General features: G+C 70.9%; 95 protein-coding genes and 5 pseudogenes (1 of these 100 running past the window's edge). 39 read left to right on the top strand and 61 right to left on the bottom strand.

Annotated elements, in window-relative coordinates:
* Positions 1 to 228: 228 nt before the first annotated feature.
* Both SLV14N_RS02910 and SLV14N_RS02905 read left to right on the top strand, forming a co-directional pair.
* A complete protein-coding gene (locus SLV14N_RS02910; RefSeq protein ID WP_208679581.1) occupies positions 229 to 657 on the top strand; it encodes a hypothetical protein in 429 nt (142 codons plus the stop codon).
* 124 nt (positions 658 to 781) lie between these two features.
* Positions 782 to 1,513 carry a L,D-transpeptidase gene (locus tag SLV14N_RS02905; protein WP_208679580.1) on the top strand — a complete coding sequence of 244 codons (732 nt, stop codon included), beginning with the start codon at positions 782 to 784 and terminating at the stop codon, positions 1,511 to 1,513.
* A gap of 105 nt (positions 1,514 to 1,618) precedes the next feature.
* Here SLV14N_RS02905 and SLV14N_RS02900 read toward each other — a convergent pair whose 3' ends face one another.
* Complete coding sequence (locus SLV14N_RS02900) at positions 1,619 to 2,014, bottom strand: thiol-disulfide oxidoreductase DCC family protein (protein ID WP_208679579.1); 396 nt, start codon at positions 2,012 to 2,014, stop codon at positions 1,619 to 1,621.
* Between the two features lie 92 nt (positions 2,015 to 2,106).
* Entirely contained in the window at positions 2,107 to 2,610 is a 504-nt protein-coding gene (locus SLV14N_RS02895) for a hypothetical protein (RefSeq protein ID WP_208679578.1), read from the bottom strand.
* A 237-nt stretch (positions 2,611 to 2,847) separates the two neighbouring features.
* Here SLV14N_RS02895 and SLV14N_RS02890 point away from each other — a divergent pair, with 237 nt between their 5' ends.
* The gene (locus SLV14N_RS02890; RefSeq protein ID WP_263267880.1) at positions 2,848 to 3,675 is read left to right on the top strand and encodes an SDR family oxidoreductase; all 828 of its coding nucleotides are present in this window, start codon (positions 2,848 to 2,850) and stop codon (positions 3,673 to 3,675) included.
* A gap of 44 nt (positions 3,676 to 3,719) precedes the next feature.
* Entirely contained in the window at positions 3,720 to 4,223 is a 504-nt protein-coding gene (locus SLV14N_RS02885; RefSeq protein ID WP_263267879.1) for a metallophosphoesterase, read from the top strand.
* 36 nt (positions 4,224 to 4,259) lie between these two features.
* Here SLV14N_RS02885 and SLV14N_RS02880 read toward each other — a convergent pair whose 3' ends face one another.
* Positions 4,260 to 4,766: a DinB family protein gene (locus tag SLV14N_RS02880; protein WP_263267878.1), complete on the bottom strand. Its 507-nt coding sequence runs from the start codon at positions 4,764 to 4,766 to the stop codon at positions 4,260 to 4,262.
* Positions 4,767 to 5,019: 253 nt separating this feature from the next.
* On the opposite strand from SLV14N_RS02880, the pseudogene SLV14N_RS02875 reads away from it, so the two are divergent.
* Positions 5,020 to 5,337 (top strand): annotated as a pseudogene (locus tag SLV14N_RS02875) (hypothetical protein); the annotation flags it as partial.
* 80 nt (positions 5,338 to 5,417) lie between these two features.
* Here the strand turns inward: SLV14N_RS02875 and SLV14N_RS02870 are convergent.
* The 7 genes from SLV14N_RS02870 to SLV14N_RS02840 form a co-directional block, all read right to left on the bottom strand.
* Positions 5,418 to 8,270, bottom strand: coding sequence for a condensation domain-containing protein (locus SLV14N_RS02870; protein WP_263267876.1), 2,853 nt, complete (start codon positions 8,268 to 8,270; stop codon positions 5,418 to 5,420).
* Positions 8,260 to 10,206: a non-ribosomal peptide synthetase gene (locus tag SLV14N_RS02865; RefSeq protein WP_263267875.1), complete on the bottom strand. Its 1,947-nt coding sequence runs from the start codon at positions 10,204 to 10,206 to the stop codon at positions 8,260 to 8,262. The genes SLV14N_RS02870 and SLV14N_RS02865 overlap by 11 nt, the downstream gene beginning before the upstream one ends.
* A 1-nt stretch (position 10,207) precedes the next feature.
* Positions 10,208 to 12,151, bottom strand: coding sequence for a non-ribosomal peptide synthetase (locus tag SLV14N_RS02860; protein WP_263267874.1), 1,944 nt, complete (start codon positions 12,149 to 12,151; stop codon positions 10,208 to 10,210).
* A complete protein-coding gene (locus tag SLV14N_RS02855) occupies positions 12,148 to 15,342 on the bottom strand; it encodes an amino acid adenylation domain-containing protein (RefSeq protein ID WP_263267873.1) in 3,195 nt (1,064 codons plus the stop codon). Before SLV14N_RS02855 ends, SLV14N_RS02860 begins: the two co-directional genes overlap by 4 nt.
* Positions 15,343 to 15,490: 148 nt before the next feature.
* Positions 15,491 to 16,786 carry a non-ribosomal peptide synthetase gene (locus tag SLV14N_RS02850; protein ID WP_263267872.1) on the bottom strand — a complete coding sequence of 432 codons (1,296 nt, stop codon included), beginning with the start codon at positions 16,784 to 16,786 and terminating at the stop codon, positions 15,491 to 15,493.
* 116 nt (positions 16,787 to 16,902) lie between these two features.
* Positions 16,903 to 18,210: an MFS transporter gene (locus SLV14N_RS02845; RefSeq protein WP_263267871.1), complete on the bottom strand. Its 1,308-nt coding sequence runs from the start codon at positions 18,208 to 18,210 to the stop codon at positions 16,903 to 16,905.
* 380 nt (positions 18,211 to 18,590) lie between these two features.
* Complete coding sequence (locus SLV14N_RS02840) at positions 18,591 to 19,166, bottom strand: TetR/AcrR family transcriptional regulator (RefSeq protein WP_263267870.1); 576 nt, start codon at positions 19,164 to 19,166, stop codon at positions 18,591 to 18,593.
* A 92-nt stretch (positions 19,167 to 19,258) separates the two neighbouring features.
* Here SLV14N_RS02840 and SLV14N_RS02835 point away from each other — a divergent pair, with 92 nt between their 5' ends.
* Entirely contained in the window at positions 19,259 to 20,398 is a 1,140-nt protein-coding gene (locus SLV14N_RS02835; protein WP_263267869.1) for an agmatine deiminase family protein, read from the top strand.
* A 16-nt stretch (positions 20,399 to 20,414) separates the two neighbouring features.
* Here the strand turns inward: SLV14N_RS02835 and SLV14N_RS02830 are convergent, their stop codons facing one another.
* From SLV14N_RS02830 to SLV14N_RS02810, 5 genes are read right to left on the bottom strand one after another with little or no spacing between them, the layout of a single operon-like run.
* Positions 20,415 to 20,957, bottom strand: coding sequence for a nuclear transport factor 2 family protein (locus SLV14N_RS02830; RefSeq protein WP_262038001.1), 543 nt, complete (start codon positions 20,955 to 20,957; stop codon positions 20,415 to 20,417).
* On the bottom strand, positions 20,941 to 21,762 hold the full coding sequence (locus tag SLV14N_RS02825) for a trans-aconitate 2-methyltransferase (protein WP_263267868.1): 822 nt from the start codon (positions 21,760 to 21,762) through the stop codon (positions 20,941 to 20,943). Before SLV14N_RS02825 ends, SLV14N_RS02830 begins: the two co-directional genes overlap by 17 nt.
* Before the next feature lie 22 nt (positions 21,763 to 21,784).
* Positions 21,785 to 23,116 (bottom strand): MFS transporter, encoded by a 1,332-nt coding sequence (locus SLV14N_RS02820; RefSeq protein ID WP_263267867.1) that lies wholly within the window; start codon positions 23,114 to 23,116, stop codon positions 21,785 to 21,787.
* A complete protein-coding gene (locus SLV14N_RS02815) occupies positions 23,113 to 25,128 on the bottom strand; it encodes a PEP/pyruvate-binding domain-containing protein (protein WP_208679567.1) in 2,016 nt (671 codons plus the stop codon). Before SLV14N_RS02815 ends, SLV14N_RS02820 begins: the two co-directional genes overlap by 4 nt.
* Entirely contained in the window at positions 25,125 to 26,501 is a 1,377-nt protein-coding gene (locus tag SLV14N_RS02810) for an acetyl-CoA carboxylase biotin carboxylase subunit family protein (RefSeq protein ID WP_263267866.1), read from the bottom strand. The genes SLV14N_RS02815 and SLV14N_RS02810 overlap by 4 nt, the downstream gene beginning before the upstream one ends.
* 339 nt (positions 26,502 to 26,840) lie before the next feature.
* Here SLV14N_RS02810 and SLV14N_RS02805 point away from each other — a divergent pair, with 339 nt between their 5' ends.
* A complete protein-coding gene (locus SLV14N_RS02805) occupies positions 26,841 to 28,124 on the top strand; it encodes a PAS and helix-turn-helix domain-containing protein (RefSeq protein ID WP_208679565.1) in 1,284 nt (427 codons plus the stop codon).
* Between the two features lie 161 nt (positions 28,125 to 28,285).
* Positions 28,286 to 28,687: a hypothetical protein gene (locus SLV14N_RS02800; protein WP_208687663.1), complete on the top strand. Its 402-nt coding sequence runs from the start codon at positions 28,286 to 28,288 to the stop codon at positions 28,685 to 28,687.
* A gap of 135 nt (positions 28,688 to 28,822) precedes the next feature.
* Here SLV14N_RS02800 and SLV14N_RS02795 read toward each other — a convergent pair whose 3' ends face one another.
* From SLV14N_RS02795 to SLV14N_RS02780, 4 genes are all read right to left on the bottom strand, one after another.
* On the bottom strand, positions 28,823 to 29,200 hold the full coding sequence (locus tag SLV14N_RS02795; protein WP_208679564.1) for a hypothetical protein: 378 nt from the start codon (positions 29,198 to 29,200) through the stop codon (positions 28,823 to 28,825).
* A 191-nt stretch (positions 29,201 to 29,391) separates the two neighbouring features.
* Positions 29,392 to 30,264: a CoA ester lyase gene (locus SLV14N_RS02790; protein ID WP_259670082.1), complete on the bottom strand. Its 873-nt coding sequence runs from the start codon at positions 30,262 to 30,264 to the stop codon at positions 29,392 to 29,394.
* Between the two features lie 5 nt (positions 30,265 to 30,269).
* Positions 30,270 to 31,331 (bottom strand): CoA ester lyase, encoded by a 1,062-nt coding sequence (locus tag SLV14N_RS02785; protein WP_208679563.1) that lies wholly within the window; start codon positions 31,329 to 31,331, stop codon positions 30,270 to 30,272.
* 203 nt (positions 31,332 to 31,534) lie between these two features.
* Positions 31,535 to 32,833: a glycoside hydrolase family 55 protein gene (locus SLV14N_RS02780; RefSeq protein WP_263267864.1), complete on the bottom strand. Its 1,299-nt coding sequence runs from the start codon at positions 32,831 to 32,833 to the stop codon at positions 31,535 to 31,537.
* 40 nt (positions 32,834 to 32,873) lie between these two features.
* On the opposite strand from SLV14N_RS02780, the gene SLV14N_RS02775 reads away from it, so the two are divergent.
* Positions 32,874 to 33,605, top strand: a complete 732-nt coding sequence (locus SLV14N_RS02775) for a CDP-alcohol phosphatidyltransferase family protein (protein WP_263267863.1) — start codon at positions 32,874 to 32,876, stop codon at positions 33,603 to 33,605.
* Between the two features lie 66 nt (positions 33,606 to 33,671).
* Here SLV14N_RS02775 and SLV14N_RS02770 read toward each other — a convergent pair whose 3' ends face one another.
* The 5 genes from SLV14N_RS02770 to SLV14N_RS02750 form a co-directional block, all read right to left on the bottom strand.
* Positions 33,672 to 34,100, bottom strand: a complete 429-nt coding sequence (locus SLV14N_RS02770) for an adenylyltransferase/cytidyltransferase family protein (RefSeq protein WP_018091949.1) — start codon at positions 34,098 to 34,100, stop codon at positions 33,672 to 33,674.
* Between the two features lie 22 nt (positions 34,101 to 34,122).
* The gene (locus tag SLV14N_RS02765; protein WP_263267862.1) at positions 34,123 to 35,634 is read right to left on the bottom strand and encodes a fibronectin type III domain-containing protein; all 1,512 of its coding nucleotides are present in this window, start codon (positions 35,632 to 35,634) and stop codon (positions 34,123 to 34,125) included.
* Between the two features lie 118 nt (positions 35,635 to 35,752).
* The gene (locus SLV14N_RS02760; protein WP_263267861.1) at positions 35,753 to 37,324 is read right to left on the bottom strand and encodes an oligosaccharide flippase family protein; all 1,572 of its coding nucleotides are present in this window, start codon (positions 37,322 to 37,324) and stop codon (positions 35,753 to 35,755) included.
* Positions 37,321 to 39,006, bottom strand: a complete 1,686-nt coding sequence (locus SLV14N_RS02755; protein WP_263267860.1) for a polysaccharide biosynthesis tyrosine autokinase — start codon at positions 39,004 to 39,006, stop codon at positions 37,321 to 37,323. The genes SLV14N_RS02760 and SLV14N_RS02755 overlap by 4 nt, the downstream gene beginning before the upstream one ends.
* On the bottom strand, positions 39,003 to 40,508 hold the full coding sequence (locus tag SLV14N_RS02750; RefSeq protein ID WP_263267859.1) for a hypothetical protein: 1,506 nt from the start codon (positions 40,506 to 40,508) through the stop codon (positions 39,003 to 39,005). The genes SLV14N_RS02755 and SLV14N_RS02750 overlap by 4 nt, the downstream gene beginning before the upstream one ends.
* Before the next feature lie 185 nt (positions 40,509 to 40,693).
* Between SLV14N_RS02750 and SLV14N_RS02745 the strand changes: the two genes are divergently transcribed.
* Positions 40,694 to 41,914 (top strand): glycosyltransferase, encoded by a 1,221-nt coding sequence (locus SLV14N_RS02745; protein ID WP_263273008.1) that lies wholly within the window; start codon positions 40,694 to 40,696, stop codon positions 41,912 to 41,914.
* A gap of 53 nt (positions 41,915 to 41,967) precedes the next feature.
* Here the strand turns inward: SLV14N_RS02745 and SLV14N_RS02740 are convergent, their stop codons facing one another.
* From SLV14N_RS02740 to gmd, 3 genes are read right to left on the bottom strand one after another with little or no spacing between them, the layout of a single operon-like run.
* Positions 41,968 to 43,092 (bottom strand): glycosyltransferase, encoded by a 1,125-nt coding sequence (locus SLV14N_RS02740; protein WP_263267858.1) that lies wholly within the window; start codon positions 43,090 to 43,092, stop codon positions 41,968 to 41,970.
* On the bottom strand, positions 43,089 to 43,625 hold the full coding sequence (locus SLV14N_RS02735) for a DapH/DapD/GlmU-related protein (protein ID WP_262042633.1): 537 nt from the start codon (positions 43,623 to 43,625) through the stop codon (positions 43,089 to 43,091). The genes SLV14N_RS02740 and SLV14N_RS02735 overlap by 4 nt, the downstream gene beginning before the upstream one ends.
* Positions 43,622 to 44,635 carry a GDP-mannose 4,6-dehydratase gene (gene gmd / locus SLV14N_RS02730; RefSeq protein WP_263267855.1) on the bottom strand — a complete coding sequence of 338 codons (1,014 nt, stop codon included), beginning with the start codon at positions 44,633 to 44,635 and terminating at the stop codon, positions 43,622 to 43,624. Before gmd ends, SLV14N_RS02735 begins: the two co-directional genes overlap by 4 nt.
* Positions 44,636 to 44,814: 179 nt before the next feature.
* On the opposite strand from gmd, the gene SLV14N_RS02725 reads away from it, so the two are divergent.
* On the top strand, positions 44,815 to 45,759 hold the full coding sequence (locus tag SLV14N_RS02725) for a GDP-L-fucose synthase (RefSeq protein WP_208679554.1): 945 nt from the start codon (positions 44,815 to 44,817) through the stop codon (positions 45,757 to 45,759).
* Positions 45,760 to 45,991: 232 nt separating this feature from the next.
* Here the strand turns inward: SLV14N_RS02725 and SLV14N_RS02720 are convergent, their stop codons facing one another.
* Positions 45,992 to 47,329, bottom strand: a complete 1,338-nt coding sequence (locus tag SLV14N_RS02720; RefSeq protein ID WP_263273007.1) for a sugar transferase — start codon at positions 47,327 to 47,329, stop codon at positions 45,992 to 45,994.
* Between the two features lie 444 nt (positions 47,330 to 47,773).
* Between SLV14N_RS02720 and SLV14N_RS02715 the strand changes: the two genes are divergently transcribed.
* Together SLV14N_RS02715 and SLV14N_RS02710 are read left to right on the top strand one after the other, a co-directional pair.
* Positions 47,774 to 48,451, top strand: coding sequence for an AIM24 family protein (locus SLV14N_RS02715; RefSeq protein ID WP_208679553.1), 678 nt, complete (start codon positions 47,774 to 47,776; stop codon positions 48,449 to 48,451).
* Positions 48,452 to 48,599: 148 nt separating this feature from the next.
* On the top strand, positions 48,600 to 49,328 hold the full coding sequence (locus SLV14N_RS02710; RefSeq protein ID WP_208679552.1) for a ribonuclease H: 729 nt from the start codon (positions 48,600 to 48,602) through the stop codon (positions 49,326 to 49,328).
* Between the two features lie 149 nt (positions 49,329 to 49,477).
* On the opposite strand, the gene SLV14N_RS02705 is transcribed toward SLV14N_RS02710, so the two are convergent.
* A complete protein-coding gene (locus SLV14N_RS02705; protein ID WP_263267854.1) occupies positions 49,478 to 50,701 on the bottom strand; it encodes a GDSL-type esterase/lipase family protein in 1,224 nt (407 codons plus the stop codon).
* A gap of 92 nt (positions 50,702 to 50,793) precedes the next feature.
* Here SLV14N_RS02705 and SLV14N_RS02700 point away from each other — a divergent pair, with 92 nt between their 5' ends.
* Entirely contained in the window at positions 50,794 to 51,765 is a 972-nt protein-coding gene (locus tag SLV14N_RS02700; protein ID WP_208679550.1) for an NAD-dependent epimerase/dehydratase family protein, read from the top strand.
* Between the two features lie 77 nt (positions 51,766 to 51,842).
* Here SLV14N_RS02700 and SLV14N_RS02695 read toward each other — a convergent pair whose 3' ends face one another.
* On the bottom strand, positions 51,843 to 54,029 hold the full coding sequence (locus SLV14N_RS02695) for an FUSC family protein (protein WP_263273006.1): 2,187 nt from the start codon (positions 54,027 to 54,029) through the stop codon (positions 51,843 to 51,845).
* Positions 54,030 to 54,492: 463 nt separating this feature from the next.
* Between SLV14N_RS02695 and SLV14N_RS02690 the strand changes: the two genes are divergently transcribed.
* Entirely contained in the window at positions 54,493 to 55,035 is a 543-nt protein-coding gene (locus SLV14N_RS02690; RefSeq protein WP_208679548.1) for a DUF4232 domain-containing protein, read from the top strand.
* Positions 55,036 to 55,118: 83 nt separating this feature from the next.
* Here SLV14N_RS02690 and SLV14N_RS02685 read toward each other — a convergent pair whose 3' ends face one another.
* The gene (locus SLV14N_RS02685; RefSeq protein WP_263267853.1) at positions 55,119 to 56,075 is read right to left on the bottom strand and encodes an NAD-dependent epimerase/dehydratase family protein; all 957 of its coding nucleotides are present in this window, start codon (positions 56,073 to 56,075) and stop codon (positions 55,119 to 55,121) included.
* A gap of 186 nt (positions 56,076 to 56,261) precedes the next feature.
* On the opposite strand from SLV14N_RS02685, the gene SLV14N_RS02680 reads away from it, so the two are divergent.
* On the top strand, positions 56,262 to 56,972 hold the full coding sequence (locus tag SLV14N_RS02680; RefSeq protein ID WP_208687658.1) for a TetR/AcrR family transcriptional regulator: 711 nt from the start codon (positions 56,262 to 56,264) through the stop codon (positions 56,970 to 56,972).
* A gap of 62 nt (positions 56,973 to 57,034) precedes the next feature.
* Here SLV14N_RS02680 and SLV14N_RS02675 read toward each other — a convergent pair whose 3' ends face one another.
* The 5 genes from SLV14N_RS02675 to SLV14N_RS02655 form a co-directional block, all read right to left on the bottom strand.
* Positions 57,035 to 57,622: a hypothetical protein gene (locus SLV14N_RS02675; protein ID WP_208679546.1), complete on the bottom strand. Its 588-nt coding sequence runs from the start codon at positions 57,620 to 57,622 to the stop codon at positions 57,035 to 57,037.
* A gap of 197 nt (positions 57,623 to 57,819) precedes the next feature.
* Positions 57,820 to 58,491 carry a response regulator transcription factor gene (locus SLV14N_RS02670; protein WP_263267852.1) on the bottom strand — a complete coding sequence of 224 codons (672 nt, stop codon included), beginning with the start codon at positions 58,489 to 58,491 and terminating at the stop codon, positions 57,820 to 57,822.
* The gene (locus tag SLV14N_RS02665; RefSeq protein ID WP_317633691.1) at positions 58,488 to 59,762 is read right to left on the bottom strand and encodes a sensor histidine kinase; all 1,275 of its coding nucleotides are present in this window, start codon (positions 59,760 to 59,762) and stop codon (positions 58,488 to 58,490) included. Before SLV14N_RS02665 ends, SLV14N_RS02670 begins: the two co-directional genes overlap by 4 nt.
* Positions 59,763 to 60,054: 292 nt before the next feature.
* Positions 60,055 to 61,215, bottom strand: a complete 1,161-nt coding sequence (locus SLV14N_RS02660; RefSeq protein WP_263267850.1) for an acyltransferase — start codon at positions 61,213 to 61,215, stop codon at positions 60,055 to 60,057.
* On the bottom strand, positions 61,208 to 62,176 hold the full coding sequence (locus SLV14N_RS02655; RefSeq protein ID WP_208679543.1) for an alpha/beta hydrolase: 969 nt from the start codon (positions 62,174 to 62,176) through the stop codon (positions 61,208 to 61,210). The genes SLV14N_RS02660 and SLV14N_RS02655 overlap by 8 nt, the downstream gene beginning before the upstream one ends.
* Before the next feature lie 458 nt (positions 62,177 to 62,634).
* Here SLV14N_RS02655 and SLV14N_RS02650 point away from each other — a divergent pair.
* The 3 genes and pseudogenes from SLV14N_RS02650 to SLV14N_RS02640 form a co-directional block, all read left to right on the top strand.
* Positions 62,635 to 62,828: pseudogene (locus SLV14N_RS02650) on the top strand (hypothetical protein); the annotation flags it as partial.
* A 158-nt stretch (positions 62,829 to 62,986) separates the two neighbouring features.
* Entirely contained in the window at positions 62,987 to 65,587 is a 2,601-nt protein-coding gene (locus SLV14N_RS02645) for an ABC transporter permease (RefSeq protein ID WP_263267849.1), read from the top strand.
* A gap of 315 nt (positions 65,588 to 65,902) precedes the next feature.
* Positions 65,903 to 67,543, top strand: coding sequence for an NAD(P)/FAD-dependent oxidoreductase (locus tag SLV14N_RS02640; protein ID WP_263267848.1), 1,641 nt, complete (start codon positions 65,903 to 65,905; stop codon positions 67,541 to 67,543).
* A 182-nt stretch (positions 67,544 to 67,725) separates the two neighbouring features.
* Here SLV14N_RS02640 and SLV14N_RS02635 read toward each other — a convergent pair whose 3' ends face one another.
* Positions 67,726 to 68,694: a cyclopropane-fatty-acyl-phospholipid synthase family protein gene (locus SLV14N_RS02635; protein ID WP_263273005.1), complete on the bottom strand. Its 969-nt coding sequence runs from the start codon at positions 68,692 to 68,694 to the stop codon at positions 67,726 to 67,728.
* Between the two features lie 316 nt (positions 68,695 to 69,010).
* Between SLV14N_RS02635 and SLV14N_RS02630 the strand changes: the two genes are divergently transcribed.
* From SLV14N_RS02630 to SLV14N_RS02605, 6 genes and pseudogenes are all read left to right on the top strand, one after another.
* Positions 69,011 to 69,361: a PRC-barrel domain-containing protein gene (locus SLV14N_RS02630; RefSeq protein ID WP_208679539.1), complete on the top strand. Its 351-nt coding sequence runs from the start codon at positions 69,011 to 69,013 to the stop codon at positions 69,359 to 69,361.
* A gap of 3 nt (positions 69,362 to 69,364) precedes the next feature.
* Positions 69,365 to 69,595 carry a sigma factor-like helix-turn-helix DNA-binding protein gene (locus SLV14N_RS02625; protein WP_336298243.1) on the top strand — a complete coding sequence of 77 codons (231 nt, stop codon included), beginning with the start codon at positions 69,365 to 69,367 and terminating at the stop codon, positions 69,593 to 69,595.
* A 148-nt stretch (positions 69,596 to 69,743) separates the two neighbouring features.
* Positions 69,744 to 70,028: a DUF6479 family protein gene (locus SLV14N_RS02620; protein WP_263267846.1), complete on the top strand. Its 285-nt coding sequence runs from the start codon at positions 69,744 to 69,746 to the stop codon at positions 70,026 to 70,028.
* A 194-nt stretch (positions 70,029 to 70,222) separates the two neighbouring features.
* Complete coding sequence (locus tag SLV14N_RS02615) at positions 70,223 to 70,807, top strand: TetR/AcrR family transcriptional regulator (protein ID WP_208679537.1); 585 nt, start codon at positions 70,223 to 70,225, stop codon at positions 70,805 to 70,807.
* Positions 70,807 to 71,697 carry an alpha/beta fold hydrolase gene (locus tag SLV14N_RS02610; RefSeq protein ID WP_263267845.1) on the top strand — a complete coding sequence of 297 codons (891 nt, stop codon included), beginning with the start codon at positions 70,807 to 70,809 and terminating at the stop codon, positions 71,695 to 71,697. The genes SLV14N_RS02615 and SLV14N_RS02610 overlap by 1 nt, the downstream gene beginning before the upstream one ends.
* 99 nt (positions 71,698 to 71,796) lie before the next feature.
* Positions 71,797 to 72,171 (top strand): annotated as a pseudogene (locus tag SLV14N_RS02605) (restriction endonuclease); the annotation flags it as partial.
* Positions 72,172 to 72,302: 131 nt separating this feature from the next.
* Here the strand turns inward: SLV14N_RS02605 and SLV14N_RS02600 are convergent.
* The 3 genes from SLV14N_RS02600 to SLV14N_RS02590 form a co-directional block, all read right to left on the bottom strand.
* Positions 72,303 to 72,569, bottom strand: a complete 267-nt coding sequence (locus tag SLV14N_RS02600) for a DUF4190 domain-containing protein (RefSeq protein ID WP_208679535.1) — start codon at positions 72,567 to 72,569, stop codon at positions 72,303 to 72,305.
* Positions 72,566 to 72,739 (bottom strand): hypothetical protein, encoded by a 174-nt coding sequence (locus SLV14N_RS02595; RefSeq protein ID WP_167540479.1) that lies wholly within the window; start codon positions 72,737 to 72,739, stop codon positions 72,566 to 72,568. The genes SLV14N_RS02600 and SLV14N_RS02595 overlap by 4 nt, the downstream gene beginning before the upstream one ends.
* Positions 72,740 to 72,866: 127 nt before the next feature.
* A complete protein-coding gene (locus SLV14N_RS02590) occupies positions 72,867 to 74,081 on the bottom strand; it encodes a PP2C family protein-serine/threonine phosphatase (protein WP_208679533.1) in 1,215 nt (404 codons plus the stop codon).
* Positions 74,082 to 74,567: 486 nt separating this feature from the next.
* On the opposite strand from SLV14N_RS02590, the gene SLV14N_RS02585 reads away from it, so the two are divergent.
* A complete protein-coding gene (locus SLV14N_RS02585; protein ID WP_311044670.1) occupies positions 74,568 to 74,957 on the top strand; it encodes an STAS domain-containing protein in 390 nt (129 codons plus the stop codon).
* An 86-nt stretch (positions 74,958 to 75,043) separates the two neighbouring features.
* Here the strand turns inward: SLV14N_RS02585 and SLV14N_RS02580 are convergent, their stop codons facing one another.
* Positions 75,044 to 75,454, bottom strand: a complete 411-nt coding sequence (locus tag SLV14N_RS02580) for an ATP-binding protein (RefSeq protein WP_208679532.1) — start codon at positions 75,452 to 75,454, stop codon at positions 75,044 to 75,046.
* 249 nt (positions 75,455 to 75,703) lie between these two features.
* Here SLV14N_RS02580 and SLV14N_RS02575 point away from each other — a divergent pair, with 249 nt between their 5' ends.
* Positions 75,704 to 76,906, top strand: coding sequence for an IS110 family transposase (locus tag SLV14N_RS02575; protein ID WP_208680617.1), 1,203 nt, complete (start codon positions 75,704 to 75,706; stop codon positions 76,904 to 76,906).
* 134 nt (positions 76,907 to 77,040) lie between these two features.
* Here the strand turns inward: SLV14N_RS02575 and SLV14N_RS02570 are convergent, their stop codons facing one another.
* The 6 genes from SLV14N_RS02570 to SLV14N_RS02545 form a co-directional block, all read right to left on the bottom strand.
* On the bottom strand, positions 77,041 to 78,342 hold the full coding sequence (locus SLV14N_RS02570; protein WP_263267841.1) for a PP2C family protein-serine/threonine phosphatase: 1,302 nt from the start codon (positions 78,340 to 78,342) through the stop codon (positions 77,041 to 77,043).
* On the bottom strand, positions 78,339 to 79,334 hold the full coding sequence (locus SLV14N_RS02565) for a SpoIIE family protein phosphatase (RefSeq protein WP_263267840.1): 996 nt from the start codon (positions 79,332 to 79,334) through the stop codon (positions 78,339 to 78,341). The genes SLV14N_RS02570 and SLV14N_RS02565 overlap by 4 nt, the downstream gene beginning before the upstream one ends.
* 14 nt (positions 79,335 to 79,348) lie before the next feature.
* Complete coding sequence (locus SLV14N_RS02560; RefSeq protein ID WP_263267839.1) at positions 79,349 to 79,849, bottom strand: ATP-binding protein; 501 nt, start codon at positions 79,847 to 79,849, stop codon at positions 79,349 to 79,351.
* The gene (locus SLV14N_RS02555) at positions 79,827 to 80,243 is read right to left on the bottom strand and encodes an STAS domain-containing protein (protein ID WP_208679528.1); all 417 of its coding nucleotides are present in this window, start codon (positions 80,241 to 80,243) and stop codon (positions 79,827 to 79,829) included. Before SLV14N_RS02555 ends, SLV14N_RS02560 begins: the two co-directional genes overlap by 23 nt.
* Positions 80,240 to 81,115 carry an STAS domain-containing protein gene (locus SLV14N_RS02550; protein WP_263267838.1) on the bottom strand — a complete coding sequence of 292 codons (876 nt, stop codon included), beginning with the start codon at positions 81,113 to 81,115 and terminating at the stop codon, positions 80,240 to 80,242. Before SLV14N_RS02550 ends, SLV14N_RS02555 begins: the two co-directional genes overlap by 4 nt.
* 336 nt (positions 81,116 to 81,451) lie before the next feature.
* Positions 81,452 to 82,621, bottom strand: coding sequence for a PP2C family protein-serine/threonine phosphatase (locus SLV14N_RS02545; RefSeq protein WP_263267837.1), 1,170 nt, complete (start codon positions 82,619 to 82,621; stop codon positions 81,452 to 81,454).
* Between the two features lie 79 nt (positions 82,622 to 82,700).
* Between SLV14N_RS02545 and SLV14N_RS02540 the strand changes: the two genes are divergently transcribed.
* From SLV14N_RS02540 to SLV14N_RS02530, 3 genes are all read left to right on the top strand, one after another.
* Positions 82,701 to 83,210 (top strand): MarR family winged helix-turn-helix transcriptional regulator, encoded by a 510-nt coding sequence (locus SLV14N_RS02540; protein ID WP_208679525.1) that lies wholly within the window; start codon positions 82,701 to 82,703, stop codon positions 83,208 to 83,210.
* 521 nt (positions 83,211 to 83,731) lie between these two features.
* Positions 83,732 to 83,992 (top strand): HPr family phosphocarrier protein, encoded by a 261-nt coding sequence (locus tag SLV14N_RS02535; protein WP_208679524.1) that lies wholly within the window; start codon positions 83,732 to 83,734, stop codon positions 83,990 to 83,992.
* A gap of 158 nt (positions 83,993 to 84,150) precedes the next feature.
* The gene (locus SLV14N_RS02530) at positions 84,151 to 84,477 is read left to right on the top strand and encodes a plasmid stabilization protein (protein WP_208679523.1); all 327 of its coding nucleotides are present in this window, start codon (positions 84,151 to 84,153) and stop codon (positions 84,475 to 84,477) included.
* A gap of 79 nt (positions 84,478 to 84,556) precedes the next feature.
* On the opposite strand, the gene SLV14N_RS02525 is transcribed toward SLV14N_RS02530, so the two are convergent.
* The 4 genes from SLV14N_RS02525 to SLV14N_RS02510 all read right to left on the bottom strand — a co-directional run bounded on the left by SLV14N_RS02525 (position 84,557) and on the right by SLV14N_RS02510 (position 88,042).
* Positions 84,557 to 84,844: a hypothetical protein gene (locus SLV14N_RS02525; RefSeq protein WP_208679522.1), complete on the bottom strand. Its 288-nt coding sequence runs from the start codon at positions 84,842 to 84,844 to the stop codon at positions 84,557 to 84,559.
* Positions 84,845 to 84,883: 39 nt separating this feature from the next.
* The gene (locus SLV14N_RS02520) at positions 84,884 to 85,102 is read right to left on the bottom strand and encodes a hypothetical protein (RefSeq protein WP_208688333.1); all 219 of its coding nucleotides are present in this window, start codon (positions 85,100 to 85,102) and stop codon (positions 84,884 to 84,886) included.
* A gap of 166 nt (positions 85,103 to 85,268) precedes the next feature.
* On the bottom strand, positions 85,269 to 86,705 hold the full coding sequence (locus SLV14N_RS02515; RefSeq protein ID WP_263267833.1) for an Ig-like domain-containing protein: 1,437 nt from the start codon (positions 86,703 to 86,705) through the stop codon (positions 85,269 to 85,271).
* A 503-nt stretch (positions 86,706 to 87,208) separates the two neighbouring features.
* Positions 87,209 to 88,042 carry an alpha/beta fold hydrolase gene (locus SLV14N_RS02510; RefSeq protein ID WP_263267832.1) on the bottom strand — a complete coding sequence of 278 codons (834 nt, stop codon included), beginning with the start codon at positions 88,040 to 88,042 and terminating at the stop codon, positions 87,209 to 87,211.
* Between the two features lie 65 nt (positions 88,043 to 88,107).
* Between SLV14N_RS02510 and SLV14N_RS02505 the strand changes: the two genes are divergently transcribed.
* Entirely contained in the window at positions 88,108 to 88,707 is a 600-nt protein-coding gene (locus tag SLV14N_RS02505; protein ID WP_263267831.1) for a CGNR zinc finger domain-containing protein, read from the top strand.
* 73 nt (positions 88,708 to 88,780) lie between these two features.
* On the opposite strand, the pseudogene SLV14N_RS02500 reads toward SLV14N_RS02505, so the two are convergent.
* Positions 88,781 to 89,071: pseudogene (locus SLV14N_RS02500) on the bottom strand (SAM-dependent methyltransferase); the annotation flags it as partial.
* A gap of 227 nt (positions 89,072 to 89,298) precedes the next feature.
* Here SLV14N_RS02500 and SLV14N_RS02495 point away from each other — a divergent pair.
* The 3 genes from SLV14N_RS02495 (at position 89,299) to SLV14N_RS02485 (ending at position 91,885) form a co-directional block, all read left to right on the top strand.
* Positions 89,299 to 90,030, top strand: a complete 732-nt coding sequence (locus SLV14N_RS02495; RefSeq protein WP_263267829.1) for a DUF998 domain-containing protein — start codon at positions 89,299 to 89,301, stop codon at positions 90,028 to 90,030.
* 112 nt (positions 90,031 to 90,142) lie between these two features.
* Positions 90,143 to 91,012, top strand: coding sequence for a DMT family transporter (locus SLV14N_RS02490; RefSeq protein WP_263267827.1), 870 nt, complete (start codon positions 90,143 to 90,145; stop codon positions 91,010 to 91,012).
* A 279-nt stretch (positions 91,013 to 91,291) separates the two neighbouring features.
* Positions 91,292 to 91,885, top strand: coding sequence for a hypothetical protein (locus tag SLV14N_RS02485; protein WP_208679517.1), 594 nt, complete (start codon positions 91,292 to 91,294; stop codon positions 91,883 to 91,885).
* 166 nt (positions 91,886 to 92,051) lie between these two features.
* On the opposite strand, the gene SLV14N_RS02480 is transcribed toward SLV14N_RS02485, so the two are convergent.
* A complete protein-coding gene (locus SLV14N_RS02480; RefSeq protein WP_263267825.1) occupies positions 92,052 to 92,996 on the bottom strand; it encodes a LysR family transcriptional regulator in 945 nt (314 codons plus the stop codon).
* Positions 92,997 to 93,483: 487 nt separating this feature from the next.
* On the opposite strand from SLV14N_RS02480, the gene SLV14N_RS02475 reads away from it, so the two are divergent.
* Positions 93,484 to 94,545: a hypothetical protein gene (locus SLV14N_RS02475; protein ID WP_263267823.1), complete on the top strand. Its 1,062-nt coding sequence runs from the start codon at positions 93,484 to 93,486 to the stop codon at positions 94,543 to 94,545.
* A 37-nt stretch (positions 94,546 to 94,582) separates the two neighbouring features.
* On the opposite strand, the gene SLV14N_RS02470 is transcribed toward SLV14N_RS02475, so the two are convergent.
* The 3 genes and pseudogenes from SLV14N_RS02470 to SLV14N_RS02460 form a co-directional block, all read right to left on the bottom strand.
* The gene (locus tag SLV14N_RS02470; protein ID WP_208679514.1) at positions 94,583 to 95,074 is read right to left on the bottom strand and encodes a hypothetical protein; all 492 of its coding nucleotides are present in this window, start codon (positions 95,072 to 95,074) and stop codon (positions 94,583 to 94,585) included.
* A 299-nt stretch (positions 95,075 to 95,373) separates the two neighbouring features.
* Positions 95,374 to 95,988: a hypothetical protein gene (locus tag SLV14N_RS02465; protein ID WP_263267821.1), complete on the bottom strand. Its 615-nt coding sequence runs from the start codon at positions 95,986 to 95,988 to the stop codon at positions 95,374 to 95,376.
* A 136-nt stretch (positions 95,989 to 96,124) separates the two neighbouring features.
* Positions 96,125 to 96,295 (bottom strand): annotated as a pseudogene (locus SLV14N_RS02460) (HAD-IA family hydrolase); the annotation flags it as partial.
* A gap of 554 nt (positions 96,296 to 96,849) precedes the next feature.
* Here SLV14N_RS02460 and SLV14N_RS02455 point away from each other — a divergent pair.
* On the top strand, positions 96,850 to 97,755 hold the full coding sequence (locus tag SLV14N_RS02455) for an alpha/beta hydrolase (RefSeq protein WP_317633690.1): 906 nt from the start codon (positions 96,850 to 96,852) through the stop codon (positions 97,753 to 97,755).
* Here SLV14N_RS02455 and SLV14N_RS02450 read toward each other — a convergent pair.
* Complete coding sequence (locus SLV14N_RS02450) at positions 97,637 to 97,930, bottom strand: DUF5988 family protein (RefSeq protein WP_317633689.1); 294 nt, start codon at positions 97,928 to 97,930, stop codon at positions 97,637 to 97,639. The genes SLV14N_RS02455 and SLV14N_RS02450 overlap by 119 nt on opposite strands.
* Positions 97,931 to 98,225: 295 nt before the next feature.
* On the opposite strand from SLV14N_RS02450, the gene SLV14N_RS02445 reads away from it, so the two are divergent.
* The gene (locus SLV14N_RS02445; RefSeq protein ID WP_208679509.1) at positions 98,226 to 98,930 is read left to right on the top strand and encodes a 4'-phosphopantetheinyl transferase; all 705 of its coding nucleotides are present in this window, start codon (positions 98,226 to 98,228) and stop codon (positions 98,928 to 98,930) included.
* Between the two features lie 100 nt (positions 98,931 to 99,030).
* Here SLV14N_RS02445 and SLV14N_RS02440 read toward each other — a convergent pair whose 3' ends face one another.
* Positions 99,031 to 101,907, bottom strand: coding sequence for a LuxR family transcriptional regulator (locus SLV14N_RS02440; RefSeq protein WP_263267817.1), 2,877 nt, complete (start codon positions 101,905 to 101,907; stop codon positions 99,031 to 99,033).
* Between the two features lie 627 nt (positions 101,908 to 102,534).
* Between SLV14N_RS02440 and SLV14N_RS02435 the strand changes: the two genes are divergently transcribed.
* Entirely contained in the window at positions 102,535 to 103,125 is a 591-nt protein-coding gene (locus SLV14N_RS02435; protein WP_208679507.1) for a choice-of-anchor C family protein, read from the top strand.
* 271 nt (positions 103,126 to 103,396) lie between these two features.
* Here SLV14N_RS02435 and SLV14N_RS02430 read toward each other — a convergent pair whose 3' ends face one another.
* The 3 genes from SLV14N_RS02430 to SLV14N_RS02420 all read right to left on the bottom strand — a co-directional run bounded on the left by SLV14N_RS02430 (position 103,397) and on the right by SLV14N_RS02420 (position 110,051).
* On the bottom strand, positions 103,397 to 104,269 hold the full coding sequence (locus tag SLV14N_RS02430) for a helix-turn-helix transcriptional regulator (protein ID WP_263267814.1): 873 nt from the start codon (positions 104,267 to 104,269) through the stop codon (positions 103,397 to 103,399).
* A 315-nt stretch (positions 104,270 to 104,584) separates the two neighbouring features.
* Complete coding sequence (locus tag SLV14N_RS02425) at positions 104,585 to 107,404, bottom strand: helix-turn-helix transcriptional regulator (RefSeq protein ID WP_263267813.1); 2,820 nt, start codon at positions 107,402 to 107,404, stop codon at positions 104,585 to 104,587.
* A 1,234-nt stretch (positions 107,405 to 108,638) separates the two neighbouring features.
* Entirely contained in the window at positions 108,639 to 110,051 is a 1,413-nt protein-coding gene (locus SLV14N_RS02420) for an NDP-hexose 2,3-dehydratase family protein (protein ID WP_311044669.1), read from the bottom strand.
* Positions 110,052 to 110,403: 352 nt separating this feature from the next.
* On the opposite strand from SLV14N_RS02420, the gene SLV14N_RS02415 reads away from it, so the two are divergent.
* On the top strand, positions 110,404 to 114,758 hold the start of the coding sequence (locus SLV14N_RS02415) for a type I polyketide synthase (RefSeq protein WP_263267811.1). Its footprint extends 8,287 nt past the window's final position; 4,355 of the gene's 12,642 nt are visible here — the first part of the coding sequence; the start codon lies at positions 110,404 to 110,406; its stop codon lies beyond the right edge, outside the window.

The following is a 114,758-nucleotide window of genomic DNA, read 5'->3' as shown; positions in this document are numbered from 1 at the left end:
CCGTCACCATGAGCACATTAAGTGGCGATGCGATAGCGGACGGTCATCGTGGAGGGTGTGTTCGCTGTCTTGCCCCGTCGTGCCCGTCGTGGCCATAAACCTGCGTTTCCGTGCGGAAGGTCACGTATGATCGCCGCCAAATTGAACATCTGTCGCAGTCACCCGTACAGGCGGGCATATCCCACCGCCTCTGACCTGGGTGGCAGCGCGGGGGGAAGGAACCTCACCATGAAGTCATCCCGTTTACGGCGCCGTCTCATCGGAGCCGCGGCCACCGCGGTCCTGGCCGGCACCGGCGTACTGGTCGCCGCGCCGGCCGCGGTCGCCAAGGCCAATCTCCTGGCCATCGACAAGGTCGCCCTGCACGAGCCCGGCCTGCAGGTGAAGGTCACCTACTCCTGCGACACCGGGATTGACCACCAGCTGGTCGCCAACGCGGAGAAGGCCAACCCGGTCGGCCACGACTACTCGTCCGCCGCCGGCACCCTCAAGAAGGACAAGCTGGTCTGCGACTACGCCGACCACACGGCGCGGGTGACCATGCGCCCGGCCGCCGGTTCGCACTTCGCCAAGGGTGAAAAGGTGAAGGTCACCGTCTTCTACTTCGACAACGACGGGTTCAGCTACGCCCACCAGGAGACGGTCTCGGTGCTGTGAGTGACACCGCCTCCCCGGCAGTCCGGACGCTGTTCCGGCGGCCGGGGAGGGCGGTATCGCGTATCAGATATTTCGGGTCGGTCACGCCTGCAACCGGCGGGTCGGGCAAACAGTCCTACGGGGCATGAAAAGACGACTGAACCTGCGTGTCCCGCGGTCCGCCGCCGGTCGCCGGGCGAGCGCGGCGCTCGCTGTCACGGCGCTGACCGTTCCGCTGACGGTGGCCTTCGGCTCCACCGCCCAGGCCGCCACCGCGTCTTCGTGCACCGCGGCCCGCGGCCCCTACCAGAAGCAGGCCGAGAAGTTCCTCGGGCTGCGGGTGGACGGCCGGCAGTCGGCCGCCGACTGCCGGGCGATCCGTGCCTTCCAGACGAGCCACGGCATCACCCCGAACATCGGCTACGCCGGGCCGGTCACCTGGGGCGTGATGCGCGTCGTGGCGCAGCAGAAGGCGGCCGGGCAGCATCCGAACAAGGCGGGTCGCTGCCCCACCGACAAGGGGCGGATAGCCTGCGTCGATCTGACCCGCCAGCTCAGCTGGATCCAGGACGGCGGGAAGCTGGTGTTCGGGCCGGTCCCGGTCCGTACGGGCCGCGACGGTTACGAGACCCGCACCGGCGCCAAGAAGATCTACTGGCGCAATCTGCACCATGTGTCGACCATCTACCACGTGCCCATGCCGTACAGCCAGTTCTTCGACGGCGGGCAGGCGTTCCACTCCATCAGCGGCAGTGTCTGGTCGGCCCCCGGCTCGCACGGCTGCGTCAATATGCGCAGCAACGACGCGAAGAAGTACTGGTCCCTGCTCAAAAACGGTGATGACGTCTACGTCTACGGCCGCAAGTCCGGCACCTGAGGACGGACAAGGGGCGGGGCGAGAGGGGGATCGAGCGCCCGATGGCGTAAAGGCCACCGGGCGCGTGTCACCGGCATACCGGACCGGAGCGTGGGCCGGATCCCGCTACAGCTGCTTCCGTGCAGCGGCGGAGGACGGCAGCGCACAGGCAGCTGTCCCGCCCGGCATCCGATGACGGTTGTGTGCGATCAGCCGGTACACCCCATGCGCGACCCAGCGCATGGGCGGGAGCGTGAGCAACGCGCCCACGACCGGCCACCCGCGGTCCGCACTCAGCAGCAGCTTGGCGACCGCCTGCGCGCCACCGTGCACGGAACCGGTCGGCGTCACCCACAGCACCTCGTGTTCGGCCCGCCGCCGGCTGATGCCGAGCTTCGCGAGATCGGTGAACTGCCAGGGCGTGGCCGCACAGTGCGGACGCAACCGCCGTTCCGCGAACCGCACCGAGGACGTGCAGAAAGCACAGTCGCCGTCATAGACAAGTACGGGTTGCCGCCGCATGGTCCCGCCACCTCTCACACCGATGGATTCCATGATAGGCGCCACGCTATCGGGAGGAATTCCGGGTGCCGCGGGGTGTGCCCGTGCGGGGGTCAGTGGGCCAGCAGGTTGTACAGGGCCATCGGTGTCACATAGCCGGACCAGCGGCCGTCGGCGAACAGATGGATACCGGCGTCCTGATAGACCTGGTCGACGAGTTGGGAGCAGATCATGTGCCGGGTGCTGGCCACATAGCGGCGCAGCCCCGGGAGGGGCAGGTGGAAGCGGTGCGCGGCGATCGCCAGGTAGTCGAGGAAGCTGTACGGCACCCCGACGTAGGTGGTGGCCGCGGCGCAGAGGGCGGTGCGCTGCTGCTCGGTGAGCCCTTCCGGGCAGACGTAGAGCACGGAGCTGCCGTCGTACGCGCTGAGGGGTTTGATGCGGGCACCGCCCGGCTGGGCTTCCAGCAGCCGGTCGTCGGGCAGGACGAGAAAGGCGTGTTGGTAGTCGGCGAAACCGTCTCCGTTGATCCATTGTCCGAGGCGGATCAACCGGCCGGTGATGCCGGATATCTGGGTGAGTCCGATGTCGCCGGGCAGGGGATGCGTGTGCTTCATGAGCAGCTCCCGGGAGCGCAAGGGGTTACCTGGGGTATTACCCGGTATTCGGCCGTGCGCACCGCGACGAGGAAAATGCCGCTCCGCAATTCCCGGCCCATCCGGCGTCCCCAATGGGGCAGATGGTGAGTACGGAGAGCAGAGAGAAAAGGGAATACGGAGGCTCGGCGGTACACGGGTTCCCGGAACGGGATGGCGGCTGTCGCCGGCGAAGAATCCGAGCGGGAGGAGCGAGAGGTGAGGGGTACCGGAGAGACCGGACAGACCACGACGGCATGTCAGGGCGCAGCCGTGGCGGGCGCCGACGACGGCCGGAAGCCGCTGTCGGGCAGTGTGGCGCTGGTGACCGGCGCCTCCAGCGGTATCGGTGCGGCCACCGCCCTGGCGCTCGCCCGGGAGGGCTGCTCCCTCGCGCTGGTGGCCCGCCGGACCGGGCGACTGGAGGAGCTGGCGGAGGCGATCGGCGCGCAGGGAGGCGCGTCCCTCGCCCTGACCGCCGACCTAGCTGCCGCGGACGAGGTCCGTCGGACGGTCGATCAGGCCGTGGACCACTTCGGGCGGCTGGACGTCCTGGTGAACAACGCGGGCTTCGGCGCACGCGGTGCGGTGGCGGACAGCGACCCCGCTGACTGGGACCGGATGGTCGACCTCAACTTCAAGGCGGTGCTGCGGATGTCCCATGCCGCGCTGCCGCATCTGCTGCGCGCGGCGCACGAGGGGCCGCGGGGCGTGGCCGACCTGGTGACCGTCAGCTCGGTCGCGGGCCGGGTGCCCCGCAAGGACAACAGTGTCTACTCGGCGACCAAGCACGCGGTGTGCTCCTTCAGTGAGGCGCTGCGCCAGGAGGTGACCGGGCGTCAGGTCCGGGTAGGGCTGGTCGAACCGGGGATGACGGCGACGGAGATGACACGCGGCGGCAGCCAGGCGGCGTCGGCGCACGGGCTGCCGCCGGAATCCTGGCTGCGGGCCGAGGACATCGCCCGTTCCGTCGTCTTCATGGTCACCCAGCCGCCCCATGTGGCGGTCAACGAGATCACCGTGCGGCCCACCGCCCAGGAACGCTGACCGTCCGGCCCGCGTCCGTGAGCACGGCCCGAGGAGAGTTCCCCGTGCGACTCCTGCTCCTGTCCGACACCCATCTGCCCAAGCGCGCCAAGGCGCTGCCGCCCCAGCTGCTCGACGAGGTGCCGCGCGCCGATGCCGTCGTGCATGCCGGGGACTGGGTGGACACCGCCACCCTGGACCTGCTGACGGCCCGCTCCCGGCGGCTGATCGGGGTGTACGGCAACAACGACGGCCCGGAGCTGCGGGCGCGGCTGCCCGAGGTGGCGTACGCGGAACTGGCGGGAGTACGGCTCGGTGTGGTGCATGAGACCGGCCCTGCGCAAGGGCGGGAGCGCCGGTGCGCCGAACGGTTCCCCGAGCTCGATGTGCTGGTGTTCGGACACAGCCACATCCCCTGGGACTCGACGGCCGGCGACCGGCTGCGGCTGCTCAACCCGGGTTCGCCGACCGACCGCCGCCGGCAGCCGTACTGCACCTATATGACGGCTCAGATCACGGCGGGCCGGCTCACGGCGGTGGAGCTGCACCGCCTGCCCCGCAGACGGTGAGCGCGCGGTGGCCGGCCGCCCCGCCCGGCCGGGTGCTCAACGACCGAGCATGCCACGCACATAGGCCGCCTGCCCGGCATGCTGGAGATCGTCGGCGAGGACGCTGATCAGCCGGACGCCCAGGGTGACGGGCGGTGTCCAGGCACGGTCGACTACCCGCTTCATGTCCTTGTCGTCGACCCCGGCGAGGTACTGCACGGTGTTGTCGTGCACCGCGCCGTGATAGTCCATCAGCAGCTCAGCGGTCAGGTCCCGCACCGCCGCCACCTCCTTGCCGGAGTGGCCGTAGCCGGTGTCGTCGGGGGAGAAGGGGAGCCCGAAGCGGTCGTACCAGCCGTCCGCGGTCCAGATCTGCTCAGTGCCGGCCACACCGGCGAGGTGGTCGTCCTGGATCCGGGTGAGATGCCAGACCAGCCAGCCGATCGAGTTGGCGTCGTCGGGGCGGGTACCGAGCTCATCGGGGTCGAGCCCGGTGACCGCGTCCTCGACGCTCTCCCGGATACGTCCGAAGGCATCGACGAGCAAATCCGTGCTGGCATTCATTGAGGGCTCCTTTGCGGCGACGGAGGGCTACGCGCGGAAACTCCGCGGACAACCGGTACCGGTGGACCGATGTGCCGCGCTCCCGCGGCGGTCAGGCACCCCTGAGGGCATCAGCCCCGGCAGCCCGCCCATGGTCGCAAGCGGAGCGCAGGAAACGGCGTGGGGCAGGCCGAAAGGCGGCATTTCGGCCTTGTTACGGTGATCCGGCTCAGGAAAGTGAGCCCGTTCGCGTGATCAGGTGTCACCCCTGGCGTCCATCGGTGCCGGCACGCTCGTCATGGTCCTCGGGCGGGCGCCGGCCGGCATCCTGGTCGCGATGCTCGCGCTGTGGGCGATGACGGTCGTCCTTCTGACGGTCAACACGGTCTGGAAGATCTCGGTGGACTCCGCGGTCGCCGCCGCCGTCGTCGCGCTCCTGGCGGTGGTGCACTCTCCGTGGTGGCTGGCGGCCGGTGTGCTGACGGCCGCGGTGTGCTGGTCGCGGGTCGCGCTGGCGTACCACACCGTCGCCCAGGCCGCGGCCGGCGCCGCCCTCGGTGCCGCGACCGCGGCCGCGTTCCTGGCCGTCTGATCCGCGTACGGGGGCGGCGAGGCAGGAGGGCGCCCGGTGGCCGGGGAGCCACCGGGCGCGTCGGCGTCAAACCGGGCGGCTCACCCCTCGGACGGACCGGCCATCGCGGCCAGGACGGAGCGCCAGTCCTCGCCCGGCTGCAGGCGCAGGGACGGGGACAGCCGGTCGGAGTGGTAGTGCCAGCGGTGGTCGAGGTCCGGATGGACCTCGTCCGTTTCGAGCATCTCGCTGTCGCTGCCGAGCAGTTCGGTCAGTGTGACGGCGAGGTCCCGCCAGGTGACATGTCCGCTGACGGCGTTGGCGACGCCGTGCACGGGGGAGTCCAGGCAGGACACCACGGACCGGGCCAGCGCCGCCGCGTGCACCCAGGCCGCGCCGTACCAGGCATGGCCACCGGCACCCGGCCGGGGCACAGCGATCGGCCGGCCCTCCCGAGCGGCCTGGTAGAGCACACCGGTGGCACCCCAGCGCAACTGGTCCCGCAGCCGCTGGTGCGGGCCCCAGACGAGGGGGGAGCGGACGGCGCTCGCCCCGCCCCGGCCCTGGGAACCGGCGGCCTGCAGCAGCAGCGCTTCACAGTCGAGCTTCGCCTGTCCGTACGGGCTCAGCGGCTGCCCGGGGGCGGACTCCTCCGCCACCCATTCGCCGGCGGGGTGTCCATAGGCGTCCACGCTGCTGACGAAGACGAACGGGCCGCGCGACCAGGCGCCGACCATCGCTGCCATCGCCGTCACATCGACCTCGGCGCGGGTGAAGGTACAGGCGGCGTGGATGACCGCATCGGCGCTGTCGACGGCCTTGCGCAGACCGTCCAGGTCGGTGAGGTCGCCCTCGATGACGTCCACCCCGTCCCCGGCGACCAGATGCGCGGATTCGGGGCGGGCCAGGGCCAGCACCGGGCGCCCCCGGGCGGCCAGTTCACGCAGGACGAAGGCGCCGACCCCGCCGGTACCGCCGGTGACCAGGACGGTGCCCTCGCGCGTGCGCCGCGGACGGGCCGTGGTGACCGAGGGTGCGGCGGCCCGCTCCGCCGCGCGGGCGTCCAGCAGCGCGGTGACCGCGCGCGGGGTGCGGGCCTGGAGGATGTCCAGACCGGTCAGCGGCAGTTTCAGGGCCAGGCGCAGCCGTTCGGCGAGCTGGACGGCGATCAGCGAGTGGCCGCCGAGGAGGAAGAAGTCGTCGTCCGGCCGGGGCGGCCGGCCCAGCAGCGCGGTGAAGCCTTCGGTCACGGCCTCGGCGCGGGCGCCTTCCGGTGCGGGCGCGGACGGCATACCGGGAAGCCGGGACGGATCGGCCGTGCCGTCGGCCGTCCGCGGCAGCGCGTCCAGCAGGGTCACCGCGGCGGGCACCTGCTCCGGAGCCAGCGCGTCCCGCAGAAGGGAGCGGAGCTCGGCAGACGTGGGGCCGCCGATCTCGCGCAGTACGGCATAGGCCAGTAGGGGGCCGCCGGCCGGTTCGAGTACCGCGGCCTCGGCCACCCCGGGGTGCGACCGCAGCAGCGCCTCGGCCGGGTGCCCGACGGTCTCGTCCCGCGGCGCCGGCGCCGCACCGGGCAACCGGGACAGCCGCAGGGCCGGTTCGTCGGCGACCGCGGTGAGCAGCGCGGCGTAGTGCGCACCGAGACCGGCCGCCGCCTCCTCGTCCAGCGCGGTGCGGCCGTACTGGACGAGCGCGGCGGGGGCATCGGTGTCCACCAGGCCGAAGGAGAGGTCGAACTTGGCCTCGCCGGGCCCGACCTCGACGTACTCGCCCACCGTGCCCGGCAGCCGCAGGGTGGCCGGTGCACCCAGGACATCCGCGGTGACCCGTATCAGCGGCGTCCCGTCCGTGTCGCGGGCGGCGGCGCCGAGCCGCTCCAGGATGAGATCGAAGGGCACATCGCGGCACTGCTGGGCGTCGAGCAGCGCCTCGCGTACGCGCTCCACGAGCGCGGTGAAGCACGGATCGCCGGACGTGTTCACCCGGACCGGGAGGGTGTTGACGCACAGGCCGACCAGGCCGCGCATCTCCGCGCCCTGCCGGTGGGTGCCGGCGACCCCGATCACCAGGTCGTCCTGGCCGGTGAAGCGGTGCAGGGCGGCGAAGGCCGCGGCGAGGGCCACGGTGAAGAGAGTGGCCCGGTGCTGCCGGCCCAGCTCGCGCAGGGCCGCCGGCACCCGCGGGTCGAGCGGGGTGGAATGCGTTCCGGCGGACCGGGTGCCACCGTCGGTGGGCGGGCCGGCGGGGCGGGGGAGCCGCAGCGGGGTGACGCCTTCGAGGCGGTCTACCCAGTGACGCAGGCCCTCTTCGAGGCGGTCGGCGGCCGCCTGCTCGCGCCGTGCGAAGTCCGCGTACTGCGGGGGAGCCGGCTGCTCGGCAGCGGCGCCCCGGGCGGCGGCCGAGTAGAGCTCGGCCAGTTCCCCGGCGACGGTCTCCAGTGAGGCACCGTCGAGGGCGATGTGATGGAACGTCAGCAGCAGGGTGTGGTCCTGAGGGCCGTGCCGCAGGACCAGCGCGCGCGGTACGGGACCGGCGGCGAGGTCGAACGGGCGTTGCGCCTCCTCGGCCAGCAGGGCGCCGGCACCGTCGGCGGCCGTCTCCACCAGGCGCAGCGCCATCGCCTCCGGTGCGGGCAGCACCTCCTGGTAGGGCTCACCGTCCTGTTGCCCGTACCGGGTACGCAGGATCTCGTGGCGTCCCACCAGCGAGGTCAGCGCGGCGGCCAGCGCGTCCAGGTCGAGCGGACCGCGCAGCCGGGTGGCGAACGGCACGCTGTACGAGGCGCTGCCCTGGCCCAGCCGGTCCATCAGCCACATCCGGCGCTGGGCGTGGGAGAGCGGCGCGGGTCCGTGGTGGACGGCCTCGGGAGCGGGAGCGGGGCGGGTGGCGCGGGAGCGTGCCCGGCGCAGCAGTTCCTCCTGCAGCGCCGCCGCGGCGGGGGTGTCAGTGGCCATCGGTGTCCTCCGGGGCGCCGGGGCGCAGATCGCTGTGCGTGGCGAGCAGGGCGCGCTCGACCAGCGCGGCATGTCCCGCCACCGTGGGGGCGGCGAAGAAGTCTGCGAGGGTCAGCTCGACGCCGAGGTCCTCGCGCAGGTCGTCGGTGACGGCGAGCGCCAGCAGCGAATGACCGCCCAGCGCGAGGAAGTCGGCATCCGCACGGGTGACTTCACGGCCCAGCGACCGGCTCCAGATCTCGGCGACCGCCTGCTCCAGCGGACTGAGCGGACTGAGCGGACTGAGCGGACCGAGCGGACCGAGCGGACCGAGCGGACCGGCCGGAGTGCCGGGTCCGTCCGCCGTGAGGAGGTCCGTCAGGGCGCGGCGGTCGACCTTGCCGGAGGGCGTGAGCGGCAGCGCGTCGACGAACTGCACCTCGTCGGGCACCAGATGGGCGGGCAGGACGGCGGTGAGCCGTTCGCGCAGGGTGTCGGGGCGGGGGACCGGCCCGGCCGCGGCCACCACGAACGCGGCCAGGCGGGCGTCGTCGGGGGTGGGGCGGTGCACGGTCACGGCCGCGTCCGCCACCTCGGGCCGCTCGCGCAGGGCGTGTTCGATCTCGGCGGGTTCGATCCGGAAGCCGCGTATCTTCACCTGGTCGTCCGTGCGCCCGTGGAAGTCGAGGTGTCCGTCCGGGCGCCGGGAGACGAGGTCGCCACTGCGGTAGAGGCGCCCCAGCCCGGGGTGGTCGACGAAGCGCTCGGCGGTCAGCTCCGGCTGCCCGGTGTAGCCGTGCGCCAGCCGGCTGCCCCCGATCCACAGTTCGCCGTGCTCACCGTCCGGGACCGGGTGGCCGTTGTCGTCGAGGAGATGCACGGTCGCACCGGCGATCGGCCGGCCGATGGGCACCTGGCCGTCGCAGTCGGCGTCGGTGACGCGGTGGGTGGTGGTGAAGGTCGTCGCCTCCGTCGGGCCGTAGCCGTTGACCAGCTCCAGCCAGGGGAAGGCCCGCAGGACCGCGCGGGCATGGTGCGCGGACAGCGCCTCGCCGCCCACGATCACCGTGCGCAGCAGCGAGAAGATCCGGGAGCGGCGGCCGGCCAGCTGGTGGAAGAGCGCGGTGGTGAAGAAGGCGACGGTGACGCCGTGGCGTTCCACCTGCCGGGCCAGGTCCTCGAACGACGGCCGTTCGGCGGTGCACACCACCACCGCGGCGCCGTTGGCCAGGGCTCCCCACACCTCGAACGTCGAGGCGTCGAAGGTCATCGGCGAGTGGAAGAGTACCCGGTCGCGGGAGGTCAGGGTGAGATACGCCGGATCCGTAACCAGCTCGGCGATCGCGTGGTGCGGCACGGCCACCCCCTTGGGGCGGCCGGTGGAGCCCGAGGTGAACATGATGAACGCGGTGGCGTCCGGGCCCGGTTCGGCCGCCGGGAGGTGGTCGCCCTCCACCAGCGGCTCCCCGGGCAGCGCAAGGGTGGCGCCGGTGAGTGCCGCGGATTCGAGGAGCTTGCTGTCGCCGACGGTCAGCGTCGCGCCCGCCTCGGCGGCCAGGGCCTCGGAACGGGCGCGCGGATGCGCCGGATCCAGCGGCACACACACGGCGCCCGCCCACCACAGTGCGAGCTGGGCGACGACCGTACGGGCACAGCGCGGCATCAGCAGCGCCACGGAGTCACCCGGGCCGACACCGTGCGCCCGCAGCTGCCCGGCGAGCGCGCGGGCCGACGACACGAGCTGGGCGTAGGTGAGCGTGGTGTCGCCGTCCGCCACGGCCAGGGCGTGCGGGGTCCGTGCGGCGTGCCGGGCCACGAGGGCCGGCAGTCCGGCCGCGGGCGCGGTGCGCTCGCCGGACGGGCCGGGCGCGGGCGACGGGGTGCCTTCGGTGGGCACGGGGCCTTCCTTCCGGGTGTCGGGGGAGGACGGAAACGCGGGGGTACGGGGGATGGTCATCTCAGGCTCCCGTCGGCTGCCGGGAGGCACACCGCTGATCGACGAGCAGGGCCACGGCACGCAGATCCGGCTGGCGGAGCAGCTCGGGGGCGCGCAGCCGTACCCCGCTCTCCTTCTCGATGACGGTCAGCAGCCGGGCGGCGAGGACAGAGGTGCCGCCGGCCTCGGTGAAGTTGTCCGCCAGGGAGGTCCCGGGCCGGTCGAGCAGATCGCGGACGGCGCTCAGTACGAGCCGCTCACCGGGGGTGGCGCCGGCGGGCGCTCCGTCGTCCGGGGCGGTGCCGCCGGGGCGGGGCGCGGCGGACTCGGCCGCCCGTCGGGTCAGCTCGGTGCGGTCCACCTTGCCGTTGGCGTCCAGCGGGAAGGAGCCCACGATCCGTACGTCCGAGGGGACGGCCTGCTCGGGCAGCCAGGTCCGCAAAGTGGGCAGCAGCGCGTCCGCCGTGAGCCCGGAATCGGCAGCCGCCCGTACGTACGCCACCAGGCGGGCCCGGCCGTCGGCGGTGCGCGGTGCGGTGACGACGGCGCTCAGGACCGCCGGGTCCTGCTCGAACGCGGCCTCCACCTCGGCGGGTTCGATCCGGACCCCGCTGATCTTGACCTGGTCGTCTAGGCGGCCCAGGAACTCCAGCCGTCCGTCGGCCGCCATCCGCACCCGGTCCCCGGTGCGGTACACCCGCTCCACTCCCGGCAGTTCGAGGCCCTCGGGCACGGCGGTGAAGCGGCGCGCGGTCAGCTCGGCGTCCAGATAGCCGAGCGCCAGCCCGCTTCCCCCGATGAGGAGTTCGCCCTCCGTACCGCGCTCGACGGGCCGGCCGTCCTGGCCGGCGACGATCACGGTCACGCCCGGTACGGGGTGGCCGATCGGGGGCGCGGAGTCCGTGCCCGCCGCGCTGTCCGTGCCGTGCATGGCGTAGGTGGTGGCGATCACGGTGGCCTCGGCCGGACCGTAGGCGTTGTGGACGGTGGCGGTCACCTCCGCGCCGGGGCGGCGGCGCATCCGGTCGCCGCCGGCCATCAGATGACGCAGTCTCAGATCCTGTGGCCAGGGCCGGTCCAGCAGCGGCTCGACCATCGGGGTCGCCGCGACCGACACCGACACCCCGGCCGTACGCCACCAGTCGGCGAGCACCACGGAGTCCCAGCGGACCTCGTCCGGCGCGGGTACCAGGGCCGCTCCGGACGTCAGCCCGGCCCACAGCTCCAGCAGATGGGGGTCGAACGCGACGCCGATGAGCAGCGACTGCCGGTCACCGGGGCCGAGCCCGGTCGTGGCGCGGTACCAGTCGAGCAGCCCGCCGAGCGCGGGCTCACCCACGGCCACCGCCTTGGGGCGGCCGGTGGAGCCGGAGGTCAGTACGGCGTAGAACGCCCCGGCGGGCGTGGAGTGCGCGGTGGCACCCGGCGCGGCGAACGCCGCCACGACCGTGGCGGCGGCATTGGCCCCCTCGCCGGGCAGCGCCAGGTCCATCCGGTCGGCGGTTTGGTGCCGGGGCGGCAGGAGCCCGGGATCGCCGATCAGACAGACGACGTCGAGGTCCTCGGTGACGGCGTCGGTGCGGCGCTCGCCGGGGCGGGGGCCCAGCGGCAGATAGACGGCGCCGATCCTGGCGAGTGCGACGGCGGTCACCACGAGCGCGGCCGACCGGTCGAGGCAGACGCCGACCAGGTCCCCGGGCCGCACCCGGGCGCGCAGCGCCTGCGCGACCTCGTCCGCGGCGGTGCCGATCTGGCCGTACGTCCAGCTGTGGGCCCCGTCGATCACCGCGGGAGCCTCCGGGGAGCGGCGGACCCACTCCTCGAAGCAGGCGAGGACTCCGGCCGCGCCGTCGGTGGCGGGCCGGGCGCCGTGGGCGATGCTGAGCGTGCCGGGGTGCGGGGTGTGCCGTCCGGCGCCGGCGGCGGTCGTCGGGGCCGCCGTCCGGGCGGTCATCGGCTGGGTCATCGGGACTCCGTCACGGTGGTCGAGGCGGCGGGAACGGGCGTGGCGGTGCCGACGGCGGCGAGCGCGGCGGCCTGGTCGGTCAGCACCGGGTTCTGGAACAGCAGCCGCAGGGGCGGACGTTGTCCCAATCGCGGCTCCAGCCAGGAGGCAAGCTGCGCGGCGAGCAGCGAGTGGCCACCGGACCGGAAGAAGTCCGAGGACAGGTCGAAACGTCCGTGGCCCAGGGCCTCGCGCCAGCCCTCGACGAGCAGCGCCGTCATCGGATCGGCCGGCTCCGCGGGCTGCCCGTCACCGGGCTCCGCGGCGGGGGCGGCGGGCGCGGCCGGCTCCAGCGCGGCGGCGCGGCGCGTCAGCGCGGTGCGGTTCGGTTTGCCGCCGGCCAGCCTCGGCATGACGTCGAGCCGGGCCCAGCGTCCCGGTACGAGGGCGCTCGGCAGCCGTCGGCTCAGCTCCGTGTGCAACGCCTGCTCGTCCCACGGCCCGTCCTCGTCCGCGCTCTCCAGGAAGCCGACCAGCCGGGGCCCGCCCGGGGCTTCGCGATCCAGGACGACGGCGCAGGACCGGCCGCCGAGCGCGGCCGAGGCAGCCGCCTCCACCTCTTCGAGTTCGATGCGGTAACCCCGCAGTTTGACCTGGTGGTCCAGGCGTCCGAGGAAGTACAGCAGCCCGTCGCGGCCACGGTAGCCGCGGTCGCCGGTGAGGTAGACCCGCTCACCGCCGAGCGCCTCGATCCGGCGGAACCGGGCTTCGGTGGCCTCGGGGTTGCCGGCATAGCCCTCGGCCAACCCCGCCCCGGCGATGGCCAGTTCACCGACCGCGCCATCCGGCAGCGGCCGATGGTGGGCGTCCAGGACATGGACCCGTTCGCCGGGCAGCTCGGTGCCCAGCGGAATCTCCGCCCCGTCGGTCAGACCGTCCCGGGTGATCTCGTGGACGGTGGAGCTGATCGCGGCCTCGGTGACGCCGTAGACATTGAGCACGGTGCTGTCGGTGTCGGCCAGGAACGCGCGCAGCGCATCCGCCGGGAGGCGTTCACCGCCGAGCACCAGCAGCCGCGGTGTCCAGTGACCGTCGCGGAGTGCGGGGCGCATCTCCTGACGGGTGGCCAGGAAGTAGCTGGTGGGCAGATTGGCCACGGTGACCCGGGCGGCGGTCAGCAGTTCGGCCAGCTCGGTGCCGGTCGGGACCTCGCGCTCGGGGGCGACGAGGCACGCCCCGGCGTACAGCGACGGCAGCACCTCTTCGAGGGCCACGTCGAACGACGGCTGGGCGAACAGCAGCACCCGGTCACCCGGGCGCAGGCCGAATCGCCCGGCCGCTCCGGTCAGATGGTTCTCCAGGGCCGCGCGGCCGACGGCGACGGGCTTGGGGATGCCCGTCGAGCCGGAGGTGTGAATGAGGTACGCGGCACCGGGCACGGCCTCGGCCGCCCGCGCCGGCGGCAGGACCTCGGCGTCGACAGTGGCCGACGGCAGACCGTCGGGTACGGAGACGGTGGCATCCGCCGAGGTCAGCACCAGCGCCGGGTTCAGCCGCTCCATCAGCAGCGTCAAGCGGGCCGGCGGATCGGACGGCGAGAGCGGGCAGTACACCGCCCGGGTCCGCAGACAGGCCAGCAGCGTCACGACCGAGTCGGCACCGCGGGGCAGCACCGCGGCCACCGGCTGACCGGCGGTCACCCCGGCCGCCAGCATCCGCTGCGCGAGCGCGGCGACCCGGTCCGCCAGGTCGCCGTAGGTGATCCGGCGGGCGCCGACGAGCAGCGCGGGCAGCGAGCGGTCGTGGGCGGTGGCGGGGTCGAGCGGGTCGTGCCGCGGCGCCTCGGGAGCGGCGGCCGGGAGAGCCGGCGGGGCCGGCGGCGGCGCCAGGTCCGCGAGGGCGGTGCCGGGCGCGTCGAGATACGCCCGCAGCAGGTCCAGGAACCGCCCGGCGAGCAGCTTCGCCACGTCCTCGCCGAACAGGTCGGCGTCGTAGTCCCAGACCAGCGTCATCCCCGCTGCGCCGTGCCGGGGGCCGACGCCGCGGCGGTCGTCCGGCAGCAGCACCACGTCCAGGTCGAACCGGGTGGTGCCGGTGTTGAAGCCCTCGAACAGGGTGATGTCCAGGCCGGGGACGTCGATGTCGGGCAGTTCGGCGTCGTGCGCGCTGAACATGACGCCGAACAGCGGGTTGTCGGCACCCGAGGTGTGCAGACCGAGCGCGCGGGTCAGCTCCTGGATCGGCACCTCCTGGTGCGGCAGCGCGCGGATGAGGGTGTCGGTCACCTCGTCCATGGAGTCCTCGGCCGGGGCGGCCGGGTCCAGCCGGAGCGGGAGCGGGATGGTGTTGACGAACATGCCCACGGTTTCCTCGAAACCGCGCGGACGGTTGCCCACCGCGGTGCCGATCACCATCTGCGAGCGGCCGCTGTGCCGGCGCAGCAGCTCGGCGAAGAGCCCGAGGAGCGTGGCGAACGGCGTCAGACCACGGGTACGGGCGTGGGCCCGGAGGCGTTCCGCCAGATCCGCACCGATCGACTGGCGCAACTGGCCGCCGTGGTGCCGGCGCCGGGCACCGGGCCGGGCCAGACCGGGCAGCGGCATGTCGTAGGACATCTCCCGCAGTGCCCCGGCCCAGAACTCCAGGCCTTCCCGGCGCTCGGCGGTCGCCTGGTCCCCGGACCGGGCACGGACATGGTCGGCGTACGAGGGAGCTGGCGGCAGCTCCACCGGCTCGCCCAGGACGCGGCCCCGGTAGACGGTGAACACATCCCGCAGCAGGATCGCGAACGAGTGGCCGTCGTGGATCAGATGGTGTTCGACGTGGATGAGCCGGTGCCGGTCGTCCGCGAGCCGGACCAGCGTCCAGCGCAGCAGCGGTGCCTCGTAGGTGTCGAGCGGGGTCTCCGCCTCGGTCCGCAGCAGCTCCTGGAACGCGGCCTCCGGGTCCGCCGCCCCGCTCAGGTCCACTGTGCGCAGCCGCGGTGCGCAGGCCTCGGCGACCCGCTGTCCGGGCACCGCGTCGGCGAGGGCGACGAGTTCCAGCCGCAGGCCGGCGTGCCGGTCGAGGGTGGCGGCGAGTCCGTGGCGCAGTGCCTCGGTGTCGAGCGTGCCCCACAGGTCGAGGGCGGCGGTGAAGTTGTAGGCGCGGCTGCCCGGTTGCACCTGTTCGTGCAGCCAGACGATCTCCTGCGAGGAGGAGAGCGGAAGCATGGGCGATCCCTGAGGTCGTCGGGGCGGGTGTGCTCCGGCCGGGGCATGGTCGGGCCCGGCCTGTGGGGTGCGCAGACCGCGCCACGGATCGCGCGGCAGGTCTGGCGGTGTTCGGTCGGTGGGTGCGGGGGCGGGCCCCCGGGGTGGGTCAGCCGGCTGTCGGTGCCGGTGTCCGCACCGCGTCGGCGAGGGCGGTGAAGGCGCTCTCGGCGGTGCGGTCGGGGAGGACCGCGCGGTCCCACACCATGCGCAGCCGCAGTTCGGAGCCCTGGGTGACGGAGACCGCGAACGGGCCGCGGACCGCTCTGCCGTCGACATGGATCTCCCGGCCGGTCACCCCGCCCAGGCAGAGCGGGGGCCGGCGGCGGGAGTCGTCGACGGTCAGCATGCCGTCGAGCCGGCCGCTCCAGCCGGAGCCGGCCGCGCGGGCGGCGTGCACCACGGCGTCGAAGGGGGTGGCGGCATGGTCCAGGTCGTCCCACCAGGCAGCTGCCGTCGCGGACGCGGAGGGCGTCTCGCCCGTGGCGGCCGGGAAGACCACGGTGTTGAGGAAGCAGCCGAGCACCGGAGCGGCACCGGCCGGCCGGCCGCCCCACGGGTAGCCGAGCGGCACCACATGGCCCGCTCCGTACAGCACCGCTGCCGCCGCCCGGCAGGCGTGGAGCAGCTCGGGGAAGGGCACCCCGTCGGGGGCCGCGGGCATCCGCAGGGTCGCCGAGCCGCTCGGCAGCGCACCGGGGGAGAGGGGTTCCGGCTGTGCCACCGGGGCCTGTTCGCGTACTGTGCGCAGCCGTCCGCCCCAGTACGCCATGGAGTCCGGAGCACCCGCGCGTTCCTCCGCGTCGAGCTGCCGCAGCACGGCTTCCCGGTAGTCGGCCAGCTCGGCCGCGACGTCGGCGGGCGAGGGGCCGTCGGCGCCGGGACCTTCGTCGTAGCCGGCGCCGAGTTCTGCGACGATCCGGTCCAGCGACTGGCCGTCGCACGCGCTGTGGTCCAGTACGACGGCGAGCACCTCCTCGGCACCCTCCGGACCGTCCGGCACCAGGAACAGCCGCAGCGGTGAGCCCTCCGGCGCCCACCGGCCCAGGGCACGGCGCAGCACGGCGGCCGCGTCCTCGCCGGGCGCGCAGGCCACCGGGGTCACGGGGACCTGCGGCTGCTCCAGGCGGAGTACGGGGGTGCCGCGCAGCACGGTGGGCCGGGCACGCAGCACGGGGTGCCGGGCGGCGAGCCGGTTCGCGGCCGCCGCGAGCCGTACGGGGTCCACCGTGCCGCGCGGAAAGGCGAAGAACATCGGCACGAGATCCGGCCGCCCGGCGGGGTCCATGGCACGCACCAGCGCAAAGCGACGCTGGGCGCCCGTGACGGGCAGCAGGACCGGGCTGCCGTCACCGGCGGCGAGCCGCCGGTAGCGGGCCAGGTACTGGCTCGTGATGCTGAGCACGTGATCCTCTTTGTCGTGACGGAGCCGCATCGCCGGAGGGGATGCGGGGGGAAGGCCGTGTGGGGGGGAGGGACGGGCGGGGCCGGATACGGCGGTCGTCCGTCGGTCCTCGGTCGTCAGCCGACGGACGCGGGCTGGGCCGGGTCCGCGGAATCGGCCGGGGCGTCCTCGGCCGCGTCGGCGGCCGGCAGGTGCCGCATCCGGCGCAGCGGGGAGAGCAGCAGCGGCAGCGGGACGACCAGGATTCCGGCCGCGCACCACGCCAGCGCCGTGCGGGCGCCGAACGCATCGGCCAGCGCACCGCCGGCCAGGGCCCCGAGCGGCAGGGTGCCCCACATGAGGAAGCGCAGGGTGGCGTTCATCCGGCCGAGCAGCCGGGGCGGACACAGCGCCTGACGGAAGCTCACCTGTGCGACGTTGTAGACGACGGCACCGAAGAAGACCACACCGGAGCCGACGGCGAACAGTGCGGCGCCCGCGCCGCGTCCGGACAGCGGCCACAGCAGCGCGAACGGGCCGGTGGCCAGCAGGGACAGCCAGATGATCCTGGCCTGGCCGAGCCGGGCGGCGAGCCGGCCCGCACACAGTGCGCCGGTGAGCCCTCCCACCGCCGAGGCGGCCAGCACGAGGCCCACCACTCCCGGGGCCAGCCCGAGCACCCGCACCAGGAAGACGGACTGAGTGGCCATCAGTGTGGCGGTGAAGAAGTTCGCCAGGCCGGTCGTCACCGCGATCACGCGCAGCAGGCGGTGCCCGCACACGAACCGCAGCCCTTCGGCGATGTCCTGGCGCAGGGACGAACCGGCGACGCGCGACGGGCGGCTCTCGGGCTGTTTGATGCCCCACAGGAACAGTGCCGAGAGCACATAGCCGGCCGCGTCGGCGACGATGGCCAGGGACGCCCCGAGCAGCTGGACGAGACCGCCGCCGAGCCCGGGACCGGCCACCTGCGCGGAGGAACGGATGGTCTCCAGCGCCCCGTTGCCCGAGACCAGATGCTCCTTGGGCAGCAGCTGGGGCAGGAAGCTCTGGTGGGCCACGTCGAAGAAGACCGTCGCCACACCGGTGACCAGGGCGACGAGATACAGCTGCGCCATCGTCAGCACATCGGCGACGGCGGCCAGGGGGATGCTCGCCATCGCCACGGCCCGTACGACATCGGCCCGGATCATCAGCGGCAGCTTGCGCATCCGGTCGACCCAGGCCCCGGCCGGCAGCCCGACCAGCAGGAACGCGGCGGTCTCGGCGGCCGTGAGCAACCCCACCTGGAATGCGGGGGCGTTGAGCTCAAGTACCGCGACGAGGGGCAGGGCGACCAGGGTGACCTGGGCGCCGAGTTGTCCGGCCGCGGCACCGGCGAGCAGAAGACGGAAGTCGCGCAGGCGCAGAGGGCCGCTGGCCGCGGGTCGGGGTATGGCGGGCATACGAAGGACCATCGCGGAGCGGCCGATCAATGGTCAAAACCCGATGCACACTTTCGGTCGGCTTTCTTCACCATTTGCCCATCACGACAAAAAATTTTCCGCCAGATCCCAGCAACGGCCGGAGGACTGCCACCTGCTGCGTTTCTGACGAACGAGGAATGCGGTGGTGGCCGCAGGGGGAGACCGGGCGATCATGTGCAGAGCGTGACGTGATGGATTCCGACCGAAAACAGTCGTCGATGTCCGCTTATTGACCGAAGCGCTTTGTTCATCCGCTATGGCATCCGCTCCGACGTCACGGTCCCGGGGTGGCGGGGCGGCTCACCTGCGCAAACGCGGATGCCCCGCCGCTCCCCGGGCGGCCGCGGCCGCAAGACCCGTCAGAGCGGCCTCAGTTCCGTATCGACGGCGCCGCGGAGCAGCTCGTGGGCCCGCTGGAGCGAGGTGGTCCCGCTCAGCCAGCGTTCGCTCAGGCCCTCGACCAATGCCGTGAGCCGCTCGGCCGCCGCATACGGGTCGGTCCCGGCCCCGTCCGGACCCGCCTCCTGGGCCCGGCGCAGCAGCCCGGCGAGATCCTCCACCCAGGAACGGGTCGCGGCGGCCAGCAGCTCCCGCAGGTCCGGGTCGAAGACGGCGGTGGCGCGCAACTCGCCCCAGGCCGCGCTGTTCTCCTTGACCTGGGGAGTGTCCTGGAGCTCCAGCAGCAGCATCTCCGTGAGCTGAGCACGGGGGTCGTCGGAGGCATCCAGTGCGGCGTCGGTGTAGCGGACCGCGCGCCGGCTGATGAACTCCAGTGTGCGGCGCAGCAGTCCGGCGCGGTCCTTGAAGTGATAGTAGATCAGCGCGGTCGAGACGGCGGCCTCCGCGGAAACTTCCTCGACACGCAGCCCGCGGACGCCGCGCCGGGCGATCAGCCGGGCGGCGGCTTCGAGGATCTGGGTGGGCCTGTCCGGCATCGCATGCTCCCGCTGTCCGAAGAAATCAAGGTGTCTCGGGTCCGATCATGCCCTAGCATCGTCCTGACCAAATTTTCAGTCAGGAGCTGATCGTGGAAATATCCCGACGTCAGACACTGCAGGCGGCGGCCGTCGCCGCCCTCGGGGGAGCCTTGAGCGGCTGCGGCACACCGGACAGCGGGGGCTCCGCGCCGCGCGAGGCAGGCGCCGCCCCCGCGGCGGCGCGGTCGGCCGGCGGAAGGCGGCTGCCCGACGAGGCACATCCACACGAGGCGACCTACATGTCCTGGCCCGGCCGGCGGATCTGGGGACCGGACACCGCAGGAGTGCGTGCCGACATCGCCCGACTCGCCCGCACCATCGCCGAGTTCGAGCCGGTGCGGCTGCTGGCCGGGGGCCGGGAGGCGAAGGCGGCGCAGCGGGCCTGCGGCTCCGGGGTGGAGGTCGTGCCGACCCCGGTGGACGACCTGTGGATGCGCGACACCGGGCCGGTCTTCGTGCTCGGCCCCGACGGCGTCGCCGGCGTCGACCTCAACTTCAACGGCTGGGGTGGCAAACAGGAGCACGGCCACGACCGCCGGGTCGCCCGCGCGATCCTGGCCGACGAGCGGCTCCCCAGGATCAAGGCCCCGCTCGTCAGCGAGGGCGGGGCGGTGGAGGGCGACGGCCGGGGCACCCTGATGGTGGCCGAGAGCTCCCTGGTCAACGACAACCGCAACCCCGGCAGGTCCCGCGATGACCTCGAACGGGCGCTCAAGGACCTGTTCGGCGCCACGACGGTGATCTGGGTGAAGGGCGTCAAGGGCAAGGACATCACGGACTATCACATCGACGCGCTGGCACGGTTCTCCGCACCCGGCGTCGTGGTCCTCAGCACCCCCGCGCAGCACGCCCCCCGCAATGACTTCACCGGCGCCTACGAACAGGCCCGCAAGGTGTTGGAGCGGGCCGTCGACGCCCGGGGGAAGCGGCTGGAGGTCGTCGAGCTGCCCGAGCCGGCCGACATCGGGCGACGCGGGAAGGGATTCCTGGCCTGCTACGTCAACTACTACGTCGCCAACGGCGCGGTCATCATGCCCCGCTTCGGCGACCGGAAGGCCGACAGCAAGGCGGCCGCCGTCCTGCGGGAGCAGTACCCGGGGCGGGAGGTCGTGCAACTGCCCGTCGACAACATCGGCGAGGGCGGGGGCGGTATCCACTGCTCCACCCAGCAACTCCCCAAGGCGGGCTGACTCTCAACGGACCGGTTCAGCCCCGCCCGTGGCCGCGCCCCGCCAGCTGGTTGAGCGGGCCGTCCGCCAGCGTCCCGCGCTGATCCAGCACGACCGGCAGCCGCGCCATCGTCTCCGCTGGAAGGAGTCCGGTCTGGCCGAGGACCGCGGCCTGGTCCCAGTAGATGTGCTCAGCGGAGATCAGCGGCCCGTCGAACGACACCACGGCGATGACCGGGATCTCGACGGGCCGCCCGGTCGGCGGCACCCCGGGAAGGATCCAGGGCACCTCCACGTCATGGGTGAACGAGACCAGCATCTCGTCCACGATCCGTGAGCCGCCCGTGGTCCGGGTCAGCGGCGCGAGGGCGAAATCCGGCGCGTTGTGTCCCACGAACCAGCGGCGGTAGAAGTGCCGTACGGACGCCCTGCCACGGGCGCCCATGGCCGTGGGCACATGCAGCACCTCCGGGGCGTCGGACATGGTGGCCATCGTCGTGTCGAGATCGAGGGTGCGGAACTCGCTGCGGGTGTGCAGCTCCCACACCCGCTCCCGTTCCCGGTCAGAGGTGCTGGTCACGGCCGGCCTCCTCGGTCCGCCAGCCCCAGGCGGTGAGCATCCCGGGGGAGAGACCGGTGCACTCGTCCGACGACAGCGCACGCCGGGCCCGCTCGATCTGTGCCTCGTCCACCTGCCCCGTCGCCAGCATGGCGCCCCGTGCCCGGTCCCACGTATCGGCCCAGAAGCGGCTGAGGGGACTGCCCGGCACCAACGGCGGGACGTGCATCTCGGCGGCCACCCGGTGCAGGCCCTCCTCCCGCAGCAGGTACGGATAGTCGGGCACCCAGGAGATGTCCGTGCCGATGGACTCCCGGAGCCCTTGCCACATCGCCCGCATGACCGTGGTGTACGGGGTGGCCGGCGCCCCGGCGGTCGTCAGGTCCACGGCATCGCTGAGCACCAGCACACCACCGGGTGCCACCAGCGAACCCAGCTTGGCGATCATGCGGCGCCACGAGCGCAGATGCATCAGCACGAACCGGGCGTGGACCAGCTGGAACCGGCCGGGGTCGAAGTCCGGCGCGGTGATGTCGGCCGTCAGCGTCGACAGCCCCGGTGTCCGTCCGGCGTCCAGGGACCGGGTGTCACGGTCGACCGCGAGGACCCCCGTGACACCGGCCGACTCCAGCAGCCACCGTGCGACGGTGCCGGTGCCCGCACCCACGTCCAGGCAGTGCCAGCCGGGCCCGGCGCCCAGCGCCGCCAACCGGGCGGCGCTCGCCTCGTCATAGGCGAGCGCTCCCAGATCGATACGGCCGGCCTCGCCGGTCTCTTCCGGGCGGAACAGACCTTCGCCGTAGCGCCCGGCTTCCGTAGCCCGCACGCCCCCAGTATGACGGTGCCGCTCAGGGGTTTCCTGCTGTGGTGACCAGCTCCGTGGCCGGCTCCGCCGCCGGCGGTTTCCGGCGCCGGCCCGGGGCACGCCGCAGGACCAGCTGCAGGACCAGCATCACCACACCGGTCACCAGAGCGCTGTGCCACAGCAGCGCGTCCAGCCGGCCCGCCGAGAGATAGGCTCCCGCGGCCACGGCCGCCAGCGCACACACGCCCCGGTCCACGATGCTCTCGACGGACAGCAGGGTGGCCCGTGGCGCTCCCGCCGGGATGGCGTCGTTCACCAGCTTGCGCTGGAGCGGATAGGCGAAGCCGGTGACCGCGGCGAACAGGCACAGCAGGGCGACCACGGTCCACGGCCCGCCCAGGACGCTGCCCGCCAGCGTGCCCGCCATCGCCAGGCTGAGCAGCGACACCCAGGCCACCGGTGACAGCCGGGAGCCGAGCCACTGCGGACGGGCCGAGGCCACCGCCTCCGCGACGGTCATCGCGGCCAGCACCCCGCCGTGCGAGCTCTCGGGGATGCCGTGGTCCAGCAGCACCGGCTGGAAGAGGTTGACCTGGCAGATACGGGAGAGCGTGAAGACCGCGACGCCCTGCACCATGAGCAGCGCGAGCCAGGGCGTGGCCCACACCCAGCGCAGCGCCGAGACGGCATCGCGCAGGAAGGCCGGGCCGCCGCGCGACGCCTTCCCGGCGCCACCGGGGCCGCCGTGCCGGGCCGCGGCCTGCCGCGGCAGCACCACGGCACAGACGAGCGAGCCCGCCGCGCTCGCGGCGCTCAGCACATACGGCGTGGCGTGCGCAACGGCCATCAGCGGCCCGACCAGCGGCCAGCACAGCACCTTCGCCGCCAGCCCCAGCGCCCGTGCCTGCCCCTCCGCCTTCAGGTAATGCTCTCCCGCGCCCTCGGCCGCCAGGCCGTCGTAGAGATAGGCGCTGGCGGCGCCGGAGGTCAGCGAGCGGCCGGCGGCGATGGCCAGGAAGTGCACCAGGAAGCCGGTGTAGCTGGGCGAGAGGACCGGTGCCAGGTTCGCCGCGGTCATCACCACGGCGCCGGCCCGCAGACAGTTGCGGGCGCCGATACGGTCGGCCACCATCCCGGTCGGGATCTCGAATAGGCAGAACGCGACGTAGTAGATGCTCTGGATGCCGAAGATCTGCCCGTCGGAGAGCCCCGCCTCCCGCTGGTAGGCGTAGAAGACCGGCATCCACCACAACAGGTTGAACAGCAGCTGGAAGCCGTTGTTCAGCCGGATGATCCGGCGGGCCCGTGGTGTCAGCGGCGCGCCCGAGGTCCGGTTCCTGCGGGCGCGCAGCGGGCCGGTGAACCGGCGGATCACAGTGCGTAGGGGCGGATCTGGACCAGGCGGAAGTCCCCCTGATCGGTCATCAGCCATTCGATGTCGAGCGGATGGTCCACATCGGTCTCGCTGAAGTGGGACTGCAGCAGCCGCCCGGTCAGCGCCAGCCGTGCCAGCTTGTCCCGGGTGCCGACCGGCAGGTCCTGGCCGGACGAGCCGAGCGCGACGGTGCGCCCGCCGCCCTCCACCGTGTTGTACAGGTACTGCAGCGGCAGCGTCGTACCGTCGACGACCGTCTCGGGCGAGCCGGGGGAGCAGTTGAGGTAGACATTGCGGAAGTCCTCGCGCCGGGTCGGGTTGCAGGTCACCAGGACTCCGCCGAGGTCCGCGGGCACATACTCCTGGATGATCACGCCCATGTAGGTGTCGTCGAGGGAGATGCCCGCCTGATGGCGCAGCCGGACACTGCGCGGCGACAGCAGGGAGGCCCACACCTGGCGTACCGCGTCGAGGAGTTCGTCCGCGCCGTGGACGGTGGTGACCGAGTCGTAGACCCCGGCCGCGGAGAACCCGGGAAGGTCCTCGGCGTTGGAGGAGGAGCGCACCACCAGACGGCTGCCGGTGTCCGGACCGCCGGGCAGGGCCGAGGTGATCTGGCGGGAGACGTCCTCGGGCATCGGAGTGTTCCGTATGAGCTGCTGAAGATGCAGACAGACCGCGTCCAGCGCGTCGACGGCGTCGAGTTCGAGCGCCATCTTGAGCCTGCCGAGGCCCTGTTGCACGGCCGGCGAGGACGTCAGAAAGCGGTGCTGCAGGGCGAACGGGAGGGCGATCCCGTTGGGCGCCGCGATCACCCCGGCCACGAAGTCGGCCGCCAGGGAACGCAGTTCCGCGCCCGTCGCGTCCTTGGCGCCGAGCCGGGCCGCGAGGTGGCCGTAGAGGTCGGCGCGGGGCGGGCGCGGCTGTCCGTAGAAGGCGGTGAGGTCGGCGGTGCGGCTGTCCAGGACGTGATGGAGCTCGCCGAGGTTGGCGGCCTTGGTCCCGTACCGGTCCCGGTCGGCGCGGCGCAGCCGGTGCAGCCACAGCGCGGGCACGTCCTCCAGCAGCGGCGGTTCCATCCGGATGCGCTGCTGGTGCCAGGCCGGGGCGTCCAGCGTCGGGGCATGGGTCAGCGGGACGAGGGTGATCTCGTCGTCCTGGACCCGGTAGCGGACCCAGGCGCCGTCGAGGACGTCCGCGTCGACCATGCGCTCCAGATCGCGGACGATCGCGTTGGGGATGCCCCAGCCGGAGGCCAGCACATTGGTGTGCGAGAGCGGGGTGCCCGGTGAGGTGTTGAGGAAACCGGCCACCCGCGGCACATCGTCCGGCAGACACGGCATGGCCACGATGTCGGACCAGCCGAGCCCGTCGGCCGCGGCCGTGTACTCCTCAAGGGTCCGGAAGTAGCGGAGCCGGCCGACGGCCTCACCCGGGTTGAGCGGGGTACGGGTCCGGTTGCCGAAGAGTTGATGGCCGAGGATCCGCGGCACCCGCACGTCGCTGATCGCGGCGAGCTCGTGCTCCTGCCCGTGGTTCGCCGGCTTCAGCAGCAACGGCAGGCGGCCGTCGACCCGGTGCCGGACGAAGGTGTAGAACTCCTCCAGCAGCCGCCCGTGCATGGTGTCGGCCTCGGTGGTCTCCATGACGAGGAAGGGCCGCTCCCGGCCTTCGGCGTCCTCGTCGGTGTGCAGGGAGAGCACACCCAGCAGGAAGCGGCGCTCGGGGTCCATGTAGACCGAGGCGTTGAAGGCGTCCAGGCAGGAGTCCAGCTCCGCCAGTTCCATGCCGAGGACGCGGGTGGCGATGTAGTTGACATGGAAGGGGTGGACGGCGGTGTCGAGCAGATGCCAGGTGTCCTCGACCCGGTCCACGACGACCTTGAGGTAGGGGTGACCGGCCAGGACTCCGGACAGGGTGCGGAAGAGCGGCAGGGAGAGGTTCTCACCGATGACGGTGCGGTCGGTGACGGGGCCCGGGGTGCCGGAGGGCAGAACGGCGGTGGTAGTCATGAGCGCCCCTCCGTGGTGACGCCGGCCGTGGGGAGGACGTGCGGCAGGGCGTCCACCAGGGTCCGGAAGTCGCGGATCACGGTCTCCGGGTCGGTGGCGGACAGCAGGCACAGCGCCGCCATGGTGTTGGCGCCCGCGGCCGGGTCGTACACCGGCACCGGAGTCCCGTCCGGCAGCGAGTTCTCGGCCACCACGGACAGATGGCTGCCGACGCTGAGCGGTACGGCGTCCCGCACCGTCGGGAAGTCCCAGACCCGCTGGTCCGGCCAGGCCTCACCGGCGCCGTCGACGGCCAGCACGACCAGGGAACCGGCCGCGCCGTGCGCCTCCTGCGGGGTACGCACCTCGCCGGGCCAGGAGCCCCGGCGCCCCAGCAGATGGTCGGTGAGCATACCGATCAGATCCAGGCCGAAGACCTCCTCGATCTGGGGGACGGTCATCGCCCCGCCGAACCGGGCGGCGGTCTCGATCACCCACATCTGCCCGCCGGCGCCGAGCTTGATCTCGGTGTGCGTACCGCAGTTCTGCAGCCCCAGCGCATCGACGGCGTCGCGCGCCAGGGCCACGACGCGCTGCTGGGCGTCGTGCGGCAGCGCCGCGGGGGTGATGCCGGCGCGTTCGGTGAACGGCTCCACCGTCGGCATCCGCCCGCTGAGACAGACCGGACGGAAGTCGCCGTTCACGACGACGCCTTCGACGCTGACGTAGTCGCCCCAGCCTTCCTGGTCGAACCACTCGGTGGCGGTGCCCGGCACGATCTCCTCGACGATGAAGTCCGCCCCGGCGTCGGCCACATGGAGTTCGGCGTAGCCCAGTTGCGCGGATTCGGCCATCACCTCCCGCGCCCGTTCCCAGGCCGCCGGTACGTCATCGGCGGAGCGCAGGATCCGGTGCGCGGTGGAGCCGGCGCTCCAGGCGGCCTTCAGCAGCAGGGGGAAGCGGAGCGAGGCGGCCGCGTCGTGCAGATCCCGCTCGGTGGCGACGGGGCGGAACCGGGGCTGGGATATGCCCCGCTCCTGCCAGGTGCGCCGCATCATCCGTTTGTCGCGGGCCAGGGCGCAGTTGCCGCCCGCCCCGGCGAGGCCCAGCTTCTCGCAGGCCTCCGCGACCGCGACGACGGCGTACTCGGAGAAGGTGACGACCGCGTCCGCGCCCACCGCCTGGGCCCGGGAGACGATCAGGGACACCAGGTCGTGCCGCTCGGACTCGGCGGGGCGCAGGACCGAAGCGCACAGCCGGTCAGCGGACGCGGCCACGGTGGGAGGGAGCGCGCTGAGCGCCAGCAGGTGCACTGCCGACCGTGCGGCGACCCGTGACAGGGCGTACCCCAAGGGCGGACCACCCTTGGCATACACGAACAGCACCTTGCTCACTGGAATCCGACTCCTTTTCATACGATGGGAACCATCGGAAACGGCTGGACAGCGTCCGGCCCCCCGGAATCCGAACGCCGTCCCTCAAGCGAAGCAGCCGTGCGGCCCACCGTTCCCCTGATCGGGCCGCAACCGCTCAGGCAAATGCCAGAGTTGTGGGTACCGCCAGGCCGTCGTGAAGGTTCCGTGATGCCGTATGGCGCGCCCGCGGGGCCGCGGAGGTGCACGGACGTCGCCAGATCGGCCGAGAACCGGGCATGCCACCGGACGCCGGGGGATACGCATGGCGGTGGCGCGCCGTCCGAACCCGTTGAACTCTTCACCGCAAAGGGGCCCGTCGTGGACGAGACCAGTCTGAAGTCGCTGCTCGAACACCTTCCGGTGTCCTGGTGGGAGGCCGACCGTGAGCTACGGGTGATCGACAGCGGCGGGGGTGCCTTCGACGACACGGTGACGGCCCAGCGCTTCCTCGACACCGTGCGCAAGGAGCTTCCCGGGCCGGCCGCAGCACCTGAAATCAGCCATTGGCAGGCACAGTTCGACGGTCGTGTCTTCGATGTGAACTGGCCCCTCGGCGTGCCCCGGCAGGGCCGCTCCCGTGGACTGGCGGTGGAGGTCGGCCCCCCTCCGGCCGGCCCCCGCCGCTACGACGCCTTCGCGGACCTCGCCCCCGCCGCGGCCTTCATCCGGAACGCGAACGGGCGCTACCTCTGGGCGAACCACGCCTACGCCCATCTGTACGGCACCACACCGGAGCACATCATCGGCAAGGACGTCGCCGACGTCGACGGCCCGGCCGACGCCGCGCAGGTGCTGGGCCTGGACCGGGAGGTGCTCGACCGCGGCAAACCGGTCCGGCACACCCTCACCTACCACCGCTTCGACGGCACCGGAGGGCAGGCGGTCGGCCATCGCTTCCCCGTCCGCGAAGGAAGCCAGACCTGCGTGGCGGGCATCTACATCGACATCAGCGACTACACCCGCGCCCTGCGCCAGCGCCGGGAGGCCGAGGAGAGTCTGCACGCACTGCGCGATCACAGCGGACTGCCGTGCGCCCTGATCTCCGCGGGCGGACGGATCCAGCAGGCCAGCGCCGCGGCCGCCGAACTGCTGCGGACCCGGCTCTCCGACCTCGTCGGCCGCCGCGCGCACAGCGTGCTCGCCCCGGCCCCCGAATTACCGGGGCTGCACCGCAGCTGGCTCGACCTGATAGCGCGCCGCAGCCGGCGCATCCAGACGACCGTCGCGCTGGTGGACTCCCGCGGTCACCAGCGGCGCGCCCGGCTGCATCTGACCACGGTGGGCCGCAGTGCGGACCGTGCCACCAGCGTCTGGGCGGTCATCACCCACCAGGGGCTCGCCCATGCGCCCCATCCGCCGCTGACGGCAAGTCAGGTCCGCATCCTGTCCCTGCTGGCCGCCGGCTGCAGCAATGCGGAGATCGCCACCTCCCTGCACCTCTCCCGGCAGACCGTCGACTACCACCTCAGCCGGCTGCGCGATCTCCTGGACGCCCCGACCAGACCCGCTCTGGTCGCGCGCGCCTATGTGCTGGGCATCCTCGCCCCCCAGGCCTGGCCGCCACGCTCGGCGACGGCCTGCCATCCACACAGCGTCACCTGACGATCCTGCCGTCGTCGCCCCGGAGTTTGGGCCACCCGGCTGATTGTGGCCGCCGGGGGTTTTGCTCCCCGCGGGTTGAACGCCGGTGCGGGCCGACCGCGGCAGCACGATACGTCTGGCATCAGAAGGATGAAGAGGCGAGGAGCGTCGTGAGAAGAATCATGCAGGCGGGAACGGTCGTCGGGGCGTGCGGGCTGGTGCTGTTCGGTGGCGGAATGGCTCAGGCCGTCACCATTCCGGACTCTCTGCTCTCCGCGGTGGCGGACGCCGATGTGGGCACCGTGACCGGCACGGTCAACGGCGTGGTCTGCAACAACCGCCTGGGCCAGATCCACTACAGGTCGCCCGTGCTGCTGTCACCCCACGCCTGTGTCAACGGTCCGGTGAACAGCGGCAACAGCCTGCACAGCGGCAACTTCATCAACCACGGGAACCCGAACAACAGCGGGAACCTCTCCAACACCAACGGAACCACCAACGGCGCCAACGCCGTCACCGGTGCTTCGACGGGCAGCAGCAACAACGTCCAGCGCATCCTCGGACTCGGATTCCTGCACCACTGATCCGGACACCGCGCCGACGGATACGGCACCGCGCCGACGGCACACGACCGCCCGGCACAGTCGCCGGGCGGTCGTCGTCGCCGCTGAACCCGCTCCGGCCCCGGAATGCCCGGGGCCGGAGCGCTCAGCGGGCGCTCACAGTTTCTGGTTGCCGTCGTGGCCGATGTGCTGCTGGTTGTTGCTGGCCTTGGTCGCCGCGCCGGTCGTGCCGCCGGTGTCGTCGTTGGTGTTTCCGTTGGTGTTGGTCGGGCTGCCGCTGTTGCTGACGGTGCCGGAGACATGAACGTTCTGCGATCTCCTGGGATTTCCGCTGAGCACCGGTCCGTTGATACAGAATCTGGCCCGGTGCGCGCAGCGGAATCTGGCGTCGAAGCGGGCGACGGTGTCACTGTTCGAGATGCCGTCGCCGCCGGACGACTCGGCCCACGCCAAGGTGGGCGAGACCGTACCGGCGGCCAGGAGCAGACCGCAGGCTCCTGCCATCACGACATTGACGCGTGCCGAATTCTTCACTGTGTGCTCCTGCACTCATGGTGGGTCCCCGGGGATCTTGCTATCCCGGATGCCCGTCACCACCAAGCCTGAGCAACGGCCAGTCCCGCGTATTCACCCTGTCCGATTATGGGATTCACCGTGACGGCCCTGGAATTCCGCGCCGCCATACCGGCGGCCCGCAGGAAGCACGACCTCCTGCGGGCCGGTCCTCAGCGTCCGGCGATCGCCTCGGCGAGGGCCAGGATCCGGCGGGCGTCCTCGACATGCAGGTTCTCGATCATCCGGCCGTCGACGGTGACGACACCGCGCCCTTCGCGGGTGGCTTCGTCGAATGCGTCAATGATCTTCTGCGCACGGGCGATCTGGTCGGCCGACGGCGCGAAGGCCCGGTTGCAGGGTTCGACCTGCGAGGGATGGATGAGCGTCTTCCCGTCGAACCCGAACTGCCGGCCCTGAACGCACTCGGCCTCGAACCCCTCGGCGTTCTTCACGTCGTTGTAGACGCCGTCCAGGATCGCCTTGCCGGTGTCACGGGCCGCCAGCAGCGCCAGGGACAGTCCGGTCAGCAGCGGGGCCCGGCCGGGAACATGCTCGGCGTGCAGCTCCTTCGCCAGGTCGTTGGTGCCCATCACCAGCACGGTGAGCCGTTCACTGGCGGCGGCGACCGCACGGGCGTCCAGCATCGCGCGCGGTGTCTCGACCATGGCCCAGATCGCCGTACGGTCCGGAGCGCCGGCGGCCTCCAGCGCCCGCTCGACCTCCCGCACGGTGTCGGGGGAGTCCACCTTGGGCACCACCACCGCGTCCGGACCGGCCTCGGCGGCGGCCCGGAGGTCGTCGGCGTGCCAGGCGGTCCCCGGGCCGTTGACCCGGATCGTCACCTCCCGGTAGCCGTATTCCCCCGAGGCCGCGGCGGCCGCGACCCGCTTGCGGGCGTCGGCCTTCGCGTCGGGGGCGACGGCGTCCTCCAAGTCGAGGATCAGCGCATCGGCGGGGAGGGACTTGGCCTTTTCCAGGGCGCGTTCATTGGCACCGGGCATGTAGAGCACGGAGCGGCGCGGCCGCAGGATCGCGTCGGACACGGGTCTTACTCCTTCTCGGCCGCGGCGTAGGCGTCGCGCAGCTCGGGGTCGCGGGCGGCGAGGGCGTCGGCGAGTTCGGCGACCACCTGGCACTGCTTGTACGTGGCGTCGTCCTGCATCTTGCCGTCGATCATCACCGCGCCGGTGCCGTCGCCCATCGCCTCGATGACCCGGCGGGCCCAGGCGACATCGGCGGGTGCGGGCGAGAAGACCTTCTTGGCGATGGCGATCTGCACCGGGTGCAGGCTCCAGGCGCCGACACAGCCCAGCAGGAAGGCGTTGCGGAACTGGTCCTCGCAGGCGGTGGTGTCCTTGATGTCGCCGAACGGCCCGTAGTACGGGAGGATGCCGTGCGCCGCACAGGCGTCGACCATGCGCGCGAGGGTGTAGTGCCACAGGTCCTGCTGGAAGGTGGCCCGCGGCGCGGCGCCCTCCGGGCCGTGCGGGTCCTCCCGGACCAGGTATCCGGGGTGACCGCCGCCCACCCGGGTGGTCTTCATCCGGCGGCTGGCCGCGAGGTCGGCGGGGCCGAGCGAGATGCCCTGCATCCGGGGGCTGGCACCGGCGATCTCCTCGACATTGGCGACGCCGGTGGCGGTCTCCAGGATGGCGTGCACCAGGATCGGCCGCCGGATCTGTGCCTTCGCCTCCAGCTGGGCGAGCAGCCGGTCGACGTAGTGGATGTCCTCGGCGCCCTCGACCTTGGGCACCATGATCACGTCCAGCTTGTCGCCGATCTCGCCGACCAGCGTCAGCAGATCGTCCAGCGCCCACGGCGAGTCCAGGCTGTTGATCCGGGTCCACAGCTGGGTTTCGCCGAAGTCGGTGGCCTGGGCGATCTTCACCAGGCCCGACCGGGCGGCTTCCTTGCGGTCGGCGGCGACCGCGTCCTCCAGATTGCCGAGCAGCACGTCCACGGTGGGCGCGATGGCCGGCGCCTTGGCGGCCATCTTCTCGTTGCCCGGGTCGAAGAAGTGGATCATCCGGGACGGCCGGAACGGTACCTCGCGTACCGGTGTGGGCGCCCCGACGGCCAGCGGGCGGAAGAAGTCCTTCGGAGAACGCATGCAGTCTCCCTGGTCGGCTCGGAGGGCGGGCCGCCGCCGGTGCCCGGCGGCGCCATTGCGGCCCTCACTCTAGGCCCGACCAGGGGCAACATTACTGACCAGTACGTGTGCCGTTGGTCACCGTCGGCGAGGAGGCGGGCCGCGGACGCACAGGCCGTCAGCGGCGTTCCCGCACCGTCGGGTTCCCGCCCACCGCGGCCCGCTCAGGCCCCCAGACAGTCGACGAACTTCACCCGGTCGTCCGCGCCCTTGATGAAGTCCTGCGGGGAGTGATTGCGCAAACGGCACATGTCGTAGCGCGCCCGGGGGCCGGCGCCGCCCCCGTCCTGCTCGTAGGAGTGCTGCCCGGACAGCTGACAGGAGTCGTACCGCACGAGCGGGCCCCGGGAGCCGATGCGGTAGCGATGGGGGCTGCTCTCCTCGGCGAAGGGCTTGAAGGCGTTCGCGGTGTCGTCACAGTCGTTGAAGTGCACCGTCCCGCTGTCCCAGGCACAGTCGATCACCACGGTGTCCGGGTCGCGCACCTCGAAGCGGATGTCCTCGGCGTGGAAACGCTGTACGGAGTCGTGGTGCGGGCCGCGCGGGAAGCGGAAGAAGGTGCTGGTGCGTCCGTAGTCGGCGGAGTCCTCGGGGCGGCGGCCGGTGACGATGTAGGAGCCGCCGCGGCAGGTGATGGAACCGCCGTAGGGGAACTCCAGGAAGTTGCCCCAGGCGTACTCGACCTTCATGTCGTTGAACCAGTAGTTGAGGAACTGGTCCTGCTGGCGGTGGCTCAGCGACTTCTCGGACAGCCCGGAGTACAGGAACGCCTTGCGGTAGGCGCCCCCCACACGGCAGGCGTCCCAGCGCATCTCCGAGTTGGTGTTGCTGCCGTCGAGCGCCAGGCCATAAGTCCACTCGCCGGTCCACTCGCATTCGGTGAAGCGGTAGTCCTGGGCCTGACCGGTCGAGTAGGAGTAGAAGAACGAGGCGCCGGGGGTGGCGGCGACAAAGCCCAGCTGCTCGAACATCACATTCGCCCAGCTGTCCTCGTTGCGGCACAGATAGGCGTTGTCGGCCTCGGCCGGTGCGAAGAGCAGCTGTGTCATGCGTTTGCCGGCCCCGCGGAACCGTAAGCCATTGGCCTTGAGCTTTCCTCCGGTGGCGTTGAGCAGGGCGTGGGGCTTGCGTATGAGGTAGGTGCCGGCCGGTATGTCGATCACGGTGCGGCCGATGTGGTCCCACACCCGGCCGGCCGCGTAGGAGTACGCACGGGCGAACGCCCGGCTGTCGTCGGTGCGTCCGTCGCCCTTGGCGCCGCAGTCCGCCACCACGTCGATGACGTCCTTGCCCTTGGGCTTGTGGCCGGTGACCACCGGGGCCCTGGCGTCGTCGGACGACTGCCGGGTGGCAGGGGATGCCGGCTCACACCCGGTGAGGGCGGCCGCCAGCGCCGCGGCCGTACCCGCCAGCACCGTCCGGCGATCGGCGCCACCGGTTGACGGAGAGGTCCTGCCTGCCATGATGTTGCTCCTTCGGGGGTCCATTCATCAGGTGGGGGACATGAGCCAGTTCGGATATGCGATCAGACAGCTGTCTGCGGCCCAGAAATCCGCGAAGGGGGTGTCCCTGTACTCGCGTTATGTGAACCGGCCGGCCGGCCGGGTGCTGGCCGCCGCGGGCTACACCATGAAACTGACACCCAATCAAATCACCATGATCAGCGCGGTGTTCACCTCTGCCGGTGTGGTCATGATTGCGGTGCTCCGCCCCTCGCCCGCCGCGGCGGCCGGCATTTTCGCGGCGCTGGTCCTCGGTTTCGCCCTCGACTCCGCCGACGGGCAGCTCGCCCGGCTGACCGGAACCGGCAGCGCCGCGGGGGAGTGGCTGGACCATGTGGTCGACTGCGCGAAGATGCTCGCCCTCCACATGGCCGTACTCCTCTCGTTCTACCGCTACTTCGGCTTCTCCGACCCCAGGTACCTGCTCCTCCCCGTCGCCTTCCAGTTCGCCGCGGTGATGGTCTTCTTCGGCGGCATCCTCACCGAACAGCTCAAGCGCGCCGACCGGTTGCGGAGCGGTGCGGGCGGTCCGGCCCCCACGGCACCCGCCTCCACGCTGCGCTCCGTCGCCCTGCTGCCGGTCGACTACGGAGTGTTCTGCGCCCTGTTCCTGCTGTTCGGCAGCCGGGACCTGTTCCTGGCTGCCTACTGCTTCCTGCTCGCCGCCCATCTGCTGTTCATGGTGGCGTTCCTGGTGAAGTGGTACCGCGAGTTGTCCGCACCCGGCCGCTGACAGGCCGGGGACGGACACCTCACCGGAGCGGGCGCCCCGGGCCGGGCACCGGATCAGTTCCTCCGGTCACGCCGAATTCGCCAGCCCGTCGAGCACCTTGCGCAGCAGGGTGCTCGACGTGTGCACGGTGTAGGGGAAATAGACCACCTCGACCCCGACCGTCGCGAAATCCCGTTCGAGCTTGTCGCCCTTGCTCGTCCCCCGCCAGTCGTCGCCCTTGAAAATGACGTCGAAGCGCACCTGCTGCCACGTCTCCAATTTGTCGGGCACCGTCTCGACGAATGCCGCGTCCACGAATCGGACGCTGCGTACGATCTCCAGCCGCTCGGTCAGCGGAATGACCGGCGCCTGGCCTTTCGCCTGCATCGCCATTTCGTCCGAGACGACGCCGGCCACCAGATAGTCACACTGGCTTTTCGCGTGCCGGAGAATGTTCAGGTGCCCGACATGGAAGAGGTCATAGACCCCCGGCGCATAACCTACTCGGTGCGTCATTTACCCCCCACTCGGCGTTCGGTCAGTTTCTGGCGGTCACATAGACCGGGCCATTGCGCCCGGACACGTTCGTGCCGTCGGTGACCTCGATCGAGTACCGGTGCTGAGCCCCGGGCTGCACGGTGTCCGTGTAGCTCATGTTGGGGCGGTTCCAGTAGCGCGAATCCTGGTTGAGCGAGGTCAGGTACTCGCCGTCGCGGTAGATCTTGTAGGTCAGGACACCGTCGTCCCGGTCCCACGAGGCCTTCCAGTTCAGCGTGATCTTGCCCCGGGACCCGCTCGCACCGCTGAGCAGCGGCACCTGCGGCGCCCCGGTGTCCGGCCCCGCGGCGAACCGGGTCAGGCCCTGCTGCGGCGCGTCATTGACGGTGGTGAACTCGCCGCCCGCCCACAGGATGCCGTCCCCCACGGTCAGCGCCCGCGGGCCGATCTGCTCGCCGATCCCGTCGTTGGTGTCCGGGAACCACGGCAGGATCGTCTTGTCCGAGATCGACTGCGCCAGGAAGTGCTGACGGTTGTTGATATCGGTGAAACCGCCCGGGGTGTTGGAGCAGTCGTGTGCATGGGAGCCGCTGTAGAGGACGCCCTTGTACGGCAGTACCGCCTGGGTGGCGCCCAGGCAGGTGTCCTTCCAGAGCTGCGCGCCGTCCGACAGCCGGCCGGCCGCGCGGCCGTCGAAGACCCCGCCGCCGGTGCCCTCGGCGCCCAGATAGAAGTTGGTCCCGTCGTTGACAAGCGACTTGACCGCCGACCTCTGGGGAATCCAGCCGGCGAAGGAGTTGACGACCCGCCCGGTGGTCGCGTCCAGCCCGGCCAGCGCGTGCACGCTCAGCCAGCTGCCGTTCACCGAGGTGAACCGGCCGCCGATGATGACCTTGTTGAGCTGGGGGGCGACCGTGATGGCGTTGACCGCCGGTGTGGGGTCGTTGCCGACCGAGGAACCACGGATCGTCGCCTTGAACGGGAGCAGCTCGCCGTCGGGCCGCAGTGCGGCGATCCGCTCGCGGGTCTGTCCCTGGACGGTGGCGAAGCCGCCGCCGATGTAGACGGTGTCGGCGGTGACGTCCAGGGCCCGGACGGTCGAGCTGACCGTCGGCTGCCAGTCCGCACCGATGGTGCAGTCGGCGGTGTTGAGGGCGGCCGTGTTGGACCGGCCCACCGGGCCGGCCTTCCCGAACGAGCCGCCGATGTAGATCTTCGAGCCGTCGGGCGAGGCCTTCATGGCCCGGATGGTGCCCGTGCCGCCGGTGAACGCCGGGGCGCACGGCAGCGGTTCACCGGTTTTGGCGTCGAAGGCCGCGAAGTTCTTACGGGCGAGCTCTCCGGCGGAACCGGGTGCGGCACCCGGCGGCCGGATGTGGCTGAAGGTGCCTCCTACGTAGACGATGCCCTTGGCGTAGGCCATGGCCCATACGATGCCGTCGGTCTGCCAGGTGCTCAGCGGATCGGCGGTGAGGGTGGTTTCACCGGCGGCCTGAGCGGTACCGGCGGAAAGGGCCGTCGATGCGGTGCCCAGCACCGCTGCGGCGAGCAAGAGATGGACAGGTCTGCTTCTTTGGCGCACAGGTCCCCCCTGGAAGCATGGCGCGATCGGAATTGTCAGGGTAGGACGTGGGAACGCGACGAGTTCTGTGCGGAAATGGGACCGGTGTTCACGGTGAGTTTCCCGAACCACGCTTGCGCAGCGCCCCGAAGAACTCCCCTACCCCCAGCGGCAAACGATAGCGCCAGACGGCCGCGCCGAAAGCCCCAATGGCTAAAACAATTCCCAAAAGCGCGCCGGGAAGGCTGTCCCCGAAAAGCGTCCGCAGGGCGAACACCGGGAGCGCCACCGTCACGATGCCGATCGCCGCGGCGGACAGATAGCCCCGGTCGACGGTGCGAAAGCCCAGGCGGTAGCGGGCCAGCAGCGCCGAGGCACCGTTGTCCACCACGATCGCCAGACCCCAGGACACCGCCGCCCCCAGCACCCCGTACCGCGGCACCAGCCATACCCCGCTGCCCAGTTGGAGCACGAACGCGGTGCCCGCAACCACCAGATTCCAGACGCTCCGACCGGCCATGAGGATGACCGTCTGCGCATTGCCGACGCCGACATTGACCAGACAGGCCGCCGCCAGCACCACCAACCCCGCCGCGCCCTCGTCGAAGCCGGGCCCGAAGAGCGACAGCACGGTCCGTGGGTAGGCCGCGAGGACCAGGAAAACGGGCCACGAGAAGAGCGCGATCCAGCGGGTCGACAGCCTGTGCAGATGATGGGCGCCGTGCGTGTCGCCACCCGCCAGCAGCCGGCTGATCTGCGGCGCCACCGCCAGTCTGATCGCCAGCTGGAGCAGCGACCCCGCGGTGACCAGACGCCCGATCGCCGTGTAGATGCCGGCGTCGGTGCCGGTGCCCAGCACCGACAGCAGAATCACCCCGACCCACACCGCGGCGATGTCGAAGACGGAGGAGACCGCCCGCGGTCCGGCGAAGGCCCAGAACTCCCGTGCCTGCGACGGCGGTTGACCGGAGCCCGGATGCGCACGGCGGGACCGGCGCAGCGAGACGCAGGCCGCCACCGCACCCAGCACCCCGGGCGCCAGCCAGGCCGCGGAGAGCCCGGCCACGCTCGGTGCGAGCAGGACCAGCGGCACCGCGAGCAGTACCCGTACGGCCGGCTTGCCGATCTGCTCCACACCCACGAAGGGCACCACCGAGCCGTACCCCCGGGTGGCCCCGAGCAGCACCAGTGCCACCGTCGTCACCGGAAGAAAGACCGCGAACAGCCGTATCAGCGCGGCGGCCTGGCCCGGGTCCAGCTCGGGCAGCAGCAGGCCGGCGAGCCCGGGGGAGCACAGCAGCACGGCCGCCCCCGCGGCGCTCGCCAGCAGCGTCGGCAGGACCGAGATCCGCAGCAGTGCCGGTACGCCGGCCCCGCCGCTGAGTTCCAGGTCCCGGGAGACGAAGCGGACCAGCGCGGTATCGGCCCCCAGCTTCAGCGCATTGCTCAGGATGGTGAAGGCCGCGACACCCGTGAAGACCGCACCGGCCCCGTGGGCCCCGAGGCCATGGGTGATGACGGCGACGAGCACGAACCCGAACAGCGCGTTGGCGGCCGAACCCGCCAGGCCGAACAGGCTGCCGCGGGCGGTCGTGCCCACTCCGCGCCCGCCGGCCGCGGCCCCTCCCGGCGCCGCGGGCGCGGACCGGCCGTCCGCGCCCGCCGGACGGATGGCCGTCACCTGCGCAGCGAGGTGGTGTCGGCGTCGAGGGGGGACGCTCCGTCCTGCGGTGCCGGGCCGAGGCGGGGCGGCGGCGGGCCGGGCCGGGGCGCCGGTGCCACCGCGGCGGCCCGCGGACGGCCCCGGCCGCGCTTGCGGTGCGTCGGCCCGCCGTCCGTCAGCCGGCGCAGCGACGTCGCGCGGCTGCCCTTGTCCAGGACGGCCCCCAGGATGTGCCCGCCGGCGCCGGTGATCAGCTCCCACACCCGGTCCAGATCGTCCCGGCGGACCTCGTTGAGATCACAGACCACGACGACGCCGGCCGCCTGCTTGGCGACGGCCAGCCCGTCCGCATGTGACAGCAGGGGCCCGGTGACGACCACGACATGCTCGTTCGGGCCGGACGGTGTGTTCAGCAGCCGCGCGAACTGCGGTGAGGACAGGGCACGTGCCGGGTTGGGCACCTCCCGGCCGGGCAGCAGATCGAACCGCCCGTCCACGCCCGCGTCCACGGCGCGCCGCTCGCCGTCCGCCCAGCTGCCCGGCACCGGACGTCCGTGACCGGGGTGCAGCGGGAGCCGCTGGGCGAGCTGCGGAGTGCGCAGATCGGCCTCGACCAGCAGGATGTCGTTGCCGATCTCGGCGAACGCACCGGCCAGGTTGACCGCGACCGAGACGGCCTCCGCGTTCTCCCGGGGCGAGACGACCAGCAGGCTGCCACGTCCCGCGAAGCGCTGGTCGTGCACCAGCCGGAAAGCGATCGTCCGGTAGGCCTCCGCGCGGTTGCCGCGGCCGGTCCGTCCGACCTCCAGCAGCTCCGTACCGCCCTGCCGGCGCGGCAGTATGCCGAGCACCGGTGCCCGCAGATTGTCCTGCACATCCGCCACCGACCGGACCCGCGGCTCCACCACCGAGCGGATCCAGGCCGCCAGGATGCCCAGCACCAGACCGACCACGGCCCCGGCGAGCAGCAGCACGGCGAGACCGGGGCTGGACGGGAAGGCCGGCGGATCGCCCTTGCGGACGATGTCACCGGGCGTGGTGTCGAGGGACTTCAGGCTGGAGATCCGCCCCTGCAGATCCGCTATCTCCGACACCAGATTGCTGCGCTCGGACTCATCGGTGGCCCGTCCCGCCGCACCGTTCCCGCCCGCGATCCGCCGGTCCAGCACCTTGCGCTGTTCCTGCAGCGGCTTGAGTTCGGCGCTCAGCTTGCCGACGGTCTTGTCGATCCGCTGGGTCGCGGCATCCTGCCGGTACTTCAGATACGCCTGCACGAAGGCATTGACGAGCGCGGACGCCCGGTCCGCGGAATCCGCGCTGTACTCGAACATCAGGGTCTGGGTCTCGGGCGGATTGCTCACCCGCAGATCGCGCTGGAGCGCGGCCGGATCGGTCTCCAGCTTGAGGGCCTTGGCCGCGCCGGCCGCGACCGAGGCGCTCTGGGCGATCTGCCGCTCGGTGCCCATGCTGATCTGCTTGTCCACCGAGACCCCGCCGGCCTCGAAGGGCGCCGTACTGATCGCATGGACCACGACCTCGCCGGTCGCCGTATAGGTCGAACCGCCGAGCAGGGACACGGCGCCACCGCCGAGCATGCCCAGCACCAGCCCCAGCACGACCAGGGCGCGATACCGGAAGAGCTGGCGCAGCTGGTCCCGGATCTGGTCCGGCTCCTCCGCGGGCTCGTCGAAGACGCTCACGTACGTGCTCCTCCTGTGGGTAGAGGCAAGGCGGGGCGGTGCGCTGGTGACGTCGAGGCGCACGCGGGGTCCTCGGCGGACGGCGGAAGGGCCCGCCGTCCCGTTTTACGGGTGATCAGTAGCGGGACACAGACCAGCAGCGCGAGCGGGCCCACGATGGCCATCAAACTGCCGCGCAGCAGCACCAGTTGGTAGAAGCCGAAGGCCGGTACCAGCAGCGCCGCGAGGGTCCCCGGGTGCCGCCGCAGCCGGTGCCGGAGGTTGTCGATGCGTCGCCCCACCGCGCCGATCAGGCCGAAGACGGCGATGACCGACGGGAAGCCGGCCCACATGTACGACTCGATCCACAACGGCGCGGAGAGGTTCTCGAAGGTGTACCCGGCGTGCCGGGCGAGCAGGATGCCCGCGTCATCGGGCTTGCCGGGCCAGACGGCCCGCGGCACGAAGAACAGCGGGGGGCCCAGCGCGGCCGTCGGGGTGAAGCCATGGGTACGGACGTAGTCCACGCCCGTCTCGATCTGCTGGAACGCGTCATAGTCACCGTTGGATGTGAACTGCTCGGCGAGCGAGACGACATGGACGGCTTCCCGCTTGTCGTAGCGGAAGTAGTCGCTGTACGGGAAGACCACCAGCACCACGGCCGCCACCACCGCCGCGCCCATCCGGAAGGCCCGCGGTCCGCGCAGCCAGGAGGCGCTGAAGACCAGCGCCAGCAGGACCGTTCCTGCCCAGAAACGCGGCTGGCTGATGGGGTTGTTGACCACCACGTTCACCGCGATCAGCAGCGGGAGCAGCAGCCACCGTAATCCGCGCAGGGTCCGGTCGCCGGCCGTGAACCGCGGTACGTGCACCAGCCCCACCAGCGCCCAGAAAGCCGGCACCGACAGGGCCCAGGCGGCCATCGCCCGGTCCGCTGACGCGGCCGGCGCAGCCTGCGCCGCCGCCTCGTTGGCGGCCTGCCGGCTGAGGAAGAACGCCGACAGCCCGCCCTGACCCGGGATCAGCGCGACCGCCAGCAGCAGCGCCAGACCGCACAGCAGCAGCACCCGCCCCGGCGACAGCCGCCGGGCCAGAAGCGGTTCGAGGACCGTGGAGGTGCGCGCCGACCGCCAGGACGCCACTGCCGACCCCGCGCTGTAGGCGAGAAGTCCCGTCTCCACCACGGCCGTTGTCACGAACGCGGTGTTCGCGTCGACGACGAAACCCCGCGGGTACGCGTCCGTCGCGAGCATCGCCAACGGCGCAAGTCCCAGCCACACATAGGAAAAGAGCCAGAAACCGAAGGCGATCAGCCGCGCCCGGACGTCCGTCAGCACCCGGGCCAGCGCCGCACCCGTGTGCACCACCACCACGCACTGCACGGCGAGCGCGGCACCGAGACGGGCGTCGAGCGACTGCAGGATCAGCACCGGCAGCAGCACCACCAGCAGCAGCGCCCAGCAGCACAGTGCGGCGATGCCACGCACCGGCTCCGCGGTGCCCGGACGTTTCCCGTGCAGCATCGGCCCACCTCCCCCCAACTCCCCACCAGCGACCACAATCTAAGGGACATCGGGAAACAAGGTCGCCTTCGGGACACAATCGCAACGCAATTCACAGCCCGCGGGCCCCGGCAGGCTCCTACGATGACCGCACATCCAGAGGGGGGCCTTTAGTGGAAGATTCGTTCGCGGGCCGGTGCGTGCTTGTGGTCTCGACCAACTACGCACCCGAACACACCGGCATAGGGCCGTACTCGACACAGATCGCCGAGCATCTGGCCGCAACCGGCGCCGACACCCATGTCCTCGCGGGCATGCCGCACTATCCCGCCTGGCGGGTGGCGGACGGCTATCGCGGCCGATGGCGCGTCCGGGAGCGCCGCGGCGGGGTGACGGTGCACCGCCGGCGGCACACCGTTCCGCCGCACCAGACCGCCCTGCGCCGGGCGCTGTTCGAGGCGAGCATCCTGGCCCACAGCGCCATGGCACCACCGCGCATCCGCCCCGACGTGGTGCTCACCCAGATGCCCAGCCTGGCCGGGGGAGTGCTGGGCGGGCGGCTGGCGCGGCAGTCCGGGGTACCGCATGTCGTGGTCGTCCAGGATCTGATGGGGGCCGCCGCCGAGCAGAGCGGCATCCGGGGCGGGGGCCGGGCCGCCGCCCTGGCCGGGGCGGTGGAGGCGCGGGTACTGCGTCAGGCGGCCGTCGTCGGGGTGGTTCACGAGTCGTTCGTGGACCGGGTCACGGCGATGGGCGTGCCGCGCGGACGGGTGCATGTGGTGCCCAACTGGACGCATGTGCAGGGCCCGACCGGCGACCGCGACCGCACCCGGGCACGACTGGGCTGGTCCGACGGCGACACCGTGGTGCTGCACGCCGGCAACATGGGCCTCAAGCAGGGGCTGGAGGTACTGGTCGAGGCCGCGCGGCTCGCCGATCAGGAAGCCGCGCCCGTGCGGTTCGTGCTCATGGGGGACGGCAATCAGCGCGCGCACCTGCAACGGCTCGCCGCGGGCGTCTCCACGCTGTCCTTCCTGCCGCCCGCCGACGCCGAGGACTTCCCCGAGGTGCTCGCCGCCGCCGATGTGCTGGCGGTGACCCAGAAGGCCTCCGTGCTGGACATGAGTCTGCCGTCCAAGCTGACCTCGTACTTCATGACGGGCCGGCCGGTGATCGCCTCGGTGGCCGCCGAAGGGGGCACCGCCCAGGAGGTCCTGCGCTCGGGTGCCGGGACGGTGCTCGCACCGGAGGACCCGAAGGCGCTGCTGGCGGAGGCCCGTGCGCTCGCCGACGACCCCGGGCGGGCGGCCCGGCTGGGAGCCCGGGGCCCGGAGTACGTCGAGCAGCGGCTGAGCAGCCGGGCCGGTCTGGAGCGGATCACCGAGCTGCTGCGGATCGCCCGTGCCGGCCGGGCAACCGGCCGTTAGGGGGCGTCTTCCCTAGCCGCAGGCGGCGGGGCGAGGGCCCCCGCCGCCTCCGGTTATCCGGCGCCGGGCCGCGCGAGCGACCCGTACCACTCCTCCAGTTGGTCGGCCACGGCCGTGAGCGAGAACTCCGCGTCGACGGCCGCATGACCGGCGCGGGTGACGCGCTCCCGCAGCGGGGGGTCCTCCAGGAGCCGCAGCACCGCCTCCGCCAGCTGCTCCGGCGAACCGTCGGTGACCACAGCGGCCTCGCGCCGCCGGAGCGCACCGGCGATCCCACAGCTGTCGGTGCAGACCACCGGGGTGCCCACCGCCAGGGACTCCAGCACACTCATCGGGAACGGCTCGTCGACGCTGGGCAGCACGTACACGGTGGCCTGCGCCGTCCGCCGCACCGCGGCGTCGTGATCGAGCGCTCCGCCGTATGTCACCACGTCGCCGAGCCCCTCCTCGGCGATCAGCCGCCGGACCTCCGCCAGCCGTCCCTCGTCCGAACCGTGCAGGGTGAAGGACACCTCGGGCCGTTTGCGGTGCACCAGCGCCGCCATCCGCACGAAGGCCTCAGGGCGTTTGCGGCTCTGCAGACGCGCGAGGAACAGCACATCCGTACTGCTCCGCTCCGCGTCGGCCGGGCGGGAGCGGACCCCGTTGGGGAGTCTGACCAGCCGCGGCCCGCGCGGGCCCAGTACCTGCCGCAGCCCGGCCTCTTCCTCGTCGGTGAGGACCAGCGCAGCGGCCGCCCGGCGCAGCAGCGGGACATAGACCCGGTCGAAGAGCCGGGCCACGGCCGAGCCGCGGGGCTGGACCATGCCATGGGTCTGCACGAGGAACGGGCGGCGGCGCACCGCGGCCACCACGAGCGCGGCCAGGGACACCAGGTCCCGCCCGGCGTGCAGCTGCACGGCGTCGGCCCGGCCCACCCGCCGCCAGAGCGCGGGCAGCAGCCCCGGGTGGAACAGGCCGAGGAAGCCCTGCCCCGGCACCAGCGTGCGGGCGGTCCGGGCGTACAGCGGTACCCCGTCGACGGACCGCGGGGGTGCGCTCCGGCCCCGCCACAGCGAGACCAGCTCCACCTCGTGCCCCCGCGAGGCCAGTTCGCCCAGCTGCCCGGTGGCCACGCTCACCGGACCGCCGTACGCCCCGTCGTCGCTGACCAGCGTCACGACATGGGTGATCCTCATACGGCACCCCCGGTGGTGTGCACGGCCCCCGGCGGCACATCGCGGTGGGCGACCGCACCGGCCCCGACCACCGCGTCCGCTCCGACGGTGACCCCGCGCAGCACCATGGCGCGGGCGGCCACCCAGGAGCCGGGCTCCAGACGGATCGGAGCGTTGTCGAACTCGAAGGTGGGGGAGCGGCGTTGATGGCTCCCGGTGCACAGCAGGGCACCCTGGGACACACAGACGTCATGGCCGATGGTGATCGGTTCCAGGTTGATCAGCCAGGAGTCCTCACCCACCCAGACGTCATCGCCGACCGTCAGCTTCCACGGCCACTGCACCCGCACCCGGTGCCGGATGAGCACCCGGGCGCCGACCCGGGCACCGAAGGCCCGCAGCAGCGGGGGACGCAGCCGCGGCGGGCACCACCACTTCATGAACAGGACATTGAGCACGACGAACCAGGCGACCTGGGTCAGCAGCCCCCGTCCCTTGTCGTAGCCGGCGCCGGTGAAGCCGCGCAGCCGGCGGTCGGTGGCGGTGACCGTCATCGGTCCACCCGCACCCGGTGACCGGAGAGTTCGTCCTCCAGCTGCCGTATGTCCGACTCCACCATGATCCGGGCGAGTTCGTCGAACTGCACCTTCGCCGACCAGTCCAGCAGGCTCTTGGCCTTGGACGCGTCGCCGATGAGCGCGTCCACCTCGGAGGGCCGCTCGTACTTCGGGTCGAAGCGCACACTGCGTTCCCAGTCCAGCCCCACCGTGTCGAAGGCGGCCTGCAGGAAGTCCCGTACGGTCGCGGCCACCCCGGTCGCCACCACATAGTCGTCGGGCTCGTCGCGCTGCAGCATCCGCCACATGGCCTCCACGTACTCCGGGGCGTAACCCCAGTCGCGGACGGCATCGAGGTTGCCGAGGTAGAGGTGCTCCTGCAGGCCCGCCTGTATGCGGGCCACCGCACGGGTGATCTTGCGGGTGACGAAGGTTTCGCCGCGCCGCGGGCTCTCGTGGTTGAAGAGGATGCCGTTGACCCCGAACAGGCCGTATGCCTCGCGGTAGTTGACCGTGGACCAGTACGCCATGACCTTGGCGCAGCCGTACGGGCTGCGCGGATGGAAGGGCGTCGCCTCGTTCTGCGGCGGCGGGGTCGCGCCGAACATCTCCGAGGACGAGGCCTGGTAGAGCCGGGTCTGCACCCCGCTGGCGCGGATGGCCTCCAGCAGCCGTACGGCGCCCAGCCCGGTCACATCGCCGGTGTACAGCGGAGCGTCGAAGGAGACCCGGACATGGGACTGGGCCCCGAGGTTGTAGACCTCGTCGGGCTGCACATCGCGCAGCAGATTCACCAGGGCCACACCGTCCGACAGATCGACGTGGTGCAGCAGCAGCCGCCGGTCGGGGGTGTGCGGGTCCTGGTAGATGTGGTCGATGCGCTCGGTGTTGAAGCTCGACGAGCGTCTCATCAGCCCGTGCACCTCATAGCCCTTGCTCAGCAGCAATTCGGCGAGATATGACCCGTCCTGACCGGTGATTCCGGTGATGACCGCGGTTTTCGGCATGGCTTCCCCCCACGAGAAGTGATGTGCATCGTGATCGAACTTGATGGATTACCCACGCGCCGGCGGACCGCGGGGCGTGGACGCTACCCGCTCCGTCGCCACTGGTCGAGAGCGATGGGTGGCAGATATTTCCTGAAATAGCCGGTGGGCGTGTCGGGTTGACTGACACAATCCGGCCCATGGATGACTTGCTGCCCACACCCGCTCGCGTGTTTGTCGCGGGCCACCGAGGTCTGGTGGGATCCGCCGTGGCCCGGCGGCTGTCCGACCGGGGCTATGACGTGCTGACCCGTACCCGCGCGGAGCTCGACCTGCGGGATGCCGGGGCCACCGCGGCCTATCTGCGCTCGGCCCGGCCCGACGCCGTCGTCCTGGCGGCCGCCAAAGTCGGCGGAATCATGGCCAACAGCACCTACCCCGTGCAGTTCCTCGAGGACAATCTGAGCATCCAGCTCAGCGTCATCGCGGGCGCGCACCAGGCGGGGGTGCGCCGACTGCTGTTCCTCGGATCGAGCTGTATCTACCCCAAGCACGCCGCGCAGCCCATCACCGAAGACGCCCTGCTGAGCGGCCCGTTGGAGCCCACCAACGAGGCCTATGCGCTCGCCAAGATCGCCGGCCTCGTCCAGATCCGCTCCTACCGCCGGCAATACGGTGCCTCCTTCATCTCCGCCATGCCGACGAACCTCTACGGGCCCGGCGACAACTTCGACCTCGAGACCTCGCATGTGCTGCCCGCCCTCATCCGCCGGTTCCACGAGGCGAAGGAGCAGGGGCTGCCGGAGCTCACCCTCTGGGGTACCGGCACACCGCTGCGCGAGTTCCTGCACGTCGACGATCTGGCCGCCGCCTGCGAGGTGCTGCTGCGCCGCTATGACGGCGACGACACCGTCAACGTCGGCTGCGGAACGGACCTGACCATCGCCGACCTGGCCTCCTGTGTCGCCTCCGCGGTGGGCTACGAGGGCCGGATCGCCTTCGACCCGTCCCGCCCCGACGGCACCCCGCGCAAGCTGCTCGACATCAGCAAGATGCGTGCCCTGGGCTGGTCGCCCACCATCCCGCTCGCCGAGGGCATCGCCCGGACCTACCGGGCATGGCGAGAGGAGCCGGCCACGGTGTGAGGGCCCCCGACCCGTGCTGTGCCCCCGGCGCCCGCCCCATGGCGAGGCGCCGGACGCACACCGGAGCCCGCTAGGGCGTGTCGTTCGGATCATGGCGGGCTCGCGGGGTCTGGCACGCACGCTCGCCGCGTTGTCGTCACTCGCCGACGCTCCGCGTCGACTCCCTCCTCCGCCTTGCGATCGCACGCACCAGACCCCGCTCCCTGATCCGCCCTGATCCGAACGACACGCCCTAGTACGCACCGCGCCCGTCCACGACGGCACGCACGGTCCGGACCAGCACACCGATGTCGCGGGTGTAGGACCAGTTGTCCACATAGCTCAGATCCAGGGCGATGGTCTCGTCCCAGGTGAGATCGGACCGCCCGCTGACCTGCCACAGACCGGTCAGACCCGGTTTGACGGACAGCCGGCGGAGCTCGGTCCCGTCGTACCGCTCCACCTCTTCGGGCAGCGGAGGCCGCGGGCCGACCAAGGACATATGGCCGGCCAGGACATTGAACAGCTGGGGCAGTTCGTCCAGCGAGAAGCGGCGCAGCAGCCGGCCCACCGGTGTCACCCGCGGATCCCGCCGGATCTTGAACATCGCCCCGTCGTGCTCGTTCGCCGCCTCCAGCGCGGCCCGCATCCGGTCGGCGGTGACGACCATCGTGCGGAACTTCCACATCCGGAACGGCATCAGATCCTGGCCGACCCGGATCTGCCAGTAGAACACCGGCCCACTGGAGGTGAGCCTTATCGCCGCCGCCACCAGGGCGAACACAGGGGAGAGCAGCATCAGCAGCAGCAGCGCTCCCAGCCGGTCCGTGATCTGCTTCAGCAGCACCGGCATCCCCCGCCGCGCCGCCGGGTCTATGTGCATCACCGTCAGGCCCGCCGCCTTCGCGAGCCGGACACGGTGCTGCGACACATCGATCAGGCCCGGCAGTATGGCCAGATTCCGGCCTCCGTCGTGCAGGGCCCAGGCGAGCCGCCGCACCCGCGCCGCGGACAGCTGACGGCCCGGCGCCACGAAGACGAGATCGGCGTCGAGTTCGGCGGCGCACCCGAGGACGGTCTCGCCCTCCAGTGCCGCTTCGGGTGTGTTCCCGTCGGACGCGAGCCGGGCAGGGACGGGCACCGCCGAGTCGGTGGTCTCCTCGCCGACGAGACAGCTGCCGACGACGACATATTCATGATCGGTACGGTGTGCCAGCTCCGCGAGCACCACATCGACGGCGCCCGCCTCCCCGACGATCAGCACCCGGCGCAGCGCCTGCGCGCGACGCCGGATGGCCAGCAGATACCGGTGCACGAGCTTGCGCCGGGCCACGCCCAGTGCCAGGCACGGCAGCAGCGCGAGCACACAGACCTTGAGCGAGACCTCGACCCGCGCCGCGACGCAGACGACGGCCAGCACGCCCAGCATGGTCAGCCAGTCCCGCAAGACCGGCAGCACGGCATCGTCACCGGCCGGTTCCTCCCGGCTGTAACGATTCTTCGAGGCACCGACGGCCAGCCATGACGCACACGCCAGCGCCGCGGTGAGCAGTGGCTGTGGCTGCTGTGTCACGGCACAGAGCAGCCACACCGGCAGCAGGACACCCCCCGTGTCGACGGCTAACGCCAGCTGCCGCAGCCGCCGTTCCGTCGGCTTGTTTCTGTCTTTTCCGCCGCGTTCCGGTGCGCGGTCCAACTTGGCTGTCCCGGCAGGTGAATCGATCACCCTTGCTCCGGCAGCTTCGAACAACCCCATGGCCCCCCACTTGGTCGTCCCCTTCACTTCCGGCGCGGCTGGAGCCCCCCGGCCACACAACCGCCCCCGTGTCGGACGTGACGCTAGAGCACGCTGCGCCCGACTGCTGTGGTTTACCTATTTTGAGTGTTCTTGTGTCCCATTGTTTACAAGCGCGTGAGCACGTGATCCGGTTTCGGCCGGTGCCCGGGGGCCGGCGCGGGGCGGGCCGCGGCCGTCCGACAGCCGCCGCCGGACGATTCCGGTGTGCCCGGCAGTGCCCTGGATAGCATGCCGGTCATGAACAGTGATCTTTTCGCCTCGGAGAACATGGCCACACCGGCCACGGCGCCCGGAATGACGCAGCAGAACGCCAAATCCCTCAAGTACGCGCTGGACGGCGAGTGTTATGCCCGTCAGGGCGCGATGATCGCCTACCGCGGTGATCTGCAATTCGAGAAGCAGGGGCAGGGCATCGGCAAGTTCCTCAAGCGCGCGGTCACCGGCGAGGGGCTGGCGCTGATGGCTGTACGGGGCCGTGGCGAGGTGTGGTTCGCGCACGAGGCCGCCAATTGTTTCATCATCGACCTCGCCCCCGGCGACGGCATCACCGTCAACGGCCGGAATGTGCTGTGCTTCGACCCGTCCCTCTCCTACGAGATCAAGGTCGTCAAGGGCGCCGGCATGGCGAGCGGAGGGCTCTTCAATTCCGTCTTCAGCGGCCAGGGCAAGCTGGGCGTGATCTGTGAGGGCAACCCCATCGTGATACCCGTGTCCCCGCAGTCCCCGGTCTTTGTCGACACCGACGCCGTGGTCGGCTGGAGCAGCGGCCTGCAGACCTCGCTGCAGCGTTCGCAGAGCCTCGGCTCGATGCTCCGCGGCGGCTCCGGCGAGGCCGTCCAACTCCGCCTCGACGGCGAGGGATTCGTGATCGTACGGCCCAGCGAACTCCGCCCGGAGAAGGAATCCGGCAACTGATCCGGTTCAGCCCCGCGCCGGCCCGGGACAAGAGCCTCCGTCCTGCGTGGGAGCCCCCTGCTGATGCGCACGCCGGGCCGCCCGGCGCCGGACGGCCGCGCGCCGCGAGCCCGCGGAGGCGGCTTCGCGTGACGCGCCGCTGCCTGGCATGATCGCGCCCATGGCTGAACGCGTGATCGCCGCCTGTGACGGCGCCTCGAAAGGAAACCCCGGGCCCGCGGGCTGGGCCTGGGTCATCGCCGACGATGCGGAAACCGTCGTCCGGTGGGAGGCCGGGCCGCTGGGCACCGCGACGAACAATGTCGCGGAACTCACGGCGCTGGAACGTCTGCTGACAGCCACCGATCCGGCCGTCCCGATGGAAATCCGGATGGACTCCCAGTACGCGATGAAGGCCGTCACCACCTGGCTGCCCGGCTGGAAACGCAAGGGGTGGAAGACGGCCGCGGGCAAGCCGGTCGCCAATCAGGAACTGGTGGTCAGCATCGACGCGCTGCTCACGGGCCGCTCCGTGGAGTTCCGGTACGTTCCCGCGCACCAGGTGGACGGCGACCCGCTCAACGACTTCGCCGACCGTGCGGCGAGCCAGGCAGCGATCGTCCAGGAAGCCGCCGGCAGCGCCCTCGGCTCCCCGCAGCCGCCGCCCGCCCCCGATGCCGTACGGCCCGCCGCCACCCGCCGACGCGCCTCCGGCCCGGCAGCAAAGAAGGCATCCGCACCGCAGCGGCGCACCTCGGGCAAACCGACGCGCACCCTCAACGCCAAGTTCCCCGGCCGCTGCCGCTGCGGTCGCTCCTACGCGGCGGGCGAGCCCATCACCAAGAACCCGGACGGCTGGGGACACCCCGCCTGCCGCTCCGCGGCGGGGGACGACTAGGCGCTGTCCGGCGGGTCCGGTGACCGGGCGGCGTCCGTCCGGATCCGACTCCCGTAGCCGGGAGAAACCGCCTGGCCGAGCCTGTGCCACATGATGCAGCCGGCAACTCAACGCGGAGAGGGGGACGAAGGGCGAGCCCCGGCGCCGGACTAGGCACCCTCGGCCGCGAACGGGCCGTCCGGGCCGAAGGCCAGGGCGGCGAAGTGTTCGCCGATGCGGCGGTGGGCGGCGGCGTCGGGGTGGAGCTGGTCGGGCAGTGGTAGTTCGGCGAAGTCCGTCTCGCCGTAGAGGTCGCGGCCGTCGAGATGGTGCAGGTTCGGGTCGTCGGCTGCCCGCTGCTTCACCAGGCGGGCCAGTTCGTCCCGGATGACGTTGAGCGTCAGCTTTCCGGCGGCCCGTTCCGCGGGGTCGCCCATGGCCTTGAACTGGAGCTTCCCCTCGCTGAGGTTGCTGAAGTCCGGGGCGCTGGGGCCGGGGGTGTCCTCGTGGATGGGGCAGTGGATGGGCGAGACGACCAGCAGCGGAGTGGTGGGATGGCCCTCGCGGATGGTGTCGAGGAAGCCGTGCACCGCCGGAGCGAAGGCGCGCAGCCGCATCAGGTCGGCGTTGACCAGATTGATGCCGATCTTGACGCTGATCAGGTCCGCGGGGGTGTCCCGCAGGGCGCGGGCGGTGAACGGGTCGAGCATGGCGCTGCCGCCCAGACCCAGGTTGGTCAGTTCCACGCCGCCGAGGGTGGCGGCCAGCGCGGGCCAGGTGGTGCTGGGGCTCGCGGCGTCGGAGCCATGGCTGATCGAACTTCCGTGGTGCAGCCACTTCTTGCGGCCCCCCTCCGGGAGGGGCTCGACGGGGGCATCGGTGCGCAGGGCGGTCAGCTGGGTGATCTCGTTGTGCGGCAGCCAGATCTCGACGTCCTTGACGCGGTCGGGGAGGCCGGAGAACCGGGCGGTGCCGGCCGGGCCGGGCAGGGTTTCCGCGGTCCCGGTGGTCATGTCCACCATCTGGATATTGCCGCCGGTCATGCTTGTCTGCCCGCCGAGCTGCCCGTCGACGAACAGGTCGTACACGCCATCGGGGCGGGGCGGGGCGCCCTGGTAGGCATTCTTGGTGCGCAGCCCATCCAGCTCGACAACGGTGGCCCGGGTGCGGAACACCAGCCGTACGCCCGACGGCTGGGCCTCCGCCATGGCCAGGTAGACGTCGGCGCATTGCGCGCGGGCCCTGGCGGGCAGCCGGTGCGGCAGCACCCCGTGCTCGGTGTGCTCCAGATCGAGCGCGCCGCGCAGCAGGTCCGCGGTAACGGGAGTGGTGATCCAGCCAGTTGCCGGGGGCGTGGCGGCGGAGCGGGGGGCGGGGGCAGGCTGAGAACTCATGATCCCAGCGTGTCAACCGCATACCTGATCCGCACATCATTTTCCGGCCCCTCGCCCCCGCCATGACGTCACGGTCGCTAGCGTCGAGGACCATGCGGATTCTGGTACTGGGCGGGACGTCGTTCGTGGGCCGCGCCATCGTGGACGATGCGCTGCGCAGCGGCGCCGAGGTGACCTTGTTCGGCCGGGGGAGGACCGGGACGGAGCTGTTCCCCGGGCTGCCCCGGCTCATCGGTGACCGGGACACCGGCGACTACGCGGCGCTGCACAACGGGAGGTGGGACGCGGTCGTGGATGTCAGCGGCTACGTGCCACGGCATGTCGGGCAGGCGATGGACGCGCTGGAGGACCGGGCCGGGCGGTATCTCTTCATCTCCAGCCATGCGGTGTACCGGCGCACGGGTGTGGGGCCGGGGTCGGCCGAGGACACCCCGCGTCGCCCGCCCGTGCGGGACACCGAGGAGCTCAGCGAGGAGACCTACGGTCCGCTCAAGGTGGCCTGCGAGGACGATGTGGTGGCCCGGTACGGCCCCCGGGCGACGGTGGTGCGGCCGGGAAAGGTGGCCGGGCCGCACGATCCGACGGACGCCCTCATGTACTGGGTGCGCCGGGCCGCGCGCGGTGGACGGGTGGCACTGCCCGCCGACCCCGGGCAGCCGGTGCAGCTCGTCGACTCGCGTGATCTGGCCCGTCTGGTGGTGCAGTTGCTCGCCGACGCGCGGCCGGGTGCGTTCCACGCGGTGGGGCCGGACGAGCCGGTCACCCTCGGCGGGCTCATCGAGACCTGTGCGCGGGTGGCGGGCACCGAGGTCGAGATCGTTCCGGTGTCGCCCGAGGGACGGCCACCGATGTTCCCGCTCGTCCGGCCGGACCGGACGTCACAGCAGCGCAGTCCGGCGCGCGCCCGGGCGGCGGGCCTGCCCACGACCCCGCTGGAGGTGACCCTGTCCGACGTTCTGGCCTGGGACCGCGGGCGTGGCGAGCCGCCGCTGGCGGGCGGTTACTCGCCCGAGGAGGAGCGGGCGGTGCTCGCGCGGCACGACGCCGGGGCCGTCGACGGGTGACCGGCAGGGGACCGGGGGAGTCCGAACTGCGCTCGCCGCGGCGGACGGCCACCGGACGGCCACCGGCCGCCCCTCGCTCAGCCGGCCTTGCCCCCCTTGGGCCCGGCCACCGGCACATCGAGCGGGCGGGCGAGACCGACCACTCCCTCGTCGAGACGCTGGAGATGCCGCAGCACGCGGAAGGTGACCGTGCCCGACTGCAGCGCTCCCGAGCCGGCCGCTTCCAGCATCGCGGCGATGCTGAATCCGGAGTCGACCTCGCCCTCGGTGCTCTCCTCCAGCACCCGGGCGACGAGGAGATCGATGTTCTGGCCGATGCGCCGGCCGGCCCGGGCAAGGCGCGGGTCGGCCGCGATGGTCTTGCTGTACGGCACGAGTTCCGCCGTGGCCGCCAAGGAGCGGGCGTGATAGGCGCAGGTCTCCAGGAGCGCCACCAGATAACGGACGGTCCGCCGGCGGCCGCGCAGCGGGGTGATCGGATGCGTCAACGGCTGGGTGGAGGCGCGCAGCTCGTCCAGCGCGGTGTCCAGATCGCGCGCCTTGCCCAGCAGATCCACGGCGGGCCCGCCGCTGAGCTGCTCGACCGCGGCGGACACCACGTCCTGCAGCCGGACCAGCACCGTGCCCAGCAACTCGTCCGTACGGCGGTCCGTGTGCACCGGCAGCACCAGCACGGCGGCGATGATCCCGCAGGCGGCGCCCAGCGCGGTCTCCTCGATGCGCAGCACCAGCACGGAGAGGCTGTAGGTGTTGAGCAGGGTGTAGAGCAGCCCGAGCATCGTGGTGACGAAGAAGGACATCAGCGCGTACGACAACGGCGCCGTGAACCACATCCCGAAGATGCAGAGCAGAACCAGGGCGAACGCGGCCCAGGTGTGGTTGCCGACCAGCCCGGCCAGCGCGACACCGGCGACCACGCCGAGGACCGTGCCCACCAGCCGGCGATAGCCCTTCACCAGGATCTCGCCCGTGGAGGCGGTGTTGAGGAAGACCACCCAGCAGGTCAGCACCGCCCAGTACCAGCGCTGGCTGGACAGGAACTCCCCGCCGATGATGGCCAGGGTCGAGCCCACCGCGACCTGGAACGCAGCCCGGGTGGTGGGCCGTGCGAGCCCGGTGCGGTCCTCCTCCGGCTCCTCGGTCTCCTCGGCCCCGACGATCGAGAGGTCCTCGGCGTCGAACTCCTCGCGCGAGCGCGTGGTGGCGGGGGAGTCGTCCGACTCGTCCTGCGGCCCGTCCAGCGCCAGCCGCAGACCCAGGACGGCGCGCGCGGCCTCACCGAGTCCACGGAAGACGTCCTGGACGGCGGCCGAGGCGCGCGGCAGGTCGTCCTCCTCCCGGTAGCCGAGCAGCCGGTTGCGTACCAGGGCCAGCGCGGTGCCGCGGTCGTCGGGCGCGCGCCGGGCGATCAGCAGCAGCAGCGCGTTCAGATCCCGGTGCAGGGTGACGATCGCTTCGTCCTCGGTCCCCGTCCGGGTCGCGGTGGCCGGCACCGGGGCGTGCGGAAGATGCATGGTGATGGTGTCCGCGCGCTCGGCACTGCGGGCATTGAGGATCAGCATCCCCAGCCGTTCGGCGGCGATCTCGGCGTCCGCGACACGGCGTTGCACCAGCCCCGCCGTGGCCGCGTCCCGGGTGCCCTCCTCCAGGTGCCCCTGGATCATCAGTGCCGCTTCGTGCAGCCGGGCGGTGTGCCGCCGCAAGTCCTCCAGCACCTTGTCGAGGTCGTCAGGATCGGTGTCCAGGAGCTCCATCTGGGTCGCCAGCAGCTGGGCGAGGCGTGCCCGGAAGGCCTCGCGCAGCCGCCGCAGGGTGCGGGTGGGGGTCTCCGGGACGACGGCGAACCGTACGACCGCGCTGCACCCGAAGGCGATGCCCAGGGTGAGGTACAGGTCGGGCAGGGCGGGGCCGGTGGCCTGCACGAACAGCGAGACGAAGTAGACCTGAAATCCGATCAGGCCGAGCGCGGTGCCCCGGTCACCGAACCGCCGGCAGTAGACGGCGCCGAAGATCAGCAGGACGAAGAACAGATCGCCGGCGACGACCAGGGTGTGCAGCAGCGCCCCCAGCGACATCGCGGCGAGTGCGACGGGCAGGCCCAGCGCGAGCGTGACCGCCTGGCCCCGCACCTCCTTCTCCTTGATCGCGAAGGTGGACACCATGGCCGTCATGGCGCCCGCGACCATCAGCGTGACGTCGGTGTGCAGCAGCGCCAGGACGACGAGGGTGAGCACGATGGCCCCGACCGTGCGCAGCCCTGCCATCAGCCGCAGTAGCCCTGGGTCGGATGCCGCGAAGCGGTCCCAGCTGTGCGTCCCAGTCCGCCGTATCGCTGCCAGCACGCTGCCGTACACTCCCCATTTTTGCCATGATCCGGAGTGCCCCAGCATCGCACGCCTGCTCGGACGGGCTTCCGCCGCACCGTCCCGGCACTCCCGCGGCCCCCTCCCGCTCCCTCCCCAACTCCCCCTATCCCTCGCATTCCACGTAAAGATCGCTTTCTTCTCGTTCCGGGTGTTCCCGGTGTTAGTGAGGCGTTAGTCGATCATCAGTGGCGGCGCCCAGGGTGGGTGGTGCGCAAACGAAAGAGAGCGCACCGACCGGACCCGAGGCCCGGCTCCTCCGTTCCCGGCCCCCTGCACCGGGACCGCGGACGGAGCCGGGCGGGGGCCGGCGAACGTTCCACCGAGGTTCTCCGGGTGCCGGAGAAGAGGGAGTTGAGGACTGATGACGAAGCGTGGTCTGCGTACCGCCGCCACCGTCGCCGCCGCCGTCGCGCTGGTCGCGGGCGCGAGTGCCGGGGTTGCCTCCGCGGCGGGTACGGCAGGATCCGGCGCGGCGGCCGACGTCTGCCGGCCGGGGACGCTGAAGGTCACGACCACCGACGCGGGTTCGGGCCAGGCCGGAATGAATCACGAGGGCACCTATCTCAAGGTGACCAACACCGGCAACAGCACCTGCGCGATAGGCGGTTACCCGGGGCTGGCGCTGGAGGGCGCCGGACACGAGGCCATCAAGACGACGGCGCACCACGGTGACACCTACTTCGCCAAGGACCCGGGCATGCACGGCGTCACCCTGAAGCCGGGCAAGAGCGCCTACGCGGACCTGGTCTGGACGCACGCCGGTCCGTCGTCCGCGAAGGCCAAGTACCTGCAGGTCTCCCCGACGGGCAGCAACGCGCACAGTGTCGTGGCGTTCGACAAGGAGGTCGATGGCGGCGAGCTGGAGGTGACCGCCTGGTCGGCGAAGCTCCCCAGCGCTTCCTGACCGCTGCCGGCACACCGGGGGCCGACGCACTGCGCGTCGGCCCCCGGTGTCTGCGCGCCTTAGGGGCCGGTCGTGCGGCCGGGTCAGCTCCGCGGGCCGGCCAGCAGTGCGCGGTACCACTCGACGGTGGCGTCGAGGGTCGCGTCCAGCGGAGTCGGGCGGACGCCGAAGGCCCGCTCGAAGGCCGTGGAGTCCATGATCTGCGGCTCGGTGTGCTGATAGAACATCTCCGCGTACTCGTCCATGAAGGCCGCGTCGAACGGCCCGAAGGGGCGGGGTTCGGTGAGGACCACCCGTTGCACCGGGCGGCCCACCAATTCCTCGATCATCGCGTGGATCTCGCGGGTGGAGACGGCGGGCGCGGTGGGCAGATGCCACACCCGGCCGTCGCCTTCCGGGTCTGCGCCGAGCGTGGCGAGTCCGGCCGCCACATCCCGGATGTCCGTGTAGCTGTGCGGCAGGTCGATATCGCCCAGGCCGAGGATCTCACCGCCGCCCAGCGCCGCCGGGAAAACCGCTCCGCCGAGCGTCGAGTTGAGCACTCCGGGACCGACGAAGTCGGCCGACCGGCCAAGGACGACACGGGCGCGCCCCGCACGGTGGGCGGCGAGATACAGCTCGTCCAGCTGCGCCCGCATCCGCCCCTTGCGGCTCGTCGCCCGCCACGGGGTCTCCTCGGTCATCACCTCGCCGTGCGTCTGCCCGTACGGATACAGCGTGTCCAGGACGACCAGCCGTGCCCCCGTGGTCTCGACGGCGGCCAGCACCGCGCGCTGGACCCGGGGCATCACCTCGGTCTGCAGGTGATAGGCGACATTCACGCAGTGGTAGACGACGGCGGCGTCCGCGACGGCGGCCAGCGCCCCGTCGGGCGTGCTCACATCGGCGGCGAACCGTTGGACGCCCTCGACGGTGGTCTCCGGCATCGAGCGGCTGACCAGCCGTACGGCGTGACCGCGGCCCACGAGTTCGCCGGCGAGCGCGGTGCCTGCCGGGCCGGCGCCCAGTACGACGTGGAGCGGGACAGATGCAGCAGACATGACGGTTCCTTCTCTCCGGGCCGAGGGGCCACAACACGGGCCAGTGGCGAGCGGGTCGAGTTTCGTGCACTCGCTTCAGTTAGAGACTGTAACTTCAGCGATGACCTATCGCAAGCAATGTGCTGGCTAGGATCAGCAATGACCACTCACGCTTGCCTCATGTCGTCGCGAACGCAGGAGGAGAACATGGCCGCCGAGGCGCGGAGCCCCCGGGCGCGCTACCGCGAGCAGAACCGCGCGGAGATCAAGGCGGCCGCGCTGCAGCAGCTCGCCGAGGGCGGCGTCCAGGCCGTCGCGCTCACCCGGATCGCCAAGGACATGGGGCTGTCCGGCCCCGCCCTCTACCGCTACTTCGCCGGCCGGGACGACCTGCTGAGCGAGCTGATCCGGGACGCCTACGACGAAGTGGCGCAGGTCGTCGGGCGGGTCGGCACCACGCCCGACGACGATGCGCGAGCCACTCTGCACGCCCTCGCCGACGTCTACCGGGGCTGGGCCGTCGCCCAGCCGCACCGCTATCTGCTGATCCAGGGCACCCCGCTGCCCGGGTACGCGGCCCCGCCCGACACGCTGCTGCGCGCGCGGGCGGTCCTGGGGCCGTTCCTGAAGGTGTTCGCCGCGGGCGCCCCTGCCGAGGCGCTGCGGCCGGTGGTCGAGGAAATGGCCGCGTGGGTGCGCAAGGAGGAGGGCGTCGCGGACTGGCTGGCCCAGCACACCGGCCTGGCTCCGCACGACGAGGCGGCGGGGACCGCCCTCGCCGGCACGGTGCTGGTCTGGTCGCAGCTGCACGGCACGGTCAGCCTGGAGGTGTCCGGCCAGTACGCCGGGATGGGGCACCGGGCGCAGACACTGCTCGCCGCGCAGCTCGACACCTTGGCCGACTCCTTCCAGCTGTAACCGGCACCGGGTGCCGCGTCTGCCGGCACGCGGCACCCGGTGGTCAGGCCCGCGGCGGTGGATCAGTGCTTCGCGGGGTTGCGCGGCGGCATCCAGTGGTGGACCTTGAAGTCGCCCTTCGCCAGGGTCTCGAACGGGGCCGAGCCCAGGCACTTGCCGACACTGTTCTTCGGCACGCCGTCCATCGCCCAGCTGTAGCCCAGCTGGTCCTTCTTGCCGCTGTCCAGGACGGTGAAGCCGAATCGCTTGCCCCTGAGGTCCCCGAGCTCCGGCATACCCGGTGCGTTCTTGAAGCGCATCTCGGTCACGATGCCGGTGGCGACGGCCACCGGGCCACCGGTCACCAGGCAGTCGATCCGGCCCTTGAAGTATCCGCCCCAGTCCTTGCCGATGTGGTGGCTGGCGTAGAACGTGCCGCGGGCCTGTTCGCCGAAGCCATGGGCGTTGAAGCGGAAGTGGACGTTGTCGCCGGGCTGTCGCGCGAGCTTGGCGGAGCCCGTCAGGGACGGTTCGTCGGCGGAATGCCGGGCGGCCGTGGTCCCCGTCCCGGCCGCCGCGGCCGGTCCGGTCGGGCCCAGGGTCAGCGCGGTCGCCGTGCAGACGGCGAGGGCGGTGGCGGCCACGACGAACGGGCGGCGGATTCGGGGCATTGCGTCCTCCTGCGGATGCGGTCGGCACCGGAACCGGTGCGGCAGGGCGTCGATTCCCTGCTGATCACCACGGTTCCGTCCGCCGCGCCGCCGGACATCGCTCCACAGGTGGGTGCCGCTCCGCCGTGTGGCGGAGGGGGAAGGAGTACCCGAGGCCGATGCCGGAGGGCGGCCGCTCACCGAAGCGGCCGGTCCGCTCAGTATCCGGTCGGGCGGATCAGCCCCGTCTCATACGCGAAGACGGCGGCCTGGGTTCGGTCGCGCAGACCCAACTTGCCCAGGATCCGGCCCACATGGCTCTTCACGGTCTGCTCCGCCAGCACCAGCCGCTGCGCGATCTCACCGTTCGTCAGGCCCTGCGCAATGAGGGAGAGGACCTCCGTCTCGCGTTCCGTCAGGTCACCGACGCGGTCCTTGAACGGAGCGCGGGGCGAGCTGGTGACCCGGGAGAACTCGGCGATGAGGCGCTTGGTGAGGTTCGGGGCGAGCAGCGCCTCCCCGGCCGCCACCACCCGTACCGCATGAGCGAGTTCCTCCGCCGAGGCATCCTTCAGCAGGAAACCGGAGGCGCCCGCGCGCAACGCCTCGTACACGTACTCATCGAGGTCGAAGGTGGTCAGGACGAGGACCTTGACGGTGGCACCGGCCGGTTCGGTGAGACGACGGGTCGCCTCGATACCGCCGAGCCGGGGCATCCGGACGTCCATCAGGACGACGTCCGGGGCGAGTCCGGCGACCTGGGTGAGGGCGTCGAGACCGTCGACGGCCTGGCCGACGACCTCGATATCGGGTTCGGCGTTGAGCAGCACCGTGAAGCCTTGACGGACCATCACCTGGTCGTCGGCGATCAGCACACGGATGGTCGTCATGGGGCAGGCTCACCGGGGTCGTCAGGCTTCGCGGCCTGGGCGGGCAGGATCGCGGTCACTTCGTAACCGCCGTCGGGGGTGGGGCCGGTGGCGAGTTCACCGCCGAGCATGGCGGTGCGCTCGTGCATGCCCAGCAAGCCGTGGCCGGCGCCCTGCGAGGGCGGGGCGGGCCCGTCCGGCGCGGAGTTGGCGACCCGGAGGGTGAGACCGCCGGTCCGGTACCCGATGGCCACCCGCACCTCCGCACCGGGCGCATGCCGGATCGCGTTGCTGAGCGCTTCCTGGACGATACGGAACGCCGACAGCTCGACTCCGGGCGACAGCGGGCGCGGCTCGCCGGTGATCTCGGTGGTGACCCTGAGCCCGGCTCCGCGCACCGTGCCCACCAGGTCATCCAGCCGGCCGAGGGTGGGCTGCGGGGTGTGCCGTACGCCGTCCGCCAGGGCATCCTCCGAGCGCAGCACGCCCAGGACCCGCCGGAGTTCGGTCAGTGCCTCGACGGCGTTCCCGCGGATGCCCGCGAGGTTCTCCTTCAGCTCGTCGGTGGGGTCCTTGACCAGATGCGGTGCGACCTGCGCCTGGATCGATATCACCGACATGTGGTGGGCGACCACGTCGTGCAGCTCGCGGGCGATCCGGTTGCGCTCCTCCAGCAGGGTGCGCCGGGCCCGCTCCTCGGCGGTGAGCACCTCCTGCTCGACGAGTTGGGTACGGGCCACCCGGCGGCCGCGTAGCGCGGTGCCCAGCACCACCGCGATCGTGAAGATCAGGGCGTCCTGGGCGAGACTCCCCTCCTGGAGTGCGGCCGCGAAGTCCAGGGGGACCGACCCCGGCGAGAGGCTCGGGTCCGGGGCCGGCGCCGCGAAGACCAGTGCGGCCGCCCCCGCCAGCAGTGAGAGCCCCAGTACCTCGGCCGCAAGGCGCGGGCGGACCCGCAGTGCGAGAAGGAACAGCACCAGGGCGTGCAGAGCGACCCCCGGGATGCTCCAGGACCACAACGGGGGATGGCCGACGCTGAACTCGCCGGCGTTCCTGGCCAGGAACAGCGCGATCGTCGACACCCACCAGGCGGGCACCGGGCGGGACAACGCGAGGACGGCGGCGCCGGATTGGAGCACCGAGAGCACCAACACGGCCGTCCCCGCGGACGGCCCGAAATCCACCTTGTACCGGTCCGCGTTGAGCCAGCCCATGAGCACCGTGAACAGCACGATATGCGCATGCGGCAGCCGGCCCAGCCAGCGCATCCGGGGCAGTGGATCGCGCGCCACCGTCCAGAGATCCTCGCGCAGGGTATGCGGAAGCCCCCGCACGGCCGCCCACAGCCGTGGCCCCCCACCTTTCCAGCCCCCCTGACTCACACGGGGCATCTTAGGGGGTGTCTTTCGGGTCATGGCGGGCTCGCGGGGCCTGGCACGCACGCTCGCGGCGTTGTCGTCACTCTCCCCCACGCCTCAACGGCGCGGGGGGACCCCCATCGCTCCGCGTCGACTCCCTCCTCCGCCTTGCGATCGCACGCACCAGCCCCCGCTCCCTGATCCGCCCTGACCCGAAAGACACCCCCTAAGCACTCCGCACCGCCCTGACCTCAGCGGGACGCCCCTCCCGCACCACCTTGGTGGCGCCGCGCCGACCGTGCTCGTAGGTGCGGAACGCGGCCCAGCACACCAGCAGCGCCAGGGCGAACACCGGCAGCCAGGCCAGCCGGGCGAGGACCCAGCCGGCACCGTCGGGAAGGGTGTGCAGTCCGGGCAGGAATCCGCCCGTGAGCAGACCGACCGCGGTGACCGCCATCATGGCGGTCTGGTGCCACAGGAAGAGCGTCAGCGCCGAGAGGTTCATCAGCGCCACCGCCGCCCCGACGGCGGGGCGCCGGAGTATGCGCCGCAGTGGTCCGAGCAGCAGCAGGGCCGCCCCGCACTGGGCGAGACCGAAGGTGACGGCCGCGAGGGTGGGCGGATTGAGGTTGGAGATCCCGGCGCCGGGCACCCCGACCATCGCGGCCGGGTAGCCGGCCCACAGGACGAGACCGGCGGTGGTGGCGGCGCCGCCGAGCAGCAGCACCCACCCGGTCGCCCGGCCCCGCAGCCCACCCCGGGCCCAGGCCGCGCCCAGGCAGTACGGAACCAGCCAGCCGGCCGCCACATTGGTCCAGCCGAGCCAGGCCGGCCCGCCCAGGCCGAACCGGATCAGGTCGATGTGCAGGACGACGGCGAGCGGCCACAGCGGATGGAGCCGGGCGACCAGCGGAGTGGCCGCCGTCAGAACGGCGAAGACCAGCAGGAACCAGAGCGGGGACAGGGCCAGTTTGCCCAGTGTGTGAACGGTCTGCAGACCGGCCCCGGCGACGAGCAGCGCGCCCGCCACCACGCCCCAGACCACCAGCACGGCCACCACCGGCCGGAACAGCCGGACCGTACGGGCGCCGAGCCACCGGCGGTACGTTCCGCCCCCGGCACGGGCGGCGCCCCAGCTCTTCGCCGCCATCTGGCCGCCCACCAGAAAGAAGACCGCCAGGGTCTGGAAAAGCCAGGAGGCCGGGGTGAGTTGGGGCAGCTGGTGCAGGGGGCTGACGACGCGCACCGTGCCGCTGTCGGCGACCAGCGCGGTCACCAGCCAGTGCCCGAGCATCACCCCGAGAATGGCGAGCGCGCGCAGTGCGTCGACACCGCGGTCGCGGTCGGCCGGTGTGGCGGCGGTGATCCGCCGGATGAGCTCACGCATCGCGTCTCTCCTCGGAAGGGGCCTGGCCGGAGACGATCCGGGCGAGGTTCCGCAGGGACAGAGAACCGGGCTTGAGGTAGTCGCTGTGGCCTCCGGGGCCCGCCGCGAAGATCCGGGCGCCGAACTCGGGCGTGACCGGATCGGCGCCCAACCCGACGGTGCCAAAGGGGAGTTCCAGTTGTCCGTGCGGCACATGGGCGATCCAGTCGTCGCCGCCCCGACCGGCCCACACCGTCGCCGGGGTGTGCAGCGCGGAGACGTTTTCGGCACCCGCACCAGGGCTGCCGAACAGCACGAGGTGGGCGACATCGAGCCCCGGTGCGGCCCGGCCGCAGACCACGGCGGCGTAGGAATGGCAGAGCACGGAGATCCGGGCCGTGGGACGGAGCGCCGCCACGGCACCGGCAAAGGCGGCCAGTCCGGGAGCGGCCTCCGCCGCGCGGGCGGGGGTGAGCACGCCGGGGCTCACCGTGCCCGGTGTCTCGTATCCGAGCCAGGCGATGACGGCGGACCGTCCGCCCAGCTCCCGCTGGAGCGCCACGGCGCCGGACCGGAGGCGCTCATACCTGTCGAGGCTGGTGTCCGAGCCCGGCACCAGCACGGCGATCCGCTCGGCCCGGGCCAGGTCACCGAAGACCTCGGTGGTACGGCCTCCGTTGCGTCCGTCGAAGGACAGGAAGTGCCGCGCCGGGCCGGCCATACCGCGCAGTGCCTCGGCCCGGGCCCGGTCGCCGTGGTCCTCGGCCATCCGCTCCGCCGCGCGGATGCCCTCGCGGTTGACGGCGTACCGCTCGGCGAGCGCGCCGGGCCCGGCGGCCCGCAGCGGGGCGAGGGTCCTCGGGACAGGTGCCGGGACGGCCGCGGGGCGGGCAGCACCCGAGACCGGCACCACCACCGAGGTGGCGACGAGAACGGCGAGCAGAGTGCGCAGCGGACGACTGCCGCGCGGGCGGGACGCCATGAGGGATGGTCCTTCCGTACCGGAAGCCGGTCGTGCTTCCGGCACCGAAGTTATGGAGCGCAGTGCTTGGTTGACGTCCCGCCGGGGAGCGCACTTCCGATGTGGCTCTCAGGTATCAGGGGTAGGGGGCGGAGCGCGGTGCGCCGAGGCGATCGCGGCGCGCTCATGAATCACGTGTGCTGCGTTCGTCAGGAGGGAAAGCTTGACCTGCTCTGACTTCGGGCAGAGCAGTCGTCTCTGTCCGTTGGCGGAGGCGCCATGGTCCGTGCGGGCGACGCGGCTGCCGCGGATCTGCCGACCGGCAGGCAGTGCATTCCCGACCTGGGGGCGACGGATTCGGGGGTGTGCCGCGGCCACGATGGTCGGGAGATCCGCCCCCGTCCCAGGAGTCCCCATGCCAGCCCGCCTCTGCTACCACCCGCCTCCGGGCCCCCTCCGCTGCCGCCCGCGCGCCGGGGCTGACCAAGGTCTACGGCGAGGGCGAAACCCGCGTCGTCGCCCTTGACTCGGTGACCGTGGAGTTCGGACGCGGCCGGTTCACCGCGATCATGGGTCCGTCCGGTTCCGGCAAGTGCTGGAGCTGATCGTGGGGGCCGTCGGCCTGGCCGGACGGCTGCGGCACCGTCCGTCGCAGTTGTCCGGCGGGCAGCAGGTGGGGGTCCCCCCCTGCTCCTTAAGAGCTTGGGGGAGGGTCGCCGTGGCCGCTTCGACACCAAGGAACGGACGAGCTGACGACGCCCGCAGCCACGCACCGCCTCGTACCCCGCCCCCGGGCATCCGCCCCTCGCACCCAGGACTGAACCGATCACCATGCTGCGTACCGCCCTGCGCAACGTCCTTGCGCACAAAGCCCGATTGATCATGACCGCGCTCGCGGTCCTGCTCGGCGTCGCCTTCGTCTCCGGCACCCTCGTCTTCGCCGACACCACCGCGAACGCCTTCCGCAGCGCCTCCGCCCGGAGCCTTGAGGGCGTGGCCGTCTCCGTGCGGGCGGGGGCGGCCACCGCCACCGATCCGGCTGCCTCCGATATGGCGGGCGGCGAGGACGGCAAGCCGGCCACCGCCCTCGACAGCGCGCTGGTACGGAAGATCGGCCAACTGCCCGGCGTCGCATCGGTGCGCCCCACTGTCCACGGCGAGGTCACCCTGGCCGGCAAGGACGGCCGTCCGGTCAACGCCGACACCAACGGGCTGAACCTGGCCACCAACTACCACCCCGGCAAGGACGGCAAGGACAGTCGCTTCCCGCTGACGGAAGGCCGTGGCCCCGCCACCGAGGGCGAGTTGGCGCTGGACGCCACCACCGCCGAGAAGGCCGGCTACCGGACCGGCGACACCGTCCGCTTCGCCACCGACGGACCCGCCCTGACCAGGAAGCTGGTGGGCATCGTCACCACCAACGGCCCCCAGGCCACCGCCGGCGGCTCCCTCACACTCTTCGACACCCGGACCGCGCAGAAGTTGTTCCACCATCCTGGCCGGTTCGACGAGATCGCGGTCTCGGCCGGCCCGGGGGCCGACGAGGACGCGCTGACCGAGCGGGTGCAGGCGCTGCTTCCCAAGGACGGCGTCAGCGCCACCAGCGGAGCCGAGCTGGCCGCCGAGCAGTCCACCCAGATCGCCAGGAGCACCGGATACCTCACCAAGACGCTGCTGGTCTTCGCCGGCGTCGCGCTGTTCGTCGGCGTGTTCCTCATCGCCAACACCTTCACCATGCTCATCGCCCAGCGCAGCCGGGAGATCGCGCTGTTGCGGGCCGTGGGGGCCTCGCGCCGCCAGGTCGTCCGCTCCGTCCTCATCGAGGCCGCGCTGCTCGGCCTCGTGGCCTCCGCCGGCGGATTCTCGCTCGGCCTCGGCATTGCCGCCGCCCTGCGCCCGCTGCTCAACACGACCGGTGCCGCACTGCCGGACGGACCGCTGGTCATCACGCCCGCGGCCCCGCTGGCCTCGCTCGCGGTCGGTGTTCTCGTCACCGTCCTGGCGGCCTGGCTGCCGTCCCGCAGGGCCGCGAAGATCGCCCCCGTGGCGGCGCTCAGCAGCGTCGACCAGGCCCCGCCCGCCCGCGCCCTGATGCTCCGCAATGTGTTCGGCACCCTGCTCACCGCGGCCGGGGTAGGGGTGATGCTCTACGTCGCCACGCTCAAGACCAGCAGCGAGTCCCATCTGATGACCGCGATGCTCGGGGCCACACTGACCCTCGGCGGTGTAATCGCCCTGGCCCCGCTGCTCTCCCGGCCGCTGATCACCCTGGCCGGCAACGTCACCACCCGCTTCTTCGGCGTCGGCGGCAAGCTCGCCGAACAGAACGCGCTGCGCAACCCGCGCCGCACCGCCGCCACCGCCTCCGCCCTGATGATCGGGCTCGCCCTGATCACCGGTCTGACCGTCGGTGCCCACTCCGCCCAGTACGCCATGGCCAAGGAGGCGACCCAGGGGCTGACCGCCGACTACAAGGTCAACTACAACACCGCCCGCGGGCTCGACCCGGCCGAGGCCACCAAGATCGCCCGGATACCCGGGGTCGCCGCGGCCGCCCCCGTCGCCACGGCGCAGTTCAGCACCCACGGCGAGTACGCCGTCATCACCGGCACCGACCCCAAGGCGTTCGGCAAGGCCGCCCAGCTCGACTTCCGCAGCGGCTCGCTGGACGCCGTCGGCCCCGGGAAGATCGCGGTCTCCGACGAATTCGCCGGGCGGGCCGGTCTCCGGGTCGGCGCCACCCTCGACGCCGAGACGGTCGGCGGCACGGACAGCGGCAAGGCCCACAAGAAGAAGCTGACGGTCGTCGGCATCTACGCGAAGACCCGCACCACCGACGAGGCGCTGGGCACCCTCACCGACGTGCTTCCGTACTCCGTGACGAAGGAGCTGGACAAGGTGCTGGTCAAGGCCGAGCCCGGCAAGGCCGCCGGCCTCGACCGCACGATCCGCGCCGCGCTGGGCGACAGCCCGCTGCTGAAGGTCCGAAGCCAGGAGCAGCTCGTCAAGGAGAACAACGCGTCGGTCACCACCGTCCTCAGCATGATGTACGGGCTGCTCGGCATGGCCGTCGTCATCGCGATCCTCGGCGTCGTCAACACCCTGGCCATGTCGGTCTTCGAACGCACCCGGGAGATCGGCATGCTGCGGGCCATCGGCCTCGACCGCGCCGGGATCAGGCAGATGGTCCGGCTGGAATCGGTGGTCATCTCGCTGTTCGGCGCGGTCCTCGGGATCGGCACGGGCATCTTCCTGGCCTGGGCCGGAGGCGGTCTGACCACATCCTCGATGCCCGAGTACGAGACCGTCCTGCCGTGGGGAAGGCTGGGCACCTTCCTGGTCCTGGCCCTGATGACCGGCGTCCTGGCCGCGATCTGGCCGGCCCGCCGCGCGGCCCGGCTGAACATGCTGCAGTCACTTCAGCCGAGCTGAGGCAAGGGGCGGCATCCGCCGAACGGCCGCGACGGGGGCGCGGGTGACACCGTGACACCGTGACGCCGCGATGCCGTGACGCCGCGAGCGCACCCTGAACAGCCCCGCGGCGGTGGCACCGGCTCGGCGCCCCGGGTCTTCTCAGCAGGCCAGGGCGTGAACCAAGATGTCCTCCTGCGGAAAGCGCGCGAAGGAGCCGGTCACCGGCCCCGGCGGCCCGCCGGACGGGCCTGCGGCGTCGCGTGCCGGAGGCCGTCCGGCACCGGCGTGCGCAGCCCGTACCAGTCGGCGTGAGACACCTGTCAGGAGAACAGCATGCACACCGCCCCCAGGCCCCCGTCCCCCTCCGCCGCCCCGCAGCTCGACGCCGTCATCGTCGGGGCGGGCTTCTCCGGCCTCTACCAGCTGTACCGACTGCGGGAATTAGGCCTGCGCACCCGCGTCCTCGAAGCGTGCGACGACATCGGTGGAACGTGGTACCGGAACCGGTATCCCGGTGCCCGCTGCGACGTCGAGAGCACGGCCTACTCCTTCTCCTTCTCGCCCGAACTGGACCAGGAGTGGGAGTGGAGCGAGCGGTACGCGACGCGGCCGGAGCTCCTCCGCTACCTCCATCACGTCGCCGACCGCTTCGACCTGCGCAAGGACATCACCCTGCGGACCCGCGTGACCGGGGCGGTGTACGACGAGGACGGGCACACCTGGCAGGTCACCACCGACACCGGAGAGACCATCACCACCCGGTTCGTCGTGCTGGCCACGGGCTGCATGTCGGCCGTCAAGGAACCGGACATACCCGGGGCCGGCACCTTCGCCGGCCGGGCCCTGCACACCGCCGACTGGCCGCACGAGGACGTCGACCTCACCGGGAGACGGGTCGCCGTGATCGGCACCGGGTGCTCCGGCATCCAGGCCATCCCGCTCCTCGCCGAGCAGGCCGCCGAACTCACGGTCTTCCAGCGGACACCGGTCTACGCGCTGCCGGCCCGGAACCGGCCGTTGTCCGCCGCGGAGACCACCGAACTCAAGGCCCGCTACCCGGAGTTCCGCGCCGCCCAGCGGCGCTCCAAAGGAGGCACCCTCTTCGAGCCGCCCACCCGGTCGGCCCTGGAGGTGGACGAGGCGGAGCGCAGGGCCACCTATGAGGAGGGCTGGGACTCGGGCGTACTCAGCGGCCTCCTGCGCACGTACACCGACATCCTCGTCGACCGGGCCGCCAACGAGACCGTCGCCGAGTTCGTCCGGTCCAAGATCCGGTCGATCGTCACCGACCCGGAGACGGCCGAGACGCTCTCGCCGCGCACCTTCCCGTTCGGTACCAAGCGTCCCTGCCTGGACACCGGCTACTACGCCACCTACAACAAGCCGCACGTGAGGGTCGTGGACCTCACCAAGACCCCGATCGTGGAGATCACACCGAGGGGGATCAGGACCTCGGACCGGGAACACGCTGTCGACGTCATCGCCTTCGCCACCGGCTTCGACGCCCTGACCGGGTCCCAGGTCGCCATGGACATCGTCGGTAAGGGCGGCATCACCCTCAGGGAGAAGTGGGCCGACGGCCCCCGAAACCACCTGGGCCTGCTCTCGGCCGGCTTCCCGAACCTCTTCACCGTCATCGGCCCCCTCAGCCCGTCCGTGCTCAGCAACGCGGTGGTGGCCATCGAACAACACGTGGAGTGGATCACCGACTGCATCGCCCACCTGCGGCGGAGGGGCATCACCGAGATCGACGCCACCCCGCGTGCCGAGGTGGACTGGTGCACCCATGTCGCCGACCTCGCCGCCCAGACCCTCTACCCGTCCGTCGACTCCTGGTACATGGGGGCGAACGTGCCGGGCAAGCCGCGGGTGTTCCTGGCCTACACGGGCGGCCTGGAGCGGTACCGGGCGGAGTGCGCTGCCGCCGCTGACGACGGCTACCGCGCCTTCGCCCTGTCCGGCGGAGCTGCCTGAGGGGCCGATCCCGGTTTGAGAGGCAGGCACGAGCGCCCACCGCCGTACTTCGGGAGCAAGGACCGGCAACGTCGACAGACGGTTCCCCGAGGTCCGGCGGGCGGGCAGCCGCCAGGGCGTGCGTCGACGTCGGCCGGTGCGGAGGGGCAGCGCCGCGCCGGATCGCGGGCATGCCACCACCCTCACCCCTTCTCGAAGACCATGCGGACGACGGTGAAGCGGCCCTCCCGCAGGAACCTGAGCGCGGTCTTCTGCTCCCTGATGATGTCGGACACCGCGCCTTCGCCGATGAGTTCCGCTCCGCGTACGCGGTGGGCCTCTGCCTTCTCCAGCCAACTGCGCACCGTCGCCACGCCGTCGTCAGGATCGCTCCGCGCCTCCACGATGCCGAACAGGCCGCGGCTGGCTTCGATCAGTTCGTCCCGGGTCGGAAGGAAGCACTCGGGGTACACCTTGCGCGATGCGTGAAGGCCCTCGCGTACGTTCTTGATGCCGCCGAGGACATCCTTGAGGCCGAGGCGTTCACGGGCGCCGCCCCTCCCGTGCGGGGCCAGTTGCTGGGGTGGCAGTACCAGGGAAGCGAGCCACCCGCGCTCATTCCAGGCGTTGGCCTGTACGGACAGGTGCCCGCCCGGTCGCAGCCAGGAATGGCAGCGCTGGAAGAACTCCCGGTATCGGGCGACGCGCCGGGTGCGCCACATGGTGTTCCCGGCGCAGTGCTCGATCACCTCGATCGCGATGATGGCGTCATAAGGCCCGTCCGGTTCATGGTCGAACCAGTTCTCGGCCCGGACCTCGCAGCCCGGCCAGTGCTGGTCACGGGCCCACGCGGCCTGGCCAGGACTCATGGTGAGGCCTACCGCGTGCTGGACGTGATGGGCGTCCACCAGCCGGTGCAGGAGGCTGCCGTACCCGCAGCCGATATCGAGCACCCGATCCGCGCCCACGGCGTGCGCCGCCTCGGCGTGGTAATCGAGCTTTCGGGTCTGAGCCGAGTCGAGTGTGTCGCCCTCCTCCCACATGCCGTAGGAAAAGACGAGTTCGGGCCCCAGGGTCAGCCGGTAGAAGTCACCCAAGAAGTCGTATTGATGAAGGATGGCCTTCGATGATGTGCCTTTGTAGGAGGATCTCTTCCTCGCTTCGTGTCCCACAGTGCCCACCAGTCCATTTCAGAAACGAAGGTCGGTCGGCCGGCGCAGACCATCCCTCCAGATAACTGGGTGCGGGGCAGAATATTGGGCTACACACCGGCCGGCGGTCCACAGCCCGCTCGATCGGCGGCAGCGGCTCCCCTGCCAGGGAACCGCGCCTCTCATGCTGCGATCAGCCAATTCATCGAACGCGTGGAAAAATCTCATGAGCACCGGGTCAAGTCCAATGGACAGGGCACGCGGAACAGTGAGGAAGCGCCCTCGAATGAGAGCGCTGTTCTCCTCCTCGCGCATCGTCAACGAAGGAGCAGATTCCATGAGCGACATCTGGGGCTACCGGCCGACCAGCGGATACATCGCGGGTGCGAGCCTGATCGGGTACAAGGTCGAGGCCACCGACGGAAGCATCGGCAAGGTCGACAGGCACTCGGACGAAGTGGGTGCTTCGTATCTGGTCGTCGATACCGGAGTGTGGATTTTCGGTAAGCATGTCCTGCTGCCCGCCGGCACCGTGAGCCGCATCGATGACGCCGAAGAGAAGATCTACGTTGAGCGCACCAAGGCAGAGATCAAAGAAGCGCCGGAGTTCGACAGGGACAAGCACCTCGGCGACGCCGGATATCACGAGCAGGTAGGCGTCTACTACGAGGGCTGGCACCGCGCCTGACGCATCCGGTCGGTTGGCAGGAAATCCTGCCAACCGCCCCTCTTTTCTGCAAAGCCGTCTGCCGCCAACGGCTACAACGCCACCTCCCTCGACACGCCCCTCCACACCGATGGCGACGAGGCCGCGCTGGCGGACCTGATCGGCGCAGCACTCGGCCTGTCCCAGATGCATGTCTCCCGGCTCCTGACACGCTGCCTGAACCATCTGCGTACGGAGATGCTCACCACCGACTGAGGTGTCTCCACCCTCAAAGGCGTGCCGGGGGCGATGCCGCGCGACGCTGGTCGCGGCGGCGGACGTCCACCCCCCCCCAGCGCGGTGGATGGTCCCTGCCTCGGGGGGTACCCGGCTCCAACAAGGAACCCTATGTATGGGAGTGACCATGAACGAGCAAGTGGCAGCTGGTAGTGGGACGAGCGGCATTCTCCTCGCCATCGTGGGAGTGCTCGTTGTCGCGGTTCTCCTTGCGGCCTTCGTATGGGGACGTCGCATCAAGGCCCGTGAGCCGGGGCCGCCCCGGCCCGATCAGCAGCCGCGCCTGCCGGAGAGCGGCCCTGTGGGAGATGTGGTGGAGAGCCGTGAGCCCGACGAACTCGTCCAGGGCGAGCAACGGCTCACCCCGCACGAGGTGAAGGGGAACGGCATCGGGTCGCGCCGCCGCCGGTAGCCCGGCAGCGCCGGCCCGTCTGCCGTCGCGGATCGTCTTCCTCCCCTCGGTCGTCCGGGCACGCCCCGACCGGCAATTCCCCCGCCCCGCAGCCCCCGCGCATCTCATGCCGATACAAAGGCTTCCTAGTCATGCTAGCTTCTTACCTAGAGGTCCTAGGTTGTGGTGAGCGATGACGGATACGGAGGCGCCGCATGGTGCGCGCGGGGCTTACTGCGGTCAAAGTGGCGGAGGCTGCCGCGGAGTTGGCGGATGAGGTCGGGGCCGACAGGCTCACGGTGTCCGCGCTGGCGCGGCGCTTGGGCGTCAGGGACGCGAGCCTCTACTCGCATGTGAAGAACCTGCAGGACCTGCGCGTACGCATCGCCCTGCTGGCTGCCGTCGAGATGACCGACCGCATCGGCTCCGCCGTGGCAGGGCGGGCGGGCAAGGACGCGCTGATCGCCTTCGCTGACGCCTACCGGCAGTACGCACTCGACCACCCCGGCCGCTACGCGGTGAGCCAGATGCGGTTCTCCCCCGAGGAGGTCGCCGACTCCGCAGGGCTGCGCCGCAGTGTCGAGTTGACCTACGGCATGCTGCGCGCCTACGGCCTCACCGAGCCGGACCTGACTGACGCGGCCCGGATGCTGCGCAGCACCTTTCACGGCTATATCCACCTGGAACTCAGCGGAGGCTTCGGACACCCCCGAGCCGTGCAGGAGTCCTGGAAGCGCTCACTCGAAGCGCTCCATGTGCTTCTGGAGAACTGGCCTTCCCGACCCGATCGGAGCAAGTGATGCCCACCCCCACGACCGGCACCCTCAAGGTCCCCGGCGCCACCCTGCACTACGAGAAGCGTGGCAGCGGCCCCGTACTGCTGCTGATACCCGGCGGCGCGGCTGACGCCGGCGTGTACGAAGGCATGGCACCGGACCTCGCCGCCCGGTACACCGTGGTCTCCTACGATCCGCGCGGACTCTCCCGCAGCGCTCTCGAAGAGCCGCTCGCCGACCAGCGGGTGGAGGTGTGGAGCGATGACGCCCACCGGCTGCTCTCCGTGCTGTCACCGGACGGGGAGGCCTGCGTCTTCGGCAGCAGCTCGGGCGCGATCGTCGCCCTCGACCTGCTGGCCCGGCATCCCGGGCAGCCGCGCCGGGTGGTCGTCCACGAGCCGCCGCTGGTGGAGCTTCTGGACGATCCCGCCCCGCACCGCGCTCTCTTCGCCGAGGTGCGCGAGACCTTCCGTCTGCACGGCGCGGGTCCCGCAATGGCCCGGTTCAGCGAGGGACTTGGCGGCCGGCGCACCGAGGCGCCGACGGAACTGCCGCCCGGAATCCGGGAGATGGCGGCCCGCATGCACGCCAACCTCCCGGTCTTCCTGGAGCACATGCTGTGCCCGTTCACCGCGACCACCCCGGATGTCCCGGCGCTGCGCGCCGCCGCCCACAAACTGGTCGTCGCGGTGGGGCACGATTCCCGTAACCAGGAAGCGCTGTACGGACCGGGCAGCCGGCTCGCGGAACTGCTGGGCGGGCAGGCCGTCGAGTTCCCCGGCGGCCATGTCGGATGCACCGAACATCCGCAGGAGTTCGCCCAACGGCTGCTGGCGATGCTCGACGGGGGGCAGGGACTTTCATCCGGGTCACCGTGCGGACCCGGGGACGAGGCCCGCGCATCCATGACCTGACGAAGCGCGCAGCCGGCGAGGCAGGGGTCCCGGCAACCCAGCCTCCGGGGTGAGGAAGGCGTCCCGGACGAGGCCGCCTGTGTGGCCGACGATGCCGAGCTGGGCCCGGATGACTTCGAGCGGGCGATGGCGCTGCTGTGCGAACGCGACGGCTGCCGCGAGATCCGCGTCGTCGGCGGTGCCAATGACCTGGGTGCCGACGTCCTCGCGGTGACGCCAGAGGGACTCCGTCTCGTCCTCCAGTGCAAGCAGTACGGCGAAGACCACAAGGTCGGGTCCCAGGACCTCCAACGCTTCGGCGGGACCTGTTTCGCCATTCACGGCGCCGATATCGCAGCAGTCGTCACCACCAGCACCTTCACCGAGCCCGCAGTTGAGTACGCGGAGCAAAGCGGCATCCGGTGCCTCGACCACGACATGCTCTGCGCCTGGGAGGCAGGCACCGGGCCGGCCCCGTGGCAAGCCGGCGGCTGATCAACGTGGCGGCGTGGACCGCTGCCGTGTCCGGGGCGGTCCGTCAGCGCAGGGCGCTGACGGCACGGGGGGCCGCCAAGCTCTCCGCGACAGCAGACACACCCGTATTGGAGGGTGTTGCCGGCCGGCTCTCAGACGTGCCAGCTGATCGTGCCGCTATGGGCGGACAGCACCACCAGTAGCACGATGTCGACGGTGCCGAACAGCAGGCCCAAGTAGGCGCGCAGGCGTCGGATGGTGCCGCGGTAGAGAGCCGCGGCGCCGAAGAACAGGGCGCACGGACCGAAGATGATGTTGAACACCAGAATGCCCAGCAGACCGCAGAGGAACGCGGCGACCGCCATACGGTCGGCCTGCGGGTGCGGCCCGGTCTTCAGGGGGATCCGCGTGGAGGTCATCGGCCGGCCCCCTTCGTCGTACTGCCTGCCTTACGACGCTCCCTCGTGAAGAAGACCACCAGCCAGACCGCGATGGCGATTCCGGCGACGACCGTGACGGGCACGGGGACATGCCCCGCAGTGCCCAGCAGTGCGCCGAACAGGAACAGGGCTACGACCAAGAAGAGCATGATCCGCCTTTCCATAGGGGACGGCAGGGACCGGCGTCGGGACGCCGGTGAGCTCAAGGCTCCTGCTTGCGACACCAACTGCGCCCTTGGAGCGGTGCCTTGTCCCGGGTACCCGGATCATCTCCTTCTAACGGGCACCGTCCCCGGTGTCGGCTGCCTGTCCCGGTCCCGCCGGCCGGTCTCCTTGCCGCCCGAACCAGTCGACGCACAGCACCAGGGAGTCGTCCAGCGATTCGGCGTCCCGGTATGCGGCCAGATCACGAAGTACGGCCCGGGGCACATCGGCGGCCGGGAGCAGCCTGCCGGCATGGAGGGTCCGGGCCAGGGCCCGTTCCGCGTAAGCCTCCCCCTGCGGGGAGTGCGCCGCGTACACGCCGTCGCTGACGATCAGCAGCCGGTCCCCGGGCAGAACGTCGAATTCCTGCGCCTTGTAGTGGGTCTCCTCGAACATGCCGAGCGGCATCTGCGGTTCGAGTGCTATGCGCTCGATCGTCCTTCCCCGCAGTCGCCACAGCTGGGGCGACCCGGCATCCACGGCCTGGACCCGGCCCGTCGCGAGGTCGAAGCACAGCAGCAGGGTGGATACGTAGGCGGCTCCGCGGTATTGGGCGTAGAGGGCCTGGTCGGCCAGGGCCGCCTGGTCCTCGATGCTGATACCGGCCCGGCGTGCGTTGCGCAGCGCGTTCACGGCGAGGTGGGTGAGCATCGAGGCGTCGACGCCGGTGCCCATGCCGTCGGTGACGGCGAGGGTCAGCTCGTCGGCGTCCGAGGCCCAGTCGTAGTTGTCGCCGTGGGTGTCATAAGCGGGTTCGAGGTGAGCGCCGATGGCGTACTCGTCAGCGGAACAGGCCCTGGCCGGCAGGAGTTGCCACTGCATTTCGGCGGCCAGGGTGAGCCGGCTGATGCGTCGTGCCCGCTGGTAGACGTCGGTGTCGCGCTCGGCCACCACGAGTTCGTGGCCGAGCAGACCGGCCGCCTGGGCAAGGCCGTCGACGGCTTCCGGAACGGACCGCTCAGCGGGCAGCCGCACGGTCAGAATGCCGGTGCGTTCCCCGCGGACGGTCACCGGAAGGTGGTGCTCGACGACATCTCCGTGCCGGCTCCGCTGACGGGGCTGCTGACTGCCGAACGCTCTGCCCTCGGCGCTGTTGGCGACGGGGACCGGTGCGGCGGCCGTCCCCACCGCACCGAAGGGCGCGAGGGCCGTCGCCCCGTAGTCCGCGAGCAGCAACTCCACGGAGAGTGCTCCATAGCCTTCGGCGAGTACCTCACGAAGCGTGTCCACCAGAGCGTGCGGGGCCGACGCTTGCAAAGCTCGTGCTACCTCAGGGCGTTGAGTCACGGTCTCTCAGGCATTCTTCGTCCGTGGACGAGGGCAAAGGCGGGCGTCAGCTGGGAACGGCGCCGAATGACAGAACAGAGTGGGCGGGGTGGTCCCCTTACGGTGGCCGCGCGACCCCCGCGAGCGCGGAAGGGCGGGCGTCCTTCACGCAGTTGCACCGGCTGAGGCGTCGGTGCTGGGCAGGAGACGGCCCGATGGCTTCCACGCGGCGGACTCCTCCCCACTCGCATAGGAGCGACCGCCCATGCATCGTCGGCGGCCACACTCATGTTTCTGACAGCGCGTAGCGGAACGCGGGCCGCTCTTGGTCTCAAGCCACGCCGGTGCAGCCGCCTTGTTCTGTGACGAGAACAGATTGTTGCCTTATAGCGAATGTTGTCAAACGGCAACTATCGCTTCTATCCTGGACCGAGCTGGTCACGTGGCGTCCGGCACGTCCGGACCGATGAGTTGCTCAAGCCGTTAGCCCCTACAGCGAGGTTCACCGTGCTGCCCCAGCCCAGTAGAGGCCGACCGATTGAGACAGAGAGGGTCGTATGGCAAGGGCGAGAAGCTCTGCTCGTCGCCATCACGGGAGATCTTGATGTCGACAATGTCGCGCCCCTCGACGAGACCCTGAGGAAGGCGGCCGGGGACGGCATCGCACGAGTCGTCGTCGACCTGTCCGCCGTCACGTTCGCCGACTCCGCCGCGGTCAATGTCCTGCTCCAGGCACACACCGCGCTGGGCCCGGCGCTGCGCCTCGCTACCCCCTCCGCCGTTCTGGAACGACTCTTCACCCTCACCGGGATCGACACGGTCCTGCCGCTCCACGACTCCGTGACGAAAGCCCTCGACGCCGAGCCGCCGGCCCACCTCGCAACCGACGGCGGCTAGCTCTCCCAGCGGCCCGCCCGGCCTGGTGATTTTCGGGTCACACAGCCGCCCCGCCGTCCACGACACCACGACCTGCGGGCAGCTCCTCAGCGCGCCAGGGCCGCCTGTACCGTCTTGCCGCCGCAGGTCCCCGGGAGGACCACGACGTCGAGGGCGAGACTGTGCACCATGGGCCATCCGAAGCCGCCGTTGCTGCCGGACAGGTCGGGACGGCGCTCCTGCGGATGCGCGGAGCTGGGGTCCTCGACGAGCACCTCGATGCGCTCGCGGTCCGCTCGCAGATGCAGGGCCGTGACGGCACCCGCGTGCCGGAGCGCGTTGGCGACCAGCTCGGACACCAGGAGCAGCAAGTTCTGGGTGGTCCCTGCGGGGGGAGCGGGGCGGAGCAGGGCGACAAAGCCTCTGACGAAATCGCGGGCGTCCGCTGCGGAATCCGGATGGCAGACACGCTGGGCCGGCTGCGACGGGTGGTCCTCAAGAGCAAGCTGGTGTGGCACGGCCTTCTCCCCCCCCATTACCTTCTTGGTGGCCCCGCAATGGGGCGCCTGGCCTCCGGAGTTGGTATGACTTTCTCCCCCTGTCGAACGCATGGCCTGGGGGGTGGTGTCACCAGCTCCGGAGGCATCGACAGACCGCTGATTAGGGGCATGACCACCGGCTTCTTCGCAGGTCGGGAGGCTCTTCGTAATGTGGATGTGGCGATCGGTGCCGTGGGACGGCCGGGCGGGAACGACCGGAGGAAGCACGTGATCGACGTCAGCGACATCGGTGCCTTCCTCGGCCTGGACGTCGGCAAGGGCGAACACCACGCCACCGCCGTCACCCCGGCCGGGAAGAAGGCGTTCGACAAGCGGCTGCCCAACAGCGAACCCAAGCTCCGCGAGGTCTTCGCCAAGCTGCAGGCCAAGCACCAGACCGTGCTGGTGGTGGTCGACCAGCCCGCATCGATCGGTGCTCTGCCGCTGGCTGTGGCCCGGGACATGGGCTGCCCGGTCGCCTACCTGCCGGGCCTGACGATGCGGCGGATCGCCGACCTCTACCCCGGCGAGGCCAAGACCGACGCCCGCGACGCCTTCGTCATCGCCGACGCCGCCCGCTCGATGCCGCACACACTGCGGACGATCGAGCTCGCCGACGAGGCGGTTGCCGAGCTGGAGATGATCGTGGGCTTCGACGACGACCTGGCCGGCGAAGCCACCCGTGTCAGCAACCGGCTGCGGGGCCTGCTGACGCAGATCCACCCGTCGCTGGAACGGGTGCTGGGGCCACGAGTGCAGCACCCAGCGGTGCTCAAGCTGCTCGACCAGTTCGGTTCCCCGGCCCAGATCCGCAAGGCCGGACGCCGGCGGCTGGTCAGCCTGATGCGGCCGAAGGCACCGCGCATGGCCGAACGCCTGGTTGAGGACATCTTCACCGCGCTGGACGAGCAGACCGTCGTCGTCCCCGGCACGGATGCAGCCGCATTGATCGTCCCCAGCCTCACCCGCTCGCTCCAGGCAGTGCTTGACCAGCGGAAACTCCTCGCCACCAGGATCGAGGAACTGCTGGAGACCCACCCTCTTTCCAAGGTCCTGACGTCCATGCCGGGGATCGGCGTCAGGACCGGAGCACGGATCCTCATCGACGTCGGCGACGGTTCCCGTTTCCCGTCCGCCGCCCACCTCGCCGCCTACGCCGGACTCGCCCCAGCCACCAGAAGCTCCGGCTCCTCCATCCGCGGCGAACAACCCTCCCGGAGAGGAAACAAGCAGCTCAAACGCGCCTTCTTCCTCTCCGCGTTCGCCGCCCTGGCCGACCCCGCCTCCAGGACCTACTACGACAAGAAGATCGCCCAGGGAAAACACCACACCCAAGCCCTCCTCTGCCTCGCCAGACGACGAGCCGACGTGCTCTTCGCCATGCTCCGCGACGGCACCTTCTACCAGCCCCAACCCGCCCCCATAGGTTGACGAAACCCATAGGGGCACCCCCCGCTCGGTAGGGCCCCGTTCTCGGCTGCTGTTCATGACGCGTCTACCCAGACAATCGCTCGGGAAAAGGAGGTGTGCGGCCCGCCGCGGCGTGGCCGCTCAAGGCCGCCGGGTCAGGGGCTGCCCTGCGGGTTCTCCGCCCGGCGGACGGCCAGGGCGAGCGTGTCGTCCGGATGAAGGATCACCGTGTGCATGTCCTTCGCGATGGCGCCGGGGATCTCGTCCACCGGACGTCGGGCGTGGGCCCAGGAGCTCTTGACGAGTCGCGCCTCGCCTTCGATCGGATCCCGTCGGCTCTCGGTCAGTCCGTCGGTGTAGAGCACGAGAAGGTCGCCCTCGTGCAGCGTGTCCTCCAGCACGGACTCGCTCCCGGGAAGCGGAAACCCGATTCCCCGGCCGCGGACCTCCAGGTAGTCGGCGGTCCCGTCGGCACGTACGACCAAGGCCGGCGGGTGGCTGCCGTTGGCCAGGCGGAGGGCTCCGGTTTCGGGGTCGATACGGGCCAGCAGGACGGTGGCCATGATCTCGGGGTCGAACGGCGCGAGGATGTCATGGGTACGGGCCACGATGGATTCCAGCGGATGGCCTTCGAGGGCCAGTGTGCGCACCGCATGCGTGACATTGAGTGCACTGCGGGTACTGCGCACCCCGTGGCCCAGCGCGTCCACGACCGTGATGTGCATCGTGCCGTCGGGGAGCAGGAGCCAGTCGTAGAAGTCGCCTCCGGTGGGGGCGTCGGTATCGGCCGGGGCGTAGTGAACGGCGAATTCCAGGCCGCTGACGGTGATCGGCGGGGGACGTAGCGCGTCCTCCAGCTCGCGCAGGATCTGGCCGTGCGCCCGGCGCAGTCGCTCGTCCCTCTCCTCCAGTTGGATGTAGAGGGCGAGCACCCCGCTGTTGGTCTCGGCGAGTTCGTCCTTGAGCCGGTGCAGTTCGGTGGTGAGGGTGTCCACCCGGGAGAGCGCGGCGCCGAGGTCACCTTCGAGCGCCGCGATCTCCGCCTCGTAGGCCACCGTGCCTTCGCTCTCCCGGGTGTGGCTCTGGGCGGGAACCGCGCTGTGCGGTGCGGGCACCGCGGCGGGAGGCGGCGAGTCCTCCCCTTCGCCGAGGGGGAGGTGCCAGGCAATGGTGCCGTCGGGCGTGGCGTGCCCGCGCAGCGGAAGGTCGGTCAGGCTCTGCGATGCTGCTGTCTGCCCGGTGTGCAGGATGACGGCCAGCAGTTTCTCTCCGTCGGGCACGGATTGTTCGACGACCTCCAGGCGGACCGGGCCGCCGGCGTCGAAGGCGGCCGTGGCCGTCCGGGACACGGAGAGCAGCAGACGCGCTCCGTGGTGGGACGGAAGCCGGTGGGCTTCGCAGAGTTCCCGGACGGCGCGGCGCAGGCCCGGCAGGTTGTGGAAGGTGTGGGGGGTCACGGAAGTCTCTGGCTGGGTCGGGCGGCGAGCATGGTCGCATCGTCGCGGGTGAGGCGGTGGCTGTGGGCGATGGACGCGGCGAGGAGGAGCGGCGGCAGCCGACGCACGAAGGGCGAGGGTGACTGGGCCCATCGTTGGTCGATGCCATCGGAGTGCAGCACGGCGGTGGCGCCCGGCGGCAGGGGGAAAGCGCGCACCTGCGGCGCCGTCATGTTCAAGCCGGCTATACCGGGTTGGCCGCTCAGGCGATGGCCCACGTCGAGCGGCGTCAGCGTCAGGACACGGACGTTGCCGATACCGGTGTACTCCGCCCGGCCGGGATGCAGACGCAGCAGGCCCACCGCCGCGCCCCGGGTGCGGCGCAGCGCTCGATGGAGGGCGGTGACCAGTGCCGGCAGGGGGAGGTCCGGGGCCCGGTGAAAGGACCGGATTGCCGTCTGCGCGGCCTCGGCTGCTTGCGGGCCGTGACCGAGGCCGTCGACCACGAGCGCGGTGCGGACAGTGCCCTGATCGACGACGGCGTAGGCGTCGCCGCTCAGCTGCTCGCGGTCCGCCGGCAGACAGATGGCGCCCACTTCCTGGCCGGCCGGCGGGGTGGCTTCGGGCTCGGTGAGGCGGGCGCAGACGAGGGTTCCGGTCCCGGGCTGCGTACGGATGGTGAAGTCGGTCGCTATCCGCTTCACGGCACCCAAGCCGGCACCGAGCGTGTTGCCGGTGGTGTATCCGTCGGTGAGGCACTGCTGGAGTGTGCTGATGCCGGGACCGTGGTCCGCGGCGACGATCTCCATCCCGCCGCCCAGGGGCAGCGGCTGGATGAACAGCGAGCCGCCGGTCGCGTGGTTGGCCAGGTTGCCGGCCAGTTCCGAGGCGATGACGGCGGCCTGGTCGGGCAGTGCTCCCGGCAGGCCGCAGCGTCCGGCGACCGCGCGGGCGGTCTCGGCGGCAAGATGAACGGCGCTGTAGTGGTCGACAGCGATGTGTGCCGTCGGCAAGGCTTCGGGGAGAGTCAACGCCCCGCCCATCGAGTGGCGATCACGGTTGTGCCCTGCCCGGACGCGGTGTGCAGTTCGAAGTCGTTCATCAGCCGCCGGGCGCCCCCCAGACCGTGGCCGAGGCCCGCGCCGGTGGTGAAGCCGTCGGTCAGCGCCGCGTCGACGTCCCTGATGCCGGGCCCGCTGTCATTGACGGTCAGACGCAGCCCGGCGTTCCCGCCCAGCGTCAGATACTCGATGGTCACGCTGCCGCCTCCGCCATGGATGAAGGCGTTGCGCGCCAGCTCACTGGCGGCGGTGACCACCCGCGTCTGGTCGACGATGCTGAATCCGGCACGCAAGGTGGCCGCGCGCACCGCGTGGCGGACGGTCAGCAGGTCTTCCTCGGTACGCACCTCGTGGACGGTCCGGTCCGCATGTCCGTCACGGTCTCCCTTTCCGTTACGGCCAGCGGTGTCGTTCGCCGGGGTGGCGGCGGGAGCCACCGCATCGTCAGTGCTCCGGGCGGAACTCACTCAGGCTCCCTCCGGACGGCTGTGGACTCTGACGCCAGCCCAACGCGGCCATGCCTTGTTCGGCGTTGAGCGCGGTCTCCACTCCGGTGAGCTGGAGTCCCAGCTCGACCAGGGTGATGGCGACCGGCGGCCGCATCCCGGCAACGATCACCCGGGCACCCAACAGCCGCGCCATGGTGGTCAGTTCCATCAACGTACGGGCCACGAAGGAGTCGACGATCTCCAGCCGGGAGATGTCGATGAGGACACCGCGGGCCCCATCGCTGGTGATGCGGTCGGTGAGCTCCTGGGTGAACGCCACGGCGGTCTTGTCGTCGAGTTCATTGAGGAGGCCCGTGACCAGGACGTTCCCCAGACGCAGAATCGGGACGCCACCCGAGGCGGGGGCGTTCATCGCCTGTCCAGCGGGGCGGTGTCCGATGCTGCGTCGGTGAGCTTCACGGCTTCTCCGAGGGCGTCGGCGAGGGTGGCGCGGGTCAGGATCGTCGACAGGTCGATCCCGAGCTGCGCGATGGTCTGCGCGATGGGCGGCCGGATGCCGCTGATGACGCAGTCCGCGCCCATCAGACGCACCGCGTTGACGGTGTGCATCAGGTGCTGGGCGACGGCCGTGTCGACCGTGGGCACGCCGGTGATGTCGATGATGGCGACCAGCGCCTCGTGCTCCTGGATGGCCTGGAGGAGGTTCTCCATCACCACCTGGGTACGTGCGGTGTCGAGCGTGCCGATCAGCGGTACGGCAAGGACCTGGCGCCACAACCTGACGACCGGCGTGGACACCTCCAGCAACTGCTGGCTCTGCCGGCGGATGATCTCCTCGCGCCCCTCGACGAAGATCTCGAACGAGAGCGCACCCGCAGTGTCCAGCAAGCGGTTGATCAGCACCGCACTGCCGAAGAGGTCCTCCCCCTCACGGGTCCGCCGCTGCACGGCCTCCAGCAGGGCTTCCTTCAGCGACAGGACCGCCAGGGAGGTCGCGGTGGGGGAGACGCCCCGGCGCGCACGCCGCATCGAGATCTCCGACACCGCCCGGTGCATCTCCTCGTGCGAGGTGACCACCTGCTCGACCGGAAGGCCGCAGTCCAGACCGGAGAGCAGAGCGCCGACCAGCGCATCGGCCTCCTCACCCAGCTCGACCTCGCTCACATCCCCGTCCAGCGACGGCTGCGCCAGCTGCAACTGCACCCATCGGTCCGAAATGTCATCGGCCTCTTCGCGCAGCACGCTGGTGACGCGCTCGCGTGCGGCAGCCTCAGCGGAAACCAACTCAGTGTCCTTCCGGGGTCCGGCCCGCCTGACCGCCTCGGGACTTCTCGCCCGACGGTGCGGCCGGACCCACCCGCGCTCGACGATAATTGCCTTCCGGCAAATGTTAGCGAGCGCGATCAAGCGTGGGTAGGCGCGGGCCCCCTCTTCACCCGCCGAGGCGGAGAACGGCCGGACGGCTGAATCCGTGCGGTGATTTTGCGGCCGGAGAGGAGATATGAGATCCCGGATCCGGACCATGCCGGAGGCAGCCCCTCCTGAAGGGAACCGGGCACGGGCCGCGCAGAGGCGGAAACGGTTCAAGGGCGCCGGCACCTGGCCGACACCGGTCGCCGCCTAACGGAGATCGTTTCCGAACCAGTCAAAACACAGCACCACGGCGTCATCCAGCGTCTCCGCAGCACGGTATTCGGCCACATCACGCAGGACGGCCCCCGGCGCCATGGCGGCGGGCAGCAGCCGCGTGGCGTGCAGCGCCCGCGCGAGCGCGCCCTCGGCATACCTTCTGCCCTGCGGCGAGGGCGCCTCGTATACCCCGTCGCTCACGAACAGCAGTCGGTCACCCGGCTCGACCGTGAAGCTCTCCGCCGCGTAGTGGGACTCCTCGAACATGCCCAGCGGCAGCTGCCTGTCCAGCTCGATGCGCTCGACGGACTTGCCCCGCAGCCGCCACATCTGCGGCGAACCCGCGTCGATGATCTCCATGTGCCCCGTCGCGAGGTCGACACGCAGAAGCAGTGTCGATACATGGGACCTGCCCCGGTAGTGGCTGTAGACCGCCTGGTCGGCCAGTGCCGCCTGATCGGCGAGGCTGACGCCGGCCCGGCGGGCGTTGCGCAATGCGCTGACGGCGAGGTGGGTGAGGAGCGATGCGTCGACGCCCTGCCCCATGCCGTTGGTGACGGTGAGGGTCAGCTGGTCGCCGTCCGACGCCCAGTCGAAGTTGTCGCCGTGCACGGCGTAGGCGGGTTCCAGCTGGGCACCGACGGCGTACTGCGCAGCGGTACACGCCCGGGCCGGGAGCAGCTGCCACTGCATCTCCGCCGCCACGGTGAGGCGGCTGACGCGGCGTACCCGCTGGTAGACATCGGTGTCCCGCTCGGCGACAAGGATCTCGTGACCCAGTTGGCCGGCCACCTGCCGCAGCTCGTCGAGGACGGCCGACGTGGACCGTCCGGCGGGAAGCCGGACGGTCAGGATGCCGATCCGGTCGCCGCGCACCGTCACCGGGAGATGGTGGTCGATGGCCTCACCGTGGGGGGTCTGCTGCTCGCGCGGCTCCTGGCTTCCCAGTGCCCGCCCCTCCGGGCTGCCGGCAATGGGCAGTGAGCCCTCGCCGCCTTCCGAGGAGCCGCACGGGCTGAGGACCGTACCGCCGTAGTCCGTCAGGAACAGGTGCACCGAGGTAGCCCCGTAGGCGGAGGCGAGATGGTCACGCACGGTGTCCAGCAGGGCGTGCGGGAGCGAGGCACGCAGCACCGCTCCCACCTCGATGCGATCAGTCATGGTTCCCGAGCACCCTTCGTGCGGCGCCAAGAGCAGGGTCGGTCTGACAACGGGAGGCGCAGGGTGACAGAGTGTTCGTGTGTCCCGTTTCACCAGTCGGTCCCCTTCCCGCGAACAGGCGAGCGCGGCGGCCCTTGCCGCCTCCGAGTTGCTCGAGGTCCTGTGGGGGCACGGACAGGAGGCGGCGCGCTCGGCGGAGGTCTCCCTCTCCCAGCTCCGCGCCCTGCTGGTGATCGAGAAACGGGAAGGTACGAATCTGCGCACGCTCGCCGAGGCGCTCGCCTCGCGTCCCTCGGCGGTGAGCAGGCTCTGCGACCGTCTGGAAGCGATGGGTCTCGCCGAACGGGGCCCCAGTGCGACCAGCCGTCGTGAGGTCGAGTTGCGGCTGACCCTGCGCGGCAAAGTGCTGCTCGAGGAGTACCGAGCGGCGCGGAGCCGGGAGGTCACGGCCACCCTGGAGCGGATGGAACCCTCCGACGTCGTCAAGCTCGCGGCCGGCCTCGAGGCCTTTCACGCGGCGTCCGCCCGGCTCGCGGCCGACGAGGGCGGCGCGGCCACCCGGGACGACGGCGTCGCGGACAGTGCGTAGCGTCACCTGAGCTCCGTCTCTCGATCCGACATTCCCCACCGGAAACGCTCTGCGCAGACGGGATAAACGGATCGCCGCCGCACCGGCGACGTTATCAAAGCGCAATATCGCCACCTCGCCGGGCGATCGCGCGGCCGACGCTGTGCGGTGGGGCCGATCGGCCCCCTCCGCGGGGGACTCTTCCGCATCACCGGTACGGTCGGGCCGGGCGGTGGGCTGCGATGCCGAGGCCACCCCCGACGGTCCCCTGGAGCGGGCGGAGGTGGCCTCCCCGGCGAGTAGCGCCGGACAGGTTTCCGGTCCACGCTCTGAGAGGTGTGGCGACACGCGAAGCCGGAAGCCTGGGGGCCGTAAGTTACCGGAAGTGATCACGCAGTGGTGGCATCGGCGCGACAGCAGCGCGTTGGCAGGCCGGTGCGGGTTCACGGGGCCGTGGGTGCCTCACCCATCGGGCCGACGCTTCGTGTGGCGGGCGCCTGGCCGAAAGCTTGCCGGCCGCTGTCGGTTGAAGGAGTCAGTTCATGGCGGAGACGACCGTGACCATTGCGTCGCCGGGCGGATTGCGGGTGCGTCCCGCGTCGCGGATTGTGCAGGAAGCGCAGGGCTACGTCTCGGACATCATGTTCCTCGTCGACGGCAAGGAAGCCAGCGCGAAGAGCCTGTTCAGCTTGCAGATGCTGGAGATGAGCCACGGCAAGGAAGTCGTCATCGTCGCCAAGGGCCACGATGAGCAGACGGCCGTCGAGGCCATTGCGAAGCTCGTCGAGTCCGTCGTTCTCTAGGGGCCGGTTCAGGGGCCGGCTCAGGGGACCAGCCCGTTGATGTGGCGTCCCGCGCCCTTTGGGCGTGAACTGGTAGATGGCTTCATGGCCAGTGGCGGCCTGTGGATCCGCCGGGCCGTGGAAGGACATCCAGAAGATCGCGATCGAGGAGCGGCATCATGCCTGCGGGTTCGAACAAGAAGCGTGAGCGGCAGTACGAGCACATCAAGGAACAGGCCGAGGAACGGGGCACCTCCGAAAAGCGGGCGAAGGAGATCGCCGCGCGCACCGTCAATAAGGAACGCGCCCGCTCCGGTGAGGCCAAGTCCGCGAGCAAGACCTCCCTCCGGGACCCGAAATCCGCCCCGCAGCGGGGCGGCGAGCGCTCCCACAAGGGGCCGCTGAGCCCCACCAGGGACCAGCTGTATGAAGAGGCCAAGAAGAAGAACATCGACGGCCGCTCCCAGATGAACAAGGAACAGCTCCGCAAGGCCGTCGGCCGCTGAAGCGACGCCCTTTTCCCGACGCGGAAAGCAGACGCCGCAGGGACGGACCGGCCGACGGCCGTGGCCCGGGCGGACCGGCTCAGTCGAGCCACTGGGAAGCGAGCCCGGCGAGGTAGGAAAGGGACAGGGCTGTTGTGGTGATCTGCAGCCCTGCCGTTCCTCCGGTCCAGTGAGTGAGGACGGCCATGGCGGAAGCCACCCACACGCTCGTACACCAGCTGCAGCTGACCAGGTAGGACGGTTTGGAGTCATCGCCGAACCGGTCGGCGACCCACGAGCGGAAGCCCGCCGCGAGGGTGTCCTTGGTGATGAATCTGGTGAGGCGGCACGTGGCGCCGAGGGAAAGCAAAAACTCCAGAAGGCTCATGAAACCCACCCTGTAACCGCGAATGCCCCGGGCGATCCGTTACTGATTGATGATGAGGATGGTGCCGATGCCGCCCGCTCGTTTGTTGGCCGCATCAGCCTCTTGCCACGTGTAGTAGTGGCGCACCGTGCCGTCAGGCAGCGTCAGTTGGTAGATGGTGATGGCCTGGCGGGCACCGCCGCCGCAATTGCAGCCCATTTTCCGCTCCTTCGGTGACTTTTCGCGATGAGGGTCAATCGGTCCGACGGGGACCGCCATGTCTCCGGGCTTATCCTTGTGGCCCAGCAGCCGTCCCCCGTATGTGCGTTACGGGGGACGGCTGTCTCGCTGGGTCATTCATCGGCCCGAGGCCGTTCTCGCCGGTTCGGATCAGCGGCTGCACGCTTCCTGCCACGCAGCACGCCGGCCGGGACGGGACGAGACCTCAGGTGAGGCAGATGCCCAGGGTGCTGGACGAGCTGAGCGTCCCACCGGCAGTGGGTGTGGTGGCGGTGTAGCTGGAGTACAGCACCTGGCCGATGTTGAGGGTGGCCGTGCAGCTGGCGTTGCCGCTGGCGTTGGCCACGGCGGTGCACACCACGGGGCCGGAGGGGCCGTCCAGGTGGAAGGTGACCACCGCGCCCGGAGTCGCGCCACTCGCGCTGAAGGTGGCGGTGGCGAAAGCCCACGGCAGCGGGGGGAGGTTCAGCGTGTAGCAGGCCGGGTTCGCCGTGAGCCTCCCTGTCGATGCGCCGACGTTGACGGTCGCCGTCCCGGACACCCCGACGCAGGAGCAGGTGGTGTTGGCGGCGATCACGGTGGCGGTGACCACGTTGGCTCCGGCAGGGAGCGTGCTGGTGGTGACGCTGGCCTGGCCGGCGGCGTTGGTGACGCCGATGCCCAGGGGGCCACTGGTGGTGGAGAAGAGCACGGTCGCCCCTTGGACGGGGGCGCCGCCGCAGGTGACGGTGGCGGTGACGGTCACCGGCTGGCCGGCCGTCGGGTTGGCGGGCGTGGACGACACCGTGACCACGCAGCTCGGTGCCGCGCCGACGTTGACGGTCGCGGTGGCGGCGACGCCGACGCAGAGGCAGGTGGTGTTGGCGGCGATCACGGTGGCGGTGACCACGTTGGCTCCGACAGGGAGCGTGCTGGTGGTGACGCTGGCTGTCCCGGCGGCACTGGTGACGCCGATGCCCAGGGGCCCGTTGGCGGTGACGAAGAGTACGGTCGCGCCCTGAACGGGGGCGCCGTTGCAGGTGACGGTGGCGGAGACGGTCACCGGCTGGCCGAAGGTCGGGTTGGCCGGCGTGGTCGTCAGCGTGATCGCGCAGTTCTGTGCCGCGCCCACGGTGATGTCCACCGTCGCGGAGATGCCGACGCAGATGCAGGTGGTGTCGGCGGCGATCACGGTGGCGGTGACGACGTTGAGCCCGCTCGGCAGCGTGCTGGTGGTGACGCTGGCTGTCCCGGCGGCGCTGGTGACGCCGATGCCCAGGGGCCCGTTGAGGGTGGCGAAGAGTACGGTCGCGCCCTCGACGGGGGTGCCGTTGCAGGTGACGGTGGCGGTGACGGTCACCGGCTGGCCGGCCGTCGGGTTGGCCGGTGTGGTCGTCAGCGTGATCACACAGTTCTCTGCCGCGCTGATGGTCAGGGTCGCGGTGGCGGCGCCACTGGCGGGGCCGACGGCAACTACTGGGCCCGTCGTGGTCCCTGTGAAGGTGACGCTCGCATTGCCTGCGGCGTCAGCGACTACGGACTGGGGGAGTGCCGCGTCATAGGTGAAGGTGATCACCTCTCCCGGTGCGGCACCGGTGACAGCGGCTTGGAACGTCTGGCCCGCCGAGACGGTTGCCGGTGTGAGAGTAAGAGCGAGTGCCATGCTGGACAGCCCCTTTCGAAGGCTCCGTGAAGGAGGTGGGGGGCTGATGCACGCCGGAAGGCAGGAGACTGTCCGAGCGCGCTCACCTGCCGGGGGTGCCCTGAAGAACTCGACGGAACTGCATCACACCAGCAGCCGTCCATGGTCCCCCGCCAGGGGATGGGCACCCCACCGTCGGTAGCACCGATTCAACGGACCCGCCGGACGCCACGCCACAGCTGGCGAGGAACGTAACCCGGATGGCGCAGCGCGCACGGGCGAGGAGTACCGACGCCGGGCCGTCCGTGCCACACGCCGTCGCCCCCTTCCTGGGCCGGCGGGGCGCCGTCGATATACCGGCATGACGACGGCCCCCGGTCGGGCGACGGGGGCCGGTCCTGCTGTCCGAACGACACGCCCCTAGGACCGGCGACGGCCGCTCGGGTGCTACCCCAACTCTGCCGACAACGCCAAGTCCCCTCCGGAACCGCCATATGCGCCGCCTTCAAGCGAATGGGGAGCCCTTAGGAGAAGAAGCGCAGCAGGGCGTCTGCAGTGTCATGCGGGTTGTCTTCAGCGACGAAATGTCCAGCTTCAGGGACGGTCGCCTGGTGCGCCCCGGGGATCGAAGAGGCGAGGCGATCGCCGGTCGCCGGTTCGAGCCACAGATCCTGCTCACCCCACACCACCAGGGTCGGAGCGGTGATCTTGTCCAGTCGGTCCACGACTTCGCGGGTGTCCTCGAAGCTGACGGCTGTCACCTGATCGATCCAACGTTGCTGGCCGGCCGCTCCGGCCCACGGGGACAGATAGGCATGTGCGACGTCGTCGGACATCGGACGGTGAGTGGCAGTGCGAAAACGTGCGGCGATGACGTCGCCGAAGATGTCAGGGGGCATGGTGCGGTAGACGTCCGCGTGCCGCTGCTGGTGCTCGGTGAACGGCGTGTTCCAGGGGCCGAGGACCGCCGCGTCCAGCAACGCCAGCCGGTGGACAGGAAGTTGCTCGACCAGGTGGGCTCGCAGCACGATCCCTCCGCCGATGTCGTGGCCGACCAGGCTCGGCGAGTCGAGGCCCCAGTGTTCGGTGAGCTCGACCAGCGTGCGGGCCTGCTGGGCGATCGAGGGCTCAACGCCCGGATCAGGACGGGAGTCACCGAAGCCGAGCAGGTCCCAGACGTGAACGGTGTGCTCGCGGGCCAGTAGTGGGGCGACCTCGCGCCACAGGTAGGACCAGGCCGGGGTGCCGTGAACAAGGACCACGGGTGGCCCTTCTCCGAAGACGCCTGCGGCGACCTCGCCGCCCGACACGCGGACCCGGTGGGCCAACCTCCACGCGGGCTTCGTGTGCGTAGCCATGGCAAACACTCCCAAGCTAAGGGGTAAACTTGGCTTTCTCCGGTTACCGTAACATGGAGTAAGGCTTGAAAATCGATTTCTCTGATTACGCGCTGGGTGCGGGGGCAGCCACTGACCTGGTCAACACCGCCCCGGCAGTCCGCAGTTCGGGCGAGATCCTCGCCGCCCCGGCCGCCTTGGCCCAGTTCCTCGCCGAGCACGACCTCCACCCGGACGCCGTGAAGCACGGCCATCGGCCCACCGAAGAGGATCTCGACCAAGTGCGCACCCTCCGCCAGGAAGTCCGCACCATCCTGGAGGCCGCCACTGAGGAAGACGTCGTCAACGCCGCCAACGCGCTGGTCGCCCGAGCTGCCATCGGCCCTTCCCTGTACCACGACGCCACAGGCCGGTGGCAGTGGTGCATCGCGACCTCTTCGAACGCCTCTCTCGCCGACGAGCTGGCCGTCCTCATGGGCACGGGGCTGCTCGGCGCCCTGCGAACTCTGAGCCACGACCGGTTCCGGCACTGCACCGCCCCGGCGTGCAACGGGATGTTCGTCGACACCAGCAAGGCCGGGCGACGCCGTTACTGCATGCCCGGCATCTGCGGCAACCGTCGCAATGTCGCCAACTACCGCGCCCGCAAACTGACAGATACAGAAGGCGCCCCGGAAGGCACCTGACGCGTCTGTTTCCAAGCCGATGCGACAGACCTTCGGGAGGGCGAACAGAGGAGGTGGGCCACCGGGGGAGGGGTTACGGGCGGTGGCCCCAGGCGGAGATCATCGGGGCGGTGGCCAGGTCGAGCCGTCCGGTGGCGACGTTCGCCAGGTGACGGTCGATCTCCTCGTCGGTGGCGAGTCCTTCCGCCACCAGACGATGGCGGATCTGCCGCACCGTTGCGGCCTCCAGCACGGCACATGCCGGCGAGGTGATCGGGAAGTACGCATCGGCCTGGACGTCGTCCAGACCGGCCTCACGCAGCAGCCTGGGCAGCGTCCGACCGTAGGCGAGGTCCGCACCGCGCGCCGCCATCAGGGTGCGGAAGACACATCGATGTCGGTGGCGATCACCGTTCCCGTGGGGCCGACACGTTCGGCCGGCCCGATCTGGCAGAGGGGCATCCGGGCCCCGGTCGACGGACTCCGGGCCGTCACTGTCCACCGTGAGCCTCGGACCTGACCTCGAAATGCGGAATGCCCCGAGTTGAGCGGTGAATGGTGAAGGGTGACTGGTGACTGCGAACTCACGACGTCACACGAACAGGACACACCGTGCCCCATATCTCCAGCTCTGCCCGCGCAAGCCTCGGGCAGCGCGATATGTCGCGGGAGGGCTGGGCGGCCCTTCTGCTGGCGACGGCAGCCGTGCTGTACAACAGCTGGGTCCTTGAGTTCGTCCTGCCTACTGGGCTGGACCCCAGGCACTCCTACGCAAGTGAGCTCTACGCGGCCGACCAGCCGTTCCGTGCGCTGTTCGGAGGCATCGAGGCTGCCTGCGCCGTCATCGTGATGGCGGGAGCGCTCCTGGCAGGCCGCTCCGCCGGAGGAAGGTGGGCCCGTGCCGGCTGGGCCTCGGTGCTTGCCCTCGGTATGTCGTCGTTGGGCGATGTCATCCTGCCCATGCGCTGCGCGCCTTCCGTGGAGTGGAGTTGCGATGCCGTACATCCGTGGCACACGGCCACCAGCGCACTGGCGCATTTCTTCCTCTTCGCCTCCATGGTGTTCTTCTGCGTGGCGGGCGCGGGCGCGGGCGAACGCCCCCGTCTTCCGAGGGTTCGCCGCTGGGGCGTACGAGTGCTGGCTGCCGGGCTGACGACCGCGGTGAGCACCGTCGGCCCGCTGTTCGGTCACCCTGGCTGGCACGGCATCCCACAGCGGGCCCACTTGCTGCTGGTGGGTGTGTGGTTCGTGTTGCTCGCCGCGGAACTGACGGGACTCGGTGCGACGGCGCTCGGCCCGAGCTTCCGCACCGCCGGGCGGCACCCGGAGCGGCCAGGGGTGTGACCCCGCCGATCGTGTGATGGTCTCCTGCGCGCGGTGGTGCGCTCCCGGCGCACCTGGTTCCTCTGCCACCGTGGCGGTCATCAACCGATGCGCCGACCCGGAGGGGCCGCCCGTGGCAGCCGTGCTGTCCGCACTGTTCGCCCTGCTGGCGGCCGTGGGCAATGCCACAGGAACGGTGCTGCAACGCGTCGGCGCGCGGTCCGTTCCCCCTGGCGACGCCTTCAGCATCCGGCTGGTCCGTCACCTGCTGCACCACCCGGCGTGGCTCGGCGGGATCGCCGTGGTGGTCGGCGCCGCCGCATGCCAGGCACTGGCCCTGGCGTTCGGGCCACTGTCGCTGGTGCAGCCCATCCTGGTGACGGAACTGCCCTTCACCCTCCTGATCGCCTGTGCGTTCTCCCGGCGGCGGCTGCCCGCGGCCGGTTGGACCGCCTCCGTCACGGTCGCCGGCGGGCTCGCTCTCACACTGGCCGCTGCCGCGCCGTCGGGCGGCAACTCTGTGGTGTCGACAGGCACGTGGGTACTGACCCTGCTCACCACCACGCTCGTCATCTCGCTCTGCGTGCTGGCCGCCCTGCGCCAACCCCGGGGAAAAGCACGCGCGGCCCTTTTCAGCTCCGCCTCGGCGATCGGCTACGCCCTGACCGCCACCCTCATGAAGTCCGCAACCGAGACCTTCGAACAGCATGGCGCGGGCGCCTTCTTCTCCGGCTGGCAGACGTACGCCTTCGTCGCGGCCGGCGCCTGCTCCCTCTTCCTCCTGGCGAACGCCATGGAATCCGGCCCACTGGTGGCCTCCCAGCCCGCCCTCACCCTGGGCGAGGGGCTGGTCAGCGTGACCCTGGGCATCCTGGTGTACGAGGACCGGGTCCGCACGGGATGGTGGCTGATCCCGGAGGGCATCGGCGCGGTGCTCATCACCTGGGGAGTGCTCACCTTGGTCAGAGTCGACACGGAGAGCGGGGAGTCATCCGCTCCCTGACTCCCTGACCCCGTGACTCCCTGACCCCGTGACTCCCTGACCCCGTGACTCCCTGACCCCGTGACTCCCTGACCCCCTGACTCCCTGACTCCCTGACTCCCTGACCCCCTGACTCCTCTGCTGTCCTCCTTCGGTCGCACCGGTCCCTCGGCTGGACGGCGGAGCCGGTTCAGCCCGCGGAGCGATCCTCGGTGCCCGCCCGGGTGCGACCTTCAGGGGTGAACGGGCCGGTCGAGCCCACTGAGAAGAGCCGAGCCCACCGAGAAGAAGGGACCGTACATGCAGCCGCTCCCGCCCACCGAGGACCTCGCCGCCCGCCCCGGGCTGCTCAGGGCCGCATGGCAAGTGGCCCACGAGCCCGTCCCCGGAGTGTCCCGGCGGATGCAATATGTCGCCCTCGCCGTGGTGTTGGCCGTCCTGCCGTCCAGCCTGTGGAGGCTTCCGATCGCGTTCGACCACGGCATCGGGGTCGGCGAGCGGGCGTACGTTGTCTTCCTGTCGATCCTGTCGGAGGCGCTCGCGTTCACCGCGTTCGGCCTGATCGCTCAATGGGGCGAGGTGTTTCCACGCTGGCTCCCGTTACTGGGCGGCCGCCGGGTCCCGACGATGGCGGCAGTCGTCCCGGCCACGATCGGTGCCGTTCTCCTCACGTTCCTGTGGACCTTCCTGGCGCCCGTCACCCAGATCATGGGCAGGACGATCCGAGGTGACGTCCTTCCCCGTGAGTTTCCGGGCGAGGCGGGTGGCTGGGAGGCAGCCTGGTTTCACCTCTGCTATGCGCCGCTGGTCCTGTGGGGACCGCTTCTGGCCGTGCTGACGGTCGCCTACTGGAAACGCCGGCGTACGGCCGAGAACGCGCCCGCGCCGGCCTGACGCCCGCACACGCCCGGTTGCGGCGGCCTGACGCCCGCACACGCCCGGTCGCGCGGCCTGAGACCCCCGCAAACGCCCGGTCGCGCCGCATACGCGGCCCCCGCCCGGTCCGGCCCCTCGGCCAGACACCCGGTCACCACCCACACTTCACCGGCACCAGCACGGGTCAACGGCCGACGTCGCACACATCCCGGGCAAGCGGCGAGCCGGGCCGTATGACCGGGCCACCGTCGACCGCCTCGTAGCAGGCCCCGATCAGGGCACGCAGCGCGGCCCGGGGCGGACCGTTCCGGACCGCAAGGTAGGCCCGCATGACCGGCGCCGGGTCGCTCAGGGGACGGAACACCACGCCGGGAACGGGGAGCTGCTCGGCGTGCGGGGCGTAGAAGACCGTCCAGGACGGTTTGCCGTGGCCGATGGCGGCGAGGGTGTCCTGGTCGTTGGTGAACTCCGGGCCCAGGACGGGCGTGTAGCCGGCCGCCCGGCAGGAGCGCATCACCAGATCGTGGAGCGCGGGGTTGCGGGAGCGCGGGGAGAGCCGCAGCGGCAGTTCCGCGAGCCGGGTCAGTTCGACGGTCTCCCGCGCTGCGAGCTCGTGGCCCGCGGGCAGCGCCGCCATCAGCGCGTCCTGCCACAGCGGCAGGAACTCCAGCCCGGGGTCGGTCCGTTCACCACGCAGCAGGGCGGCGTCCAGGTCGCCGGCCCGCACCTGCGTCAGGCGCTCCTCGGTGCTGCCCGTGACGAGTTCCAGCTGGGCGTGGCCGGTGTGCCGGGCGTACGCCGTGAGTACGACGTCCAGCCAGGCACCCAGCCCGGAGCTGGTGCCGAGGCGCACCGTCGCGGCCTGTTCGGCCCGCAGTTCGTCGACGGCCTCCCGGGCGCGTGCCTGCAGGGCGAGCATCTCCCTGGCGAACGGGAGGAGCCGGTTGCCGGCCTCGGTGAGCCGGACGACACGGGTGGAACGGGCGAACAGCTCGGTACCCAGCTCGCGTTCGAGCCGGCGGAGCTGCTGGCTCACCGCGGACTGCACGATGTGCAGCCGCTCGGCGGCCCGGCCGAAGTGCAGTTCCTCCGCCACGGTGAGGAAGTAGCGCAGCTGACGCAGCTCCATGGCCCCGGCCTCCCCTGTCCGCAGTGACCGGCATTGATCATTGATCACCGTTCGCGAAAAGTGTAGGCACGGATCGCTCACTGGTCGGAGAGGGGGATCGCGGTTGGGTGGGGGACATCACGTACCGCGCGGCCCGCAAGGTCACGAGGCAGAGGAGAACCACCATGATCAGCGGTCTTTTTTCGCCACTGAACTGGGGCTGCGGCGCCCCGACTTGCTGTAGCGACACAGGGAGGCGCCGCTGAGTCAGCTGGTGGACGATCCTCGACTGATCGCTGCGTCCGTACCGCTCTCGGCTGACGCAGCGAACGTGAATCATGTTGGCTGGGTCTGTCCGGACGCTGTCGCCCCCTAAGGGCTGTCAGTGATGGCCAGTGCGCTCGCGCAGCCGCCCCGGTGACGCAGGTGCACGGCCCCGCCTCATCCGTAATGGTGGGTGCGCGCAGAGACAGCCTCAACACCGCAGCAGCCTCAGGAGAGCAGCACGTTGTCCCGTACGACACCACCACGCCCCATTGACGTCACCGCCGTACTGCCCGAACTGGCAGCCCACACCAGGGAGACGACCCGGCTGCACCCGAGACCCGGCGCTCCGGACATCGAAGAAAGCTCGATCGGCGGCCCGCTGCTCTGGCCCGCCGACGAGCCGTGGCCCACGTGCACCGCGCCCCGTATGGTGCAGCGCAGTGAGCCGATAGCCCCTGCGCTCGTCCTCGCGTTGCAGCAGGCTCAGGCCAGGCGGGAGGCGCAGCAGGGGGCGGGGCGCGGCGGCCGGCGCAGTCCGGAGGAGCTCGCTCTGCTCGACGAGGCATCCGGCCGCCGCGGCGCGTCCATCGACCTCATCCGCTACACCACCCGCTGGTACGAGTCCGAGGCGCATCAGGAGCCGAACCCCCTGGTGGCCGTCGCCCAGCTGCACGCCCGCGATATCCCGACCGTTGGATTCCCCTCAGGGACCGACCTCCTCCAGGTGCTGTGGTGCCCCACCGATCACCAGGACCTGCCCGGCCAGCCCCGCTTTTACGGGGGCCCGTACGTGCACCTCGTCTGGCGGCGCGCGTCCGATGTCTCCTCCGCACCCGGCAGCGCGCCTCCGCAGCCCCGGGACACCCACGACCCCTACCTGCCGACCCCGTGCGTACTGCACCCTGAGCAGGTGACCGAGTATCAGTACGCGGATCTGCTGCCCGAGGCACTCTGCGCGCGCCTCGACGCACAGGACGAGCAGTGGCTGGAAGAGACTGATTTCGCCTACCAGTACGACCTGTCCATCGCCCCCGGCTGCAAGGCCGGCGGCTGGGCATCCTGGCATCTGACCGATCCGGCGCCCGTCAACTGCCGGTGCGGAGCCTCGATGGACCTACTGCTCAGCTTCGGCAGCAGCGAATGGGACGGTGGCTCCAAGAGCTGGCGCCCCATCGAGGATGCCGAGGCAGACCAAGTGGACGCCTGCACGCCCACCGGATTGTCTCCTGGTCGATGGGGCGCACTACGGATCTTCATCTGCCCCGTCGACCCGACACACCCCCACCTGCTGAACATCCAGTAGGGGAGCCGGCCGCCGCACCTCGCGGCGGTCGTTGCCCTTACTTCTTGAAGCTCTTCCCCCATGTGCGCACCTGGGAGGCACCCATCGCCAGGATCACCAGTCCCATGCAGAACCACATCACGGACCCCAAGGTCGCCCCGACACCGACCTCCCGGAAGCGCCACTCGCTGCCCAGCCAGGACTTGACGACGTCATGCTTCTCCCCGGCCGAATAGTCGTCCGCGTTCTCGAGCGTGCCACTCCACCCGTCGTCGGTATCACCGCCGCGAGGGATGAAATCGCCACCGCACTCGTAGTCCGAATTCTTCCCGCTGGGATTGGTGTCGGTGCAGTAATCGACCGTGAAGGTGCCGCGTGTGCCCACCAGACCGGTGGCTTGCACACCCTGGACGCTGTTGACAAAGACAGCTCCGGCGCCGACGAGGGAGAGCACGAGACCAAGCATCAGCCCGGCGACCCGCCAGCCCCACGCCGGTTTCGACTCCTGCTGCCGCTTCGTGCTCGGCTTACGCGATATCGCACTGTTCACCCCAGCACCCTAGCGGTCAGGCGACGCAGCCCCCGCCGGCCTTGCTGGAGGGGCGCCCCTGGCGCGGGAGTGGCCCGCGGCGGCACCGGGAACCAAGGTGGCCGAGGCGTTCACCCTCTGCCGGAGCGAGCGGGGAAAGTTCATTCCGTCTCGCGCTACGCGTTCTTCCGGCACGGCAGCGGCGTTTTCGTCGCTGATCTCCAGACCGCCGGGGTCGTCGAGCGGAAGCGACGGATGGTTGAGCACTGGCGCGATGACAGCGGGTTCGAGCGCCATGGTCAGGGCGAAATCGGCGCATTTCATGAGGCGGTCTTGCCCGTGGTTCCTGTTTCGGGGTCCGGGCGGGCCCAGAGGCTGAGGTCGCTGCTGGTGGCGACCGCGAGGGTGCGTCCGGACGGCGAGAAGCCGGCGGTCCGCAGTTCGGAGTAGTTGGAGTCGAAGATGTGCCACCAGCGTTCGCCGTGCGGTCCGCTGTGCGGCATGCCTCCGTCTCTGGAGAGCAGAACCCGGTGATGGGGCCACTCGGGGCTGACGACCTCCAGGCTCCAGCCGTCATGGGTGGTGGTGTGGAGACCGCCGCCGAAGAGCCCGGCGATCTGGACCCGGGTCCCGGCGATCGGTCCGAGTCCGGGACAGGAGAGGTCCGGTACCGCGTCCGGGGTGCTGTGGTCGGGGTCCGGATCGCGGTCCCTGGCGATCTTCTCCCCGGTGAGGGCGTCGAAGAGGCCGTGCCCGCCGCCGGAGACCGCCATAACGAGGTCGTGACCGGTGTCGGGAGCGACGGCGAAGCCGATTCCGAGCAGGCCGCCGATGGGGTTTTGGCGGCTCAGGACCGGGCGCCAGGGGGCCGGCGGAGCACACTCGGGGACGGAAAGGAACCGTTCACGCAGTCGCTGCTGGTAGTCCGAGATCACCGTGCTCCCTCACGTTCCGCCGGGCCGGCGGCTGACCCGGGCCGAATCCTGGGCCGCACCGAGCCGGCTCGGCTCGACCGTATCCTGCGTGATCTCGAAGGCGGTACTGGCCTCGGCGTCGTCCGCCACTGGTGAATCAGTTGCCCAGCAGCAAGCCCAACGACCCACGAAGGTCGGCGGGTTCGCGGTAGTGCACACCGGTCATCCCGAGCCTGACTGCGGCGTTGATGTTCTCAAGCCGGTCATCCACAAAAAGGCATCGGTCCATGGCGACACCCGCTTGTTCGGCCGCGATCTCGTAGATCTTCTCATGTGATCTCGTCCCTGATCCGCGAACTGCGGAACACCACATGCGACGGAGGCGAAGAGCCGGGGCGCACATGTCGGTCGGCCGGGTCAGCTGAGACCGCAGGTGCATCGGACCAAATCATCTGAGACGGGGCCGGATCATCCGGGATGAGACGGCCTCGCCCTGGTCCGGAGCGGACCCATGTCTCACGGTCTCGTCTCGGCGCACGTCCGCGGCGACGGCGCGGGTGTACCGGTCAGATACAGGACGATTTGTTCATAGTCGATTTCCTGCAGCGGTGTAGGCATGCGTGGAGTCGAGACGCAGCACCCTGACTGATCAACACCGCCGCGCCCGAGTGCAGTTCCTCCGCCACGGTGAGGAAGTGGCGCAGCTGGCGCAGCTCCATGGCTCCCGGTTTCTCTGTTCGCCTGACCGGCGCCGATCATTGATCACCATTCGTGAAAAGTGTGCGCACGGATCGGTCATTGGTCGGCGAGGGCGATCGCGGTTGGCTGGGGCCATCACGTACCGCGCGGCCCGCAAGGGTCGCGATGCAGAGGGGAAGCACCATGCCCAGCCTGGACATCAATGACACCACGCTCCACTACGAGGACGAGGGGAACGGCCCGGCGCTGCTGTTCCTGCACGGTTGGGGGACCAGTGGCCGAACCTGGTGCGCCCAGTTGCCCGACTTCACCCGGGACCACCGGGTCGTCACCGTCGACTGGCGGGGCTGTGGGCAGTCGGACCGCCCGGCCCGCGGCAACACCACCGCCGGGGTGGTCAGCGACCTGGTGGCGCTGATCGGCGCGCTGCGGCTGGACCGTCCGGTGGTCATCGGATCGTCGATCGGCGGGGTCTTCGCCACTGAACTGGGGCTGCGGCGACCCGAGTTGATTGGGGGCGTGGTGTCGGTGGGTGCGCCGGGGTACTGGCCGTCGACGGAGACTCAGGCGGAGCTCGTGGCCGGGTTGCGCCGCGACCGGGCCGGTACGGTCGCCGGCTGGGTGCCGGGGTGGTACGCGCCGGGCACCGCGCCCGCGCTGATCGACTGGACGGTCCGTCAGATCCTGGACTCCGGCGTCTACATCGACGAACACCAGGCCGGCGCCGAAAGCTACGACCCGCGCCCGGCATTGCCCGGGTTGCAGGTGCCGATCCACTACCTCCACGGTGAGCTGGACACAGCCATCCCCCTGGAGGTGCCCCGGACCTGCGCCGCCCTTACCCCCGGCGCCGGGGTCAGCGTGATCGCCGGCGCCGGCCATATGCCGCACCAGGAGCTCCCCGACCGGTTCAACGCCGCGCTGCGCACCGTACTCGCCCGGATGGCACCGGCCGCCCCGGCCGACGGAACTATTCGGCCACGTAGGTGCAGCCCGTCCAGACGAACACCCGGAGCGTGTGACCGTCCTGCCGGACGCGTTCGGGGGTCGGCTCGAAGTGCTCATAGCGGTTGCCGCAGAGCAGCTTGAGCGGGGAGGCCATGTCCGGTACGTAGCGGACCCGCTCCTCGTTTGCGACGTAGGTGGTGGGGCCCCCACGAAGCAGTGCGTTCATTTCGGGCATCAGCATGGTCAACTGCCTTTCTCCGAGCCCGCTCGACTGCGTGGCGACCGATTTTCGGGGTGACGATTCGCTGCAGGCCATTGGAGCAGGGGGGACGCTCGGGAAATCCCTAAAGGGACCCGGCTCCAGGAACACCGCCGCGGGTGTGGATCTCCCCTCCGCCGAGGCAGGCACTGTTTCCGCCCAGCGGGCGGAGCGGTCGTCCAGGACCGGGAAAGTCTGGTCATTTCCCCGGGACTGAGGTGCGGTCACCCACTGCGGTGGTTCTGACCGGGCGCGCGCTCTAGTGTCGGGCCCTGCGGTGCCGTAAGCCACTGCTCCGCGCCGACGCCCAGCGAGGCGCGCCCTCACCGAAGCAAGGACAGGAGACCCCGCGATGATCGACGAGTTACTGCCGGAGACGGTCTCCGCGGCGGAGATCTTCGGCGAACCGCCGGCTGCGGCGCTCCTGCCCGAGGAAGAGCCCCTTGTCTCCCGCGCGGTCGACAAGCGCCAACGCGAGTTCGCGGCGGGCCGTTGGTGTGCCCGCCGGGCAATGGCCGCACTCGGCTCGCCGCCCGTACCGATCCTGCCGGGACCACGCGGGGAACCGCGCTGGCCGTCCGGGCTCGTCGGCGCCCTCACCCACTGCGAGGGGTACGCCGCCGCGGTCGTCGCACGGTCCACGGAGGTGCTCGCGCTGGGCGTCGACGCCGAGCCGGCGGAGCCGCTGCCGGACGGGGTCCTGGAAGCCGTGGCGCTGCCCGGGGAACGCGCCGGACTTCCCCGGAATCCTTACGGCGCACCGCCGTTGCCCTGGGACCGGATGCTGTTCAGTGCCAAGGAGTCCGTGTACAAGGCGTGGTTCCCGATGACGGGGCGTCCGCTGGAATTCGAGGACGCACTCCTCTCCTTCGATCCGGACGACGGGACCTTCACCGCGCGGCTGCTGGTGCCCGGATGGCAGCTCGGCGATTCGGTACTGACCGGCTTCGAAGGACGCTGGACCGTGCGGGCGGGCCTGGTCATGACCGCGGTCGTCGTCCACGCCTCCTCAGGGCGGGCGGACGAGCCCGGCACCGCGGCAACGGCAGCGCCGTGACCGGCGCCGCGGCACGGCCGGCGTGGACCGGAGCAGTCCTGGCACGGTGCGGGAGACCGCTTCCTGCGGCAGATCGCGCAGAAGCCCTACGGCCGGGACGTCACTTCGCGGTACTTCCGGGGTCGAAGAACCGGCCGAGGCCCCGCCGCCCGGACACCTTGACCTTGCGGTACACGGATGTCAGATGTTGCTCGACGGTGCGCTGGGTCACGAACAGCTCCTCCGCGATCTCCCGGTTGGTGCCACCGGCCGCGGCCATCCGCGCCACCTGGGCCTCGCTCGGGGTCAGCGACTCCACACCGCTCGATGTGACCCTGCGGGGACGGGCACCGGTGGCCAGCAGCGCGTCATTGGCCTGGGCATGCAGCCGGGCCGCGCCGAGCGCATACGCAAGATCGAGCCCTTGACGCAGCGTCTCCCGCGCCGCTTCCGTGCGTCCGCACGCATGGAGGGTGGAGCCGTAGTCGACCAGCGTACGCGCCCGTTCGAGCCGCGCCGGAGAGCCGTCGAGGGCGGACAGCGCCTCCTCCAGCATGCCCAGTTTCCTCGCGCCGCTCTCCGTCGTGGCGAGGAGCCGCAGACCGGCGCCCAGCGCATCGGTCAGCTTCCCCTTCCGGGCTCGTTCCACGGCTTCCTCCGCGAGCTCCCGGGCAGCCGCCGGCGCGCCCAGGGCGAGGTGGGCACGGCCGGCCCAGAACCACCAGGACGACACGGCAGGACTCGTCCGCGTCCACTGGCGCTGCCGTCTGCCGGCCTCCAGGAGGTCCTCCAGCGCCCCCTTCGGATCCTGGTGGGTGAGCCGCAGCCGTCCCCTCGCGCACAGGAACTCGTTCCACTGCCAGGTGTCCAGGCTCGTCGAAGGGAAGGCCTGCGCGGCCGCCGCATCGGCGCCGGCGAGATCACCGGAGTCGATCAACGCATGGATCTGGGTCGCGACGGGCAGCGCCAGCGTGCGGCCCCAGTGGCGGGGCGGCACCACATTCAGCGCCGACCGCGTGGCCGCCAGCGCCTCGGACAGCGCCCCCAGCCGGTACTGCGCCTCGGCTCGCAGCGCCTGGCACAGGCCGTACAGCAGCAGCCGCTGGCTCTGCCGGGTGATGTCGATGACCCGCTGATAGGCGGCATCCGCCTCGTCCGGCAGTCCCGCGAACAGCAGCGCCGTCGCCGCTGTGGTCAGGAAGAACGGCGAGTCGACACCGGGCACGCTGCTCTCCAGCACCCGGCGGGCCGCGGCGGCCGACTCCTGCGCCCGGACCGCCCGCACCGAGCAGAGGCCGGCCCCCGCGGCGATCAGGGCCCGCTCACCGGGGGTGTTGCCGGGCCGGCTGATGTCGAACGGATACTCCTGCAAGGTCACCGCGAAGCTCGTCAGGTCCTCGGCCGACGCCATCAGCCGCTGCCCCTCCAGAAGGCGCTGCAGATCGGCGTCGCGGACCGTCGGTGCCTCCTCGGCGAGCAGCCGCACCGCCTGGAGGGACTGCCCGCTGCGGATCAGGCCGCTGGCCAGCGAGCTGAGCAGACGGAAGCGCAGCGGCGGCTCATGCACATGCTCCAGCGCCGCCTGCAGATGCCGGACACTCGCCTGCGGGTCCACACCCGCCTCGGCCAGACCCAGCTCCACGAGGACCGGCGTGTCCTCGGGCGTCCGCCCCTCCCCGGGCAGACAATGCCGCAGCAGATCCACCGCCAGTGCCGGGGCGCCGCGGAACGACGCCTCCCGGGCGGCCTCCCGCAGCACGGTCACCGCCCAGTCCTCGGTGGCCGGCGGGGCGGTCATCAGCAGATGGCCGGCCACCTGCTCGGCGCGCGCCCCCGCGTCCAGCAGCAGGCGGGCAGCGTGCTGGTGCGCCTCCGCGAGCTGATCGGGGGGCAGGTCCGCCACGATGACTTCCCTGATCAGCCCGTGATTGAAGGACCATCTCCGCCCGTCGTCGACCTCCGAGACCAGTCCGTTGGACCGCAGCGCCCGCATCGCGGCGGAGTGCGTCGCGTCATCCAGCCCGGCCAGCCGTGCGCACACCTCCGGCAGAGCATCGTGGCCCATCACGGCCAGTGCGCGGGCCGCCGCGGCGGACTCGGGCTGTTGCTGCAGGACGGACCGGACCGCTTCGTGGAAGAAGGCACCGTCGTGCGCGGTGACGTACGGCAGACCGTCGACGGTCGGCGGCCGGCCGCCGAGCCGCAGGACGCTCAGCAGGGAGTGGACGAGCAGGGGGTTGCCGCCGGTGATCGCCAGGCAGGCTTCGTGGAACTCGTCGTCCGCCTCGTGGCCGAAGACGGTCTTCACCAGATGGCCGATCCCTCGGTGGGTCAGCGGACCGGGGCGCAGCACCCGGCAGAGCGGCTGGCCCGCGATGTCACCCAGGAGCGCGGCGTCCGTCGCTGCGTCGCCGGTGCGCTGGGACAGCACCAGCAGGATGGGAAGGCCTTCGATCCGGCGCGCGAGGTGGGTCAGAAAGCGCAGGGACGCCATGTCGGCGCAGTGCGCATCGTCGACCACGATCACGAGCGGCGCCTCCGCCGCCAGATTGCAGGTGAACCAGTACAGCCCGTGCAGCACGGCGTACGACATGTCCTCGGTGGGGAGCAGGACGTCACCCGGCAGCTTCTCACCGCTGAGCGCCTGCGCAGCGGTACGGGCACTGCCGCTCAGCAGCCGGGTGAGCTGCGGTTCGTCGAAGGTGGCCAGCAGCGGTTCGAAGAGCTGGCGCACGACGCCGAACGGGAAGTCATGCTCCAGAGCGTCGCAGCGGGCGGTCAGCACATACAGACCGTCGGCAGGGAGCGCGGACACCAGCCTGTCCAGCAGCAGACTCTTCCCGATGCCGACGACGCCCTCCAGGAGCGCGATACCGCCTGATCCGGCGCGGGCGTCCTGCACGAGAGCGGTGAGGGAGGACATCTCCTCCTCGCGATTGACGAGCGTCAACCGGTCCCGTTGGCATTCGAACGCGTCGGTGTCTATCCCGTCGGTCATCGGGAGTCTCCTCTGCACGCACCTGCACCCGGCACGGTCGTTCCGGGCAGTCCGCCGCGGGCACGGACACAGCATGCGGGCGGCCGTCGGCCGCCGGCCGGTCCGCTCCCGCGCAGGCCCCGCGTGGTACGCGGCGACGCCCGTGCGCAGCGGAATGCTGCCTGTCCATTGCTGTCTCCTTGCCCTCCCCGTAGGGGCGCTTTCTCCAGTTTCTCGTACATGCAGTGAACCGGAGACCTCCGGGGGTACCCGGGAGGGGAAGCGTGGGCGAAGGCATCTCCCGGGGCCGAGCCGTGGACCCAGCGGCCGGCCAACCGCGCTGCGCCACCACCGTGCTGACGTTGACGATCACGGCGCCCGCGGCGTCCAGCGCGGGGAGCGCGGCCGCTCGGCGTCCGGCGGCCACCGCGCCGGCGCTCGCGCCCGCCAGGGCTCGGGCAGTGGCCCGGCCGGCCCTGGCTGATTTCTGTCGGCGCGCTGATGCGCAAGCGCGGCGCGCGACGGTGAACTCACCAGGGCCGTTACCCCCGGGCGCCGTCTTCGCGATCTGTCCCTGGCGAGGCCCGCGCTACAGACTTCGTGTGCTCCACCAGTACGCCCGAACGCCTTTCTCACCTGGAGGAACTCATGGTGGCCTTACGCGCATCCGTCACAATCGTTGCCGCTGCCGGACTGCTGGCTCTCATGCCCGGTACCGCGCTGGCGGCCCCGGTCGCGCTCGATGACGGCAGCTTCGAATACCCGACCGCGCCGGCGAACTCCTTCAGTGCGCTGCAGGCGGGGCAGTCCATCGGTCCCTGGACGGTCGACAGCGGTTCGGTGGACCTGATCGGCAGCGGCTTTTGGCAGGCGGCTGACGGGGATCAGTCCGTCGACCTCAACGGCCAGGGCCCGGGCAAGGTGTCGCAGACCTTCACGACGACAGCGGGCAGGACGTACACGGTCTCCTACGCGCTGGCCGGCAACCCGGGGGCCAATCAGGGCGTGAAGACAGGTGAGGTTCTCATTGACGGACAGAACTTCCAGGACTTCTCGTTCGACACCACTGGCAAGACATTTGCCCGCATGGGTTACGTGGGACGTCAGGTGACGTTCGTGGCCACCGGTGCCTCCACGACCTTGTCGTTCGCCAGCACCACTGCCGGCGGCGCCTACGGTCCGGTGATCGACAACGTGAGGGTCGGGTCCTGCTGCTCCTGCTCTTCCTGCTCCGGCTGACCGAAGCCACGACTCGTCCGCGGGTGAGCGGAGGCCGGGGCCCACACGCCATCGTCGGCTTCACGAGGGGCCTCGGCAAAACGGACGTCTCGTCAACCCGGCGTGGAGGTAGGGGGGATGAGCCGGACCGCCTGGATGCGTCCGCCGCCACACCACGCAACACCGGCTCCGCGAGGAGAGGGGGACCATCCTCACGGAGCTGGTGCCGGGTGAGCGGAGAAGGGGTGTTCCAGCGGGGGACGACCGCTGTGCTGACGGCCGTTCTGCAGCCCTATGAAGCCCGGGAGTTCGTGATGCCCGGCGCGGTCCGGGCGGCCGGGGCGGGCGACGGTGTGCGAGGTGCCGTGGCCGCGGGGCGGGCGGCTGCGGAGCGCCGTCGGGGAGCGTCCGTCCGGCGGTTGCGGCTGCGCCGGCTGTCGGCGTCCTTCACGAACTCGGGGAGGACCCTGGGCGGCCAACTGCCGATGGTGAGCATCCCCATGGAGTGGGCCCGTGCGACCAACGCGGCGCGGTTGGGTGCCTTGAGCCGACGCAGCATCAGGCCGACGTGATACTCCACGCCCTGCCTACTGAGATAGAGCCGGGCGGCCAGCTGCACCGTGGAGGCGCCGCTGGCGACGCCTTCGAGGATCTGTGCGTCGAGCTCGGTGAGCAGCTGCCTGCGGCCGGTCGGCGCGTCCTCCTGGCCGGTGAGCGAGGCCGACGCGTCGTCGGGCCGGACGACCACGACGAACGACGGAGCCTGATCCGACTCGCTCCGCACCGCTATGCCGGTCAGTTCGCCCGAGAACGGCACCTCCTCGCCCCGGATCCCCACCATCCGTTCCACGAATCGTGCGCGCTGCCCCTCGGCCAGGCGGGCGAAGTGCCGGTTCAGCAGCCCGGGAGCGCTGGGATGCAGAAGCGAGTAGAGGCTGCGTCCACACGCGTCGGCGGAGTCCTGGCCGAACAGCCGGAAGAACTCAGCGTCGGCGGCCATGATCGCCAGCGACTCATTGAGGCTCGCCATACATGCCTGTTGGTGGTCGAGCGGGCGTCGTCCCGCCCCGAGGGCGGGTTGGTCGGGCGCACGCGGGGTGTGGGGGATCTGGGGATGAGGGGGCGCCGCCGTCGGCATCGGGTCGGCGTATTGCTGGGATGTCAAGGGAGCTACCGTCTTTCTGCGGTCGACGCACCGGGAAATCCGACCGTCGAATGAGGCATTGGTCGTCCTCGCTCCATCGGTCCACGGAGCGAAGTGCCTTTCTTGCATTGGTATTCCGCTGTTCAGACCCTAGGAACGCCGCATCCCGGGAGTCAACGCGACATGTGGCAAATAGCCAAACACTGTGGTGTCTCGGTGCGGTGGTTCGGTATCAATACGGTGCGGTAGCAATAACTCTTTGTCATGGCAGGATTTTTCAGAGAGGCCGACGCCGCCATGCGGCGCCGGCCCTACGACAAAGATGAGGCGCGGAGGTCAGTAAGGCGCCGCCGCACCGGGCGAGTTGGGCTGCCGGTCGAGTTCTCGCAATGCATCGGCGAGATGGACTCGCCCTGGAATTGACATCTTCCGGTAGCAATTCGTCAGATGCTTTTCCACGGCGCGGCACGTGATGTTCAGATCGTTGGCGATCGTCTGGTTCGTCATCCCCGAGGTGGCCAGCTCGGCGACCTTCCGCTCCGCGGGGGTCAGTTGACCGCGTGCGGCCTCCGGGTCCGGTGGTGCCTCGGCGAGCAGCTCCTCCGCCCGCCGGGCCAGCCAGGGGGTGTCGCACTCGACCGCCTCCGCGTAGGCCCCGCGCAGCGCCGTGCGGCCGTGCGCGTCGGCCGGGCCGAGGCGCTCGCCGAGATCCAGCAGGGCCTGGCACAGCTCGAAGCGGTTGGCGGACAGCTGCAGTACGTCCACGGCCTCTCTGAGCACATCGGTGCTGCCCGGGCCCTCGACCATGTGGCTGTACACGCGCAGCGCCCGGCCGAGCGGCCCCGGCGCCCCCCAGGCACGGGCCCGTTCCACCTCCAGCGCACTCAGCTCCCTGGCCTGCTCGCGCTCGCCGAGGTAGAGGTGCAGAAACGCGGCGGCCGAGGCCCAGGGGAGCAGCGCCGGGTTGAGCCATCCGCACTGCTCAAGACGCCGTCCGGCATCGAGGAAGTAGCCCAGCGCCAAGCCCGGATCGCCCTTCCGTGCCGCGCTCTGCCCCTTCAGCATGGCCAGTCCCGACCAGACATACGGATCCTCCTCCGCCCGGTACTTGACGGCGAGCAGCCGGTCGGCGAGCTGGTGGTCCCCGGTGAGGATCGCGCACGTGGCGAGGGTCATCGACGACAGGGTGAAGACTTCCTCGTGCTTCGCCCCGGCCAGTTCGAAGGCGCCGAGCGCCTGCTTCTTGGCCACCGTCAGACGGCCACGGGCCAGCGAGACGAGTGCCTTTTCGGTGCCGATCAGCGCCTGCTCCACGGGCGTCTGCCGCCCCACCGCGTTCTGCTGGACCGCGTCGAGCCAGGAACTCAGCTCCTCGATGTCGTCCGCGGCCACGAGGCCGGCCACCACCAGCGGCATGGTGGTGTGCACATGCGCGGGCAGGGCCGGCTCGCGCTCCAGGACCCGGTTCGCGAGCTGTGCCACCTCATGGGCAGGCAGCGCGTTGGAGAACGTCGCGGCACCGATCAGCGGGGCGAGCAGCTCCCGCTCGGCCACGGTGCCGGTCTTCGGCTCGGGACCCAGACCGACGAGACGGGCCACGGAGTCGGCCAGCTTCTCCGGATCCGGCAGCGTCGACTGCCGGATGCGGGCCTCCAGACGCAGCGCCAGCTCCCGTTCCGGTCCGTGCAGCCGGTCCTCGGGCCCCAGTGCGGCCGCCGTCTCGTGCAGCAGCTCGTGGACGGGCAGCAGGGTCGAGGAGAACGCGCTGGGCGCAAGCCGCACCACGGCCTGCGCGCGCGGTACGGGGCCGTCGCACAGCAGGACGGCCTGGGCGATGTGCCGCACGGACGTGTACGGGGCGAAGCTGCGTTCCGACGTGGCCAGATCGACCAGCAGGTCCGCCCTTTCCTTGTCCGGTGAGCTGCCCATCAGAGCCCGCCGCAGATAGCGTGCGGCGACCTCGGGTGCGCCCCTGCCCTGCGCGGTGCGGGCCGCCGCGCGCAGCACCTCGGTGGCCCATGGGTAGGTCGGTGCGGTGAGGGCCATCAGATGCCTAGCCACCTGCTCGGGAGGGCGGCCGGACCGGTGCAGCAGCTCGGCCGCCAGCGCATGCATGGCGGTCCGTTCCTCCAGGGGTATGCCCTCCGCCACCGCTCCCTGCACGAGGGCGTGCACGTACCGGGGATGCTGTTCGCCGGTCGTCAGACCGAGATCCGTCAGCTTCCGCAGGGCATGGACCCGCCCGGTGGAGTCCACCTCGGCCAGCTTGCTCAGCAGCTCCGGGTTCGTGTCGTCCCCGAGCACGGCCATGGCCCGGGCGATCCTCCTGACGTGCTCCGCTTGCGCGTCCAGGCGCAGCAGCAGCCGGTGTTGCAGTGCGGCGGGCCGGAGTGCGGCGGCAGCCTCCGCGTTGTCCGCGACGGGCTGGAGGTCCCGGTGCGCGGCATCCGCCAGAAGGCAATGGAGGATCAGGGGATTACCGCCGGTGGCCCGGTGGCAGGCCGCGGCGAACACCCCGTCCGGTGCTTCGCCGTGATACCGGCGGATCAGCGCGTGAGTGTCCTGCCAAGCGAGGTTTCCCGGGCGCAGGATGTGCGTGGCATGTTCGATGACACCCTGGACCGCCGGATTTCCGGCAAGGTCGTCGCCCTCGCGGACGGCACACACCAGCAGCACCGGCAGGCCGGCAAGCCGCCCGCTCAGGTGCCGCAGCCACTGGAGGGTGGCCGGGTCCGCCCACTGCAGTTCGTCGACGAGTAGCAGAACGGGCTGGTCGCGGGCCATGTTGTCGACGAGCGCGGTGAGGCTGTCCAGAACGGGCTGCGCCGGTATCGCACCGGGCGGCCGGCAGGCGTCCAGCACGCTGCGCGCATGACTCGCGCTCCCCGCGGTCCATCGCGCCATCACCTCCGGCGTAGCGTGCCGTAGCGCCGGTTCCAGGAGCTGGCGGGCCGCCCCCAGGGGGAAGTCCCGCTCCATCGGGGCCGCGTTCACCCGCAGGTGCAGGGCTCCCTGCGCCGCGCGCAGGGCGCCGATGCCGTCGAGGAGCGCTGATTTACCGACCCCCAACGGACCGGTGACCAGTACCAGAGCACCTCGCCTGCTTCCGAGGACGGTGGCGGCCAGGTCGAGTTCCACCTCGCGGTCCAGCAACATCAGGTTCAGATCCCTTCAGACCGCGAGCTGTTTTTGCAGCGGCGTGTGCCGAGGGTGTCGCACACGGTGCGGACGCGCGGGGAGCGGTACCGGGGATCTCCCGACCGCACCGCCGTCGGTGCTCGGCGCACAGGGCGCGTACTGCTACGGACATGCCGCCATGGGTGGCACCGGCGGAGGGGCAGGAAGCGCAAAAATCCGGCTGAGCAGTGCGGTCGAGGCAGCCTGTCGGGTTTCTGCCGCTTACGCCGAGCGCCCGGCGTGTATTGAGCGAGCTGGTTTCTGTGGCTTCCTGTCGGCGCTCACCTTCCAACGGCAGTGTGATTCACAGGTATTTCGTCGTTCTCCGTGTTCAAGGTTGCCACATCGTTCCGCTCAGGGGCGCTGCACGATGCTCTGGGGCAGCAATCGAAGGGAGCCCTCGCCGATCTCGGAAGGGCCGTAAGGAAATACTCGGCGGTAGCGTCTCCGGGGAAAGGGATTTAGCTGTGACAGGTATCCGTCATGAATTTTTCGCGGAGTTCGGGTGCGGCTGCGGCTCCGAGCGGCGCGGGCACAGTGGATCGCACCGTGACGGCAAAGCAGGAATTCGCGGAGAGGCTGTCGAGTCGTAAGGGTGTGACCCATGTTACGCACGCATCTCAGGGGCGCTGCGAGGTTCTTGAGGAGAATCTGAGGCTTCTCCTTCCGCCGTGGCCCACGGCTTGTGGCCGGGGGAGGCGTGTCGGTTCGGCCGCCTCGTGGGGTGAACGGGCAGCCGGGGCCGAACCCCTCAGTCATGCCTGTCCGCCTGTCTGACAAGTTCACGAGGCATCGTGGAACCCCAGGTGAGAGGTGTCAACCGAACCAACGACCCCATCTGCGCCGCCGAACGTCCCGGATTGCATCGGCGCAGGTCGTGGCCAGTTCTATGCCCTGGCGGTGATCGAGTTCGGCCACTCTTCTAGGGAAATACATAGAAGTGACCAGTGGCCGTTGACGTCTCTCGTGCGGCGACCACAGGATGCGAGACATGGCCGACCTGGACAGCGGGACAGTGGGACAGCAGGGGCACCCTCCCGGTGCGTCAATGCGGGGAGGCTGTGCTGAGCGACCTCTGGGGCGCCCTGGACACCCTGCTTCCTGTCTCCCGCGTGCAGGGTCTCCCTCGTGCGGTCGCCCGGAAATCCCTTGTTCCGCAGGGTGATTGGTGAGGGGCGGCCCGGAACGCCGGGCCCGAACGCGTCCAACCCGGCTACGGGAGCGTCCTCATCCCCGCGACCAGGGTCCTGGCCTGCACATTCAGATAGTGACTGTGCTTCAGCAGCTCATCTGCCTGACATAGCGTCACCCATCGGAAGTCCTCGGGCGCCTCGGTCGGGAAGCCCTCGTCCACCTCAATGATCAGGTAGCGACTGCGGGCATGGCGGAAGCGGCCGCCCTCCTCCGACAGCACGGCATCGAACAGCGTCCGCTCCGGGCTACGGTCCAGCACGGCATCGAGATACCGGGGACGGTCCGAAGCAGGAAGATGGGCATAGCTCTCCGGAGTGCACTGCACAGTGGGCCCGAGCTCCACCACATCGAGGAACCCCGGCTCGACCCGTGCGCTCAGCAGCGCGTGCGGCACCCCGCCGATCCGCTTCACCAGCAGCGCCGCAATCCCCAGCCCGTGCGGTTCGAGCAGCGGCTGTGTCCAGGCCGGGACCTCACGCCGGTGCGAGCTGACATCGACCGCGACGATACTGAAGAAGAGCCCGCTCTCATGTGAGATCGCCTCGTCCGAGCGCCGCCAGCCCGCTGCCTCGCGCAGCGGCAGCGGCTCGGTGGTGATCTCGTGCCGGGCCCGTCGCGTCGTGACCCAGCTGCGGATCTCCGTATCGGAGTGCAGGCCGGCATTGGCCGTCGACGAACCCGCGCGCCAGTCGGGGATGCAGGACAGCACCGTACGGGCATCCATGTTCACCAGATCGGGATGGCGCAGCAGCGCACCGAGCTGGCCCAGCGTGACCCAGCAGAAGTCCTCGCCCGCCTCGACCTCGGGGCCCACCTCGACGACCATGTTGCGGTTGCGCTTGCGGAAGAACCATGACCCCTGCTCGGACTGGAGCACATCGGCCAGCACCCGGCGCGGATCGGGGTCGATGAAGCAGTCCATGTACGGCACAGCGGAACCGCCGTGCACCCGCGTGTAGTTGCTCTTGGTGGCCTGGACCGTGGGGGAGAGCTGCACCCCGTTGATGTTCCCCGGCTCCGGCTTGGCCTGCATCAGACAGTGCAGCACCCCGTCGATCTCGCGGACCGCGATGCCCAGCACACCGATCTCCGGCTGGTGGATGATCGGCTGGCACCACTCGCGGACCGGCCCGTAGTCGGAGCGGACCCGGATGCCCTCGATGGAGAAGAAGCGCCCGCTGTCATGCCGCAGATTCCCGCTTCCGGGAGCGAAGTTCCAGCCCTGCAGCTCCTCGAAGGCTATACGGCTGACCTTCAGCGCATGGGTACGCTGCCGCTCCTCGAACCACGCGTGAAACGCCTCGTTGCTCATCACCCCGCCATCGGTGGCGAGCGCGGAGGCGGCCAGCCGGGAGGACAGTGCCACCGCCCGCCGGGGAGACAGGGCGGGGCCGGATGACCGCAACGGCTCCACTGTGCTGTCCAAATGCATTGCTGCACCCCTCCATGCTGATGTGTGTACGGCACCGGACGGCCGCCCTTTCCCCTCACAGCCTGCACCGGGGAGTCCTGGCATTCACCTAGTCCTCTGCGCCGTGCCCCCGAGGGCCGGGCGGGGCAGCCAGGGCATCGAAGCCCCCGGGAAACGGGTACCGGGGTCCGCCGCCGAAGGCCTGCGCAAGCGGCCGCGCACTGATGCGGAAGCCCTGCTCAGGGCGGTACGGAAGGACCTTCCGCCGCGCCTAGGAGTTCCCCTAGAGGTGGTCTTCGGCCCACCTTTCCAAGCCCGCCGCTGTGGAACGGTGAACGCAAGCCGGTGCCGCTTCGCGTAGGGAGTGCGATTGATGAACGGGTCGGAATCCGCGGGCTCCACGATTCCCTCGCCACACGGCGAGCCGATCGCGGTCATCGGCCTTTCCTGCCGCCTGCCCGGGGCAGCCGACCCCGATGCCCTCTGGGAACTCCTCCGCGACGGCGGAAGCGCCATCACCGAGGCGCCGGCCGACCGCTGGAGCACCGAACTCCTGGCGCAGTCGGGGATGTCCGAGCCGGCCCGGGGCGGCTTCCTCGACGAAGTCGCCGCCTTCGACGCCACCTTCTTCGGCGTCTCACCGCGCGAGGCGCAGTCGATGGACCCGCAGCAGCGACTCGCCCTCGAACTCGGCTGGGAGGCCCTGGAAAACGCCCGCATCCGCCCCGAACGGCTCAACGGCCACCGGACCGGGGTGTACATCGGAGCCACCGTCGAGGATTACGCCGTACTCGTACACCAGCAGGGGCCCGCGGCACTCGACCACCACACTCCGACCGGCCTGAACCGCGGACTCATCGCCAACCGCATCTCCTACCACCTCGGTCTGCGCGGCCCCAGCATGACCCTGGACACCGCGCAGTCCTCGTCGCTCGTCGCGGTCCAGGCTGCCTGCGACAGTCTGCGTCGCGGAGACTGCCGAACCGCCCTGGCCGGCGGGGTGCACCTCAATCTCGCCCCCGAGAGCACCATCGCCATGTTCCGCTTCGGCGCACTCAGCCCGAGCGGCCTGTGCCACCCCTTCGACGCCCGTGCCGATGGGTTCGTACGCGGCGAGGGAGGCGGCCTCGTCGTCCTCAAGCCGCTGGCCGGGGCACTGGCGGACGGTGACCATGTCCACTGCGTGATCCGCGGCGGAGCGGTCAACAACGATGGCGGCGGGCCCGGACTCACGACCCCGGATGCCGCCGCGCAGGAAGAGGTGCTGCGCCTGGCCTGCGAACGTGCCGGCATCCACCCCGGCGATATCGGCTATGTGGAGCTGCACGGCACCGGCACCAAGGTCGGCGACCCCATCGAGGCGGCGGCACTCGGCGCCGCTCTCGGCACCGACCCACGACGGAGCGCCCCGCTGCCGGTGGGTTCGGTCAAGTCGAACATCGGCCACCTGGAAGGGGCCGCGGGAATCGCAGGACTGCTGAAGGCGGTGCTGTGCGTGGAGCACGGACACCTCGTGCCGAGCCTGAACTTCACCACACCCCACCCCGACATTCCGCTCGATGCCCTGAACCTGCGGGTACAGACGGAGTCTTGTGCATGGACGGCGCAGGAGGGCCGGCAACTCATCGCGGGTGTCTCGTCATTCGGCATGGGCGGCACGAATGCGCATGTGATCGTCGAGCAGGCGGAGGAGGCCGAAGGTGCTGGGCCGGCTGACATCGCGGCCTGTGCTCCGGCGTCGGGTGTGGGTGCGGTGGTGCCGTGGGTGGTGTCGGGTCGTTCTGCGGATGCGTTGGCCGGGCAGGCGGAGCGGCTGGTGTCGCGGGTGGCGGGGTCTGGTCTGTCGCCGGTGGAGGTGGGTTGGTCGTTGGTGGCGTCGCGGTCGTCGTTCGAGCACCGGGCGGTCATCGTCGGGGCAGAGACCGGCGAACTGACCTCCGGGGTGCGCGCGGTGGCGGAGGGACATCCCGATGCCGCGGTGACACTCGGCGAAGTGTCCGACCGCTCCGGCGGGACGGTGTTTGTCTTTCCTGGCCAGGGGGCGCAGTGGGCGGGAATGGCGGTGGAGTTGCTGGATTCCTCGCAGGTGTTCGCTGAGCGGTTGGCGGAGTGTGGGGCGGCGTTGGAGCCGTTCACCGACTGGTCGTTGAGTGGCGTGCTGCGTGCGACCGAGGGATCCCCAGGTCTGGACCGAGTCGACGTGGTCCAGCCGGTGTTGTGGGCCGTGATGGTCTCGTTGGCCGAAGTGTGGCGGGCTCATGGTGTGGAGCCTGCCGCGGTGGTGGGGCACAGCCAGGGGGAGATTGCCGCGGCCTGTGTCGCCGGGGCGTTGAGTTTGGCGGACGGCGCCCGGGTGGTGGCGCTGCGGAGCAAGGCGATCCGTGCGTTGTCGGGGCGTGGCGGGATGGTGTCGGTGGCGTTGTCCCGGCCCGAGACGGAGGAGTTGATCAAGGCATGGAACGGTCGGGTCTCGGTTGCGGCGGTCAATGGCCCGTCGTCGGTGGTGGTGTCCGGTGATGGTGATGTTCTGGGCCGGTTGGTGGCGGAGTGCCGGGAGCGTGGGGTGCGTGCGCGGCGGGTCGAGGTGGATTACGCCTCGCATTCGGCGCATGTGGAGTCGATCGAGGAGACGCTGAGGGAGGCCCTGGCGCCCATCACGCCGCGGGCTTCGTCCGTGCCGTTGTTTTCCACGGCGACGGGGGAGTGGCTGGACACGGCGGAGATGGATGCCGGGTATTGGTATGCGAATGTGCGGCGGACCGTGGAGTTCGCGCCTGCCGTCGAAGCCCTCACCGCGACGGGTCACCGCACGTTCGTGGAGGTCAGCCCGCATCCGGTGCTGACGATGCCGGTGCAGGAGACGGTTGAGGACGCGGGTGCCGAGGCGGTGGTGGTGGGCACGCTGCGCCGCGGTGAGGGCGGGCTCGCCCGGTTCTACCTCTCGCTGGGCGAGCTCTACGTGAACGGTGTGGACGTCGACTGGTCCCCGGCCTTCGCTGCCCATGGTCCCCAGCTCGTGGATCTGCCCACCTACGCCTTCCAGCGCGAGCGGCACTGGATGGAGCACACCGCCGAGCGCCCCCGCCGGCCCGCTTCCCATGAGCCGAGCCGGCCCGCCGATGCCATGTCCGCCGGCCCCGGGACGAGCCGGCCGACACTCGATGTCGTACGGGACAACGCTGCCGCGGTGCTCGGCCATCGGGAGCCCTCCGCGATCAACGCGGGCCGGACCTTCAAGGATCTGGGCTTCGACTCGGTCACCTCAGAGGAGCTGCGCAATCGGCTGAACCGGGTGCTCACGGTACGGCTGCCGTCCACGGCGCTGTACAACCATCCTTCTCCCGTCCGACTGGCCCGCCATATCGACGCGGAATTCCTGGGCGGCAGCAACGCCGTGGAACACGCGCACCGCCCGGCCAGCGACCCCGATGAGCCGATCGCCATCGTCGCGATGGCCTGCCGCTACCCCGGTGGCGTACGGTCGCCCGAAGATCTCTGGCAGGTGCTGCGGGACCGAGTGGACGCGGTGTCGCCGTTTCCCACCGACCGGGGCTGGAACACCGACGGCCTGTACGACCCGAACCCCGAACGTTCGGGCACCAGTTACGTACGCGAGGGCGGGTTCCTGGACGCCGCGTCCTTCGACGCCGGGTTCTTCGGGATTTCGCCGCGCGAGGCCCTGGCGATGGACCCGCAGCAGAGGCTTCTCCTGGAGACCTCCTGGGAGGCGCTGGAACGGGCAGGTATCGACCCGGCGGGAATCCGCGGCAGTCGCACGGGTGTATTCGTCGGCGCCATGGCACAGGAGTACGGCCCCCGTCTCCATCAGGCGAGCCACCAGGTCGAGGGGCATGTCCTGACCGGAACGACCACGAGCGTTGCCTCCGGACGCATCGCTTACACGCTCGGTCTCGAAGGACCGGCCATCAGCGTGGACACTGCGTGCTCGTCATCCCTGGTGGCGCTGCATCTGGCGGCGCAGGCGCTGCGCGGAGGAGAGTGCACACTGGCGCTCGCCGGTGGGGCGACGGTGATGTCCCAGCCCGGCATGTTTGTGGAGTTCAGCCGGCAGCGGGGGCTCGCGCCCGACGGACGGTGCAAGCCGTTCGCCGCCGCCGCCGACGGCACGGCCTGGGGCGAGGGCGCCGGGATCCTGCTGCTGGAACGCCTGTCGGACGCCCGGCGCAACGGCCACCCGGTGCTGGCCGTGATGCGCGGCAGCGCCACCAATCAGGATGGCGCCTCGAACGGCCTCAGCGCCCCCAACGGGCCGTCGCAAGAACGCGTGATCCGGGCCGCGCTCGCCGCTGCCGGGCTGCAGCCGTCCGAGGTCGACGCGGTCGAGGCGCACGGTACCGGGACGGCGCTCGGCGACCCCATCGAGGCCCAGGCGCTGCTCGCCACATACGGCAGTGACCGCGACGAGGAGCGGCCACTGTGGCTCGGCTCGCTCAAGTCCAACATTGGGCACACCCAGGCCGCCGCCGGGGTCGCCGGGGTCATCAAGATGGTGCTCGCCCTGCAACACCGCGTCCTGCCGGAGACACTGCACCTCGATGCACCGTCCCCGCATGTGGACTGGTCGGCAGGCACGGTACGGCTGCTCACCGCGGCGCAGCCGTGGGAGGAGAACGGGCAGGTGCGCCGGGCCGGTGTCTCGTCGTTCGGCATCAGCGGCACCAATGCGCATGTGATCGTGGAACAGCGTCCGTCGGAAGCCCCGCACGG

The sequence above is a fragment of the Streptomyces sp. Je 1-4 4N24 genome (assembly GCF_026239515.1).
Taxonomy (GTDB): Bacteria; Actinomycetota; Actinomycetes; order Streptomycetales; family Streptomycetaceae; genus Streptomyces; species Streptomyces nigrescens.
The sequence above is the reverse complement of the archived record's forward strand: the minus strand, read 5'-3'. Positions and strand labels throughout refer to the sequence as shown.

Coding starts and splice junctions, on each gene's coding strand:
- SLV14N_RS02910 (WP_208679581.1), top strand. CDS start 229: ATGAAGTCATCCCGTTTACGGCGCCGTCTCATCGGAGCCGCGGCCACC.
- SLV14N_RS02905 (WP_208679580.1), top strand. CDS start 782: ATGAAAAGACGACTGAACCTGCGTGTCCCGCGGTCCGCCGCCGGTCGC.
- SLV14N_RS02900 (WP_208679579.1), bottom strand. CDS start 2,014: ATGCGGCGGCAACCCGTACTTGTCTATGACGGCGACTGTGCTTTCTGC.
- SLV14N_RS02895 (WP_208679578.1), bottom strand. CDS start 2,610: ATGAAGCACACGCATCCCCTGCCCGGCGACATCGGACTCACCCAGATA.
- SLV14N_RS02880 (WP_263267878.1), bottom strand. CDS start 4,766: ATGAATGCCAGCACGGATTTGCTCGTCGATGCCTTCGGACGTATCCGG.
- SLV14N_RS02870 (WP_263267876.1), bottom strand. CDS start 8,270: ATGGCCACTGACACCCCCGCCGCGGCGGCGCTGCAGGAGGAACTGCTG.
- SLV14N_RS02865 (WP_263267875.1), bottom strand. CDS start 10,206: ATGACCATCCCCCGTACCCCCGCGTTTCCGTCCTCCCCCGACACCCGG.
- SLV14N_RS02860 (WP_263267874.1), bottom strand. CDS start 12,151: ATGACCCAGCCGATGACCGCCCGGACGGCGGCCCCGACGACCGCCGCC.
- SLV14N_RS02855 (WP_263267873.1), bottom strand. CDS start 15,342: ATGCTTCCGCTCTCCTCCTCGCAGGAGATCGTCTGGCTGCACGAACAG.
- SLV14N_RS02845 (WP_263267871.1), bottom strand. CDS start 18,210: ATGCCCGCCATACCCCGACCCGCGGCCAGCGGCCCTCTGCGCCTGCGC.
- SLV14N_RS02840 (WP_263267870.1), bottom strand. CDS start 19,166: ATGCCGGACAGGCCCACCCAGATCCTCGAAGCCGCCGCCCGGCTGATC.
- SLV14N_RS02815 (WP_208679567.1), bottom strand. CDS start 25,128: ATGACTACCACCGCCGTTCTGCCCTCCGGCACCCCGGGCCCCGTCACC.
- SLV14N_RS02800 (WP_208687663.1), top strand. CDS start 28,286: ATGCAGGCGGGAACGGTCGTCGGGGCGTGCGGGCTGGTGCTGTTCGGT.
- SLV14N_RS02785 (WP_208679563.1), bottom strand. CDS start 31,331: ATGCGTTCTCCGAAGGACTTCTTCCGCCCGCTGGCCGTCGGGGCGCCC.
- SLV14N_RS02780 (WP_263267864.1), bottom strand. CDS start 32,833: ATGGCAGGCAGGACCTCTCCGTCAACCGGTGGCGCCGATCGCCGGACG.
- SLV14N_RS02775 (WP_263267863.1), top strand. CDS start 32,874: ATGAGCCAGTTCGGATATGCGATCAGACAGCTGTCTGCGGCCCAGAAA.
- SLV14N_RS02770 (WP_018091949.1), bottom strand. CDS start 34,100: ATGACGCACCGAGTAGGTTATGCGCCGGGGGTCTATGACCTCTTCCAT.
- SLV14N_RS02750 (WP_263267859.1), bottom strand. CDS start 40,508: ATGCTGCACGGGAAACGTCCGGGCACCGCGGAGCCGGTGCGTGGCATC.
- SLV14N_RS02740 (WP_263267858.1), bottom strand. CDS start 43,092: ATGAGGATCACCCATGTCGTGACGCTGGTCAGCGACGACGGGGCGTAC.
- SLV14N_RS02735 (WP_262042633.1), bottom strand. CDS start 43,625: ATGACGGTCACCGCCACCGACCGCCGGCTGCGCGGCTTCACCGGCGCC.
- gmd (WP_263267855.1), bottom strand. CDS start 44,635: ATGCCGAAAACCGCGGTCATCACCGGAATCACCGGTCAGGACGGGTCA.
- SLV14N_RS02725 (WP_208679554.1), top strand. CDS start 44,815: ATGGATGACTTGCTGCCCACACCCGCTCGCGTGTTTGTCGCGGGCCAC.
- SLV14N_RS02715 (WP_208679553.1), top strand. CDS start 47,774: ATGAACAGTGATCTTTTCGCCTCGGAGAACATGGCCACACCGGCCACG.
- SLV14N_RS02710 (WP_208679552.1), top strand. CDS start 48,600: ATGATCGCGCCCATGGCTGAACGCGTGATCGCCGCCTGTGACGGCGCC.
- SLV14N_RS02705 (WP_263267854.1), bottom strand. CDS start 50,701: ATGAGTTCTCAGCCTGCCCCCGCCCCCCGCTCCGCCGCCACGCCCCCG.
- SLV14N_RS02700 (WP_208679550.1), top strand. CDS start 50,794: ATGCGGATTCTGGTACTGGGCGGGACGTCGTTCGTGGGCCGCGCCATC.
- SLV14N_RS02695 (WP_263273006.1), bottom strand. CDS start 54,029: ATGGCAGGGCTGCGCACGGTCGGGGCCATCGTGCTCACCCTCGTCGTC.
- SLV14N_RS02690 (WP_208679548.1), top strand. CDS start 54,493: ATGACGAAGCGTGGTCTGCGTACCGCCGCCACCGTCGCCGCCGCCGTC.
- SLV14N_RS02685 (WP_263267853.1), bottom strand. CDS start 56,075: ATGTCTGCTGCATCTGTCCCGCTCCACGTCGTACTGGGCGCCGGCCCG.
- SLV14N_RS02680 (WP_208687658.1), top strand. CDS start 56,262: ATGGCCGCCGAGGCGCGGAGCCCCCGGGCGCGCTACCGCGAGCAGAAC.
- SLV14N_RS02675 (WP_208679546.1), bottom strand. CDS start 57,622: ATGCCCCGAATCCGCCGCCCGTTCGTCGTGGCCGCCACCGCCCTCGCC.
- SLV14N_RS02670 (WP_263267852.1), bottom strand. CDS start 58,491: ATGACGACCATCCGTGTGCTGATCGCCGACGACCAGGTGATGGTCCGT.
- SLV14N_RS02660 (WP_263267850.1), bottom strand. CDS start 61,215: ATGCGTGAGCTCATCCGGCGGATCACCGCCGCCACACCGGCCGACCGC.
- SLV14N_RS02655 (WP_208679543.1), bottom strand. CDS start 62,176: ATGGCGTCCCGCCCGCGCGGCAGTCGTCCGCTGCGCACTCTGCTCGCC.
- SLV14N_RS02645 (WP_263267849.1), top strand. CDS start 62,987: ATGCTGCGTACCGCCCTGCGCAACGTCCTTGCGCACAAAGCCCGATTG.
- SLV14N_RS02640 (WP_263267848.1), top strand. CDS start 65,903: ATGCACACCGCCCCCAGGCCCCCGTCCCCCTCCGCCGCCCCGCAGCTC.
- SLV14N_RS02630 (WP_208679539.1), top strand. CDS start 69,011: ATGAGCGACATCTGGGGCTACCGGCCGACCAGCGGATACATCGCGGGT.
- SLV14N_RS02620 (WP_263267846.1), top strand. CDS start 69,744: ATGAACGAGCAAGTGGCAGCTGGTAGTGGGACGAGCGGCATTCTCCTC.
- SLV14N_RS02615 (WP_208679537.1), top strand. CDS start 70,223: ATGGTGCGCGCGGGGCTTACTGCGGTCAAAGTGGCGGAGGCTGCCGCG.
- SLV14N_RS02610 (WP_263267845.1), top strand. CDS start 70,807: ATGCCCACCCCCACGACCGGCACCCTCAAGGTCCCCGGCGCCACCCTG.
- SLV14N_RS02600 (WP_208679535.1), bottom strand. CDS start 72,569: ATGACCTCCACGCGGATCCCCCTGAAGACCGGGCCGCACCCGCAGGCC.
- SLV14N_RS02595 (WP_167540479.1), bottom strand. CDS start 72,739: ATGCTCTTCTTGGTCGTAGCCCTGTTCCTGTTCGGCGCACTGCTGGGC.
- SLV14N_RS02555 (WP_208679528.1), bottom strand. CDS start 80,243: ATGAACGCCCCCGCCTCGGGTGGCGTCCCGATTCTGCGTCTGGGGAAC.
- SLV14N_RS02545 (WP_263267837.1), bottom strand. CDS start 82,621: ATGACTGATCGCATCGAGGTGGGAGCGGTGCTGCGTGCCTCGCTCCCG.
- SLV14N_RS02535 (WP_208679524.1), top strand. CDS start 83,732: ATGGCGGAGACGACCGTGACCATTGCGTCGCCGGGCGGATTGCGGGTG.
- SLV14N_RS02530 (WP_208679523.1), top strand. CDS start 84,151: ATGCCTGCGGGTTCGAACAAGAAGCGTGAGCGGCAGTACGAGCACATC.
- SLV14N_RS02525 (WP_208679522.1), bottom strand. CDS start 84,844: ATGAGCCTTCTGGAGTTTTTGCTTTCCCTCGGCGCCACGTGCCGCCTC.
- SLV14N_RS02520 (WP_208688333.1), bottom strand. CDS start 85,102: ATGGCGGTCCCCGTCGGACCGATTGACCCTCATCGCGAAAAGTCACCG.
- SLV14N_RS02515 (WP_263267833.1), bottom strand. CDS start 86,705: ATGGCACTCGCTCTTACTCTCACACCGGCAACCGTCTCGGCGGGCCAG.
- SLV14N_RS02510 (WP_263267832.1), bottom strand. CDS start 88,042: ATGGCTACGCACACGAAGCCCGCGTGGAGGTTGGCCCACCGGGTCCGC.
- SLV14N_RS02485 (WP_208679517.1), top strand. CDS start 91,292: ATGCAGCCGCTCCCGCCCACCGAGGACCTCGCCGCCCGCCCCGGGCTG.
- SLV14N_RS02480 (WP_263267825.1), bottom strand. CDS start 92,996: ATGGAGCTGCGTCAGCTGCGCTACTTCCTCACCGTGGCGGAGGAACTG.
- SLV14N_RS02455 (WP_317633690.1), top strand. CDS start 96,850: ATGCCCAGCCTGGACATCAATGACACCACGCTCCACTACGAGGACGAG.
- SLV14N_RS02450 (WP_317633689.1), bottom strand. CDS start 97,930: ATGGCCTGCAGCGAATCGTCACCCCGAAAATCGGTCGCCACGCAGTCG.
- SLV14N_RS02445 (WP_208679509.1), top strand. CDS start 98,226: ATGATCGACGAGTTACTGCCGGAGACGGTCTCCGCGGCGGAGATCTTC.
- SLV14N_RS02440 (WP_263267817.1), bottom strand. CDS start 101,907: ATGACCGACGGGATAGACACCGACGCGTTCGAATGCCAACGGGACCGG.
- SLV14N_RS02435 (WP_208679507.1), top strand. CDS start 102,535: ATGGTGGCCTTACGCGCATCCGTCACAATCGTTGCCGCTGCCGGACTG.
- SLV14N_RS02425 (WP_263267813.1), bottom strand. CDS start 107,404: ATGTTGCTGGACCGCGAGGTGGAACTCGACCTGGCCGCCACCGTCCTC.
- SLV14N_RS02420 (WP_311044669.1), bottom strand. CDS start 110,051: ATGCATTTGGACAGCACAGTGGAGCCGTTGCGGTCATCCGGCCCCGCC.